The 110,054-nt window shown below is 59.8% G+C and carries 107 protein-coding genes and 1 pseudogene; 50 read left to right on the top strand and 58 right to left on the bottom strand.

The window, feature by feature from the left end; genetic code table 11:
* Window positions 1-118: 118 nt before the first annotated feature.
* The 9 genes from sucD to sdhC form a co-directional block, all read right to left on the bottom strand.
* On the bottom strand, window positions 119-1,000 hold the full coding sequence (gene sucD / locus JFT58_RS16220; RefSeq protein ID WP_003190013.1) for a succinate--CoA ligase subunit alpha: 882 nt from the start codon (window positions 998-1,000) through the stop codon (window positions 119-121).
* A complete protein-coding gene (gene sucC, locus JFT58_RS16225) occupies window positions 1,000-2,166 on the bottom strand; it encodes an ADP-forming succinate--CoA ligase subunit beta (protein WP_003190011.1) in 1,167 nt (388 codons plus the stop codon). The genes sucD and sucC overlap by 1 nt, the downstream gene beginning before the upstream one ends.
* Window positions 2,167-2,370: 204 nt before the next feature.
* The gene (lpdA, locus tag JFT58_RS16230; RefSeq protein WP_003190010.1) at window positions 2,371-3,807 is read right to left on the bottom strand and encodes a dihydrolipoyl dehydrogenase; all 1,437 of its coding nucleotides are present in this window, start codon (window positions 3,805-3,807) and stop codon (window positions 2,371-2,373) included.
* A 99-nt stretch (window positions 3,808-3,906) separates the two neighbouring features.
* Window positions 3,907-5,130 (bottom strand): 2-oxoglutarate dehydrogenase complex dihydrolipoyllysine-residue succinyltransferase, encoded by a 1,224-nt coding sequence (gene odhB, locus JFT58_RS16235; protein WP_054898380.1) that lies wholly within the window; start codon window positions 5,128-5,130, stop codon window positions 3,907-3,909.
* Between the two features lie 44 nt (window positions 5,131-5,174).
* A complete protein-coding gene (locus JFT58_RS16240; protein ID WP_034127191.1) occupies window positions 5,175-8,006 on the bottom strand; it encodes a 2-oxoglutarate dehydrogenase E1 component in 2,832 nt (943 codons plus the stop codon).
* Window positions 8,007-8,268: 262 nt separating this feature from the next.
* On the bottom strand, window positions 8,269-8,973 hold the full coding sequence (locus JFT58_RS16245; RefSeq protein WP_003172807.1) for a succinate dehydrogenase iron-sulfur subunit: 705 nt from the start codon (window positions 8,971-8,973) through the stop codon (window positions 8,269-8,271).
* An 11-nt stretch (window positions 8,974-8,984) separates the two neighbouring features.
* Window positions 8,985-10,757 (bottom strand): succinate dehydrogenase flavoprotein subunit, encoded by a 1,773-nt coding sequence (sdhA, locus tag JFT58_RS16250; RefSeq protein WP_010211741.1) that lies wholly within the window; start codon window positions 10,755-10,757, stop codon window positions 8,985-8,987.
* A gap of 3 nt (window positions 10,758-10,760) precedes the next feature.
* A complete protein-coding gene (gene sdhD, locus JFT58_RS16255; protein WP_003172805.1) occupies window positions 10,761-11,129 on the bottom strand; it encodes a succinate dehydrogenase, hydrophobic membrane anchor protein in 369 nt (122 codons plus the stop codon).
* Entirely contained in the window at window positions 11,123-11,497 is a 375-nt protein-coding gene (sdhC, locus tag JFT58_RS16260; protein ID WP_014717729.1) for a succinate dehydrogenase, cytochrome b556 subunit, read from the bottom strand. Before sdhC ends, sdhD begins: the two co-directional genes overlap by 7 nt.
* Window positions 11,498-11,862: 365 nt before the next feature.
* Between sdhC and gltA the strand changes: the two genes are divergently transcribed.
* Complete coding sequence (gene gltA, locus JFT58_RS16265) at window positions 11,863-13,152, top strand: citrate synthase (protein WP_014717728.1); 1,290 nt, start codon at window positions 11,863-11,865, stop codon at window positions 13,150-13,152.
* Window positions 13,153-13,398: 246 nt separating this feature from the next.
* On the opposite strand, the gene JFT58_RS16270 is transcribed toward gltA, so the two are convergent.
* The 3 genes from JFT58_RS16270 to JFT58_RS16280 form a co-directional block, all read right to left on the bottom strand.
* Complete coding sequence (locus tag JFT58_RS16270; RefSeq protein ID WP_032892639.1) at window positions 13,399-15,057, bottom strand: cation acetate symporter; 1,659 nt, start codon at window positions 15,055-15,057, stop codon at window positions 13,399-13,401.
* Window positions 15,054-15,365 carry a DUF485 domain-containing protein gene (locus tag JFT58_RS16275; protein WP_003190001.1) on the bottom strand — a complete coding sequence of 104 codons (312 nt, stop codon included), beginning with the start codon at window positions 15,363-15,365 and terminating at the stop codon, window positions 15,054-15,056. The genes JFT58_RS16270 and JFT58_RS16275 overlap by 4 nt, the downstream gene beginning before the upstream one ends.
* 232 nt (window positions 15,366-15,597) lie before the next feature.
* Complete coding sequence (locus JFT58_RS16280; protein WP_003233255.1) at window positions 15,598-16,449, bottom strand: glycine betaine ABC transporter substrate-binding protein; 852 nt, start codon at window positions 16,447-16,449, stop codon at window positions 15,598-15,600.
* A gap of 332 nt (window positions 16,450-16,781) precedes the next feature.
* Between JFT58_RS16280 and JFT58_RS16285 the strand changes: the two genes are divergently transcribed.
* Window positions 16,782-18,335, top strand: coding sequence for a glycoside hydrolase family 17 protein (locus JFT58_RS16285; protein ID WP_103299227.1), 1,554 nt, complete (start codon window positions 16,782-16,784; stop codon window positions 18,333-18,335).
* Between the two features lie 106 nt (window positions 18,336-18,441).
* On the opposite strand, the gene JFT58_RS16290 is transcribed toward JFT58_RS16285, so the two are convergent.
* Window positions 18,442-18,810: a hypothetical protein gene (locus JFT58_RS16290; RefSeq protein ID WP_014717724.1), complete on the bottom strand. Its 369-nt coding sequence runs from the start codon at window positions 18,808-18,810 to the stop codon at window positions 18,442-18,444.
* A gap of 233 nt (window positions 18,811-19,043) precedes the next feature.
* Here JFT58_RS16290 and JFT58_RS16295 point away from each other — a divergent pair, with 233 nt between their 5' ends.
* On the top strand, window positions 19,044-20,342 hold the full coding sequence (locus tag JFT58_RS16295; RefSeq protein WP_032892643.1) for a serine/threonine protein kinase: 1,299 nt from the start codon (window positions 19,044-19,046) through the stop codon (window positions 20,340-20,342).
* Window positions 20,335-21,123, top strand: coding sequence for an MlaA family lipoprotein (locus JFT58_RS16300; protein WP_054898378.1), 789 nt, complete (start codon window positions 20,335-20,337; stop codon window positions 21,121-21,123). The genes JFT58_RS16295 and JFT58_RS16300 overlap by 8 nt, the downstream gene beginning before the upstream one ends.
* A 56-nt stretch (window positions 21,124-21,179) precedes the next feature.
* Here JFT58_RS16300 and JFT58_RS16305 read toward each other — a convergent pair whose 3' ends face one another.
* Entirely contained in the window at window positions 21,180-22,094 is a 915-nt protein-coding gene (locus JFT58_RS16305) for a DUF808 domain-containing protein (RefSeq protein ID WP_054898377.1), read from the bottom strand.
* A 134-nt stretch (window positions 22,095-22,228) separates the two neighbouring features.
* On the opposite strand from JFT58_RS16305, the gene JFT58_RS16310 reads away from it, so the two are divergent.
* Window positions 22,229-22,834 carry a TetR/AcrR family transcriptional regulator gene (locus JFT58_RS16310; protein ID WP_032897537.1) on the top strand — a complete coding sequence of 202 codons (606 nt, stop codon included), beginning with the start codon at window positions 22,229-22,231 and terminating at the stop codon, window positions 22,832-22,834.
* A 203-nt stretch (window positions 22,835-23,037) separates the two neighbouring features.
* Window positions 23,038-23,496, top strand: coding sequence for an REP-associated tyrosine transposase (locus JFT58_RS16315; protein WP_054898376.1), 459 nt, complete (start codon window positions 23,038-23,040; stop codon window positions 23,494-23,496).
* A gap of 131 nt (window positions 23,497-23,627) precedes the next feature.
* Here the strand turns inward: JFT58_RS16315 and JFT58_RS16320 are convergent, their stop codons facing one another.
* Complete coding sequence (locus JFT58_RS16320; RefSeq protein ID WP_020302584.1) at window positions 23,628-24,068, bottom strand: GlcG/HbpS family heme-binding protein; 441 nt, start codon at window positions 24,066-24,068, stop codon at window positions 23,628-23,630.
* A 256-nt stretch (window positions 24,069-24,324) separates the two neighbouring features.
* Between JFT58_RS16320 and gcl the strand changes: the two genes are divergently transcribed.
* The 9 genes from gcl to JFT58_RS16365 all read left to right on the top strand — a co-directional run bounded on the left by gcl (window position 24,325) and on the right by JFT58_RS16365 (window position 35,189).
* Window positions 24,325-26,100: a glyoxylate carboligase gene (gene gcl, locus JFT58_RS16325; protein ID WP_003189987.1), complete on the top strand. Its 1,776-nt coding sequence runs from the start codon at window positions 24,325-24,327 to the stop codon at window positions 26,098-26,100.
* Window positions 26,101-26,110: 10 nt separating this feature from the next.
* Window positions 26,111-26,893, top strand: coding sequence for a hydroxypyruvate isomerase (gene hyi, locus JFT58_RS16330; RefSeq protein ID WP_054898375.1), 783 nt, complete (start codon window positions 26,111-26,113; stop codon window positions 26,891-26,893).
* Between the two features lie 128 nt (window positions 26,894-27,021).
* Complete coding sequence (locus tag JFT58_RS16335) at window positions 27,022-27,912, top strand: 2-hydroxy-3-oxopropionate reductase (RefSeq protein WP_034135176.1); 891 nt, start codon at window positions 27,022-27,024, stop codon at window positions 27,910-27,912.
* A gap of 176 nt (window positions 27,913-28,088) precedes the next feature.
* Window positions 28,089-29,369: a glycerate kinase type-2 family protein gene (locus tag JFT58_RS16340; protein WP_054898374.1), complete on the top strand. Its 1,281-nt coding sequence runs from the start codon at window positions 28,089-28,091 to the stop codon at window positions 29,367-29,369.
* Entirely contained in the window at window positions 29,359-30,774 is a 1,416-nt protein-coding gene (pyk, locus tag JFT58_RS16345) for a pyruvate kinase (RefSeq protein WP_054898373.1), read from the top strand. Before JFT58_RS16340 ends, pyk begins: the two co-directional genes overlap by 11 nt.
* A 131-nt stretch (window positions 30,775-30,905) precedes the next feature.
* Window positions 30,906-31,781, top strand: coding sequence for an urea transporter (locus JFT58_RS16350; protein WP_054898372.1), 876 nt, complete (start codon window positions 30,906-30,908; stop codon window positions 31,779-31,781).
* A 31-nt stretch (window positions 31,782-31,812) separates the two neighbouring features.
* Window positions 31,813-32,637, top strand: coding sequence for an ion transporter (locus JFT58_RS16355; protein ID WP_014717713.1), 825 nt, complete (start codon window positions 31,813-31,815; stop codon window positions 32,635-32,637).
* A 93-nt stretch (window positions 32,638-32,730) separates the two neighbouring features.
* Window positions 32,731-33,732, top strand: a complete 1,002-nt coding sequence (locus JFT58_RS16360; RefSeq protein ID WP_198834414.1) for a sulfate ABC transporter substrate-binding protein — start codon at window positions 32,731-32,733, stop codon at window positions 33,730-33,732.
* Window positions 33,733-33,983: 251 nt separating this feature from the next.
* The gene (locus JFT58_RS16365; protein ID WP_054898370.1) at window positions 33,984-35,189 is read left to right on the top strand and encodes an MFS transporter; all 1,206 of its coding nucleotides are present in this window, start codon (window positions 33,984-33,986) and stop codon (window positions 35,187-35,189) included.
* 291 nt (window positions 35,190-35,480) lie between these two features.
* On the opposite strand, the gene phnN is transcribed toward JFT58_RS16365, so the two are convergent.
* The 11 genes from phnN to ccmA form a co-directional block, all read right to left on the bottom strand.
* Window positions 35,481-36,053 carry a phosphonate metabolism protein/1,5-bisphosphokinase (PRPP-forming) PhnN gene (gene phnN, locus JFT58_RS16370; RefSeq protein ID WP_054898369.1) on the bottom strand — a complete coding sequence of 191 codons (573 nt, stop codon included), beginning with the start codon at window positions 36,051-36,053 and terminating at the stop codon, window positions 35,481-35,483.
* Between the two features lie 439 nt (window positions 36,054-36,492).
* Window positions 36,493-36,900 carry a hypothetical protein gene (locus JFT58_RS16375; protein WP_054899083.1) on the bottom strand — a complete coding sequence of 136 codons (408 nt, stop codon included), beginning with the start codon at window positions 36,898-36,900 and terminating at the stop codon, window positions 36,493-36,495.
* Window positions 36,901-36,916: 16 nt separating this feature from the next.
* Entirely contained in the window at window positions 36,917-38,107 is a 1,191-nt protein-coding gene (gene ccmI / locus JFT58_RS16380; protein WP_054899082.1) for a c-type cytochrome biogenesis protein CcmI, read from the bottom strand.
* Complete coding sequence (locus JFT58_RS16385) at window positions 38,100-38,573, bottom strand: cytochrome c-type biogenesis protein (RefSeq protein WP_020301388.1); 474 nt, start codon at window positions 38,571-38,573, stop codon at window positions 38,100-38,102. The genes ccmI and JFT58_RS16385 overlap by 8 nt, the downstream gene beginning before the upstream one ends.
* Window positions 38,570-39,106, bottom strand: a complete 537-nt coding sequence (locus JFT58_RS16390; RefSeq protein WP_034127177.1) for a DsbE family thiol:disulfide interchange protein — start codon at window positions 39,104-39,106, stop codon at window positions 38,570-38,572. The genes JFT58_RS16385 and JFT58_RS16390 overlap by 4 nt, the downstream gene beginning before the upstream one ends.
* Complete coding sequence (locus JFT58_RS16395; RefSeq protein ID WP_054899081.1) at window positions 39,103-41,091, bottom strand: heme lyase CcmF/NrfE family subunit; 1,989 nt, start codon at window positions 41,089-41,091, stop codon at window positions 39,103-39,105. Before JFT58_RS16395 ends, JFT58_RS16390 begins: the two co-directional genes overlap by 4 nt.
* A gap of 3 nt (window positions 41,092-41,094) precedes the next feature.
* Window positions 41,095-41,553, bottom strand: coding sequence for a cytochrome c maturation protein CcmE (gene ccmE / locus JFT58_RS16400; protein ID WP_014717703.1), 459 nt, complete (start codon window positions 41,551-41,553; stop codon window positions 41,095-41,097).
* Window positions 41,550-41,726: a heme exporter protein CcmD gene (gene ccmD, locus JFT58_RS16405; protein WP_034127174.1), complete on the bottom strand. Its 177-nt coding sequence runs from the start codon at window positions 41,724-41,726 to the stop codon at window positions 41,550-41,552. Before ccmD ends, ccmE begins: the two co-directional genes overlap by 4 nt.
* Window positions 41,723-42,478: a heme ABC transporter permease gene (locus tag JFT58_RS16410; RefSeq protein WP_054899080.1), complete on the bottom strand. Its 756-nt coding sequence runs from the start codon at window positions 42,476-42,478 to the stop codon at window positions 41,723-41,725. The genes ccmD and JFT58_RS16410 overlap by 4 nt, the downstream gene beginning before the upstream one ends.
* A gap of 87 nt (window positions 42,479-42,565) precedes the next feature.
* A complete protein-coding gene (ccmB, locus tag JFT58_RS16415; protein ID WP_014717701.1) occupies window positions 42,566-43,234 on the bottom strand; it encodes a heme exporter protein CcmB in 669 nt (222 codons plus the stop codon).
* Window positions 43,231-43,866: a cytochrome c biogenesis heme-transporting ATPase CcmA gene (ccmA, locus tag JFT58_RS16420; protein ID WP_034127172.1), complete on the bottom strand. Its 636-nt coding sequence runs from the start codon at window positions 43,864-43,866 to the stop codon at window positions 43,231-43,233. The genes ccmB and ccmA overlap by 4 nt, the downstream gene beginning before the upstream one ends.
* Window positions 43,867-44,066: 200 nt before the next feature.
* Here ccmA and fliK point away from each other — a divergent pair, with 200 nt between their 5' ends.
* Both fliK and JFT58_RS16430 read left to right on the top strand, forming a co-directional pair.
* Window positions 44,067-45,644: a flagellar hook-length control protein FliK gene (gene fliK, locus JFT58_RS16425; RefSeq protein ID WP_054899084.1), complete on the top strand. Its 1,578-nt coding sequence runs from the start codon at window positions 44,067-44,069 to the stop codon at window positions 45,642-45,644.
* Entirely contained in the window at window positions 45,641-45,970 is a 330-nt protein-coding gene (locus tag JFT58_RS16430) for an EscU/YscU/HrcU family type III secretion system export apparatus switch protein (protein ID WP_054899079.1), read from the top strand. Before fliK ends, JFT58_RS16430 begins: the two co-directional genes overlap by 4 nt.
* Window positions 45,971-46,285: 315 nt before the next feature.
* On the opposite strand, the gene JFT58_RS16435 is transcribed toward JFT58_RS16430, so the two are convergent.
* The gene (locus JFT58_RS16435) at window positions 46,286-47,512 is read right to left on the bottom strand and encodes a molybdopterin molybdotransferase MoeA (RefSeq protein WP_057976687.1); all 1,227 of its coding nucleotides are present in this window, start codon (window positions 47,510-47,512) and stop codon (window positions 46,286-46,288) included.
* Window positions 47,496-48,035: a molybdenum cofactor biosynthesis protein B gene (moaB, locus tag JFT58_RS16440; RefSeq protein WP_034127168.1), complete on the bottom strand. Its 540-nt coding sequence runs from the start codon at window positions 48,033-48,035 to the stop codon at window positions 47,496-47,498. Before moaB ends, JFT58_RS16435 begins: the two co-directional genes overlap by 17 nt.
* Before the next feature lie 76 nt (window positions 48,036-48,111).
* Here moaB and mobA point away from each other — a divergent pair, with 76 nt between their 5' ends.
* Window positions 48,112-48,714, top strand: coding sequence for a molybdenum cofactor guanylyltransferase MobA (mobA, locus tag JFT58_RS16445; protein WP_057976736.1), 603 nt, complete (start codon window positions 48,112-48,114; stop codon window positions 48,712-48,714).
* Window positions 48,715-48,793: 79 nt separating this feature from the next.
* The gene (locus tag JFT58_RS16450) at window positions 48,794-49,015 is read left to right on the top strand and encodes a YgdI/YgdR family lipoprotein (RefSeq protein WP_003189935.1); all 222 of its coding nucleotides are present in this window, start codon (window positions 48,794-48,796) and stop codon (window positions 49,013-49,015) included.
* Window positions 49,016-49,070: 55 nt separating this feature from the next.
* On the opposite strand, the gene JFT58_RS16455 is transcribed toward JFT58_RS16450, so the two are convergent.
* From JFT58_RS16455 to JFT58_RS16465, 3 genes are all read right to left on the bottom strand, one after another.
* Window positions 49,071-49,961, bottom strand: coding sequence for a pseudouridine synthase (locus tag JFT58_RS16455; protein ID WP_054897890.1), 891 nt, complete (start codon window positions 49,959-49,961; stop codon window positions 49,071-49,073).
* Between the two features lie 69 nt (window positions 49,962-50,030).
* Window positions 50,031-50,366, bottom strand: a complete 336-nt coding sequence (locus JFT58_RS16460) for a hypothetical protein (RefSeq protein WP_003189932.1) — start codon at window positions 50,364-50,366, stop codon at window positions 50,031-50,033.
* 74 nt (window positions 50,367-50,440) lie between these two features.
* Window positions 50,441-50,677, bottom strand: a complete 237-nt coding sequence (locus JFT58_RS16465; RefSeq protein ID WP_034127166.1) for a glutaredoxin family protein — start codon at window positions 50,675-50,677, stop codon at window positions 50,441-50,443.
* A 238-nt stretch (window positions 50,678-50,915) separates the two neighbouring features.
* Here JFT58_RS16465 and JFT58_RS16470 point away from each other — a divergent pair, with 238 nt between their 5' ends.
* Window positions 50,916-52,652, top strand: a complete 1,737-nt coding sequence (locus tag JFT58_RS16470) for a cation:proton antiporter (RefSeq protein WP_054897891.1) — start codon at window positions 50,916-50,918, stop codon at window positions 52,650-52,652.
* On the opposite strand, the gene JFT58_RS16475 is transcribed toward JFT58_RS16470, so the two are convergent.
* The gene (locus JFT58_RS16475) at window positions 52,639-53,847 is read right to left on the bottom strand and encodes an ammonium transporter (protein ID WP_054897892.1); all 1,209 of its coding nucleotides are present in this window, start codon (window positions 53,845-53,847) and stop codon (window positions 52,639-52,641) included. The two genes, JFT58_RS16470 and JFT58_RS16475, sit on opposite strands and share 14 nt — an antisense overlap.
* 345 nt (window positions 53,848-54,192) lie before the next feature.
* Between JFT58_RS16475 and JFT58_RS16480 the strand changes: the two genes are divergently transcribed.
* The 7 genes from JFT58_RS16480 (at window position 54,193) to JFT58_RS16510 (ending at window position 61,831) form a co-directional block, all read left to right on the top strand.
* Entirely contained in the window at window positions 54,193-54,507 is a 315-nt protein-coding gene (locus JFT58_RS16480) for a DUF883 family protein (RefSeq protein WP_003189926.1), read from the top strand.
* A 2-nt stretch (window positions 54,508-54,509) separates the two neighbouring features.
* A complete protein-coding gene (locus tag JFT58_RS16485; RefSeq protein WP_005786473.1) occupies window positions 54,510-54,914 on the top strand; it encodes a phage holin family protein in 405 nt (134 codons plus the stop codon).
* Window positions 54,911-55,252: a hypothetical protein gene (locus JFT58_RS16490; RefSeq protein ID WP_034127163.1), complete on the top strand. Its 342-nt coding sequence runs from the start codon at window positions 54,911-54,913 to the stop codon at window positions 55,250-55,252. The genes JFT58_RS16485 and JFT58_RS16490 overlap by 4 nt, the downstream gene beginning before the upstream one ends.
* 164 nt (window positions 55,253-55,416) lie before the next feature.
* Window positions 55,417-56,748: a deoxyguanosinetriphosphate triphosphohydrolase gene (locus tag JFT58_RS16495; RefSeq protein ID WP_034127162.1), complete on the top strand. Its 1,332-nt coding sequence runs from the start codon at window positions 55,417-55,419 to the stop codon at window positions 56,746-56,748.
* A 161-nt stretch (window positions 56,749-56,909) separates the two neighbouring features.
* Window positions 56,910-57,311: a response regulator gene (locus JFT58_RS16500; protein ID WP_034127161.1), complete on the top strand. Its 402-nt coding sequence runs from the start codon at window positions 56,910-56,912 to the stop codon at window positions 57,309-57,311.
* 249 nt (window positions 57,312-57,560) lie between these two features.
* Entirely contained in the window at window positions 57,561-58,187 is a 627-nt protein-coding gene (locus JFT58_RS16505; protein ID WP_034127160.1) for a response regulator transcription factor, read from the top strand.
* Between the two features lie 8 nt (window positions 58,188-58,195).
* The gene (locus tag JFT58_RS16510) at window positions 58,196-61,831 is read left to right on the top strand and encodes a transporter substrate-binding domain-containing protein (protein ID WP_034127159.1); all 3,636 of its coding nucleotides are present in this window, start codon (window positions 58,196-58,198) and stop codon (window positions 61,829-61,831) included.
* Between the two features lie 69 nt (window positions 61,832-61,900).
* Here JFT58_RS16510 and JFT58_RS16515 read toward each other — a convergent pair whose 3' ends face one another.
* Together JFT58_RS16515 and JFT58_RS16520 are read right to left on the bottom strand one after the other, a co-directional pair.
* Window positions 61,901-62,383 carry a GAF domain-containing protein gene (locus JFT58_RS16515; RefSeq protein ID WP_054897893.1) on the bottom strand — a complete coding sequence of 161 codons (483 nt, stop codon included), beginning with the start codon at window positions 62,381-62,383 and terminating at the stop codon, window positions 61,901-61,903.
* Window positions 62,380-63,270, bottom strand: a complete 891-nt coding sequence (locus JFT58_RS16520; RefSeq protein ID WP_034127157.1) for an ATP-binding protein — start codon at window positions 63,268-63,270, stop codon at window positions 62,380-62,382. The genes JFT58_RS16515 and JFT58_RS16520 overlap by 4 nt, the downstream gene beginning before the upstream one ends.
* A 163-nt stretch (window positions 63,271-63,433) precedes the next feature.
* On the opposite strand from JFT58_RS16520, the gene JFT58_RS16525 reads away from it, so the two are divergent.
* Window positions 63,434-65,743 (top strand): hybrid sensor histidine kinase/response regulator, encoded by a 2,310-nt coding sequence (locus tag JFT58_RS16525; protein WP_034127156.1) that lies wholly within the window; start codon window positions 63,434-63,436, stop codon window positions 65,741-65,743.
* Window positions 65,744-65,764: 21 nt separating this feature from the next.
* Here the strand turns inward: JFT58_RS16525 and JFT58_RS16530 are convergent, their stop codons facing one another.
* Window positions 65,765-66,250, bottom strand: a complete 486-nt coding sequence (locus tag JFT58_RS16530; protein ID WP_034127155.1) for a glutathione peroxidase — start codon at window positions 66,248-66,250, stop codon at window positions 65,765-65,767.
* A gap of 150 nt (window positions 66,251-66,400) precedes the next feature.
* Window positions 66,401-66,793 carry a peptide-methionine (R)-S-oxide reductase MsrB gene (gene msrB / locus JFT58_RS16535; RefSeq protein WP_034127154.1) on the bottom strand — a complete coding sequence of 131 codons (393 nt, stop codon included), beginning with the start codon at window positions 66,791-66,793 and terminating at the stop codon, window positions 66,401-66,403.
* A 202-nt stretch (window positions 66,794-66,995) separates the two neighbouring features.
* Here msrB and JFT58_RS16540 point away from each other — a divergent pair, with 202 nt between their 5' ends.
* Both JFT58_RS16540 and htpX read left to right on the top strand, forming a co-directional pair.
* Entirely contained in the window at window positions 66,996-68,207 is a 1,212-nt protein-coding gene (locus tag JFT58_RS16540; RefSeq protein WP_044273990.1) for a pyridoxal phosphate-dependent aminotransferase, read from the top strand.
* 304 nt (window positions 68,208-68,511) lie between these two features.
* Window positions 68,512-69,399, top strand: a complete 888-nt coding sequence (gene htpX, locus JFT58_RS16545) for a protease HtpX (RefSeq protein WP_003189904.1) — start codon at window positions 68,512-68,514, stop codon at window positions 69,397-69,399.
* 91 nt (window positions 69,400-69,490) lie between these two features.
* Here htpX and JFT58_RS16550 read toward each other — a convergent pair whose 3' ends face one another.
* Entirely contained in the window at window positions 69,491-70,147 is a 657-nt protein-coding gene (locus tag JFT58_RS16550) for a thiopurine S-methyltransferase (protein WP_054897894.1), read from the bottom strand.
* A gap of 103 nt (window positions 70,148-70,250) precedes the next feature.
* Here JFT58_RS16550 and JFT58_RS16555 point away from each other — a divergent pair, with 103 nt between their 5' ends.
* Window positions 70,251-71,018, top strand: a complete 768-nt coding sequence (locus tag JFT58_RS16555; RefSeq protein ID WP_054897895.1) for a DODA-type extradiol aromatic ring-opening family dioxygenase — start codon at window positions 70,251-70,253, stop codon at window positions 71,016-71,018.
* 193 nt (window positions 71,019-71,211) lie between these two features.
* Here the strand turns inward: JFT58_RS16555 and JFT58_RS16560 are convergent, their stop codons facing one another.
* Window positions 71,212-72,885 (bottom strand): DEAD/DEAH box helicase, encoded by a 1,674-nt coding sequence (locus JFT58_RS16560; RefSeq protein WP_014717677.1) that lies wholly within the window; start codon window positions 72,883-72,885, stop codon window positions 71,212-71,214.
* 423 nt (window positions 72,886-73,308) lie between these two features.
* Between JFT58_RS16560 and JFT58_RS16565 the strand changes: the two genes are divergently transcribed.
* Window positions 73,309-74,100 (top strand): crotonase/enoyl-CoA hydratase family protein, encoded by a 792-nt coding sequence (locus JFT58_RS16565; RefSeq protein ID WP_034127150.1) that lies wholly within the window; start codon window positions 73,309-73,311, stop codon window positions 74,098-74,100.
* Between the two features lie 127 nt (window positions 74,101-74,227).
* On the opposite strand, the gene JFT58_RS16570 is transcribed toward JFT58_RS16565, so the two are convergent.
* Window positions 74,228-74,983 carry a spermidine synthase gene (locus JFT58_RS16570; RefSeq protein ID WP_054897896.1) on the bottom strand — a complete coding sequence of 252 codons (756 nt, stop codon included), beginning with the start codon at window positions 74,981-74,983 and terminating at the stop codon, window positions 74,228-74,230.
* 123 nt (window positions 74,984-75,106) lie between these two features.
* Here JFT58_RS16570 and JFT58_RS16575 point away from each other — a divergent pair, with 123 nt between their 5' ends.
* Window positions 75,107-76,453: a class II 3-deoxy-7-phosphoheptulonate synthase gene (locus JFT58_RS16575; protein ID WP_054897897.1), complete on the top strand. Its 1,347-nt coding sequence runs from the start codon at window positions 75,107-75,109 to the stop codon at window positions 76,451-76,453.
* Between the two features lie 96 nt (window positions 76,454-76,549).
* Here the strand turns inward: JFT58_RS16575 and JFT58_RS16580 are convergent, their stop codons facing one another.
* Together JFT58_RS16580 and JFT58_RS16585 are read right to left on the bottom strand one after the other, a co-directional pair.
* On the bottom strand, window positions 76,550-77,779 hold the full coding sequence (locus JFT58_RS16580; RefSeq protein ID WP_054897898.1) for a winged helix-turn-helix domain-containing protein: 1,230 nt from the start codon (window positions 77,777-77,779) through the stop codon (window positions 76,550-76,552).
* 45 nt (window positions 77,780-77,824) lie between these two features.
* A complete protein-coding gene (locus tag JFT58_RS16585; protein WP_054897899.1) occupies window positions 77,825-78,031 on the bottom strand; it encodes a DUF1127 domain-containing protein in 207 nt (68 codons plus the stop codon).
* 70 nt (window positions 78,032-78,101) lie between these two features.
* Between JFT58_RS16585 and JFT58_RS16590 the strand changes: the two genes are divergently transcribed.
* Complete coding sequence (locus JFT58_RS16590; protein ID WP_054897900.1) at window positions 78,102-78,983, top strand: LysR family transcriptional regulator; 882 nt, start codon at window positions 78,102-78,104, stop codon at window positions 78,981-78,983.
* Here the strand turns inward: JFT58_RS16590 and JFT58_RS16595 are convergent.
* Window positions 78,973-79,722 (bottom strand): sulfite exporter TauE/SafE family protein, encoded by a 750-nt coding sequence (locus tag JFT58_RS16595; protein ID WP_034127144.1) that lies wholly within the window; start codon window positions 79,720-79,722, stop codon window positions 78,973-78,975. The genes JFT58_RS16590 and JFT58_RS16595 overlap by 11 nt on opposite strands.
* A 108-nt stretch (window positions 79,723-79,830) precedes the next feature.
* Here JFT58_RS16595 and JFT58_RS16600 point away from each other — a divergent pair, with 108 nt between their 5' ends.
* The 3 genes from JFT58_RS16600 to JFT58_RS16610 all read left to right on the top strand — a co-directional run bounded on the left by JFT58_RS16600 (window position 79,831) and on the right by JFT58_RS16610 (window position 82,422).
* A complete protein-coding gene (locus JFT58_RS16600) occupies window positions 79,831-80,781 on the top strand; it encodes a LysR family transcriptional regulator (protein WP_034127143.1) in 951 nt (316 codons plus the stop codon).
* Between the two features lie 81 nt (window positions 80,782-80,862).
* Window positions 80,863-81,315 (top strand): MarR family winged helix-turn-helix transcriptional regulator, encoded by a 453-nt coding sequence (locus JFT58_RS16605; RefSeq protein ID WP_034127142.1) that lies wholly within the window; start codon window positions 80,863-80,865, stop codon window positions 81,313-81,315.
* 687 nt (window positions 81,316-82,002) lie between these two features.
* The gene (locus JFT58_RS16610) at window positions 82,003-82,422 is read left to right on the top strand and encodes an organic hydroperoxide resistance protein (protein ID WP_034126737.1); all 420 of its coding nucleotides are present in this window, start codon (window positions 82,003-82,005) and stop codon (window positions 82,420-82,422) included.
* A gap of 65 nt (window positions 82,423-82,487) precedes the next feature.
* Here the strand turns inward: JFT58_RS16610 and JFT58_RS16615 are convergent, their stop codons facing one another.
* Together JFT58_RS16615 and earP are read right to left on the bottom strand one after the other, a co-directional pair.
* Window positions 82,488-83,060, bottom strand: a complete 573-nt coding sequence (locus JFT58_RS16615) for an elongation factor P (protein ID WP_032892737.1) — start codon at window positions 83,058-83,060, stop codon at window positions 82,488-82,490.
* 49 nt (window positions 83,061-83,109) lie between these two features.
* Window positions 83,110-84,243, bottom strand: a complete 1,134-nt coding sequence (earP, locus tag JFT58_RS16620) for an elongation factor P maturation arginine rhamnosyltransferase EarP (protein ID WP_198834415.1) — start codon at window positions 84,241-84,243, stop codon at window positions 83,110-83,112.
* Window positions 84,244-84,375: 132 nt separating this feature from the next.
* On the opposite strand from earP, the gene JFT58_RS16625 reads away from it, so the two are divergent.
* Window positions 84,376-84,744, top strand: a complete 369-nt coding sequence (locus JFT58_RS16625; RefSeq protein ID WP_054897902.1) for a hypothetical protein — start codon at window positions 84,376-84,378, stop codon at window positions 84,742-84,744.
* Window positions 84,745-84,758: 14 nt separating this feature from the next.
* Window positions 84,759-85,241 carry a GreA/GreB family elongation factor gene (locus JFT58_RS16630; protein WP_054897915.1) on the top strand — a complete coding sequence of 161 codons (483 nt, stop codon included), beginning with the start codon at window positions 84,759-84,761 and terminating at the stop codon, window positions 85,239-85,241.
* A gap of 123 nt (window positions 85,242-85,364) precedes the next feature.
* Here JFT58_RS16630 and cysB read toward each other — a convergent pair whose 3' ends face one another.
* From cysB to JFT58_RS16655, 5 genes are all read right to left on the bottom strand, one after another.
* Window positions 85,365-86,339, bottom strand: coding sequence for an HTH-type transcriptional regulator CysB (gene cysB, locus JFT58_RS16635; RefSeq protein WP_003189876.1), 975 nt, complete (start codon window positions 86,337-86,339; stop codon window positions 85,365-85,367).
* A gap of 103 nt (window positions 86,340-86,442) precedes the next feature.
* On the bottom strand, window positions 86,443-86,943 hold the full coding sequence (locus JFT58_RS16640) for a universal stress protein (protein ID WP_034126733.1): 501 nt from the start codon (window positions 86,941-86,943) through the stop codon (window positions 86,443-86,445).
* Between the two features lie 48 nt (window positions 86,944-86,991).
* Window positions 86,992-87,909, bottom strand: a complete 918-nt coding sequence (locus tag JFT58_RS16645; protein WP_034126732.1) for a 5'-nucleotidase — start codon at window positions 87,907-87,909, stop codon at window positions 86,992-86,994.
* A gap of 15 nt (window positions 87,910-87,924) precedes the next feature.
* Window positions 87,925-88,887, bottom strand: coding sequence for a putative 2-dehydropantoate 2-reductase (locus JFT58_RS16650; RefSeq protein ID WP_014717662.1), 963 nt, complete (start codon window positions 88,885-88,887; stop codon window positions 87,925-87,927).
* Entirely contained in the window at window positions 88,884-89,270 is a 387-nt protein-coding gene (locus JFT58_RS16655) for a hypothetical protein (RefSeq protein WP_034126730.1), read from the bottom strand. Before JFT58_RS16655 ends, JFT58_RS16650 begins: the two co-directional genes overlap by 4 nt.
* Here JFT58_RS16655 and JFT58_RS16660 point away from each other — a divergent pair.
* Both JFT58_RS16660 and JFT58_RS16665 read left to right on the top strand, forming a co-directional pair.
* The gene (locus JFT58_RS16660; RefSeq protein ID WP_054897903.1) at window positions 89,269-89,703 is read left to right on the top strand and encodes a hypothetical protein; all 435 of its coding nucleotides are present in this window, start codon (window positions 89,269-89,271) and stop codon (window positions 89,701-89,703) included. The two genes, JFT58_RS16655 and JFT58_RS16660, sit on opposite strands and share 2 nt — an antisense overlap.
* 130 nt (window positions 89,704-89,833) lie before the next feature.
* The gene (locus JFT58_RS16665; protein WP_003189871.1) at window positions 89,834-90,910 is read left to right on the top strand and encodes a 3-deoxy-7-phosphoheptulonate synthase; all 1,077 of its coding nucleotides are present in this window, start codon (window positions 89,834-89,836) and stop codon (window positions 90,908-90,910) included.
* 69 nt (window positions 90,911-90,979) lie between these two features.
* On the opposite strand, the gene JFT58_RS16670 is transcribed toward JFT58_RS16665, so the two are convergent.
* Window positions 90,980-91,261, bottom strand: a complete 282-nt coding sequence (locus JFT58_RS16670) for a GNAT family N-acetyltransferase (RefSeq protein WP_003189869.1) — start codon at window positions 91,259-91,261, stop codon at window positions 90,980-90,982.
* Between the two features lie 612 nt (window positions 91,262-91,873).
* Here JFT58_RS16670 and oprI point away from each other — a divergent pair.
* Window positions 91,874-92,125 (top strand): outer membrane lipoprotei OprI, encoded by a 252-nt coding sequence (gene oprI, locus JFT58_RS16675; RefSeq protein ID WP_003172710.1) that lies wholly within the window; start codon window positions 91,874-91,876, stop codon window positions 92,123-92,125.
* Window positions 92,126-92,303: 178 nt separating this feature from the next.
* On the opposite strand, the gene JFT58_RS16680 is transcribed toward oprI, so the two are convergent.
* The 3 genes from JFT58_RS16680 to JFT58_RS16690 all read right to left on the bottom strand — a co-directional run bounded on the left by JFT58_RS16680 (window position 92,304) and on the right by JFT58_RS16690 (window position 94,305).
* Complete coding sequence (locus JFT58_RS16680; protein WP_019820319.1) at window positions 92,304-93,269, bottom strand: L,D-transpeptidase family protein; 966 nt, start codon at window positions 93,267-93,269, stop codon at window positions 92,304-92,306.
* 78 nt (window positions 93,270-93,347) lie between these two features.
* Complete coding sequence (locus JFT58_RS16685; protein ID WP_003189866.1) at window positions 93,348-93,641, bottom strand: hypothetical protein; 294 nt, start codon at window positions 93,639-93,641, stop codon at window positions 93,348-93,350.
* Between the two features lie 58 nt (window positions 93,642-93,699).
* Complete coding sequence (locus tag JFT58_RS16690) at window positions 93,700-94,305, bottom strand: arylesterase (protein ID WP_034126728.1); 606 nt, start codon at window positions 94,303-94,305, stop codon at window positions 93,700-93,702.
* A 10-nt stretch (window positions 94,306-94,315) separates the two neighbouring features.
* On the opposite strand from JFT58_RS16690, the gene JFT58_RS16695 reads away from it, so the two are divergent.
* Together JFT58_RS16695 and JFT58_RS16700 are read left to right on the top strand one after the other, a co-directional pair.
* Window positions 94,316-94,999: an ABC transporter ATP-binding protein gene (locus tag JFT58_RS16695; RefSeq protein ID WP_003189864.1), complete on the top strand. Its 684-nt coding sequence runs from the start codon at window positions 94,316-94,318 to the stop codon at window positions 94,997-94,999.
* Window positions 94,999-97,509: an ABC transporter permease gene (locus JFT58_RS16700; RefSeq protein ID WP_054897904.1), complete on the top strand. Its 2,511-nt coding sequence runs from the start codon at window positions 94,999-95,001 to the stop codon at window positions 97,507-97,509. Before JFT58_RS16695 ends, JFT58_RS16700 begins: the two co-directional genes overlap by 1 nt.
* A gap of 37 nt (window positions 97,510-97,546) precedes the next feature.
* Here the strand turns inward: JFT58_RS16700 and greB are convergent, their stop codons facing one another.
* A complete protein-coding gene (gene greB, locus JFT58_RS16705; protein WP_054897905.1) occupies window positions 97,547-98,026 on the bottom strand; it encodes a transcription elongation factor GreB in 480 nt (159 codons plus the stop codon).
* Window positions 98,027-98,152: 126 nt separating this feature from the next.
* Window positions 98,153-99,187, bottom strand: coding sequence for a hypothetical protein (locus JFT58_RS16710; protein ID WP_198834416.1), 1,035 nt, complete (start codon window positions 99,185-99,187; stop codon window positions 98,153-98,155).
* Window positions 99,188-99,427: 240 nt separating this feature from the next.
* Between JFT58_RS16710 and JFT58_RS16720 the strand changes: the two are divergent.
* From JFT58_RS16720 to JFT58_RS16730, 3 genes and pseudogenes are all read left to right on the top strand, one after another.
* Window positions 99,428-100,354: pseudogene (locus tag JFT58_RS16720) on the top strand (ABC transporter ATP-binding protein).
* Window positions 100,351-101,076, top strand: a complete 726-nt coding sequence (locus JFT58_RS16725) for an ABC transporter permease (RefSeq protein WP_054897908.1) — start codon at window positions 100,351-100,353, stop codon at window positions 101,074-101,076. The pseudogene JFT58_RS16720 and the gene JFT58_RS16725 overlap by 4 nt, the downstream one beginning before the upstream one ends.
* Before the next feature lie 16 nt (window positions 101,077-101,092).
* Entirely contained in the window at window positions 101,093-102,853 is a 1,761-nt protein-coding gene (locus JFT58_RS16730) for a Gldg family protein (RefSeq protein WP_054897909.1), read from the top strand.
* Here JFT58_RS16730 and JFT58_RS16735 read toward each other — a convergent pair.
* The 3 genes from JFT58_RS16735 to JFT58_RS16745 all read right to left on the bottom strand — a co-directional run bounded on the left by JFT58_RS16735 (window position 102,840) and on the right by JFT58_RS16745 (window position 105,368).
* Window positions 102,840-103,148, bottom strand: a complete 309-nt coding sequence (locus tag JFT58_RS16735) for a hypothetical protein (protein ID WP_034126721.1) — start codon at window positions 103,146-103,148, stop codon at window positions 102,840-102,842. The two genes, JFT58_RS16730 and JFT58_RS16735, sit on opposite strands and share 14 nt — an antisense overlap.
* Window positions 103,149-103,407: 259 nt before the next feature.
* Window positions 103,408-103,842, bottom strand: coding sequence for a DoxX family protein (locus tag JFT58_RS16740; RefSeq protein WP_054897910.1), 435 nt, complete (start codon window positions 103,840-103,842; stop codon window positions 103,408-103,410).
* A gap of 104 nt (window positions 103,843-103,946) precedes the next feature.
* Window positions 103,947-105,368: a transglycosylase SLT domain-containing protein gene (locus JFT58_RS16745; protein WP_034126720.1), complete on the bottom strand. Its 1,422-nt coding sequence runs from the start codon at window positions 105,366-105,368 to the stop codon at window positions 103,947-103,949.
* Between the two features lie 236 nt (window positions 105,369-105,604).
* Between JFT58_RS16745 and JFT58_RS16750 the strand changes: the two genes are divergently transcribed.
* The 3 genes from JFT58_RS16750 to JFT58_RS16760 all read left to right on the top strand — a co-directional run.
* Window positions 105,605-106,411: a TatD family hydrolase gene (locus JFT58_RS16750; protein ID WP_054897912.1), complete on the top strand. Its 807-nt coding sequence runs from the start codon at window positions 105,605-105,607 to the stop codon at window positions 106,409-106,411.
* A 96-nt stretch (window positions 106,412-106,507) separates the two neighbouring features.
* Window positions 106,508-107,977, top strand: coding sequence for a methyl-accepting chemotaxis protein (locus JFT58_RS16755; RefSeq protein ID WP_054897913.1), 1,470 nt, complete (start codon window positions 106,508-106,510; stop codon window positions 107,975-107,977).
* 222 nt (window positions 107,978-108,199) lie between these two features.
* Window positions 108,200-110,054, top strand: a 1,855-nt coding sequence (locus JFT58_RS16760) for a DUF6531 domain-containing protein (protein ID WP_373458824.1), incomplete at its 3' end; no start/stop codon positions are given.

Raw genomic sequence — 110,054 nt, forward strand, 5'->3', positions numbered from 1 at the left:
CAGGCAAGCCAGCTCAGACATTGAACCGAGCACATTCGTCAATCTGGCTATATCCAGAATGCACAAAGGCCACCCGAAGGTGGCCTTTGTGTGGTGAAGCGTCAGCTAAGCGCGAGGCTTACTTGACAGCCCAACCGGTCAGCTCGGCCAGGGCCTTGCCGATGTCTGCCAGCGAACGCACGGTTTTAACGCCTGCGTCTTGCAGTGCAGCGAATTTCTCGTCTGCAGTGCCTTTGCCGCCAGAGATGATTGCGCCAGCATGGCCCATGCGCTTGCCCGCAGGGGCAGTCACACCAGCGATGTAGGAAACAACCGGCTTGGTCACGTGTGCCTTGATGTAGGCAGCCGCTTCTTCTTCAGCCGAACCGCCGATCTCACCGATCATCACGATCGCTTCGGTCTTCGGGTCTTCCTGGAACAGCTTCAGGATGTCGATGAAGTTGGAGCCTGGGATCGGGTCACCGCCAATGCCGACGCAAGTCGACTGACCGAAACCGGCGTCAGTGGTCTGCTTTACAGCTTCGTAGGTCAGGGTGCCGGAACGGGAAACGATACCGACTTTACCTGGCAAGTGAATGTGACCTGGCATGATGCCGATCTTGCATTCGCCTGGGGTGATCACGCCTGGGCAGTTAGGGCCGATCAGGACTACACCCAGCTCGTCGCACTTAACTTTAGCGTCCAGCATGTCCAGGGTAGGAATGCCTTCGGTGATGCAGACGATCAGCTTGATGCCGCCGAAGGCCGCTTCCAGGATCGAGTCCTTGCAGAAAGGAGCTGGAACGTAGATCACGCTGGCAGTGGCGCCAGTGGCTTCTACCGCTTCTTTCACGGTGTTGAACACGGGCAGGCCCAGGTGCTCGGTGCCGCCTTTGCCTGGTGTTACGCCGCCAACCATCTGGGTGCCGTATTCGATGGCTTGCTGGGTGTGGAAACTACCTTGCGAACCGGTAATACCCTGGCAGATAACTTTGGTGTCTTTATTGATCAGGACGCTCATTACTTGCCCTCCGCAGCTTTGACAACTTGTTGAGCAGCGTCGGTCAGGCTGGTAGCCGCGATGATGTTCAAACCGCTTTCTGCCAGTACTTTAGCGCCCAGTTCAGCGTTGTTACCTTCAAGGCGAACAACAACCGGGATTTTAACGCCGACTTCTTTCACTGCACCGATGATGCCTTCGGCAATCATGTCGCAACGAACGATGCCGCCGAAGATGTTGACCAGTACTGCGGCGACGTTGGAGTCGGACAGGATGATCTTGAACGCTTCGGTAACGCGTTCCTTGGTAGCGCCACCACCTACGTCGAGGAAGTTGGCTGGCTTGCCGCCATGCAGGTTGACGATGTCCATGGTACCCATGGCCAGGCCGGCACCGTTGACCATGCAGCCGATGTTACCTTCCAGGGCTACGTAGTTCAGTTCGAACTTGGCAGCGTGCGCTTCGCGCGGATCGTCTTGCGACGGATCGTGGAAAGTCTTCAGCTTAGGCTGACGGTACATGGCGTTGGCGTCGATGTTGATCTTGGCATCGAGGCAGTGCAGATCGCCGTCAGCCTTGATCACCAGCGGGTTCACTTCCAGCAGGGCCAGATCGTGATCCTGGAACAGTTTGGCCAGACCTACGAAGATCTTGGCGAACTGGGCAACTTGCTTGCCTTCCAGGCCCAGCTGGAAAGCCAGTTCACGACCCTGGAATGGCTGAGCGCCAACCAGTGGATCGATAGTGGCCTTCAGAATTTTTTCTGGGGTTTCGTGAGCGATTTTCTCGATGTCCACGCCACCTTCGGTGGAAGCCATGAACACGATGCGACGGCTCGAACGGTCAACGACAGCGCCCAGGTACAGCTCTTTAGCGATATCAGTGCACGATTCAACCAGGATCTTGGTGACTGGTTGGCCATTGGCATCAGTCTGGTAAGTCACCAGACGCTTGCCCAGCCACTGCTGTGCGAAGGCCTTGGCGTCTTCTTTGCTGCGAACCAGCTTGACGCCGCCCGCTTTACCGCGACCACCGGCGTGGACCTGGGCTTTGACAACCCACTCGCTGCCGCCGATTTTGTCGCAAGCTTCTGCTGCTGCTTCCGGGGTGTCTACTGCGTAGCCCTTGGAAACTGGCAGGCCGTATTCAGCGAACAGCTGCTTACCCTGATACTCGTGAAGATTCATGCTTTTTACCGTCTTCGTTAGGTACTGCGCATTCGGCGCTGCGCTCATTATGAGTGCCGCGCCACCTGTGACTGCTGCTCGCGCAACTTGCGGGGCTTATGGCCCGTAAAGCTGCGCAAGGCTGCGTCCAGCGGATATTCCGCGGTGAGTCTTGCGCGCAAGGCTCACGACGGGCAACTCCGCCGTGGTTTCTTATTATCTCGCTTAGCGCTTCTTGCGGTTGGCGATGTGGATGGCGCCGCCATTCACTGCCAACGCAGCTTCGTGCAGCGCTTCGGACAGGGTCGGATGGGAGAAGACCATCATGCCCAAGTCCTCGGCACTGGTGCCGAATTCCATGCCGATCGCGCCTTGCTGAACCAGTTCTGCAGCGCTTGGGCCAATCACGTGGACGCCCAATACGCGGTCAGTCTTGGCATCAGCGATGACTTTGACAAAACCACCGGTGTCGTTGGCTGCCATGGCACGGCCAGAAGCGGCAAACGGGAAGGTGCCGACGTTAACTTCAACGCCTTCAGCTTTCAACTGCTGTTCGTTCTTGCCGACCCATGCAATTTCCGGGTGGGTGTAGATAACCGATGGGATCAGGTCGTAGTTCATCTGGGTCTTGTGACCCTTGATGCGCTCGACAACCATGATGCCTTCTTCGGAAGCCTTGTGGGCCAGCATCATGCCACGAACCACGTCACCAATGGCATAGACGCCAGGCACAGTGGTAGCGCAATGATCGTCAACGTGGATGAAACCACGCTCGTCGATGTTCACGCCGCTGTCGGAAGCCAACAGGTCATTGGTCACTGGGCGGCGACCAACGGCAACGATCAGCTTGTCGAAGGTGATGGTCTGCTCGCCGTCTTTATCGGTGTAGGTCACCACGACTTCTTCGCCGTTGACCTTGGAACCGGTAACACGGGCGCCAAGCTTGATGTCCAGACCTTGTTTGGTCAGGGTTTTCAGCGCTTCCTTGGAGACTGCAGTGTCAGCCGCCAGCAGGAACGTGTCCAGGGCTTCCAGCACGGTGACTTCAGCGCCAAGGCGCGACCATACCGAGCCCAGCTCCAGACCGATGACGCCAGCGCCGATCACGCCCAGGCGCTTAGGCACAGCCTGGAATTCCAGGGCGCCGGTCGAATCAACGATCACGTTGTTATCAACAGGAGCAGGCGGAATGTCGATTGGACGCGAACCTGGCGCCAGGATCACGTTTTCGGCTTCGATGACTTCAACCGAACCGTCTGGCTTGGTGACTTCAACTTTCTTGCCGGCCAGCAGCTTGCCGTGGCCTTGAATCGAAGTAACGCCGTTGGCCTTGAACAAGGTCGCAACGCCGGAAGTCAGGCCTTTGACGATGTTGGCTTTACGGCCGACCATTGCTGGTACGTCCATGGTCACGCCAGCATGGTTGATGCCGTGGATCGCGAAGCCGTCTTGGGCTTCGTGGAATTTCCAGGAGCTGTCCAGCAGCGCCTTGGACGGAATGCAACCCACGTTCAGGCAGGTACCGCCCAGCGCCAGTTTGCCCTCCTTGTCGGTGTATTTTTCGATGCAAGCAGTGGAGAGGCCCAGTTGCGCAGCCTTGATGGCGGCAACATAGCCGCCAGGGCCTGCACCAATCACTACAACGTCAAATTTCTGTGTCATGAAAATAGATCCTCTATTTGCGACAAGCTTCTAGCCACACGTTGCAAGCCAAGCTGCTTTTTCCTACAGCTTGTAGCTCGCAACGTGCAACTGCTTCTATCAGATGTCCAGGAGCAGGCGAGCCGGATCTTCCAGCAGGTTCTTGATGGTCACCAGGAACGTCACGGCTTCTTTACCGTCGATCAGGCGGTGATCGTAAGACAGTGCCAGGTACATCATTGGGCGGATCACGACCTGGCCGTTGATGGCCATCGGACGCTGGATGATGTTGTGCATGCCCAGGATCGCGGCTTGCGGTGGGTTGACGATCGGCGTCGACATCATCGAACCGAAGGTACCACCGTTGGTGATGGTGAAGGTACCGCCGGTCATCTCGTCGATGGTCAGCTTGCCGTCACGGGCTTTCTTGCCGAAGCCAGCGATGCCGCCTTCGATTTCGGCCAGGCTCATCAGCTCGGCGTTACGCAGGACTGGAACCACCAGGCCGCGGTCGCTGGAGACGGCAACGCCGATATCTGCGTAGCCGTGGTAAACGATGTCGCCGCCGTCGATCGAAGCGTTGACTGCCGGGAAGCGCTTCAGCGCTTCGGTGGCCGCTTTCACGAAGAACGACATGAAGCCCAGGCGCACGCCGTTGTGGGACTTCTCGAACAGGTCCTTGTACTTCGAACGCAGGGCCATGACTTCGGTCATGTCGACTTCGTTGAAGGTGGTCAGCATCGCCATGTTCGACTGAGCTTCAACCAGGCGCTTGGCCACGGTGGCACGTACACGAGTCATCGGTACGCGCTTCTCGGTGCGGTCGCCAGCGGCAAACACAGGCGCAGCGGCAGCAGGCGCTGCAGCCTTGGCAGGTGCGGCAGCCGGAGCGTTCTTCTTGGCTTCAACTGCGGCAACCACGTCTTCCTTGGTCACACGGCCATCTTTGCCGGTGCCCTTAATGGAAGCCAGGTTGATGCCGTTTTCCTCAGCCAGTTGACGCGCAGCCGGTGCAGCGATTGGATCTTCGCCACCCGCAGCCGGTGCGGCAGGCGCAGAAGCAGCCAGTGCAGCAGCGGCAGGAGCAGGAGCAGCGGCAGCAGCGCTGCCCTCTTCGATCGAGCCCAGTACCTGATTCGACAGAACGGTAGCGCCCTCTTCAGCAACGATTGCGCCCAGCACGCCGTCAGCTTCGGCCAATACTTCCAGAACGACTTTGTCGGTCTCGATGTCGACGATCAGGTCGTCACGCTTGACGGCCTCGCCTGGTTTCTTGTGCCAAGTGGCAACGGTGCCATCGGCAACCGATTCCGGGAATGACGGGGCTTTGATTTCGATAGCCATTATCTGTAGGTCCTTAAAATTCGGTTTCAGTCAGCGCGAAGGCGTTAAACAGTGAAAGCATCTTGCAGCAGTTTTTCCTGCTGCTCGGCGTGCATCGACGCATAACCACAGGCAGGTGCAGCAGAAGCATCACGACCGGCGTACTCAAGGACCAAGGCCTTGTTGTGGTTGCCGATGCTGCGACGCAGATGATGCTGGCTGCTGTACCAGGCGCCCTGGTTCATCGGTTCTTCCTGACACCACACTACGTTCGTGAGGTTGGTGTAAGGCGCGATGATCTCCATGAGGTCATCTTCCGGGAACGGATAAAGCTGCTCGATACGCACGATGGCGATGTCTTCGCGGCCTTCGGCACGGCGTTTTTCCAGCAGATCGTAGTAGACCTTGCCGCTGCACAGGATCAGGCGAGTGACCTTGGCGGCGTCCAGCGTATCGATCTCTGGAATCACGGTCTGGAACGAACCTTGGGCCAGATCTTCCAGGGTCGAAACGGCCAGTTTGTGACGCAACAGCGACTTCGGCGTCAGCACCACCAGCGGCTTGCGCAGCGGACGGATCACCTGGCGGCGCAGCAAGTGGTAGATCTGCGCCGGGGTCGTCGGCACGCACACCTGAATGTTGTGCTCTGCGCACAGTTGCAGGTAACGCTCCAGACGGGCCGAGGAGTGCTCCGGGCCCTGACCTTCATAACCGTGTGGCAGCAGCATGGTCAGACCGCACAGACGGCCCCACTTGTGCTCGCCGCTGGTGATGAACTGGTCGATAACCACCTGGGCACCGTTGGCGAAGTCGCCGAACTGGGCTTCCCAGATCACCAGCGCGTTCGGCGTGGTGGTCGAGTAACCGTATTCGAACGCCAGTACGGCTTCTTCGGACAGGAACGAATCGTACAGGTCGAAACGTGGCTGGCCTTCGTAAAGGTTCTGCAACGGGATGTAGGTGCCCGCGTCTTTCTGGTTGTGCAATACAGCATGACGGTGCGAGAACGTACCGCGGCCGATGTCCTGGCCGGTCATGCGGATCGGGTGACCTTCGAACGCCAGGGTCGCGTACGCCATGGTTTCGGCGTAACCCCAGTTGATCGGCAGGCCACCAGCTTGCATCTTCTGACGGTCTTCGTAGATCTTCGCAACCTGGCGCTGTACGACGAAGCCTTCGGGAATTTCCAGCAGCTTGGCGGACAGTTCCTGCAACGTCTTCAAATCGAACGAGGTATCGTGACGGGCAGTCCAGGTGTGACCCAGGTACGGGCGCCAGTCGACGAACAGCTCTTTGTTCGGCTCCTTGACCAGGCTTTTCACTACATGCAGGCCGTTGTCCAGCGCGTTGCGGTATTCGTCGACTTTCGCCTGAACACGCGCATCGTCAACCACGCCGGCCTTGGTCAGGCTTTCGGCGTACAGCTCACGGGTGGTGCGCTGCTTGGTGATCTGCTGGTACATCAACGGCTGGGTGCCGCTTGGCTCGTCCGCTTCGTTGTGACCGCGACGGCGGTAGCAAACCAGGTCGATGACCACGTCACGCTTGAACTGCATGCGGTAGTCGACAGCCAGTTGGGTCACGAACAGCACGGCTTCCGGATCATCGCCATTCACATGGAGGATCGGCGCCTGGATCATCTTGGCAACGTCGGTGGCGTACTCGGTGGAGCGCGCATCCAACGGGTTGCTGATGGTGAAGCCCACCTGGTTGTTGATGACGATGTGAACGGTACCGCCGGTCTTGAAGCCGCGAGTCTGCGACATCTGGAACGTTTCCAGGACCACGCCTTGACCGGCAAATGCCGCGTCACCGTGGATGGAAATCGGCAGCACTTTCTCACCGGTGGCGTCGTTACGACGATCCTGGCGAGCACGCACCGAACCCTCGACCACTGGCGAAACGATTTCCAGGTGGGAGGGGTTGAATGCCATGGCCAGGTGAACTTCACCGCCGGTGGTCATCACGTTGGACGAGAAGCCCTGGTGGTATTTAACGTCACCGGAACCCAACTCGACCTTCTTCTTGCCTTCGAACTCGTCGAACAGCTCACGCGGGTTCTTGCCGAAGGTGTTGACCAACACGTTCAGGCGACCACGGTGAGCCATGCCGATCACGATTTCCTTGGTGCCATAGGAACCGGAACGCTGGATCAGCTCGTCGAGCATCGGAATCAGGCTTTCGCCGCCTTCCAGGCCGAAACGCTTGGTGCCTGGGTATTTGGTGCCCAGGTATTTTTCGAGGCCTTCGGCCGCGGTCACACGCTCCAGCAGGTGGCCGCGCACATCGGCGGACAATACCGGACGGCCACGCACGCCTTCCAGGCGGTGCTGGAACCACTGGCGCTGCTCGGAATCAGTGATGTGCGTGAATTCAGCGCCGATGGTGCGGCAATATGTCTGCTGCAACGCTTCGTGAATTTCGCGTAGGCTCGCTTCCTCTTTGCCGATGAACAGGTCGCCGGCACGGAAGGTCGTATCAAGATCGGCATTGGTCAAGCCGTAATGATTGATCGACAGGTCTGCAGGTGCAGGACGCTGCCACAGCCCCAGCGGGTCAAGCTGGGCTGCCTGGTGGCCACGCATACGGTAGGCCTGGATCAGTCGCAGTACTTCAACTTGCTTCTTCTCGTGCTCACTGCTCACGCTGCCGGCGGAAACCGGTTGGGCGCGGCGCTGGTTCTTTGCCAGCAGCACGAACTGATCGCGAATTGTTGCGTGCGATACATCGGTGGCAGCGTTGCCGTCTGAAGACAACGTCTGAAATTTGGTGCGCCATTCTTCTGGCACAGCGTTAGGGTCGTGCAGGTAGAGCTCATAAAGCTCTTCCACATAGGCAGCGTTACCACCTGAAAGATAGCCGCTGTTCCACATGCGCTGCATCACGCTTTCTTGCATGCTTGGTCACCCTCGATTTGGGGACACCACCGGCGAAAACACCGAGTCTGCTTGCAAAAGGCCAAGTGCAGCGACCAAAACAAGCCACTTAGGATCACGCTGATAGTTCGGGTACCAACCCGAATGCCCCTGCTTGTCTCATTTCTTCAAAATAAGAGCCGCGGCTTTGTAAGTCGCTGCTCAAGTTAAAACTACGGCGCCGGTTGAAGCCTGCGCCGTAGCATTTACGGGCACAACGGTCCTGCTTTTACTACAACGTCAGTTACACGCCGCTCTGCAGCAGCATGTTACGGATGTGACCAATGGCCTTAGTCGGGTTCAGGCCTTTAGGACATACGTTGACGCAGTTCATGATCCCGCGGCAGCGGAATACGCTGAACGGGTCATCCAGCGAAGCCAGACGCTCGGACGTCTTGGTGTCGCGGCTGTCTGCCAGGAAGCGGTAGGCTTGCAGCAGCGCAGCTGGACCCAGGAACTTGTCCGGGTTCCACCAGAAGGACGGGCAGGATGTCGAGCAGCAAGCGCACAGGATGCACTCGTACAGGCCATCGAGCTTTTCACGTTCTTCCGGGGACTGCAGACGCTCGATGGCCGGAGCCGGCGTGTCGTTCTGCAGGAACGGCTTAACTTTCTCGTATTGCTTGTAGAAGATGCTCATATCGACGACCAGGTCACGGATAACCGGCAAACCTGGCAGCGGACGAACGATCAGCTTGTTGCCTTTGACCACGGCGGACAGCGGCGTGATGCACGCCAGGCCGTTTTTGCCGTTGATGTTCATGCCGTCGGAACCGCACACACCTTCACGGCAAGAGCGACGATAGGAGAAACCCTCGTCCTGCTCTTTGATCAGTGCCAGTACATCCAGCACCATCAGGTCTTTACCACCGGTATCGACCTGGAATTCCTGCATGAACGGCGCAGCGTCCTGATCAGGGTTGTAGCGATAAACACTGACTTTCAACATGGCAGCCACCCTTAGTAAGTCCGAATCTTCGGTTCAAACGTCGGTACCGTCTTCGGCGAGAAGTTCACGGCACGCTTGGTTACGCGCTTGTCACCCGGGAAGTACAGGGTGTGGCACAACCAGTTTTCGTCGTCGCGATCTTCGAAGTCTTCACGAGCGTGAGCACCACGGGATTCTTTACGAACCTCGGCGGCGATCGCCGTCGCTTCAGCCACTTCCAGCAAGTTTTGCAGCTCAAGGGCTTCGATACGAGCAGTGTTGAACGCCTGGCTCTTATCGTTGATCTTGACGTTGGCGATGCGCTTGCGCAGGTCAGCCAGCTGGGCGATGCCCTTCTGCATGTATTCGCCGGTACGGAACACACCGAAGTAGTTCTGCATGCAGCTTTGCAGCTCGCGACGCAGGGTTGCCACGTCTTCGCCATCCGTGCGCTCGTTCAGAGCGTTCAGACGCGCCAGGGCCGCTTCGATGTTGGCGTCGGTGGCGTCATCGTATTCGATGCCGTCAGTCAGCGCCTTCTCAAGGTGCAGGCCGGCCGCACGGCCGAATACCACCAGGTCGAGCAGCGAGTTGCCGCCCAGGCGGTTGGCACCGTGAACCGATACGCAAGCCACTTCACCTACTGCGAACAGACCATGGATGATCTCGTCCTCGCCTTCGGCGTTCTGGGTGATTGCCTGGCCGTGAATGTTGGTCGGCACGCCGCCCATCATATAGTGGCAAGTTGGAACCACCGGAACCGGAGCAACTACCGGGTCAACGTGGGCAAAGGTCTTGGACAGCTCGCAGATACCAGGCAGGCGGCTGTGCAGCACTTCTTCGCCCAGGTGATCGAGCTTGAGCAGTACGTGGTCGCCATTCGGGCCACAGCCGTTACCGGCGATGATCTCTTTAACCATCGAACGAGCCACAACGTCACGACCCGCCAAGTCTTTGGCGTTCGGAGCATAACGCTCCATGAAACGCTCGCCGTGCTTGTTGATCAGGTAACCACCTTCACCACGGCAACCTTCGGTCACCAGTACACCGGCGCCGGCGATGCCGGTCGGGTGGAACTGCCACATTTCGATGTCTTGTACCGGTACGCCAGCACGCAGAGCCATGCCGACGCCGTCACCGGTGTTGATCAGGGCATTGGTGGTCGACGCGTAGATACGACCTGCACCACCGGTCGCCAGCACAGTAGCCTTGGCGCGGATGTAGGTGGTTTCACCGGTTTCGATGCAGATGGCGATCACACCGACGAACTCGCCTTGTGCGTTCTTGACCAGGTCTACCGCGTAGTACTCGTTCAGGAACGTGGTACCGGCTTTCAGGTTGCCCTGATAAAGGGTGTGCAGCAGCGCGTGACCGGTACGGTCGGACGCAGCGCAGGTACGGGCAGCCTGCCCGCCTTTACCGTAGTCCTTCGACTGGCCGCCGAATGGACGCTGGTAGATACGGCCTTGCTCGGTACGGGAGAACGGCAGACCCATGTGGTCCAGCTCGAACACCGCGGCCGGGCCTTCCTGACACATGTATTCGATAGCGTCCTGGTCACCGATGTAGTCGGAACCCTTGACGGTATCGTACATGTGCCAGCGCCAGTCATCGTTCGGGTCGGCGGAGGCGATGGCGCATGTGATGCCACCCTGGGCCGATACGGTGTGCGAGCGCGTCGGGAACACCTTGGTGATCACGGCAGTCTTGTGACCGCCCTGAGCCAGCTGCAGCGCAGCGCGCATGCCCGCACCGCCGCCACCAATAATGATGGCGTCGAATGAAATAGTTGGAATGTTAGCCATGAATCAGATACCCCAAAGAATCTGCACACCCCAGACGAAGTAAGCGAACATCGCAACGCCGCATACTGCCTGGAAGAGGAAACGTACTGCAGTCGCGGACTTGCCCAGCGCCATCGGCGTCAGGTAGTCAGTCGCGATGGTCCACATGCCAACCCAGGCGTGAGCGCCCAGGGCTACAAGGGCCAGCAGACTGAAGATTCGCATCGCATTGTGGGAAAACAGGCCGTGCCATTGCTCATAGCCGATGCCCGGGTTTGCGACGAGGTATCCGATCAGGAAAATGAAATAAGCCGCGAGAACGACCGCAGACACACGCTGTGCCATCCAGTCATAGAGGCCCGAACGCGACAGATTCGTTACGCTGGTTACCATATCCAAACTCCTGCCAGAACGATCAGCACCACGGAAATGGCGACGATGATTTTCGAGCCCAGGCGGCCGCCTTCCAGCGTCTCACCGATGCCCATGTCCATGATCAAGTGGCGCACACCGGCTACCAGGTGATACAGAAGAGAGGACAGGAGGCCCCATGCTACGAACTTGGCCAGCGGGCTGGTCAAGCATGCCTTCACCTCGGCGTATCCTTCCTCGGAACCCAGGGATTTGCTCAATGCATAAAGCATGATGCCCAAGCCCAGGAACAGGATGATGCCGGAAACACGGTGCAGGAACGACGTAACGCCGGTGATGGGGAGTTTGATGGTCCTTAGGTCTAGGTTTACAGGTCGTTGGCTATTCACGGCTTTTTTTCACACTGAAGAGCCCCTAACAATCAGGGCAAAGTTGTTGGGGAGTGCGACTGGTCAGGTAAGCACCACCCAGGGAGTGCGACCCCCAATGAAAGCAAGCCCAAAAGCCCTTGGCGGTCGGTGGCCGAGTATAGACAGTTAGGTTACTAATGACAACGCGCACACCTCACCCTAATAGCTGATTGCGCTGGCGGGATAAAAGGCGTAAATGGCAGTCAATTTCGACGAAAAAGTACGGTTAAAGCCTTCTGGCGCAAGACTTTAGGCAAATTGACATCTGGATTTATATCAATATAGTGGTGCGGGCCCTGCGTGGGGGGTCTGTCTGATGATTTGAAGCATAAATAGGAGGCCACATGGCTGACAAAAAAGCGCAGTTGATCATCGAGGGCGCAGCCCCCGTCGAGCTGCCCATTTTAACCGGCACCGTTGGTCCCGATGTTATCGACGTACGGGGCCTGACGGCCACGGGCCGTTTTACTTTCGACCCAGGCTTCATGTCGACCGCTTCCTGCGAGTCGAAGATCACCTATATCGATGGTGACAATGGCATTCTGCTTCATCGCGGCTACCCGATCGAGCAACTGGCTGAAAAGTCGGACTACCTGGAAACCTGCTACCTGCTGCTAAATGGCGAATTGCCAACAGCCGAGCAGAAAGCCCAGTTCGTCAGCACCGTGAAGAACCACACCATGGTTCACGAGCAGTTGAAGACCTTCTTCAACGGCTTCCGTCGCGACGCCCACCCGATGGCCGTCATGTGCGGTGTAGTAGGCGCCCTGTCGGCCTTCTATCACGACTCCCTGGACATCAATAACCCGCAGCATCGCGAAATTTCCGCGATCCGCCTGGTTGCCAAGATGCCTACCCTGGCCGCAATGGTTTACAAGTACTCCATGGGCCAACCCATGATGTACCCGCGCAACGACCTGACGTACGCGGAAAACTTCCTGCACATGATGTTCAACACCCCGTGCGAGATCAAACCGATCAGCCCGGTGCTCGCCAAGGCCATGGACCGGATCTTCATCCTCCACGCCGACCACGAGCAGAACGCTTCCACCTCTACCGTGCGCCTGGCGGGCTCTTCGGGTGCCAACCCGTTCGCCTGTATTGCCGCCGGTATCGCCGCACTGTGGGGCCCTGCCCACGGCGGTGCGAACGAAGCCGTATTGACCATGCTCGATGAAATCGGCGATGTGTCCAACATCGACACCTTCATCGCCAAGGCCAAGGACAAGAACGATCCGTTCAAGTTGATGGGCTTCGGTCACCGGGTCTACAAGAACCGCGACCCGCGCGCTACCGTCATGAAGCAGACCTGCGACGAAGTGTTGAAGGAACTGGGCATCAAGAACGATCCGCAACTCGAACTGGCCATGCGCCTGGAAGAGATCGCCCTGACCGACCCGTACTTCATCGAACGCTCGCTGTACCCGAACGTCGACTTCTACTCGGGGATCATCCTCAAGGCGATCGGCATTCCAACCAGCATGTTCACCGTGATCTTCGCCCTGGCGCGGACCGTGGGCTGGATCTCCCACTGGAAAGAAATGCTCTCCAGCCCGTACAAGATTGGCCGCCCGCGCCAGCTGTACACCGGCTACGAGTCGCGTGACATCACCAAGCTGGAAGACCGCAAGTAAGCATTCAACTGCTTAGCTGCATTGAGAACGGCCTCCCTTAGTGGAGGCCGTTTTTGTTGGTGTGGCCTGATCTACCGTCATCGCAGGCAAGCCAGCTCCCACATTGGACCGCATTCCAACAAAAGGACACGGCCCAGCGTGGGAGCCGGGCTCGCCCGCGATGAGGCCAGCCCAGGCGACACAAAAAAGCCAAGCAAAAAAATACCCCGGCCTTGCGACCGGGGTATCTCTTATGCAGCTGACGACTTAGTGATTAACCGCCCCACTCGCCCCCAGGCCAGTCTGCGAACGCACGAACTGTGGGAAGTACAGCGCACGCTCTTTCTCTGCCGCCGCCGACTTGTCGGTGATGGAGAAGAACCAGATGCCGACGAACGCAATGATCATCGAGAACAGCGCCGGGTACTCGTACGGGAAGATCGCCTTTTCATGGTGCAGGATCGACACCCAGATGGTCGGGCCGAGGATCATCAAGCCCACGGCGCTGATCAAGCCCAGCCAGCCGCCAATCATGGCGCCGCGGGTGGTGAGGTTTTTCCAGTACATGGAAAGCAGCAGCACCGGGAAGTTACAGCTGGCAGCGATGGAGAACGCCAGGCCGACCATGAACGCAATGTTCTGGCTTTCGAACAGGATACCCAGGCCGATGGCCAATACACCCAAGGCTACGGTGGTGATCTTCGACACGCGAATCTCATCTTTCTCGTTGGCTTTGCCTTTCTTGATCACGCTGGCATACAGGTCATGGGACACCGCCGAAGCACCCGCCAGGGTCAAGCCGGCAACCACCGCCAGGATGGTGGCAAACGCCACGGCCGAGATGAAGCCCAGGAAGATACTGCCACCCACCGCGTTGGCCAGGTGCACCGCCGCCATGTTGTTACCACCGAGCAAGGCGCCTGCTGCATCCTTGAACGCCGGGTTGGTGCTGACCAAAAGGATCGCGCCGAAACCGATGATGAAGGTCAGGATATAGAAGTAGCCGATGAAGCCGGTTGCGTACAGCACGCTCTTACGCGCTTCCTTGGCGTCGCTTACCGTGAAGAAGCGCATCAGGATGTGCGGCAGGCCAGCAGTACCAAACATCAGTGCCAGGCCCAGGGAGAATGCCGAGATCGGGTCCTTCACCAGGCCGCCGGGGCTCATGATCGCTTCACCTTTGGGGTGAACCTTGATCGCCTCGGAGAACAGCATGTTGAAGTCGAAGTTGACGTGCTTCATCACCATCAGCGCCATGAACGAGGCACCGGACAGCAACAGTACCGCCTTGATGATCTGCACCCAGGTGGTCGCCAACATGCCGCCGAACAGCACGTACAGGCACATCAGGATACCCACCAGGATCACCGCCACATGGTAATCAAGGCCAAACAGCAGCTGGATCAGCTTGCCCGCGCCAACCATCTGCGCGATCAGGTAGAACGCCACCACCACCAGCGAGCCACACGCCGACAGGCTGCGGATCTGGGTTTGCCCCAGGCGATAGGACGCCACGTCGGCAAAGGTGTATTTGCCCAGGTTACGCAAGCGCTCGGCGATCAGGAACAGAATGATCGGCCAGCCCACAAGGAAGCCGATCGAGTAGATCAAGCCGTCGTAACCGGAGGTGAACACCAGCGCGGAAATCCCCAGGAAGGACGCCGCCGACATGTAGTCACCGGCAATCGCCAGACCGTTCTGGAAACCGGTGATCTTGCCGCCCGCCGCATAGTAGTCCGCCGCCGACTTGTTGCGCTTGGACGCCCAATAAGTGATGCACAGGGTGGCGCCGACAAACGCGACGAACATCACAATGGCCGAGACGTTCAGCGGTTGCTTGTGCACTTCACCGGTCAATGCGTCCGCCGCCCAAACGGCCGGAGCCAACAGCGAAGCACCGAATAGAGCCAATAGACGCCGGATCATTGCGCAGCCTCCTTGAGAATCGCATTGTTCAGGTCGTCAAATTCGCCGTTGGCCCGACGCACGTAGATGCCGGTGAGAATGAAGGCCGACACAATCAGCCCGACGCCCAGGGGAATGCCCCAGGTAATCGAGGAACCAGGGCTGATCTTGGCCCCCAGCACTTGTGGCCCGTAGGCAATCAACAGGATGAAAGCGGAGTAAAGCCCTAGCATGATCGCCGAGAGAATCCAGGCGAACCTTTCCCTTTTCCTGACCAGCTCCTTGAAACGCGGGCTGTTTTGAATCGAGAGGTAAATGCTGTCGTTCATTGTTTTTATCCTCGCAGCACAGCTTTTTATTATTTTGGAACGTATCCACTGTATGCGGCTGCGCAATGGGTTCCAGACGACCTTAGTAGTAGATCGAGCTTAGCGAGGATTTGTAAAAAGTGTAGGAGCGAGCTTGCTCGCGAAAAACGTCAACGATAACGCGTTCATTCTGGATGATCGCGGTGCCTGTGCGTTCTTCGCGAGCAAGCTCGCTCCTACAATTGGGGCGGGGTTATTTAGCAGTCCATTCGGCGACGCGCTCGGGGTGCTTGGCTACCCAGTCCTTGGCCGCGGCGTCCGGCTTGGCGCCTTCTTGAATCGCCAGCATGACTTCACCGATTTCATCCTTGGAGGCCCACTGGAATTTCTTCAGGAAGGCTGCGACTTCCGGCGCTTTCTTCTCCAGGCCCTTGCTGCCGATGCTGTTGACGGTTTCAGCAGCACCATAAATCCCTTTTGGGTCGTCCAGGAAACGCAGTTTCCACTTGGCGAACATCCAGTGCGGCACCCAACCGGTGACCGCAATCGACTCCTGCTTGTCTTCGGCGCGGGTCAGTTCGGCAATCATCGCCGCACCCGAGCTGGCTTGCAGTTTGTAGTCCAGGCCATATTGCTTGATGGCTTCGTCGGTCTTGAGCATTACGCCCGAACCGGCGTCGATGCCGACGATCTTGTTTTTGAAGGTGGTATCGGTCTTGAGGTCTTCAATGGACTTGGCCTTGACGTATTCAGGCACGATCAGGCCGATCTTGGCGTCTTTGAAGTTGGGGCCGTAGTCGACCACCTTGTCCTTGTTCTTGGTCCAGTATTCACCGTGGGTTACAGGTAGCCAGGCGGAAAGCATGGCATCGAGTTTGCCGGTGGCGACGCCCTGCCACATGATCCCGGTGGCAACCGCTTGCAGTTTTACGTCGTAGCCGAGCTTTTGCTTGATCACCTCTGCCGCCACGTGAGTAGTGGCCACGCTGTCGGACCAGCCGTCCACGTAGCCGATGCTCAGGGTCTTGCTGTCGGCACTGGCCAGTGTGGAGCCCATCGCAACTACCAGAGTGGCAGCTGCGCCCAAGAGTCGTCGCATCTTCATAGTACTTCCCCGAAAGTGCTGCGCCCGACGGATGCCGAGCGACGTCAAACTGTTGTTATAGGGTGCACCGCGCCCCCTTCACGCGCATCGATCCGGTTGCTGAGGCATCAGTGGAGTACTGACAGTTTTATCTTCAACCTGCGTAGGCATTTGCCCTGCTCTGTCAGCGACCTTGGTTGAGCAGGAAACGACATCACATCGCCAGCAGGATGCTTTGTAGGCGTTATCGCCAGAATCCCGCCCGAAGTTTGCATGTCAAAATTATGCAGCCCCACAGGGCTGCGGCAAATCCGGGTAAGATGCGCGCCTTTGCTCCCCCAGATAAGCCGACCATGCCCGCGACTGCCCGCTTCCCTGCCCTGCCCTATTTCTTCGCCTTGATCCTCGGCGTGCTTGCCCTTGTCGGCTACTGGTACGGCCTCGGCCGGCCGGTGGTGTTGCCAGACGTCGCCAGCGCCAGCCATAAGCTGCAATGTGCGTCCTACACACCGTTCGACAAAGACCAATCCCCATTCGATCAACCGTTCGCGCTGCGCCCCGAGCGCATGGACGCCGACCTGGCGCTACTGGCTACGCGCTTTGAATGCATTCGCACCTACTCCATGACCGGCCTGGAGGCCCTGCCGGACATGGCGCGCAAGCATGGGTTGAAAGTCATGGCCGGGGCCTGGGTCAGCAGCGACCCCGTGGCGACCGAAAAAGAGATCAACGAGTTGATCGCGGCGGCCAACGCCAGCCCGGACGTGGTGACCTCGGTGATCGTCGGCAACGAAGCCCTGCTGCGCAAGGAAGTCACCGCCAAGCAACTGGTGGCGCTGATCCATCAAGTTAAAAGCCAGATCAAGCAGCCCGTCACCTATGCCGATGTCTGGGAGTTCTGGTTGCAACACCCGGAAATCGAGCCTGCGGTGGACTTCCTGACCATTCACCTGTTGCCGTATTGGGAAGATGAGCCGTCCGGCATCGATCAGGCGCTCAAGCACGTGGGCGATGTGCGCCAGACCTTCGGCCATAAATTCGCGCCCAAGGACATCGTGATCGGCGAAACCGGCTGGCCCAGCGAAGGCCGGCAGCGCGAAACCGCCGTGCCCAGCCGGGTCAATGAGGCCAGGTTCATGCGCGGCTTCGTGGCCATGGCCGAAGCCAATGGCTGGCGCTACAACCTGATCGAAGCCTTTGACCAGCCATGGAAACGTGCGAGTGAAGGGGCTGTGGGTGGTTACTGGGGGCTGTTCGATGCAGACCGTCAGGACAAAGGTATCCTCGCCGGCCCGGTGACCAATGTGCTGTACTGGCGGCTGTGGCTGGGCGTCGGCGGGCTCATCCTGCTGGGCACCCTGGTGCTCGGCGGCCGCGTTCGCAGCACTCGCTCTGCGTTAATACTGCCGTTGCTAGGGGCCGTCGCAGCGTGCTCCATCGGCAGTTGGGCCGAACTGACCCGCGTTACCGCGCGTTTCAACGATGAATGCCTATGGGCAGGCTTGCTGGTGGTCTTGAACCTGCTGGTGCTGGCTCATGCCGCCCTGGCCCTCAGCGCCCGGCAAGGCTGGCGTGAGCGCGGGTTCAACTGGCTGGAGCAGCGCGCCGGCTGGTTGATGGCAATTGCCGGGTTTGCCGGTGCGGTGATGATGCTGGCGCTGGTGTTTGACCCGCGCTATCGCAGCTTTCCAAGCGCAGCGCTGGTGTTGCCGGCCCTGGTGTACCTGATACGCCCGGTGACCGGGCCACGTCGGGAGATTGCGTTGCTGGCCTTTATCATCGGTGCCGGCGTTGCGCCGCAGTTGTACCGTGAAGGGCTGTTGAATCAGCAGGCCTGGGGTTGGGCAGTGGTCAGCGTGCTAATGGTTGCGGCTTTGTGGCGTTGCTTGCGAGTGCGCAAGGCGTAACACCGCTATCGCAGGCAAGCCAGCTCCCACAGTTGATTGTGTTCACACATTTCTATCTGTGAGCACGGTCAAATGTGGGAGCTGGCTTGCCTGCGATGAGGCCACATCAGGCGCCGCGCGGTTTCCTGACCAACCGCAACCCCGCAATCACCACCGCGAACACCGCAAACGTCGTGTTGTACAGCGCCAGCGCCGGCAACCCGAACACCAACCCCACCACCGCCAACGCCCACCCCGCACGCCCCGGTACAAAAAAGCCCAGCACCGAAGTGATCAACGCCGCCCACCCCAGCAGCTTGAAATGAATCATCAAACCCAGGTTCGAACGCACCTGGCATTCCCAGCGGCTGGCCTCATCAGCGCAGATGCCAACCCATTGCCCATCCTCCATGAAGCCATAGCGTGCGGCATAACTGGCGGCCAGCCATAACGGCAGGGCAATAAGCAGCAGGATCAACGGCAAACGACGGGACATGGGGCACTCCGATAGGCAAAAACGGCGCCCAGCTTAATCCCACGGCGGCCGTTAGCAAGGTGTTCGCACAGATATCTGTTCAACAAAGCATGGCAAAGTGTATCGTCTCGCTACTATTACCCCGATTCCGACGTTTTTTCCGACTTTTCGTGCCGAGTGCTGGCACTTCGGTGACAAGGCGGTGGTCATAGCCTGCGAACTTCATTCAGCCCGTTCCTCTTAGGGATTAAGTCATGCTCCGTTCCTTGCGCTGTGCTGCCTTGCTGGGCAGCCTATTTTTGAGTGCGTCAGCACTGGCCGTCGATATCGACCAAGCCAGCTATGGCTACCCTTTGACCAACCCGTTCGAAGCGACCATCGCCACCACACCTCCCGATCTGCGGCCAACCCTGCCGACCGATGACGAGATCACCCAGTCCGACTACACCCTGACGATGCGCCCCGAGCGCGAGTTCAGCCTGCCGGACAATTTCTGGGCGGTGAAGAAACTCACCTACCGCATTGCCAAGCAGGACCGTGCTGCGCCTTTGATCTTCCTGATCGCCGGCACCGGTGCACGCTTTGACAGCAGCATCAACGAATACCTGAAAAAGCTGTATTACCAGGCCGGCTACCATGTGGTGCAGCTGTCTTCGCCGACCAGCTTCGACTTCATCAGCGCCGCTTCGCGCTTCGCCACCCCGGGCATCACCCAGGAAGACGCCGAAGACATGTACCGCGTGATGCAAGCCGTACGCGCGCAGAACGCCTCGTTGCCCGTGACCGATTTCTACCTCACCGGCTACAGCCTGGGCGCCCTGGATGCGGCGTTTGTCAGCAAGCTGGATGAGACCCGCCGCAGCTTCAACTTCAAGAAAGTGCTGCTGCTCAACCCGCCGGTCAACCTCTACACCTCGATCACCAACCTCGACAAGCTGGTACAGACCGAGGTCAAGGGCATCAACAACAGCACCACCTTCTATGAGTTGGTGCTGAGCAAACTGACGCGTTACTTCCAGCAAAAAGGCTACATCGACCTCAACGATGCCCTGCTTTATGACTTCCAGCAGTCCAAGCAGCACCTGACCAACGAACAGATGGCCATGCTGATCGGCACCTCGTTCCGCTTCTCGGCCGCTGACATTGCGTTCACTTCGGACTTGATCAACCGACGTGGCCTGATCATTCCGCCCAAGTACCCGATCACCGAAGGCACCAGCCTCACGCCGTTCCTCAAGCGTGCCCTGCAGTGTGACTTCGACTGCTACCTCACCGAACAAGTGATCCCGATGTGGCGCGCTCGTTCCGATGGCGGCAGCCTGCTGCAACTGATCGATCAGGTCAGCTTGTACGCCCTCAAGGACTACCTGCGCGACAGCCCGAAAATCGCCGTGATGCATAACGCCGACGATGTGATCCTCGGCCCTGGCGACCTGGGTTTCCTGCGTAAAACCTTCGGCGATCGCTTGACCGTCTACCCGCTGGGCGGCCACTGCGGCAACCTCAATTACCGCGTCAACGCCGACGCCATGCTGGAGTTCTTCCGTGGCTAAATATCTTCTGCTGCTCGCCGCACTGATGTGCGCAGGCGTGGCCAATGCCGACAACAGCAAGGCCCAAGAACCCGTCAAGGTCGATGCCGACGGCTTCAAGGAGCCGCTGACCAAGCTCAAGTTCAACCCAGGCTTGGACCAGCGCGAATTCGAGCGTTCCACGCTCACCGCGCTCAACGTCTACGACCCACTGGAGTCGTGGAACCGCCGCGTGTACCACTTCAACTATCGCTTCGACCAGTGGGTGTTCCTGCCGGTGGTGAACGGTTACCGCTATGTTACGCCGAGCTTTCTGCGCACCGGCGTGAGCAACTTCTTCAACAACCTGGGCGATGTGCCCAACCTGATGAACAGCTTGTTGCAGCTCAAGGGCCACCGCTCGCTGGAAACCACCGGGCGCCTGCTGGTCAACACCACCATTGGCATCGCGGGCCTGTGGGACCCGGCCACCGCCATGGGCCTGCCGCGCCAGAGCGAAGACTTCGGCCAGACCCTGGGCTTCTACGGTGTACCGGGTGGCGCCTATGTGATGCTGCCGATCTTCGGCCCGTCGAACCTGCGTGACACCGGCGGCCTGCTGGTGGACTACAGCGCCGAATCGCAGATCAACTTCCTCAACGTGTCTGAAGTCAGCTCCAACCATCCGGAAGTCTGGGCCCTGCGCGCCGTGGACAAGCGCTACCAGACCAGCTTCCGCTACGGCCAGATGAACTCGCCGTTCGAGTATGAGAAGGTGCGGTATATCTACACCGAATCGCGCAAGTTGCAGATTGCCGAGTAAACAGCAGCGATAAAAAAAGGCCATTCGATTGAATGGCCTTTTTTATGCCTGCGGTTTCACCCTCGCAGTGCTTTCCAACCTTTACCTGCCACGCTGACCACTGCCAGGACGACAGCGCCGGCAATGATCCCCGCCACCGCATTGAGCAGCGTTGGCATCAGCCACGCCAACGCGCCGGTGCTCTGGCTCACGGTTTCGATCCAGTGATGCACCACGGGCACGCCATGGGTGAGGATACCGCCACCAACCATGAACATCGCCGCCGTGCCAATCACTGACAGGCTCTTCATCATGTAGGGGGCCGCGCTCAGGATCGCGCCACCAATACTGCGCGCCACCTGGCCCGGCTTCTGCGTCAGCCACAGCCCCAGGTCGTCGAGCTTGACGATACCGGCCACCAATCCATATACGCCGATGGTCATGACAATGGCGATACCCGACAGCACGATCACCTGCTGCGTGAGCTGCGCGTCGGCGACGATGCCGAGGGTGATGGCAATGATTTCGGCGGACAGAATGAAGTCGGTACGGATCGCACCCTTGATCTTGTCTTTCTCGAACGCCACCAGATCGGTTGCCGGATCGGCCACCGCTTCAGCCAACTGTGCGTGTTCGGCTTGATCTTCAGCCTGGCTGTGCAGGAATTTGTGCGCGAGCTTTTCGAAGCCCTCGAAACACAGATAGGCACCGCCAAGCATCAACAGCGGTATCACCGCCCAGGGTGCAAAGGCGCTGATCAACAGGGCCGTCGGCACCAGGATCAGCTTGTTGATAAACGAGCCCTTGGCCACCGCCAACACCACCGGGATTTCTCGCTCGGCGCGCACGCCGGAGACCTGCTGGGCATTCAGCGCGAGGTCATCGCCCAGCACGCCCGATGTCTTCTTGGCGGCCATTTTTGTCATCAGCGCGACGTCATCGAGTACCGCCGCGATATCGTCGATTAACACCAACAAGCTGCTTCCTGCCATGAACCGGACTTCCGTTAGAGAGAGATGGCGCGAGCATAGCGCGGCGCGGGGCCTTGCGGGCAGATTGTTGAGGCTTGCGGATGGCCGGTGCTACCATGCGCAACCGCCTGTCATGGCAAGGAAACGTCTGGTTTATGAGCAGCATTCGCGAGCGCAACAAAGAAAAAATCCTGCGGGCGGCGAGCGAGGAGTTTGCCGACAAGGGCTTCGCCGCGACCAAAACCAGCGACATCGCCGCCAAGGCCGGGCTGCCCAAGCCCAACGTCTATTACTACTTCAAGTCCAAGGACAACCTTTACCGCGAGGTGCTCGAAAGCATTATCGAGCCGATCCTGGCCGCCTCCACGCCGTTCAACCCCGAAGGCGAGCCCAAGGAAGTATTGAGCAACTACATCCGCTCCAAAATCCGCATCTCCCGCGACCTGCCGTTCGCCTCCAAGGTGTTCGCCAGCGAAATCATGCACGGCGCCCCACACCTGAGCGCCGACCAGGTTGAGCAGCTCAATGCCCAGGCCAAGCACAATATCGACTGCATTCAGAGCTGGGTTGACCGTGGCCTGATCGCCGCGATTGACCCCAACCACCTGATGTTCAGCATCTGGGCAGCCACCCAGACCTATGCCGATTTCGACTGGCAGATCTCGGCGGTGACTGGCAAGGCCAAGCTGGATGAAGCCGATTATGAGGCAGCGGCGCAGACGATTATTCGGTTGGTGCTCAAGGGGTGTGAGCCGGATTGATAGACCGCGGCGAGGCTATCGCAGGCAAGCCAGCTCCCACACGGATTTGCGCCGGACACAAAATGTAAAATGGTCACAATCCCCTGTGGGAGCGGGCTTGCCCGCGATAGCGCCCATCCAGACACATCCTGCTAAAAGCTCGCCGATCAGCCTTCGCCCATCAGTCTAGCCTCTCAGAACACCATCTGAAGAGAGGCCACGGAATGCCTGATTTACCTGCTTCAAAACGCCTGCGCATCGGCCGCTATAACGAGTCCAACCGCATTTACCTGCTCACCACCAACACCCTTGAACGCGAGCCCATCTTCAGCGACTTCAGACTCGGCCGCCTGGTCGTACAACAATTCAGGATCGCCCAATATAAAGGGCTCGCAACATCATTGGCCTGGGTGGTAATGCCTGACCATTTCCATTGGCTTGTTTCTCTGGAGAAAGGTTCACTTGCCGACTTGATGCGACAAGTTAAATCCAAGAGCACCCGAGTGGTGAATGCGGTGGCTGGCCGCCAAGGTCGCCTCTGGCAACCGGGCTTTCATGACCATGCCGTGCGTCGAGAGGACAGCCTTGAGGGGATTGCACGTTACATCGTAGCCAATCCACTCAGGGCCGGGCTGGTAAAGAAGTTTGGTGACTATCCGCTGTGGGATGCCATTTGGGTTTGACTGGAGACCGAGTCGACTGCATCGCAGGCAAGCCAGCTCCCACACTGATTGCACTCACACAGTTGAATTTGTGAACACCGCCAATGTGGGAGCGGGCTTGCCCGCGATAGCCTACTCACAGTCAGAACGATTCAAGCCGACACCCCCGCATCCGCCATCAACCCCACTCCTTCTATCGCCGTGATCGCACACTGCTCGTCAATATCGGACGTGTCCCCGCTGATCCCGATCGCGCCCAGCACCATGCCGCTCTGATCCCGAATCAACACCCCACCCGGCGCCGGCACGACGCTGCCCTGCCCCAGGCTGTTCAACGCCGCGATAAACGCCGGGCGCTGTTGGGCGTCCAGCGCCAGCAAACGTGAACCCTTGCCCAGGGCAATGGCGCCCCAGGCCTTGCCGATGGCGATTTGCGGCCGTAGCAGGCTGGCGCCGTCTTCGCGTTGCAGGGTGACCAGGTGGCCGCCGCTGTCGAGCACGGCGATGGTCAGTGGCGCAGCCGAAATGGTGCGGCCTGCAGTAAGGGCCTGGGTGGCCAGTTGGGTGGCGAGTTTCAAGGTTAAAGCGCTCATAGGTGCCGTCCTTATCTTGTTATGGGTAATGCGGTGAGGTCTGTTTGATCAGATGCTCGATCACACAAATAGAACACAATGATTTTTATTTTTGTATACAATATTTTCCAACAAAGGCTCAATACGTCGAAAAAAGCGCCTCCGACGAACGCAAAGGTCAGTTTACGAAAGGCATTGACCAACGCCGCTCGCCGTGAATACACTTTGGACAGACACCACTTGTATACAATTACAAAACGCAAGAGGCACCAAAACCATGAGCAAAATGAGAGCAATCGAAGCCGCCGTCCTGGTGATGCGCCGTGAAGGTGTGGATACCGCCTTCGGTATCCCAGGCGCCGCGATCAACCCGCTGTATTCGGCCTTGCAGAAGGTGGGTGGCATCGATCACGTCCTTGCTCGCCACGTTGAAGGCGCCTCGCACATGGCCGAGGGCTACACCCGTACCAAGGCCGGCAACATCGGCGTGTGCATCGGCACGTCGGGCCCGGCGGGTACCGATATGGTCACCGGCCTGTACAGCGCCTCGGCCGACTCGATCCCGATCCTGTGCATTACCGGCCAAGCTCCCCGCGCCCGGATGCACAAGGAAGACTTCCAGGCCGTGGACATCACCAGCATCGTCAAGCCGGTGACCAAGTGGGCAACCACGGTGCTGGAACCCGGCCAAGTGCCTTACGCGTTCCAGAAGGCCTTCTATGAAATGCGCTCCGGCCGCCCCGGCCCGGTGTTGATCGACCTGCCGTTCGACGTACAGATGGCCGAGATCGAATTCGACATCGACGCCTACCAGCCGCTGCCTCTGGCCAAGCCGCTGGCGACCCGTGTGCAAGTGGAAAAAGCCCTGGCTCTGCTCGACGCAGCCGAACGTCCATTGCTGGTGAGCGGTGGCGGCGTGATCAACGCCGACGCCAGCGAGTTGCTGGTGGAGTTCGCTGAGCTGACCGGCATCCCGGTGATCCCGACCCTCATGGGCTGGGGCACTATCCCGGACGACCACCCGCTGATGGTGGGCATGGTCGGCCTGCAAACCTCGCACCGCTACGGCAACGCGACGATGCTCAAGTCGGACGTGGTGCTGGGCATCGGCAACCGCTGGGCCAACCGTCACACCGGGTCGGTCGAGGTGTACACCGAGGGCCGTAAATTCATTCACGTCGACATCGAACCGACCCAGATTGGCCGCGTGTTCACGCCGGACCTGGGCATCGTTTCTGACGCCGGCTCCGCGCTGACGATGTTCATTGAAGTGGCCCGCGAGTGGAAAGCCGCCGGCAAGCTCAAGGACCGCAGTGCCTGGTTGCATGACTGCCAACAGCGCAAGGCCACCCTGCACCGCAAGACTCACTTCGACAACGTGCCGGTCAAGCCGCAACGCGTGTACGAAGAGATGAACCAGGTGTTCGGAAAAGACACCTGCTACGTCAGCACCATCGGCCTGTCGCAGATTGCCGGCGCGCAATTCTTGCATGTGTACAAGCCACGCCACTGGATCAACTGCGGCCAGGCTGGCCCACTGGGCTGGACCATTCCCGCGGCGCTGGGCGTGGTCAAGGCCGACCCGAGCCGCAAAGTGGTGGCCTTGTCGGGCGACTATGACTTCCAGTTCATGATCGAAGAACTGGCGGTGGGCGCACAGTTCAAGCTGCCGTACATCCATGTGGTAGTGAACAACTCATACCTGGGCCTGATCCGCCAGGCCCAGCGTGGGTTCGAGATGGACTACTGCGTGCAGCTGTCCTTCGACAACCTCAACGCCCCCGAACTCAACGGCTATGGCGTCGACCATGTGGCGGTTGCCGAGGGCTTGGGCTGCAAGGCCCTGCGTGTGTTCGAGCCAGGCCAGATCCAACCAGCCTTGCGCCGCGCCCAAGAGATGATCGAAGAATTCAAGGTGCCGGTGATCGTTGAGATTATTCTGGAGCGGGTGACCAATATTTCCATGGGCACCGAGATCAACGCCGTCAATGAATTCGAAGACCTGGCCCTGGTCGGCAACGACGCGCCGACTGCCATTTCCCTGCTCGATTAAGGAGAACCCTATGCCGCGCTTTGCTGCCAACCTGTCCATGCTGTTTACCGAACAGGATTTCCTTGCCCGCTTCAAAGCGGCTGCCGATGCCGGCTTCCAGGGCGTGGAGTACCTCTTCCCGTATGAGTTCAGCTCTGCCGACATCAAGGCGCAGTTGGACGTCAACGGACTGACCCAGGTGTTGTTCAACCTGCCTGCCGGTGACTGGGCCAAGGGCGAGCGCGGCCTGGCTTGCCACCCGGACCGGGTCGAGGAGTTCCGTGCCGGGGTCAAACTGGCAATCGCCTATGCCCAGGTCTTGGGCAACACCCAGGTCAATTGCCTGGCGGGAATCCGGCCACAAGGCGTCGATGACGAGACCGTGGAAAAGACCTTTGTCGCCAACCTCAAGTACGCCGCCGAGAAGCTGCAAGCGGCGGGTATCAAACTGGTGATGGAGATGATCAACACCCGCGACATTCCCGGCTTCTACCTCAACAACACGGCGCAGGCCCTGTCGATTCGCGAGCAAGTGGGCAGCGCCAATCTGTTCCTGCAATACGACATCTACCACATGCAAATCATGGAAGGCGACCTGGCGCGGACCATGGCGGCGCACCTGGGCGAGATCAATCACATTCAGCTGGCGGACAACCCTGGGCGCAACGAACCAGGTACCGGCGAGATCAACTACCGCTTCCTGTTCGAGCATCTGGACCGCATTGGTTACGCGGGTTGGGTCGGCTGTGAGTACAAGCCGTTGACCACTACCGAGGCGGGTTTGGGTTGGCTCAAAACCCACAACGCCATCTGACAACTGACACAACACAAAACAATGTGGGAGCTGACTTGCCTGCGATGCGGATACCTCGGTGTATCAGGCATACGCGGGTGATGCCATCGCAGGCAAGCCAGCTCCCACATGAAAAGAGGATTTTGATCATGGCTAAAATCGGATTTATCGGCACCGGCATCATGGGCCAACCCATGGCCGCCAACCTGCAGAAAGCAGGCCATCAACTGTTTCTCTCCGAACATCACGGCAAGGCTCCGGCTGAACTGATCAGCGCCGGCGCCGTGGCGCTGGCCAACCCGCAACAAGTGGCCCAGGAAGCCGAGTTCATCATCGTCATGGTGCCCGACACCCCACAAGTCGATGACGTGCTGTTTCGCGCCGACGGCGTGGCTGCGGGCCTGTCACCGAACAAGGTGGTGATCGACATGAGCTCGATCTCCCCTACTGCCACCAAAGCATTCGCCGCCAAGGTCAACCAGGCCGGCGCGCAGTACCTGGACGCCCCGGTGTCCGGTGGTGAAGTCGGTGCCAAGGCCGGCACCTTGAGCATTATGGTCGGTGGCGAACCGCAGACGTTCGAACGCGCGCTGCCGCTGTTCCAGAGCATGGGAAAAAACATCACCCTGGTAGGCGGCAATGGCGATGGCCAGACCGCCAAGGTGGCCAACCAGATCATCGTTGCCCTGAACATCCAGGCGGTGGCCGAAGCGTTGTTGTTCGCCTCCAAAAACGGCGCCGACCCGGCCAAAGTGCGTGAAGCGCTGATGGGTGGCTTTGCATCGTCCAAGATCCTGGAAGTGCACGGCGAGCGCATGATCAAGGGCACCTTCGATCCGGGCTTCCGTATCAACCTGCACCAGAAGGACCTGAACCTGGCCCTCGCCGGCGCCAAGGAACTGGGGATCAACCTGCCGAACACCGCCGGCACCCAGCAAGTGTTCAGCACCTGCACGGCAATTGGCGGCGGCAACTGGGACCACTCGGCACTGATCAAGGGCCTGGAGCACATGGCGAATTTCTCGATTCGCGATAAATAACCCACACCGCTGATCGTTCCCACGCTCCGCGTGGGAATGCCTCTTGTGACGCTCCGCGTCACGCTTTGGGCGCAGAGCGTCCCGGACTGCATTCCCACGCAGAGCGTGGGAACGATCGCAGAGCGTGGGAACGATCGCTGCACCTCTAATAACAAGAATCCCCCGGGAGCCCGCTTATGTCGGTCGATCCGCAACACCTGCTTCGCGAGCTGTTTGCCACAGCCATCGACGCCGCCCACCCCCGGCAAGTCCTTGAACCCTACCTGCCTGCCGACCGCAGTGGCCGTGTGATCGTGATCGGCGCCGGTAAAGCCGCGGCCGCCATGGCATTGGTCGTCGAAGATTGTTGGCAGGGCGAAGTCTCGGGCTTGGTGGTCACCCGCTACGGCCATGGCGCGCCATGCAAAAAAATCGAAGTGGTCGAAGCCGCCCATCCGGTGCCGGATGCGGCCGGCCTGGCCGTGGCCCAGCGCGTGCTGGAACTGATCAGCCATCTGAGTGAAGACGACCGTGTGATCTTCCTGCTCTCCGGCGGTGGCTCGGCATTACTCGCCCTGCCCGCCGAGGGCATCACCCTGGCGGACAAACAAGCCATCAACAAAGCCCTGCTTAAATCCGGCGCCACCATTGGCGAGATGAATTGCGTGCGCAAGCACCTCTCGGCCATCAAGGGCGGGCGCTTGGCCAAGGCTGCGTGGCCGGCCACGGTGTACACCTACGCGATCTCCGATGTACCGGGCGACCAGGCCACGGTGATTGCCTCGGGCCCGACCGTCGGTGACCCTAGCACCTCGCAACAGGCCCTGGCGATCCTCAAGCGTTACCACATCGACACCCCCGCTTCGGTGCGCAGTTGGTTGCAGAACCCGGCCTCGGAAACCGTCAAGCCTGGCGATCCGGTGCTTGCCCGCAGCCACTTCCAATTGATCGCCCGCCCGCAGCAATCCCTGGAAGCGGTGGCGGTCAAAGTGCGCCAGGCCGGTTTCAGCCCGCTGATCCTCGGTGACCTGGAAGGCGAAGCCTGCGATGTGGCCAAGGTACACGCCGGCATCACCCGGCAGATCGTGCAGCACGGCCAGCCACTGGCGGCGCCGTGCGTGATTCTGTCGGGGGGCGAAACCACCGTCACCGTACGCGGCGACGGTCGTGGCGGGCGCAATGCGGAATTCCTCTTGAGCCTCACCGACAGCCTCAAGGGCCTGCCCGGCGTGTACGCCCTGGCCGGCGATACCGATGGCATCGACGGTTCAGAAGACAACGCCGGCGCGATCATGACCCCCTGCAGCTACCGCCGTGCCGAAGCCCTGGGCTTGTCGGCCAGTGATGAGCTGGACAACAACAACGGCTACGGCTATTTCGCCGCCCTGGGCGACTTGATCGTCACCGAGCCGACGCGCACCAACGTCAACGACTTCCGCGCCATCCTGATCCTCGAGACTGCCAACCATGACGCCTGACAAGAAGGTCAAAATCCTCGCCACTCTGGGCCCGGCCACCGACGGTATCGACGACATCCGCGAGCTGGTGGAGGCCGGGGTAAATATCTTCCGTCTCAACTTCAGCCACGGCGACCACGCCGACCATGCCCAGCGCTACCAGTGGATTCGCCAGGTCGAGCGCCAGCTCAACTACCCGCTCGGTATCCTCATGGACCTGCAAGGGCCGAAGCTGCGGGTGGGACGCTTTGCCGAGGGCAAGGTGCAGCTCGTACGCGGCCAGGCCCTGCGCCTGGACCTGGATGAAACCCTGGGCGACCAACGCCGGGTCAACCTGCCCCACCCGGAAATCATCGCGGCCCTGGAGCCGGGCATGGACCTGCTGCTCGACGACGGCAAGCTGCGCCTGCGCGTGATCACCAAGCATGCCGACGCCATCGACACCACCGTGCTCAATGGCGGCGAACTGTCTGACCGCAAAGGTGTGAACGTCCCACAAGCGCTGTTGGAACTGAGCCCACTCACCGCCAAGGACCGCCGCGACCTGAGCTTCGGCCTGGAGCTGGGTGTGGACTGGGTGGCGCTGTCGTTTGTGCAGCGCCCGGAAGACATCCGCGAAGCCCGCGAGCTGATCGGCGATAAAGCATTTTTGATGGCCAAGATCGAAAAGCCTTCGGCGGTGCAACGGTTGCGTGAAATCGCCGAACTGAGTGACGCGATCATGGTGGCCCGGGGTGATCTGGGCGTGGAAGTGCCGGCCGAGAGCGTGCCGCAGATCCAGAAAGACATCATCAGCACCTGCCGCCAACTGGGTAAGCCGGTGGTGGTGGCCACGCAGATGCTCGAATCCATGCGCTTCTCGCCGGCACCCACCCGCGCCGAAGTCACCGATGTCGCCAACGCGGTGGCCGAAGGTGCAGATGCGGTGATGCTGTCGGCCGAAACCGCCTCGGGCGAGTACCCGCTGGAAGCGGTGCAGATGATGAGCAAGATCATCCGCCAGGTGGAAAACGGCCCGGACTACCAGGCACAGCTGGATGTCAGCCGGCCCAAGGCAGATCCCACGATGTCGGACGCCATCAGCTGCGCGATCCGCCGCATCAGCAGCATCCTGCCGGTGGCGGTGCTGGTGAACTACAGCGAGTCCGGCAGTTCCAGCTTGCGCGCGGCGCGGGAGCGGCCCGTGGCGCCGATCCTCAACCTCACGCCCAACCTGTCCACGGCGCGGCGCCTGAGCGTGGCGTGGGGCGTGCACTCGGTGGTCAATGATCGGCTGCGCCAGGTGGATGAGGTGTGTTCCACCGCACTGGAAATTGCCCAGGCCCAGGGCATGGCGCAGCGTGGCGATACCTTGGTGATTACCGCAGGGGTGCCGTTCGGGCAGCCGGGGTCCACCAATTCGCTGCGTATAGAGACGCTGATTTAGCGCCTGTCAGGGCCTCATCGCGGGCAAGCCCGGCTCCCACATTTGATCGAGTTTGCATGTCGAACATCAATCAAATGTGGGAGCTGGCTTGCCTGCGATGAGGGCAACTCGGTCTTATTGACTCAACCCAAATGCACAACCCAACCTGCCCCGACTGGGCCGAAGCCCTGCTCAACGGCTTCAGCCAAATCTTCCTGCAGCGCCACCCGCTGTGCGGCCTGCTGTGCCTGCTGGCGATCCTGATCGGTGCCCCTGCCTTGCTTGGCGGTGCCTTGCTGGGGGGCGTCGCAGGGTTGCTCACGGCCCAGCGCCGGGGGTATCCCAAGGCCGAGCGCCAGGCCGGGCTGTATAGCTACAACGGCGTATTGCTGGGCCTGTTGATCAGCCAGCACTTTGCCTGGTCGGCGCTGGTGCCGCCGCTGATCCTGGCGTGCGGCGGCTTGAGTGCCATCCTCACTCGGCACTGGTTGAAACACGCGACCCAACCCCTGGATTTGCCAGCGTACACCGCGCCCTTTGTTGGCCTGGGCTGGTTGCTGCTCGGCCAGGCCCCGGAGAACACCCTTGCGCTGAGCGAGCCCGACACTGTCGCTGTACTGGCCGCACCCTTCACCGGCCTTGGGCAAATCATGCTGCTGGACCAGCCCCTGGCGGGTGTGCTGATCGCCCTGGGCTTGCTGCTGGCCGACCGTCGCGCCGTCGCGTGGGCCTTGGGCGGCGCCACTCTCGGCATGCTGGCCGGCCTGTGGTTGAACGACCCCACTGGCGCCCTGCTCGGCCTGCATAGCTATAACCCCGCGCTGGCCGCGCTGGCCCTGTGCTCGTCGCGTCGCCAGCCTTGGTTGCCACTGCTGGGTATCGGCCTGGCCATCCTCCTCACCCCAGGCTTTGGCGGCCTGCACCTGCCCGCGCTGACCGCGCCATTTATCCTCGCGTGCTGGCTGGTGCGCGCCGGTCAGCGAATGCTGCACAAGCCTCACATGGACAGCCCGTTCGAATCGCCCTAGGCTTGCTCGATATTCGTTTCAGGCAGGGTTTATGGACAGCAACAACGACTGGCGCCAGCGCCTCTACATCATGGTGTTCCAAAGCGACACCGTCGCCGGGCGGCGCTTTGACGGCATCCTGCTGCTGATCATCCTCGCCAGCCTGGTGATCGTGATGCTCGACAGCATCGACACAATCCATCAGAACTACGCCGACGTGCTGGCCTATATCGAGTGGGGCTTCACGCTGATCTTCGCCATCGAGTACGGCCTGCGCCTGTATTGCTCGCCCAAGCCGCTGCGCTATGCCTTCAGCTTTTATGGCTTGGTGGACCTGCTCGCCATCGTCCCCGGCATCCTCGCGCTGTACTACAGCGACGCCCAGTATCTGCTGATCATCCGCATCATCCGGATGCTGCGCATCTTCCGCGTGCTCAAGCTCAGCCCGTATCTCAAGCAGGCCAACTACCTGATGGCGGCGCTGCGCGGCAGCAAGCAGAAGATCGTGGTGTTCCTGGTCAGCGTGTGCACCCTGGTGACGGTGTTCGGCACCTTGATGTACGTGATCGAAGGCCCGGAACATGGCTTTACCAGTATTCCCAAGGGCATCTACTGGGCGATCGTCACCCTGACCACCGTGGGCTTCGGCGATATCGTGCCCAAGACGCCCCTGGGCCAGGTGATTTCTTCGCTGGTGATGATCACCGGTTACTCGATCATCGCCGTGCCGACGGGTATTTTTACCGCTGAACTGGCCAGTGCCATGCGCGGCGAACAGCTGCATACCGACTGCCCAGTGTGCAAGAAGGACAGCCATGAACCCAACGCCGCGTTTTGCGCGCGCTGTGGCAGCAATCTGTTTCGCAAACTGGAATAAGCAAAGTTCGTTTTAATCTTTAAAGCTCTATGCAGGCCCGGCTATAGTCGCTGGCAAATTGCCTCCCTCTTCTCGAACAACAAGGAATGAGCAGTGAAAAAAATCCTCAGCGCCTCTCTACTGGCCGCCGGCCTGGCCTTGGCGGGCTCCGCCCAGGCAGCGACCACCCTGCTCAACGTCTCCTACGACGTGATGCGCGACTTCTACAAGGACTACAACGCCGCTTTCCAGAAGCACTGGGCAGCCGAGCATCCGGACGACAAGCTGACGCTGCAGATGTCCTTCGGCGGCTCCAGCAAACAGGCACGCTCAGTGATCGACGGCCTGCCCGCCGACGTGATCACCATGAACATGGCTACCGATATCAATGCCCTGGTCGATAACGGCAAGCTGGTGCCGGACAACTGGGTGACGCGCCTGCCGAACAACAGTGCGCCATTCACCTCAGCCACGGTGTTTATTGTGCGCAAAGGTAACCCCAAGGCGTTGAAAGACTGGCCCGACCTGCTCAAGGACGGCGTGCAGGTAATCGTGCCCAACCCTAAGACCTCGGGTAACGGCCGCTACACCTATCTGTCGGCCTGGGGTTACGTGCTGAAGAACGGCGGCGATGAAGACAAGGCCAAGACCTTCGTTGGCAAGTTGTTCAAGCAAGCGCCAGTGCTGGACACCGGTGGCCGCGCCGCCACCACCACCTTCATGACCAACCAGATTGGCGACGTGCTGGTGACCTTTGAAAACGAAGCAGAAATGATCGCCCGCGAGTTTGGCCGTGATCAGTTCGAAGTGGTCTATCCAAGCGTTTCCGCCGAAGCCGAACCGCCGGTGTCGGTGGTGGATAAAGTGGTCGAGAAAAAAGGCAGCCGTGCCGTGGCCGAGGACTACCTCAAGTATCTGTGGTCGCCCGAAGGCCAGGAAATTGCGGCCAACAACTACCTGCGCCCACGGGACCCGAAGGTGCTGGCAAAGTACACCGACCGGTTCCCCAAGGTGGACTTCCTGTCGGTGGAGAAGACCTTCGGCGACTGGCGCACAGCGCAAAAGACCCATTTCAATGATGGCGGGGTGTTTGACCAGATCTACTCTGGCCAATAACCCATCTGACTGAATCAACTCGGTCAAACCTGTGGGAGCTGGCTTGCCTGCGAAAGCGATCTATCAGTCATATTTCTGGTGACTGGTGCACCGCCATCGCAGGCAAGCCAGCTCCCACTTTTTTGCGTAGGGCAGATGTGTCTGAATGTATCATCAGCCGGCATAAGTGATATCACCACAAGCAGCCTACTCACTTGAGAGCCTTGTCTTTACTCTCTCACGCCATCGTCCTTCGCCTTTATGAGTACACCATGAACGCAACCTCTCACGCTGCAGGCACCATGACCCGGGGCATGGTCATGCTGTTCGCGTTTTGCTGCGGCGCCATCGTCGCCAACATCTACTACGCGCAACCGATCATCGAGCTGATTGCCCCAGACATTGGCCTGACGCCGGCAATGGCCAGCCTGATCGTGTCCCTCACGCAAATCGGCTATGCCCTGGGCCTGTTTTTCCTGGTGCCTCTGGGCGACCTGCTGGAAAACCGCAAGCTGATGATCACCACCACCGTCGTGGCGATCGCCAGCCTGTTGGGTGCGGCGTTTATCGAACAGCCGAACCTGTTCTTGCTGGTGTCGCTGCTGATCGGTTTCAGTTCCGTCTCGGTGCAGATCCTGATTCCGCTGGCCGCACACCTGGCGCCGGCCGAATCCCGGGGCCGGGTGGTCGGCAGCATCATGGGCGGCCTGCTGCTGGGCATTCTGCTGGCACGGCCGGTGTCGAGCGTGGTGGCCGACCACTTCGGCTGGCGTGCGATGTTCATGGCGGCCGCCGCACTGATGGCGTTTATCAGCGTGGTGCTGATGCTGACAATCCCCAAGCGCCAGCCCGATCACAGTGCCAGCTACGGCCAGTTGCTGCGCTCCCTGGGCACCCTGTTGCGTGAGCAACCGCTGTTGCGCCAGCGGGCGTTCTACCAGGGTTGCATGTTCGCTGCCTTCAGCCTGTTCTGGACTGCCGTACCACTGGAACTGGCGCGTAACCACGGCCTGAGCCAAAGCGAGATCGCACTGTTTGCCCTGGTCGGTGCCCTTGGCGCCATCGCCGCGCCCATGGCCGGTCGCCTGGCCGATGCCGGCCATACCCACCGCGCCTCGTTGCTGGCGATGCTGTTTGGCGCGCTGAGTTTCCTCCCGGCGTTGGTACACCCGCTCTACAGCGTGATCGGCCTGGCAGTCACCGGTGTGGTTCTGGACTTCTGCGTGCAGATGAATATGGTCCTCGGCCAGCGCGCCATCTACGCCCTCGATGCCAACAGCCGCAGCCGCCTGAACGCGCTGTACATGACCAGCATTTTTATCGGCGGTGCGTTCGGTTCGGCGATTGCCAGCAGCGTGTATGAACATGGCGGCTGGTTGGCCGTCATGCTGGTGGGCAGCGCATTTGCGCTGGTGGCCTTGTTGCGCTTCCTGAGTGCGTCACGTAAAGCCGCGTTGGCCACTGCCCAAGCGTCCTGACGGGGCCTTCGGCTCATAAAAACTTTTCACAACGCACAAAGGGGCGGGACTTAATCAACCATTGAGTAAGTCCCGCCCCGCATTGCGTCAAACAATCGCGCCCCCTGCCGCCCCTGTATAGTGCTCAACGAAGTTCAGCACTACCTTGCCGTCGCGTGCCATTTGCGACAGGTCGATCTTGTCTTCTCCGTATTGAAGTCCACCAACAAGTCGGCATGGGTGCGTATTGAGAAATATGAGCTCCGTCTCCGGGTTTTATCTGAGCGCTGGCATTACCCATGCACTACTGGGTCAGGTGTTCACGCTGTGCCCGTGCTCCAGGCAACACAGCAAGCGTTCGACGGTATGCGCCAACGGGCCGGAATTATCCAATACGAACAACCCCGCGCCATGACCGGCAATCAATTCGGCAGTGAACCGCGCATTGCGCGCGAGGCGCTCCTCGATATCCGCCAATGACTCCCGTCCACGCGCAATCAGACGCTGGCGCAGCACCGCTTGGTCCACCGTCAGCAGCAATACCAGCAAGGTCGGATAACGCTCACGGGTTTGCGCCAGGTGCGCACGGGAACCGTTGACCAGAACGTGGTCCCCCGCGGCCAGCCAATCGTCGATTTCCCTGGGGATGCCGTAGGACAAGCCATTAGCCTGCCAGCTCAAGGCAAACGCGCCGTCGGCCTCCATGGCCGCAAACTGCTCGGGGCTCACACCTTGCGCCGCTTCGCCCACCGCCTCCGCGGACCGAGTGATCACCCGTCGCACCATGCGGCACCCACGCTCAACCAGACGTGGGCGTGCGGCATCCAGCAGACTGTCTTTGCCCGAACCCGATGGCCCGATGAGATAGATCAACCTGCCTGCCATTAAAAACCCTCTTCGCTTGTCCCCACACCGGTACATCCCCGGGACCACTGCGCGGCGCCTGGTTTGCACCCGGGGAGCCGCGTCGTAGTAGCCGCAGGAAAGTATACCTAGCAATCCTTCCCACGCCAGGCCAGCGATAGCCACATCACTACAGCGCACTGCGCATTCGGCGCATGCGTCGGGCTTTAATTGCTTGGCCCTACCGTGATCTACACAGTGCGTTTGAAAGCCATGAAAAAGGCGACCCTCAGGCCTAATGCCAGTCAGTTAAGAGCTAGAGCAGACAACCAGTGACTTGTGGCGAGGGAGCTTGCTCCCGCTGGACTGCGTAGCAGTCCCATTTTTGGGGCCGCTTCGCGCCCCAGCGGGAGCAAGCTCCCTCGCCACAGTTACCGATTCTGTCTTAACTGACTGGCATTAACCCTCAGGCCGCCTTTTGTCATTGCGCGTACTGCTTGCTCAACCCCGGCGGCACGCCTTGCACGTTGGTCTCTTCCCATGGCCCGTTGGGGCTGATGGAGCGGCTCCAGCCGTTGCTCCAACGGTAGTAAGTGCGCTGGCGGTAGAAGGTATCAGGCTGATCGTCGAGCACGTACACCTGCATCTTGCCGTCCCAGTGGCTGGCGGCGCCCGGCGGTGGAGCAAAGGTCGGCGACTTGCTTGGCAGGGGTTTGGCCGGTGGCGTCACCGGGCCGGTAGGTTTGGTGCTGGGCTTGGTGCTCGGCTGGGTCGAGGGGCCAGACGGTGGAATAGTCGGGCCGGTCGGCGCCGGAGGTGGGCGGTGGACCGCACAGGCGCTCAGGCCGAGTACCAGGCTGAGCAAGGTGATGCGTGCAAATGCGGTCATGGGTGTGTCCTCAGAATTACTGGTCCGGAGTGTCGATGGTCAGTTGCTGCAACGCAGTGGTGCTGCTGGCCAACGGTTGGCTGCGGCCGATCCATTCGCCAGTGGTCGGTTGGCCGGCCCGGGATATGCGCGCAACCAATTGGACTTCGGGGAAGTTGGACAGTTTCAACTGCGGCATCATCGCGTCGGCATCGCCCAGTTCGACGGTGACCGGCAATGCGTCGACGGTCACACGCTTGGCAGCCAAGGGCGCCGGGGGGCCGTTTACGGCGCGGGCAAAGATGAACACGCTGTCGCCTGGCAGGACGTTGGCCTTCACTTCGGCAGATAAGTCCACCCGCACGGTCAGTAGCGCCTTGGGCGCCTGGGCGACGCTGCCAACGCTCTCCTTGAGCTTCTCTGCCGCGCGATCAATCCCGCCTTGCAGGGCGACACGGGAATTGTCTTCTGGCGGCAGTTGCGCGAGCAGGCGGTTCCAGTAGTCGATGGCTTCCTGATAACGCTGGCCCTCAAAGGCAGCGATACCCAACAGGCCAAGACTGGTGACTTCCTTGGGATCGAGCTTCAAGGCTTCGTCAGTCAGCGCCTGAACCTGAGGCGACCATTGTTTGTTGTCAGCAAAGTACTGCGCCTGGGCCCATTGCCCGAGCAGTTCCGGTTGGCGCCCGGCCAACGCAACCGTACGTTCAAAGACTTTGGCGGCATCGCCGGCACGGTCCTGGGCCATATAGGCGCGCCCAAGGAAGTACAAACCTTCTGCCGAATCCGGTTGTGCAGCGGCGGCGCGTTCCAGGCGGCGGGTCATGTCGGCCATGGACACCGGCGGTTGGGAAAACTCACGGGTCAGTTCAACCTTGTCGCTCGCGCCATAATGCAGGTACAGCGCAACGCCCAGCACAGGCACCAGAAACGCCGCCAAAAACGGCAGCGGTTTGCCTAACCGCGATTCGCGGGGCTTTTCCACACCTTCAGTGTCGGCCAGCAACTCACGGGCCGCTTCGGCGCGGCCGGTGTCGAGCTGCGCGGTATTCAACACACCTTCGTCCTGCTGCGCTTGCAGCTCGGCGACGCGTTCCTGGTACAGCGCCACGTTCAACGCGGTGCGATCCTCTTCACGCTGGGCACGACGGCCACGCAACACAGGGATCAACAGGAAACTCAGGGCAATCAGTAGCAGCAAACCGGCTGCGAGCCAGAAATCAATCATCAGTCTTGGTGTCCAGCAATTGGTCGAGGCGTTTACGCTCTTCAGGGGACAGCGCATCGGCGCCATCAATCGGTGCGACACGGCGCCGACGCACGATCACGGCCATTACCACCACGCCGGCCAGCAACAGCCCGGCCGGGCCAAACCACAGCAGCGCGGTCTTGCCGGTGAGTGCCGGTTTGTAGCGTACGAAATCACCGTAGCGGTCGACCATGAAGTCGATGATCTGCTGGTCGTCCTTGCCCTCCCCCAGCATGCGGAAAATCTCTCTGCGCAGGTCGGTGGCGATCGGGGCGTTGGAGTCGGCGATGTCCTGGTTCTGGCATTTGGGGCAGCGCAGTTCCTTGGTCAGGTCGCGGAAACGCTCACGCTGCGCGTCGTTGGCGAATTCATAGGTGTCGATGGCGGCGTGGGCCACGCCGGCCAGGCCCAGGGCTAAAACGGCAGCGGTCAACCAACGCTTCATGGCTTGGCCTCATCGACCAGGGCCTGGTACTTGGCGGCCAGTTGCTCACGCCACACCGTTTCGTCGATCACGCCGACGAACTTGTCGCGGATCACACCTTTGGCGTCGATGAAGAAAGTTTCCGGCGCGCCGTACACACCCAGGTTCAATCCCAGGTTGCCGTCTTCGTCGCGGATATCCAGCTGGTACGGGTTATGAAATTCCGCCAACCACTTCAAGGCCGACGCATTGTCGTCCTTGTAGTTGATGCCGTAGATCACCACACCCTTCTCGGCCAGCTTGTTCAACACCGGGTGTTCGACGCGGCAAGAGATGCACCAGGTGGCCCACACGTTGACCAGCGCCGGCTTGCCCTGCAAGTCTGCCTGGGTCAGGGTCTTGTCACCCTGCACCGTTGGCAGGTTGAAGGCGGGGAACGGCTTGCCAATCATCGCCGAAGGCAGCTCGGCAGGGTCCAGGTACAACCCGCGATACAGGAACACCGCCACCAGCAGGAACAACGCCAGCGGCACAACCATCAACCAACGCTTCATACCGCAGCTCCCGAAAGGCCAAGCGCTTCACGCACCCGGCTCTTGACCTTGACCCGATAGCGCCGGTCCAGCGCTGCGAGCAACCCGCCGAACCCGGTGAGCAAACCGCCGAACCAGATCCAGCGCACGAAGGGTTTGACATGCACGCGCACGGCCCAGGCCCCGTCGCCCAAGGGTTCACCGAGGGCCACATACAGGTCACGGGTGAAACCGGCGTCGATGCCAGCCTCGGTCATCATCGAACTCTGCACGGTGTACAGGCGTTTCTCCGGGTGCAGCACGGCGATTTCCTTGCCATTGCGCACTACGCGCACCGTGCCTTTGTCGGAGGTGAAGTTCGGCCCTTCGAAGTGCTTGGCACCTTCGAAGATGAAGTGGTAACCGGCCAGGTCCATGGACTCGCCCGGCGCCAGGCGAAGGTCGCGCTCGGCGCTGTTCTGGCTGGACAGCACTACCCCAAGGGCGCACACCGCGATACCAATGTGGGCGATCTGCATGCCCCAGTAGCTGCGGGTCAGGGTGGGCAGGCCCTTGAGCAAACCCTTGTGGCGCGTTTTGTCGACGATGTCCCGCGCCCCCGCGAGCAACACCCAGGCTGCCAGCAGGAACGTCGCGAGTACCGCCCAATTGAAGTCGCCGTAGGCGAAACCGGCGATCACCGCCAGGGCCACGCTGCCGAGCAGCACCGGCATCAGCATGCCCACCAGCCATTTCACCGGGGTGTCTTTCCAGCGCACCAGCACGCCGACCGCCATCACCACCATCAACAGGCCCATCAGCGGGATGAACAACGCATTGAAGTACGGCGGCCCCACGGACAGCTTGGCGCCGCTCAAGGCGTCCAGCACCAGCGGGTAGAGGGTGCCGAGCAGGATCATCGACGCGGCTACCACCAGCACCAGGTTATTGCCCAACAACAGGGTTTCCCGCGACCACAGGTTGAAACCGACCTGGCTCTTGACCACCGGCGCGCGCAGGGCAAACAAGGTGAGCGAGCCGCCGACGACAAACAGCAGGAAGATCAGGATGAACACGCCGCGCTCAGGGTCTGAGGCAAACGCATGCACCGAGGTCAGCACGCCCGAGCGCACCAGGAAAGTGCCGAGAAGGCTGAGGGAAAACGCCGCGATGGCGAGCAGTACCGTCCAGCTTTTGAACACACCGCGTTTTTCGGTAACGGCCAGGGAGTGAATCAGCGCGGTACCCACCAGCCACGGCATGAAGGAGGCGTTTTCCACTGGGTCCCAGAACCACCAGCCGCCCCAGCCGAGTTCGTAGTAGGCCCACCATGAGCCCAGGGTGATACCGATACCGAGGAAGGCCCAGGCAACGATGGTCCATGGCCGTGACCAGCGCGCCCAGGCGGCGTCGAGACGACCGCCGAGCAAGGCGGCGATGGCAAACGCGAAGGCCACGGAGAACCCCACATAACCCATGTAGAGCATCGGCGGGTGCACGATCAGGCCGATATCCTGCAGCAACGGGTTGAGGTCGTGACCGTCCACCGGGATCTGCGGCAGGATGCGGGTGAACGGGTTGGAGGTCATGATCAGGAACAGCAGGAAGCCGATGCTGATCATGCCCATCACCGCCAGCACCCGCGCCAGCATCACTTGCGGCAATTGGCGCGAGAACACCGAGACGGCGAAGGTCCAGCCGCCGAGGATCAAGGCCCACAACAGCAATGAACCTTCGTGGGCACCCCACACGGCGCTGAACTTGTAGTACCAGGGCAAAGCGCTGTTGGAGTTGTTGGCAACGTAGGCGACCGAAAAATCGTCGGTCATGAAGGCGTAGGTCAGGCACCCAAAGGCGAACAGCAAGAAGGCAAACTGGCCCCAGGCGGCCGGCTGCGCCAGGCTCATCCACAGGCGGTCGCCGCGCCAGGCACCCAGCAAGGGCACCACGGCCTGGACCACGGCAAAGCACAGCGCGAGGATCATCGCCAACTGGCCCAGCTCCGGAATAAACAGTGCGAACGTCATGGCTCAGCCCTCCTTGACTGGGGTGGCGGGAGCGGTTTGGCCGCTGTCTTTCAAGGCTTTGGTGACCTCGGGCGGCATGTATTTTTCATCGTGCTTGGCCAGCACTTCGTCAGCCACTACCACGCCATCGGCGTTGAGCTTGCCCAGGGCGACAATGCCCTGGCCTTCCCGGAACAGGTCCGGGAGGATGCCGCGATAGGTGATGGTCACGGCCTTGTTGAAATCGGTGACGACGAAGGTCACGTCCAACGAATCGCCGGAACGCTTCAACGAGCCCTGCTCTACCATGCCGCCAGCGCGGATGCGCGTATCGACCGGTGCCTCGCCATTGGCGATCTGGGTGGGCGTGTAGAACAGGTTGATGTTCTGCTGCAGGGCGCTCAGGGCCAGGGTCACGGCAATGCCGACGCCGGCCAGGATGGCAAGGATGATCAACAGACGCTTTCTACGCAGCGGATTCACTTTTCGGTCTCCCGGCGCAGACGTCGCGCCTCTTGTTGCAGGTAACGCTTGCGGGCCAGGATCGGCGCGGCGACGTTGAGGGCCAGCACCGCCAGGCAGATGCCATAGGCCGTCCAGACATACAGGGCGTGGTGGCCCATGGCGAGAAAATCGCTGAAAGAAGCAAAACTCATCCGCGTGCTCCCAGGCAATTTTGCACTTCGGCTTTCACCCAACTGGTACGGGCTTCACGCTTGAGCACTTCAAGGCGCATGCGCAGCAGCAATACGGCGCCGAAGAAACAGTAGAAGCCCAGCACCATCAACAGCAACGGCGCCCACATCTCCACGGGCATCGCCGGTTTTTCGGTGAGGGTGAAGGTGGCGCCCTGGTGCAGGGTGTTCCACCACTCCACCGAGTACTTGATGATCGGGATGTTGATCACGCCGACAATCGCCAGCACCGCGCAAGCCTTGGCGGCGCTGTCACGGTTGCTGATGGCGTTGCCCAGGGCAATCAGGCCGAAATACAGGAACAGCAGGATCAGCATCGAGGTCAGGCGCGCATCCCACACCCACCACGAGCCCCAGGTCGGTTTGCCCCAGATCGCACCGGTCACCAGTGCCACGGCGGTCATCCATGCACCGATCGGCGCGGCGCATTGCAGGGCCACGTCGGCCAGCTTCATCTTCCATACCAGGCCGACGATGCCACACACCGCCAGCATCACATAGCAGGACTGGGCCAGCATCGCGGCAGGTACGTGGATATAGATGATGCGAAAGCTGTTGCCTTGCTGATAGTCCGGCGGCGCAAAGGCCAGGCCCCAGACCAGGCCAGTGCCGATCAGCAGGATGGCGGCGATACTCAACCACGGCAGCAGCTTGCCACTGATGCCATAAAACCATTTGGGCGAGCCGAGCTTGTGAAACCAGGTCCAGTTCATTGCTGTTTCCATCACGGTGCTTTTCGTCGTGGCGAAAAGCTCAGGGTCTTTACTGACTCAGCGTCATTGACGCCGGGTCAGACCTCATTATTCACCGACGCTGATTTTCAGGCCGGCGGCTATAGCAAAAGGTGTCAGGGTTACCGCCAGGGCGGTCAGGCTACCCAGCCACAAGAGGTAACCGGTCGCCGGCATACCCATGAGCGCGGCTTGCAACGCGCCACTGCCCAGGATCAACACCGGGATATACAAAGGCAGAATCAACAGGGCCAGCAACAGCCCGCCACGCTTCAAGCCGACCGTCAACGCTGCGCCCACCGCCCCCAACAGGCTGAGCACCGGCGTGCCGAGTAACAAAGACAGGAGCAGCACCGGCAGGCATTCAACGGGCAACCCAAGCATCATGGCAAGCAGTGGCGAGAGCAAGACTAGCGCCAAGCCGGAAAAAACCCAGTGTGCCAGCACCTTGGCCAGTACCAGAAGTGGCAACGGGTGCGACGAAAGGACCCACTGCTCCAGGGAACCGTCTTCGAAATCACTGCGAAACAGCCCGTCCAGCGAGAGCAGAACCGATAAAAGCGCGGCGACCCACACCAGTCCTGGGGACAAGGTTTGCAACAGTTTAGTCTCCGGGCCAACCGCCAGCGGGAACAGCGCGATCACGATGGCAAAGAACACCAGCGGGTTGGCCAGTTCGGCGGGGCGACGGCACAACAGCCGGGCTTCGCGGGCGACCAACAGGGCGAACACACTCATAGCGACCACCGCCCCAGGTCCAGCTCACGGTAGCCAGCAGGCATACGCGCCAAGGTGTGGTGGGTGGTGAGCACCACCAGGCCGCCTTGCTCGCAGTGCTGGGCCAGGTGTGCTTCGAGTTGAACCACGCCTTGTTTGTCGAGGGCGGTGAAAGGTTCGTCGAGAATCCACAACGGCGGGCCGGGCAAGTACAAGCGGGCCAAGGCCACGCGGCGCTGCTGGCCGGCGGACAGGGTGTGGCAGGGAACGTCCTCAAAGCCCTTGAGGCCCACCGCGGCCAGGGCCTGCCAGATGGCGTCACGGGAAGCAGGATGATGCAGGGCGCTGAGCCAACTGAGGTTTTCTTCAGCAGTGAGTACGTCTTTGATGCCGGCGGCGTGGCCGATCCAGATCAGGTTGCGCGCCAGCTCGCTACGCTGTTCGTTCAAGGGCTTGCCGTTGAGATGCACCACGCCGGCCGTCGGCTGCATCAGCCCGGCCAGCAGGCGCAGCAGGCTGGTCTTGCCGCTGCCATTGGGGCCACTGATTTGCACCATGTCCCCACCCGTCAGCCGCAGGTCGAGTTGCTCGAACAGCAGGCGCAGGTCGCGTTCACAGGCAAGCGCTACGGCTTCAAGAAGAGGGCTGGTCAAAAGATCGCGGGCCTTTACGGTTCAAGTCGGTGGTGCAGCGGCCGTTATAGAGAGATGCACAATAACGGCTTTGGCGACCGATTTTAGAGAGCTGGATCAAATAGTTGTGAGGTTTTTACCGCTCTCTTTGCAGACGGGCGGCATTATACATGCGATGCCCTACTCTAAAGAGGGCAATTTCCCCAGAGACGATGCGCACGATGACCGGCGAGATCAACCTTCCTCCACTGCCGCCAACCTCCGCACCCGGGCCCACTCCGCTGCCTGGAGCCGGCGCATTGCTCAAACTGCTGGAGCCGCAGGCCGGGTTGATCGACCCGGGGAAAACCGTGAACGCTGAGGTCATCGCGCTTAAACAAGGCGGCGAGGCCTTTCAGTTACTGCTCAAACTGACCCTCGAAGGCGGTCGCCAGGCGCTGGTGCAGGCCAGCAGTGCCCAGCCCTTGCCTCTAGGCAGCAATGTGGCGGTGAGCCAGACGCCTGCGGGCAACCTGGCCCTTACCTTGCAGCAAGCCATGAGTGCCAACGTGGCCGCTCTCACTCGCCTCGACACTAACCAAATGCCGGTAGGTACGTTGTTGCAAGCCAAGGTGCTGACCACGCAGATGCTACCCCAGGGCACGGCGCAACCGGCGATCTATCGCTCGCTGGTGAGTGTGCTCAATAACGCCCTGGCCGGTGCCACCCTGACCTTGGAAAGCCCTCAACCGCTAAGGGTGGGCAGCTTGCTCAGTGCTGTGGTGCAGAACGCGCAGACCCTGAACTTCGTACCGCTAAGCGGCCTGAAGGACCAACTGGCCGTGACGCAGCAACTTGCCATTCAGCAAAGTCGCCAAGGCTCGCTGGATGCGGTGTTCACCGCCTTGCAAAACCTGCCCCGTGGCGACAGCACATCGGCCGAGCTGCGGGCCGCCGCCGAGCGATTGTTGGCGGCCTTGCCCGATCTGGCACAGGTCAGCAATCCCAAGGTGCTGGCCCAGGTGGTGCAGAACAGCGGCGCCTTTCTGGAAGCCAAACTGCTCGCCGGCCAGAACCCGCAAATCCCACCGTTGGACATGAAAGGCGCGCTGTTACGCCTGGTCGCAGACCTGCTGCCCGCCCTGCCCGCCAGCACCAACCTGAATGCGATCCTCGCCGCCAATACCCTGGCCCAGGTGTTGCCGCACTTTGTGCGCAGCCCGCTGAGCACCCTCGGCCAGGTCGGCGCCCGGCAGATACCCGCCGGCTTCCCGCTGCCCGAGCGGCTCATGGCAAAACTGGAAGGTGAAGGCGACCTGGAAAACCTGCTACGCCTGGCCGCCGGGGCGATCTCGCGCTTGCAGAGCCATCAACTGTCGAGCCTGGAACAGACCGGCACCACCGCCGACGGACGCCTGCAAACGACCTGGCAGTTGGAGATTCCCATGCGCACCCTGCAAGACATCGTGCCGTTGCAGGTCAAGTTCCAACGCGAGGAGCCCGCGCCAGACAAGGACCAGCCCGAGCGCAAGGATAAAAAAGACCCGAAACAAATGCTTTGGCGCGTCGAACTGGCCTTTGACATGGAGCCGCTGGGGCCGTTGCAAGTTCAGGCGCAGCTGTCCCAAGGCAAACTGTCCAGCCAGCTATGGGCCAGCCGCCCTTTCACGGCCAGCCTGATCGAAAGCCACTTGGGCAGCCTGCGTGAGCGCCTGGTTTCATCCGGGCTCAACGTCGGCGACCTGGATTGCCACCTGGGCACCCCGCCACGCGGGCCAAAAACCGGACTGGAGCAACGCTGGGTGGATGAAACCGCATGAGAAACGCCGACCCGCCCCGCCAGGCCATCGCCCTCAAGTACGACGGCCAACAGGCCCCTACTCTGACAGCCAAAGGCGATGATGCCCTGGCCGAAGCCATCCTCAAGCTGGCACGGGAGAATGAAGTACCGATCTATGAAAACGCCGAGTTGGTGAAGCTGCTGGCGCGCATGGAACTGGGGGACAGCATTCCGGAAGAGTTGTACCGCACGATTGCCGAGATCATTGCGTTTGCCTGGACGTTGAAGGGCAAGTTCCCGGCCGGCTACGACCCGGAGGCGGGGCCGGTGGAGCGGGATGTCACTGAGCAGGGTGACGATTACTGATTGCTCATAGGGCACATACACATCCAAATGTGGGAGCCGGCTTGGCTGCGATAGCCATCGGTACCTACACAACTTCGGCGCGACGCTGGATCTGTGGCGAGGGAGCTTGCTCCCGTGACGGCCTACCAACCGACGCAAATCTCCCTGACGCACCACGATCCAAATGTGGGAGCGCGGGGCGGCAGGTAAATAAGCGTCGGCTGGTCGGTCGTCACGGGAGCGAGCTCCCTCGCCACAGGTTTTGCGTCGTTCAGAGGTTGTGTAAATACCTATGGCTATCGCAGGCCAACCAGCTCCCACATTTTTAGCGCGCGGTCAGTTAAGGACTTCGCTCAAAGGAATGAAGTTGACCCGGTCGCCGATGGCCAGCGTGGTCCCTTCCAGCACCTCCACAAAGCCTTCAGCCCACGCCGCACTGCGCAGCACCCCGGAGCTTTGGTTGCGGTAGATGATCGCCTTGCCCTGTTCGATCCGCCCGCGCAGGTACTCGCGGCGGTTGCCGGGCTTGGGCCAGACGAACCCTGCCGGCACTTCGAAGCGCAGCGGCTGCACCTCCTGCACCCCTTGACGGCGCAGCAGATACGGGCGCGCCAGCAGCGCAAAAGTCACCAGGGTCGAGGCCGGGTTTCCCGGCAGGCCGATCACCGGCACGCCACGAAAATGCCCGAAGGTCAGCGGCTTGCCCGGTTTGATCGCCAGCTTCCACAGCGCCAGCTCACCCTCTTCCCGTAAGGCAATGCCGAGGAAGTCCGCTTCGCCCACCGACACACCGCCGGTCGAGAGGATCAGGTCAACGCTGCCCAGCCCCGCCAGGCGCGCGCGGGTCTGTTCCAGATCATCCGGTAGAATCCCGGCATCGATCACTTCGCAGCCCATGCGCACCAGCCAGCTGCACAGCACGCGACGGTTGCTGTTGTAGATCTGCCCAGGGCCGAGCGGCAACCCTGGCTCGATCAGTTCGTCGCCGGTCGACAACACGGCCACGCGTACGCGCCGCACCACCTCGAGTCGATCACGTCCAAGAGACGCGGCCAAACCGAGTTCGATAGGGCCCAGGCGGGTGCCGGCACTGAGTACGGTCTCACCGACCGTGGTCTCTTGGCCCTGAGGCCGGATGTTGTCGCCCATCTGCAATGGCTCGGTGAAACTCACGCGCTGGTCGGTATGCACCACGGCGTTTTCCTGCATCTGCACGCAGTCAGCGCCTTGGGGCACCGGCGCGCCGGTAAAGATGCGTGCACAGGTGCCGGCCGCCAAGGGTTCAGGTGCAGTGCCGGCGAAAATCCGCTGGCTCACCACCAAGGGCTCGCCGGTCCAATCCGCCAGGCGCACGGCGTAGCCGTCCATGGCACTGTTGGGCCACGGTGGCAGGTCGAGTGTGGAGATCAGATCCAGGGCCAATACCCGGCCATCACACTCAGCCAGAGGCAGTACTTCCTGCTCGCGGATCGGCGCGGCGGCGGCCATGTCGAGCAAACGCTGCAGGGCTGCTTCCACCGGCATCAGGGCGCCGGTCTTGCCGGGCTTATCCACGGGATTCACAAGGTTCGGCCAGCTTCAGATGCGGAACGAAGTTGCATGGGCGGTGACGGTTATCCAACTGCTCGGCGAGGATGCCGTCCCAACCGGTGCGCACGGCATTGGTGGACCCTGGCAGGCAGCACACAAGAGTGCCATTGGCCAACCCCGCCAAGGCGCGCGATTGCACGGTGGAGGTGCCGATATCGGCCACGGAGATCTGGCGGAACAGCTCGCCAAAACCATCGACCTGCTTGTCGAGCAGGCAGCTCACCGCTTCAGGGGTACTGTCGCGACCGGTGAAGCCGGTGCCGCCGGTAATCAGCACCACCTGCACCACGTCTTCGGCGATCCAGTGGGCCACCTGGGCGCGAATCTTGTAAAGGTCGTCCTTGAGCAGCACGCGCTCGGCCAGGCGATGGCCGGCGGCGGCAAGACGATCGACGAAGACCTGGCCGGAGGTGTCGGTCTCCAGGGTGCGGGTGTCGCTGACCGTCAATACAGCAATATTCAGGGGTACAAAGGGCGCATCGGCCTTGGCTTTCATGGCACGGTCCGGTTGTCGAAGGAACAGCCCGATGTTATATCACAGGCCCCTGTTTCCCTGCCGCAGCGCAACCACCATGACGTTTGAATTTTCTTCCCTGCCGTGTTCGATCCTGTTGCTGGCCGGTGGTCGCGGCCAACGCATGGGCGGGCAGGACAAAGGGCTGCTGGAATGGCAAGGTCAGCCCTTGATCGCCCACCTGCACCAGTTGGCCCGGCCGCTCACCGATGACCTGATCATCTCGTGCAACCGCAACCATGAACGCTACGCGCTCTATGCCGACCAACAGGTGAGCGATGACAACCCGGGCTTCCCCGGCCCGCTGGCAGGTATCCGTGCAGGACTCTTCGCCGCACGCCATGAGCATCTGCTGATATTGCCTTGCGATGTGCCGCAGATCGATGCGCGACTGCTCGCCGACCTGCGTGCGACCGCACGACGCAATCGGCAGCTACCGGTGATGGTGCGCCAGGGTGACTTCTGGGAACCCTTGCTGTGCGTCATCCCCACTCGCCTGAAAAACCAGGTGGAACAGGCGTGGCAAGCGGGGGAGCGCAGCCCGCGCAAGCTGTGGCTGCAACTGGGTGCCGTGGCGCTGGAATGTCCGGCCGATGACCCGCGCCTGGCCAATCTTAATACGCCCGAGCTGTTGCACCCCGGGGCTGGCATGTCAGAATGAACCCTGCACAAGGAACTTTGCCGGCGTCCCGTACGTCACAAGGTCAGCAATTTAAAAGTATTCTCTCGGAGACAAACTCATGACTCAACGGACCATCGCCGCTCTCATGCTTGCACTGGGCCTCGCCACCCTCGCCGGTTGCGCTTCGCCAACAGTGATCACCCTGAATGACGGTCGCGAAATCCAGGCCGTCGACACCCCGAAGTACGATGAAGATTCGGGCTTCTACGAATTCGAACAACTGGACGGCAAGCACACCCGTATCAATAAAGATCAGGTTCGCACCGTTAAAGACCTGTAAGCCTCAGCGCTTGCACACAAGGCCCGCCTAGCGCGGGCCTTGTTGTTCCTGGGGTTTACCAGTCCAGGGTGATCTGGCTGCGAAAGCTGCGTTGTTCACCGCTTACCGGGTCGATAAAGCGCACGCCCTGGGCCAGTAGCTTGAGTGGCTTGGCGTAATCGTCCTCGGCATCCTTGATCACTTCGGGGTAGAACGGGTCATTACAGATGCTCGCCCCGAGCGCCGTCATATGCACGCGCAGCTGGTGCTTCTTGCCGGTCACCGGGAACAGGCCGTAGCGCCATAGATCAGCGTTTTTCTCGCGCACCTCTACCGCCGTCTCGGTGTTGCTGGCACCCGGCCCTTCCTGCATGCGAAAGAAAGGTTCGCCATCCACCAAACGGCTTTTGTGCACCAACGGGAAGCTGAGGTGCGGCAAGGCCGGAGCGATGGCTTCATAGAATTTGTCGATACGTCGCGTGGGAAACAATTGCTGATAGGCCGAACGGCTGTGCGGGTTGGCGGAGAACAGCACCAACCCCGCCGTATGTCGGTCGATGCGATGCAGGGGCACCAGGGCGGGATTGTCCAGGCGCCGGATCAAGCGTCGCAACAAGGTGTGCTCGACGTATTCGCCAGCGGGTGTCACTGGCAGGAAATGCGGTTTGTCCGCCACCACCAGGTGCTCATCCGCGTACAGGATGTTTTCCAGCACCGGAATCACTTTCTCGTTGGGCACTTCGCGAAAGTAATAGATGCACAAGCCTTCCTTGTAGCCCAGGCCCAGGCTGATCGGGCTGCCATTGACATCCAGCACCCGGCCGCGGGCAATGCGGTCCAACCATTGTTCGCGGCCGATGGCCGGAAAGTGTGCGCACAGGCAATCGAGCACCGTCACCCAGGAGCCCGGCGGCAAGTACAGGGTGCTGGCTTGGTGCTGGGAGGGGGAAAAAATGGAAGTGGACATGCCGACGCTCAAAGCCTGGAAAACAGGCGGGCATTATCGCCCATGGCGCGCGATTGCCTAGGGCCTATCTCAGGCCTTGGCCAGTTGAGCTCGCAGCACTGGCGAGGCGCTTGCCGCCTCGGTGAATTCCTTGAGCCAGCGCAGCACGTCCACCGCTTCCCAACGACCCGGGTCATACAACGCGTAGAGCAAGCCCTGATAACCCACCACATCCAGCTGCTTGTGATAACCGGCGCGCTGGAACAGCGCCTCGATTTCCGCGAAGCAGGTGTTGAAATGCACTTTGTTAAACGGCGTCTTGCCTTCCGTGACCAGGCCATCGAGGCGCAGTTCGTTCACCGCGTCACGCACCACATCGGCGGACATGCGATTGACGCTGCTTTTAAGTTGTTCAACATTCACCACGGGCGTTCCCTCTATTCAATCGCTGTACGAATATACAGTAACTTAATATTTGGAAAGCCGCCATCGCATAAATCTCAGCGCAGGAAGGTAACCACCTGCGCGGTGTCGAACGGCCAGTCCAGTTCCGCCCCGGTGTCCGTGCGGCGAAGCACCGGAATCCGCAGGCCGTAGACGTCTGTCAGGTCCTCCGGATCGGCGATATCCACCAACTCCACCAACAACCCGTGCTCGACGAGCGGCATGACTTCGGCTTCGGCAATCTCACACAGATGGCAACCCAGGGTGCCGAACAGCTGGCATTCAGGAAGCATGATGAAAGGACTCGAACAAGAAACGAACGTCCATTCTAATCCCAACAAGCCCCTGTAGGAGCGAGCTTGCTCGCGAAAAACTCCCGCGCGCCGCGTTCACTCAGGAACCCCGCGTTATCGTTGACGTTTTTCGCGAGCAAGCTCGCTCCTACGGTGCAAAAAGCCTGATCCAGATCACCATGGCCTATAACTGATTCAGCGATTCTTGCGGCTTTTTGCCGCTCGCCCTGCAACGGAGATGCCTGTGTTCGCCAACCTGCTGATTATTCTGGCCTCATCCTTGGTGGTGATTGCACTGTTTCGCCGGCTGCAGCTGCCGCCCGTGCTGGGCTACCTGTGCGTAGGCCTGGCAGTGGGCCCCACCGCGCTGGACTGGGTCAATGACAACGAAGACCTGCCGGACCTGGCCGAGATGGGTGTGGTGTTCCTGCTGTTTTCCCTGGGGCTTGAGTTTTCCCTGTCGAGAATGTTGGCGCTGCGCAGCGTGGTATTTGGCCTGGGCAGCCTGCAAGTGCTGGGGTGCGGGGCATTGCTGGGCGCGTTATTGATGAGCTTTGGCCTCGCACCTGGCGTCGCGTTGTTACTGGGCGCAGGGCTGGCGTTATCGTCCACCGCCATTGTCAGCAAGGAGTTGACCAGCCTGGGTGAAGTCTTCAGCAGTCATGGGCAGAATGCGATCGGCGTGTTGCTGTTCCAGGATGTCGTAGCGGTGTTGCTGCTGACATTGGTACCGGTATTTGCCGGCAGCAGCGACCAAGCCTGGTACTGGGCGCTGCCGCTGACCTTGGGCAAGACCGTGGTGCTGTTCGTGGGCCTGTTGTTCGCCAGCCGCTGGTTGCTGCCACGCCTGTTCCGTGAAGTCGCCGCGTCTCATTCGGCGGAACTGTTTGTGCTGCTGGCGCTGGTGATTGTCTTGCTCACCGCCTGGCTCACCCACCTGCTGGGCCTGTCCCCTGCCCTCGGTGCATTCCTGGCCGGCATGCTGCTGGGGGAAAGTCATTACCGACACCAGATCGAAGCCGATATCCGCCCGTTTCGCGACATCCTGCTGGGGCTGTTTTTTGTCAGCATCGGCATGCTCATCGATCTGCAGTTGTTCGTCAGCCACAGCCTGTTGATCCTCGGCCTGACGCTCACGCTGATGCTGGTCAAAGGCAGCGTCGTCGCGGCGCTGGTCAAGTGGCGTAACAGTGACACCGAAACAGCCTGGCGCAGCGGTCTGGCGCTGGCCCAGGGCGGCGAGTTCTGTTTTGCGCTGATGGCGCAGATGCAGCAGAGCCGGTTGATTCCCGATGAGTTCAACGGCCTGCTACTGGCTGCCACCTTCTGCTCGATGCTGCTGACACCGCTGCTGTTACGTGCGGCACCGGCCATCGCGCTGCGCCTGCATCGCAAGCCCAACCAGCAAGTGCAACTGGAACACATCACCGCGCTCAACGCTCAATTGCACGGACACGTGGTGATTTGCGGGTATGGCCGGGTAGGCCAGTCCATCGGGCGCTTTATGCGCCGCGAACAAGAGGCGTTTATCGCCCTGGATGATGACCCCGAACGGGTGCAGGAAGCCGCCACCGAGGACAGCAGTGTGCATTACGGCGACTGCCGCCGTGGTGCATTGCTCAGCGCCGTCGGCCTGGAACGGGCGCGGTTGGCGGTGATCGCGGTGGACAACAGCGATGTCGCCCTGGTGGTGCTCAAGGAGGCGCGGCAGATCAACCCAGACGTGCCGATCCTGGTGCGCACACGCGATGACAGCCAGTTGGCTGAACTCAAGGCCGCGGGCGCCAGCGAGGTGGTGCCCGAGTTGCTGGAGTCGAGCCTGATGCTCGCCTCCCACGCCCTGATCCTGCTGGGCCTGCCGGACCAACAGGTGCAGGCGCGAGTGAACGAAGTACGGCGCAACCACTATCGCCTGCTGCACGGTTTCTACCCACCGCCACACACTGACGAAGAAGCGCCGATCAGTCCTGACTGACCGCCCCGATCTTGTGGATCGACAGGTCCGCACCGTAATACTCCTGTTCCTGGCTCAAGCGCAGCCCTTGCACACGCTTGATCACGCCGTACACCAGCAAGCCGCCGCCAAACGCTACCGCCACGCCCAGCCCGGTGCCGATCAACTGGCTGATCAGGCTCACGCCGCCCAGCCCACCCAGGGCCGCCTGCCCAAAGATGCCGCAGGCAATGCCACCCCACACGCCACACAAGCCATGCAACGGCCACACGCCCAGCACGTCGTCGATCTTCCAGCGCGCCTGGGCAGCGATGAAGCACCATACGAACAAGCCACCAGCGACCACGCCCGTGACCAGCGCGCCCACCGGATGCATCAGGTCGGAACCGGCGCAGATTGCCACCAACCCGGCCAAAGGACCGTTGTGCAGAAAACCGGGATCGTTACGGCCAATTACCAGGGCAGCCACGGTGCCGCCGACCATGGCCATCAGCGAATTGACGGCCACCAGACCACTGACGCCATTGAGGGTTTGCGCGCTCATCACGTTAAAGCCGAACCAGCCCACGATCAGAATCCACGAGCCCAGCGCCAGGAAAGGAATGCTCGACGGCGCAAACGCCACCAAGCGCCCTTCACGATAACGCCCATTGCGCGGGCCCAGCAGCAACACCGCCGCCAGCGCCAGCCAGCCGCCCATGGCGTGAACAACCACGGAACCGGCAAAGTCGTGGAAGCTGGCGCCAAAGGTTGCGAGCAGCCATGCTTGCAGGCCAAGGTTGCCGTTCCATACCAGGCCTTCGAAGAACGGGTAGATAAACGCCACGATCAGCGCGGTGGCACACAGTTGCGGGGCAAACTTCGCACGCTCGGCAATCCCGCCGGAAATAATTGCCGGAATCGCCGCGGCAAACGTCAGCAGGAAGAAAAACTTCACCAGGCCGTAGCCATGATCGGCGCTGATCACCGCGGCCGGTTGCAGGAAGCTCACCCCGTAGGAGATCCAATAGCCTATAAAGAAATAGGCCAGCGTTGAAATCGCGAAATCACTGAGGATTTTCGACAAGGCGTTGACTTGGTTCTTCTGCCGTACCGTGCCAACTTCAAGGAAGGCAAAGCCGGCGTGCATGGCCAGCACCATGACCGCGCCAATCAGAATGAACAAGGTATTGGAGCTGTGGACGAGGGTGTCCACCGCGCTTTGCAAGTTTTCCATGGAGGTTGGCAGGCCTGCATCAAGGCAAAAAGCACCAAAGCGGTTCAAGCCAGGGTTTAGCGCACTAAATTGGCACCGCCGGCTCCGCCTTTCTTCAGAGGGCGTGAACCGCTTTAGCGCAGCGATCAACACAACAGGCCGTTGCCGAAAGGGTTTTTCCGCGAAATTAAGTGATTTAGGGTAAGGTTTTCCAAGGTTTTCACCTCGACCGCCCGGATTCAGCGCAGGCTCCAAGGCCTGCGCACCAAGGCAAAGCAAAAGCTGTACCACACAATTGCAATGAACCTTCAGCGAACGCCGCGACTCGAAACCACACGTACAGATCAGCTACCCACGGAGATAACCATGGCCGGTAAAACAGCAAAGACTGCTCAAGAGATACTGATGGAGGATTTTCAAACCCTGGTCAGCGATACCGAAAAGCTGCTGGACGACACTGCCGTGCTGGCCGGTGACCAGGCTGACGAGTTGCGCACCAAGATCCACGAGAGCCTGCTCAAGGCCCGCGAGACCCTGCAACTGACCGAAGACTCATTGCGCGAGCGCGGCCAGGCGGCAATCACCGCCACCGAAGACTACGTGCAAGCCAACCCATGGCAGTCAGTCGGCATTGCTGCCGGCGTAGGCTTTTTGATCGGTCTATTGGCTACAAGGCGCTAACCATGTCTATCGGCGAATCCAGCTCATCCACGAGCGCACATTCCTCAGCAAGCGGTTCAACTTCCCGACGCCTGGGCGCAGCTGTGCTGGGCTTGCTGCACAGTCATGTCGAGTTGTTCGGCATTGAATTACAAGAGCAAAAGGCCCGTACCGTCAGCCTTTTGCTGTTTGCCGGCCTGGCGTTGGTGTTTGCCCTGCTGTTGCTGGTGGGGTTGTCGACGCTGGTGATGATCCTGGTGTGGGACACGGGCTATCGCCTGACCGGCATCATCTGCCTCTGCGTGTTCTACAGCCTGGCCGCTGCGTTCTGCGGTGTGCGCTTGAAGGCGGCGGTATTCGATGAGTCCACGCCCTTCCACGCCACGCTCGAAGAACTGGCCAATGACCGGGAGCGCCTGCTGCCATGAGCATGACTGAGATCCCGCAAAATACTTCTCGCCGGGAAATGCGCAAAGCCTTGATTCGCCTGCGCATGGAAATGCACCGCCAGGAAATCCGTCATGAGTCCCAACAACTCATGGCGCCCCTGCACAAAATGCGCAACATGCGCCACAACTGGCAGGACAGCCTGGGCATCAAGCACGCGCCGTTGTGGGGCGTGGCGGCGGTTACGCTGATGGGCTTCTTTACCGGCAAGGGCGCCAAGGGCGGCAGTATCAGCAGCATCACGCGCCTGGTGCGGCTGGGTGCCGGCTTGATCCCCCTGATCAAGTTGGCCATGCAAGGCTCTTCGCGCAAAAGCTGACCCTCGTTAGCCGATGACCGCAATGACCAGACACCTGCTGGTCATTGCGGTTTTTTGCGCTGCCTGTTAATTGATACCGACGCGGCCGACCGCTGGATTCGCCTGCCCTTGAAGGCCGAACCGGGAAGCTGGAACTGTCATTCACACTACGGAGAGCCTGCGCCTTGGATTGGCCCACCCTGCTAACCCGCGAACGTCTTGGAAAACCCCTGCACAGCCCTGAAGAACTGGGCCGCAGCCCCTTCCACAAAGATCACGACCGCATTATTTTCTCCGGCGCGTTCCGGCGCCTGGGACGCAAGACCCAAGTGCATCCGGTTTCGAGCAACGACCATATCCACACACGCTTGACCCACTCCCTGGAAGTCAGCTGCGTGGGGCGCTCACTCGGCATGCGCGTGGGCGAAACCCTGCGCAGCGCCCTGCCCGACTGGTGCGACCCCAGCGACCTGGGCATGGTGGTGCAATCGGCCTGCCTGGCCCATGACATCGGCAACCCGCCATTCGGGCATTCCGGCGAAGACGCCATTCGCCACTGGTTCCAACAGGCCGCCGGGCGAGGTTGGCTGGATGGCATGAGCAGCGCCGAACGCAATGACTTCCTTAACTTCGAAGGCAATGCCCAGGGCTTTCGGGTACTCACCCAACTTGAATACCACCAGTTCGACGGCGGCACGCGGCTGACCTACGCCACCTTGGGCACGTACCTCAAATACCCCTGGACTGCCCGTCACGCCGACTCGCTGGGCTACAAGAAACACAAGTTCGGCTGTTACCAGAGCGAGTTGCCAATTCTTGAGCAGATCGCCCACAAGCTTGGCTTGCCCCAGTTAGAGGAACAACGGTGGGCGCGTCACCCGCTCGTCTACCTGATGGAGGCAGCCGACGACATCTGCTACGCGTTGATCGATCTGGAAGATGGCCTGGAAATGGAGCTTCTGCAGTACAGCGAAGTGGAGTCGTTGTTGCTCGACCTGGTCGGTGATGACCTGCCACAAACCTATCGCCAGCTGGGCCCATTGGACTCTCGCCGACGCAAGCTGGCGATCCTGCGTGGCAAAGCCATCGAGCACCTGACCAATGCGGCTGCGCAGGCGTTTGTCGAACAGCAGGACGCCCTGCTGGCCGGCACGCTGCAGGGAGACCTGGTGGAGCATATGCACGGCCCGGCAAAGCGCTGCGTGCTGGATGCCAAAGACATGGCGCGCAAGAAAATTTTCCAGGACAAGCGCAAGACATTGCATGAAATCGGCGCTTACACCACCTTGGAAATCCTGCTGAACGCGTTCTGCGGCGCGGCCCTTGAACAACATGGCGGGCGAACACCGTCGTTCAAGAATCGGCGCATTCTCGATTTGCTGGGCAACAGCGCGCCGGACCCCGCCTGGCCACTGCACGCCTCGTTCCTGCGAATGATCGACTTCATTGCCGGTATGACCGACAGCTACGCCACCGAAATGGCACGGGAAATGACTGGGCGTTCCAGCCCTCAGTAACGCTTGCATCCGACCGCCTGTTCCCTGAAACGAATTGCCCTACGATGGGAACAGAGCGGACTGATCGAATTCGTACAAGCATCCGAAGAATAATCACGCGTTCCCAACCGACCGAGCAATTCTACTGCCCCCATCGACGCTTGCCTCACTGTGTGCTTTCTATGCCCAGATACTCTCTTCGTATTCTTTTGGTGGAGGATCACCCGTTTCAACTTCTGGCCACCCAATGCCTGCTCAACAGCTTCGGCTTCGATCAACTGACTGCGGTGGAAAACGCAGAGCAGGCCATACGCACAATGAGCCAGTCCGAACATCCCTTTGACCTGATGTTGTGCGACCAATGCCTGCCCGACCTGCCCGGACTTGAACTAGTGGAAATCGCCAGCCGTCGGCGCTTCATTACCAGCGCTATTCTGTTAAGCGGGCTACCCACGCCAGAACTGATGAGCCTGACAAAACAAGCCTCGCAACGAAGTCTTCCGCTTCTTGGCTATTTATCAAAACCGTTGAACAAGGACGAACTTGAAAAGTTAATCGGCTTAACTTTTACCCCCCCTACGTAGGACTTTAAACATCTTCTTCGACGAAATACGCTACGAAGCCCGCCGTAAAAATTCAAGCCTATCACCATGCCACGATTGCGTTCGAAACGCTCACATGCTCTGTCACGACTACCCATCAACTTGTAGGCGCATACCTTTTTAATTGTAGGAACTTTCCTGTTTTGCATCTACTGCTCGTGCGCTTCATGCCGTGCCCTTATCTTCTGAGCTAATGTGCCCGCTTTATTTGCACCTGCATGGAATGTGATTATGAACTCAGTTTTTATTATCGATGACCACCCCGTTATCCGGCTTGCTATTCGAATGTTGCTGGAGCACGAAGGTTACAAGGTCGTCGGCGAAACAGACAACGGGTGCGATGCCATACAAATGGTCCGTGAGTGCCTTCCAGACTTGGTGATTCTGGATATCAGCATCCCGAAACTCGACGGTCTCGAGGTGCTCTGCCGATTCAATGCCATGAACACCTCAATGAAGACCCTGGTGCTCACGGCCCAGTGCCCGACGCTATTTGCTACGCGGTGCATGCGCTCGGGCGCCGAAGGCTACGTGTGCAAGGAGGGTGACCTGAGCGAATTGCTGAGCGCCATTCGCGCTGTCCTGTCCGGCTACAACTACTTCCCCAGCCAGGCATTGAGTGGCCCCGGAGCCGAAGGCATGGATGTCCAGGAGCTGGAACTGTTCAAGTCAGTTAATGACCGAGAGTTGATGGTCCTGCAACTTTTTGCGCAAGGTCGCACTAACAAGGAAATTGCCAAAGGTATGTTTTTAAGCAACAAGACGGTCAGTACTTATAAAAAGAGACTCATGCAGAAACTCAAAGCCAAATCCTTGGTAGAACTCATCGAGATGGCAAAACGAAACGCGCTAGTGTGAGAAAGCGGATGCCCAGGCGTATAAAGGACTATCTGATTATATTAAGTGCCGGTTTGTACTTCAGCACTACCGTGCTGGCGGAGCACCAAACCAGCCCGGAACGTTTCACCCTCTTGAGTCGTGCGGGAGCTGTTCAACTGGACACTCATTTTGACAAGGCCCAGCGCCAGTGGCTGCAGAACAAACGTGAACTCACGCTGGGGACATCCACACCTGATTACCCGCCCTTCGACCTCACTTCCAGCGGCCATGACTACGAAGGCCTTACCGCCGACTACGCAGGATTACTGGCCAAGGCACTCTCCCTGCCAATCAATGTGATGCGCTACCCCTCCCGAGCGGCGGCCATTCGCGCCCTGGAAGACGGGGAAATTGACCTGCTGGGCTCCTCAAACGGGTTTGAAGCTGCGACGCCAAATCTTATCCTCTCCGAACCTTATGCCGTGGACCAGCCGGTGCTGGTCACGCGCGAGGGAGAAACCCGCAGCCTCAGCGAAGGCCTCGATGGGCTGCGCCTGAGCCTTGTCTATCACTACCTGCCGCTCAATGAGGTGGAGAAGCTGTACCCCAAGGCGAGCATCCGCGCCTACCCGTCCTATCAGAATGCCTTGAATGCAGTGGCCTTCGACCAGGCGGATGTGTTTCTCGGTGACACCATTTCCACCCATTACATGATCAACAAGGGCTATCTCAAGAACATTCGCATGGCCAACTTCGGCAAACATGAAGCTTATGGTTTCAGTTTTGCCACGCGCCAGGACAACCGGATGCTCCTCAGCATTGTCGATTCAGCCCTGGCCTCAGTGCCCATCAACGAAAGGGACAGTATTGCCAAGCGCTGGAGCGCCGGCAGCGACATCCTGCTGACCGACAAGAAGCTGCAACTGACCCAGCGCGAAGAGCGCTGGCTCAAAGAGCATCCGGTGGTCACCGTGGTCGTCAACGAAACTTTCGCGCCCCTGACGTTCTTCGATGCAGACGGCAACTTTCGCGGCATCACCGCCGACTTGCTGGAGTTGATTCGCTTGCGCACCGGCCTGCGTTTTTCGGTGCAGCGCGGGCGCGATGTCAGCGCGATGATCGACCAGGTCGCGACCCAGAAAGTCGATATGATCGGTGCCATCGTGCCCAGCAACGAACGAGATTCGCAGCTTAATTTCAGCCGCCCCTACCTGGAAAACTCCTATGTATTGTTGACACGCAGAGAGCAAGGTGCCCCCTCGAACATGGAGCAGATGGCAGGAAAGCGTCTGGCAATCACCCGAGGCAACCCACTGGCCGCGACCTTGAGCAAAGACTTCCCGCAGGTTCAACTGGTGGAAACCAGTGATACGTTCAGAGCATCGGAGCTGCTAGCACAGGGACAAGTGGATGGGGCAGTGAATACCTTGGTGATCGCCAACTATTTCCTGTCATCCCAGGTCTTCCAGGATAAATTGCAAATAAGCGCCAGCATCGGCACGACCCCAGCGACCTTCTCTCTTGCTACCTCGCGCCAAGCCACGGAGTTGAGCTCGATACTCGACAAGGCGCTGCTCAGCATTGCCCCGGATGAAATGGGCGTAATCAACAGTCGCTGGCGTGGCTACACCGCCGCATCGGACAGCTACTGGCGTAATTACCATCAACTGATCGCGCGAATCATCATCGGCACCGGGCTGTTGCTGTTGATATCCCTAGCCTGGAACGCCTACATGCGTCGCCAGATCAAGCATCGAAAAATGGCCGAACGTGCCCTCAACGATCAGTTCGAGTTCATGCGTGCACTGGTCAATGAGACGCCCCATCCGATCTACGTGCGCGACCGCAATGGGTTGTTGCAGACCTGTAACGACAGCTACCTGCAGGTGTTCGACGTCAAGCGCGAAGAGGTGATCGGCAAAAGCGTGACCCAGATGACCATGGCGCTGGCGTCGGAGGCAGCCCAGTATCATGCTGACTATCTGCGTGTGGTGGCCGAGGGTAATCCGCTGATCCTCGATCGCAGCCTGCATATCCACGACAAGAAACTGACCATCTATCACTGGATCCTTCCCTACCGCGACTCTACGGGTGAAGTCCAGGGCATCATCGGTGGCTGGATCGATATCAGTGACCGACGCCAGCTATTCGATGAACTACGCGCTGCCAAGGAGCGCGCCGACGAAGCCAACCGCGCCAAGAGCACGTTCCTGGCTACCATGAGCCACGAGATTCGTACCCCGATGAACGCTGTGATCGGCATGCTCGAACTGACGCTCAAGCGCGCCGACCAAGGACACCTTGACCGTCCGGCGATCGAGGTGGCGTACAACTCGGCCAGAGACCTGCTGGAGCTGATCGGTGACATTCTCGACATCGCGCGTATCGAGTCCGGCCGCCTCAGCCTGGCGCCGGAGCGCGTCAACCTGCGGGAGGTAATTGAATCAGTGGTGCGCGTCTTCGACGGTCTCGCACGGCAGAAAACCCTCAGCCTGCTGCTGGAGTTCAAACCCGACCTGAACGATATCGAGGTGCTGATAGACCCGCTGCGCTTCAAGCAGGTGCTATCGAACCTTGTGAGCAACGCGATCAAGTTCACCGAACAAGGGCAGGTCAAGATCAAGGTCGAGCTGCAGCCTACCCAGGCCCCGGAGCAGATCGAGCTGAAACTGGTGGTGGAAGACACCGGCATCGGCATCAGCCGGGATGACCAACAACGCCTGTTCGAACCCTTTGCCCAGGCGGACAACTCAGGGCAACTGGCGCGCAGTGGCGCGGGCCTGGGTCTGGTGATCTGCCGCAGCCTGTGCGCGATGATGGGCGGCCAATTGAGCCTGAGCAGCGTGCCCATGGTCGGCACCCAGGTGCACGTCAACCTGAGCATGCCTCGCCTGCAAGCGATCCAGGCGGTGGGTGAACACACGCCGCCAACGCCGGCCACCGCACGGGTGCTTAACGTACTGGTGGTAGACGACCATCCGGCGAATCGCCTGCTGATGTGCCAGCAATTGGGCTACCTGGGGCATAAATTCATCGCTGCCGAGCACGGAGCCGCAGGGTTCCAGGCCTGGCGTAAAGAGCATTTCGACCTGGTAATTGCCGACTGCAACATGCCCATCATGAATGGCTACGAACTGAGTCGTTCAATCCGTGAATATGAGCAACGCGAACAATTGGTGCCCTGCGTGGTACTGGGTTTTACCGCCAACGCCCAGCCGGAGGAAAGGCAACGATGCGTGCAAGCCGGCATGGATGACTGCCTGTTCAAACCCATCAGCCTTACCGTATTAGAGCGCCAACTGGCACATATCGCCCCTGAAACCGTGCCCCAACGGCTGGACCTCGAATGCCTGGAAGCGCTGACCGGCGGTGATCCACAGTTGAGTCGACGCTTGCTGGAGGAGCTGCTGAGCAGCAGCCTTCACGACCGCAAGGTCCTTATCGAACTGCGGGATCGACACGCGCCCCCCTCGGACATCATTGAGCAAGCCCACAAGATCAAGGGTGCCGCCCGCATCGTTCAAGCCCATTCGTTGGCGGGGCAATGCGAAGCCTTGGAGCAAACCTGTTCTCGCAATGAGGAGTGGGCCGTGATCGAAAGCGGCATCAGGGCCCTGGAACAGCTCATGCTGGAATTGGAGAAGATGCTGCGGGTTCAACTCGATGAACTGCAAGCCCCATAGCACCAGGGCCCGTCGTGGCGGGAGCGAGCAAATGCGCTCCTACCGCGACCAGCATAAGTACCCACCGCTTCAGCAGTCGGTCAACTGCAGGAAAATCTCCGCCAGCCGCTCAATCCCCTCCTGGTCCTGAGGGGTAAAGCGGCCCAGCAATGGGCTGTCGAGGTCAAGGACACCAATCAGTTGGCCGTCCTTGACCAATGGCACCACCAATTCACTGTTCGAAGCGCTGTCGCAGGCGATATGGCCTGGGAACGCGTGCACGTCCTCCACGCGCTGGGTTTTCCGTGAGGCCGCAGCCGCACCACACACGCCGCGACCAAACGGAATGCGCACACAGGCGATCTGCCCCTGAAAGGGCCCAAGCACCAGCTCTTCGTTACGATTGAGATAAAAGCCAGCCCAGTTCAAGTCATCCAACTGGTTGAACAGGAACGCGGAAAACTGCGCACTGTTGGCAATAAAATCGCGCTCATCAGCCAGCAATGACTCCAGTTGCGCGCAGAGCATGGCATAGCCATCAAGGCCGCTGCCGGCCTGTTGTAAATCGATCATGGTTGACGTTCCAGCAATTTAAGACCCACCCAGTAACGGGCGAATTGATAGGCGCACCGGCCATTGCGGTTGCCGCGCCCAGTGGCCCAACGCACCGCGAGAACGTCAAGCTGCTCATCGCGTTGCCACTGCAAGCCGGCCTTGCTGGCCAACTCACCGATCCAGTGTTCCACCACATCCAGAAAATGCTCCTGGGTAAAGGGGTAGAACGACAACCACAAGCCAAAACGATCCGACAAGGCAATCTTGTCTTCAACCGCCTCGCTCGGGTGCAATTCGCCGTCCACGCGTTTCCAGTTGTCATTGTCGCTCTGGTTTTCCGGCACAAGGTGGCGACGGTTGGACGTGGCGTACAGCAGCACGTTTTCCGGCGCCTGTTCCAGGGAACCATCCAGCACGCTCTTGAGCACGCGATAGTCACCTTCGCCGGCCTCGAACGATAGGTCATCGCAAAACAAAATGAAGCGTTGTGGTAGCTTGACCAGTTGCTCGACCACCCGCGGCAGGTCAGCCAGGTGGTCACGCTCGATCTCGATAAGACGCAGGCCGGCGTTGGCGTGCTGGGCGAGCAAGGCCCGGACCATGGAAGACTTGCCGGTGCCACGCGAACCCCATAACAGGGCGTGGTTGGCGGGTAACCCATCAAGGAACTGTTGGGTGTTGCGCGCCAGTTGTTCACGTTGTTTGTCGACACCAATCAGGTCCGACAGGCGCATGTCCAGGCTCACTTCCAACGGTAACAGGAAGCCATTGCGACCTTCGCGCTGCCAGCGGGCGGCCAGGCATTGGTGCCAGTCGATCGCCTGGCGTGGGGCGGGTAACAACGGTTCCAGGCGAGCCAGCACCGCATCGGCGCGCTCAAGAAAGGCATTCAATCGAGAATCCACAGCTATTCCTCTGGCAACTTCTTGCAAAAGATGGCGTATTGGCAACCCTGCGGCAAACTGTAGGGCTGCATCAAACAAACGATTCATGCCGGGCGAGCCAAAGCTTGTGGATGTTCAGCTATGCTTGCCGGGCGAAGGGAAACGCTAAGTGGTTCAACACTCGATGGATATCAAGTTCGCCCACCGCTTGTCTTATAAACAAGCCAGATTAACTGTGCTGGTCGGTTTCGTCTTGGGAACCCTGCTCAGTCTGATCCAAATCGGCATTGATTATGCCAGTGAAGACGCATCCATCAACCGTGAAATACGCTCACTGATTGAAATCAGCCATAACCCGGCGTCAAGAATCGCCTACAACATCGATGCCGAACTCGCCCAGGAACTGACCTTGGGCCTGCTGCACTCCCCCGCCATCATCCGCGCGCAGTTGATCGACAACAATGGCGTGGTGCTGGCCGACGTCAACCGTCCGCGCAAGGAAAGCAACTATCGGCCGGTCAGCGATTTTCTGTTTGGTGCCAATCGCCAATTCGAAGACCGACTGTTTCTCAGCCATATGCCCAACGACTCCCTTGGTGTGTTACGCCTGGACGTCGATACTTATGCCTTTGGCAGCCGTTTCCTGCATCGCGCCGAGATCACTCTGCTCAACGGCTTCGCCCGCAGCCTGCTGCTCACCGGGATTTTGCTCGGCCTGTTCTACGTAATGCTCACCCAACCGCTGGTGCGCATTATCCGCGAGCTGAGCACACGCAAACAGGCGCGCCTGGATTGCCCACCGGGGCATGAACACGATGAAATCGGCGTGCTGGTCAGCGTCGCCAACCAACAATTCGAAAACATGGAAACCGAGATCCAGCAACGGCGCCATGCCGAAGATCGCCTCACGGAGTATTTGGGGCAACTGGAAAATATCGTTTCTGCGCGCACCCTCGAACTCAAGGCCAGCAACCAACGCTTGAGCCAGTCCAACGATGAGCTGGAGGCGGCGAAAATGACTGCGCTGGGCATGGCTCAGGCACGGGCAGCATTCCTGGCCAATATGAGCCATGAAATTCGTACGCCGCTCAATGGGTTGCTGGGCATGATTGCCCTCTCACTGGATAGCCCGCTGACCGCCGAACAGCGCCAGCAACTGTCCATTGCCCATGACTCAGGCAAAGTGCTGGTGGAGTTGCTCAACGATATTCTTGACCTGTCCAAGTTCGACGCCGGCCAGCTGGAACTGGAGCATATCCCGTTCGACCTGGGCTCATTGGTGGAAGATACCGCCAACCTGCTCTCGCAAAATGCCGCTCCGAGCGTGGAGCTGACCTGCCTGATCGACCCGCAATTTCCCGCCCAGGTGGTCGGCGACCCTACCCGTGTGCGGCAGATCGTCAGCAACTTGCTCTCCAACGCCTTGAAGTTCACCCGCTTTGGCCGCGTCGATGTGCGCCTGCGCGCCTTGGAAGGTCGGGTCAGCATTGAAGTGTGCGATACCGGCATTGGCATCGCCCAGGAAGCCCAGGTGAAAATCTTCCAGCCGTTCACCCAGGCCGGCGCTGGCATTACCCGCCAGTTTGGCGGGACGGGATTGGGCCTGGCGTTGACTCATAACCTGTGCGAAGCCATGCAAGGCCGCTTGAGTATCAGCTCGGAGGTGGGCTTTGGCAGCCAGTTCTGCGCCGACCTCCCACTGCCCGCGCATTTGCCTGCCATGCGCTATGCACCGCTCACGGGCGAGGTGATCGCCATCACCAACGCCGGCGGCGGGCTGACGGAGCTGCTCACCACGCTATTGCCCTCTTGGGGGCTGACACCGCGCTGCTATTCCCAGGACGATGATTTGAGCGGGCTGGCGCCCGACCTGTTGATCACCGACTGCCCTGAATGCTTGTTCCGCTTGCGCCCGGGCATCAGCGCGCCGATTCTGCTGGTTACCGCCTATGGTAACTTTTTGCCCAGCGAAGAAGTCACGGCCCTGGCGCCGCTGCAGCAACAAGCGCGCCCATTGAGCCGCAACGCGCTGTACCAGATCCTGCAACGCAACCTGCGCAGCGGCGCGCAACTGGTGCTCGACCCGGTCCAGATAGAAACCGCACCGCTTGCGCACCGCGCGCGCATCCTGCTGGTGGAGGACAACGCGGTCAATCAACTGGTGGCCAAGGGCATGCTCAGCAAGCTCGGGTGTGAGGTAATCGTCGCGGCCCATGGCGGCGAAGCCCTCAAGCTTCTGGAGGACCAGCGCTTCGACTTGGTGTTGATGGACTGCAACATGCCTGTGATGGATGGCTATGAGGCCAGCCGACAAATTCGCCGGAGCGGGCGTTGGCCGGACTTGCCCATTGTTGCCTTGACCGCCAACGCGATGGCCGAAGAACGCGAGCGTTGCCGGGCCGCTGGAATGAACGATTACCTGGCCAAGCCGTTTCGCCGTGAAGAACTCAACGCCTTACTGGAACTGTGGGTACCGAAGACAACCAGCCTCTGATGGGTACCCGCAATATTGCGGTCATTTGAGCAGGGCTTCAATCTCCTGGGTCAAGTCCTGGGGCTTGGTGGTTGGCGCAAAACGCTTGACCTGCTTGCCATCACGGCCAATGAGAAACTTGGTGAAGTTCCACTTGATGTTCTTGGAACCCAGCAGCCCCGGGGCCTGTTTTTTCAACTGCACAAACAACGGGTGGGCATCGCTGCCATTGACGTCGATTTTCTTGAACAGCGGAAAACTGACACCAAAGTTCAGCTCGCAGAACTCGGATATCGCGCCTTCATTGCCGGGTTCCTGCTTGCCGAACTGGTTGCAGGGAAAGCCGAGCACCACCAGGCCCTGGTCCTTGTATTGCTGCCAAAGTTGCTCGAGGCCCTTGTACTGCGGTGTGAAGCCGCATTTGCTCGCGGTGTTGACCACCAGAATGGCCTTGCCGGCAAAGTCGGCCAAGGTCTTTTGCTCACCCTTGATGGTGGTGCAAGGGATGCTCAGCAGGGAGTCGCTCATGGCAATGCCTCAAGTCAGGGAAAGAAGAGCCTTATTTGTAGGAGCGAGCTTGCTCGCGAAAAACTATCAGACGCCGCGTTCATTCAGGAAACCCGCCGTATCGTTGACGTTTTTCGCGAGCAAGCTCGCTCCTACAGGGACCATGCAAGCCTAGCGCGGCACCAGCTCCAGGCATACCGAATTGATGCAGTAGCGCAGGCCCGTCGGCGGGGGGCCGTCCGGGAACACATGCCCCAAGTGTGCATCACACTTGGCGCAGGTGACTTCGGTGCGAATCATGCCGTGGCTGACATCGCGGATCTCGACCATCGCGCTGTCGGCGATCGGCTCATAGAAGCTGGGCCAGCCACAGCCGGAATCAAACTTTGCCTTGGAATCGAACAGCGGCTCGTTGCAGCAGATGCAGTGGTAGACGCCGTCGGTCTTGGTGGCGTTGTACTTGCCGCTGAACGGTCGCTCGGTACCCTTGAGACGGCACACGTTGTACTGCTCCGGATCGAGCATCGCCTTCCATTCATCTACAGTTTTCTGCAACTTATCCATCGGTACACCTCGGCAACTGAAAAACCCTGATCTGTGTCTTTTCCATGGATCAGGCGGCACGTATGATTGCGCCTCTTCAAAACGCCAGTCTGGCACCCGCGCCATCGGCATTCAAACGTATTTATGGGTGCGGGCCGTGCAGGCTTCACCCTACGGTAGTGCCTACGCCGTCGGGATCGTTCATTTTCAGGATCACATCGCCATGCAGGTCAGCAAATCGAACAAGCTCGCCAACGTCTGCTATGACATTCGCGGCCCGGTGCTCAAGCACGCCAAACGCCTGGAAGAGGAAGGCCATCGCATCCTCAAGCTAAACATTGGCAACCCGGCGCCGTTTGGTTTCGAAGCGCCGGACGAAATCCTTCAGGATGTGATCCGCAACCTGCCGACCGCCCAGGGTTACAGCGACTCCAAGGGCCTGTTCAGCGCGCGCAAGGCGGTGATGCAGTACTACCAGCAGAAGCAGGTCGAAGGCGTCGGCATCGAGGACATCTACCTGGGCAACGGCGTGTCCGAGCTGATCGTGATGTCCATGCAGGCGTTGCTCAACAATGGCGATGAAGTCCTGGTGCCAGCCCCGGATTACCCGCTGTGGACCGCCGCCGTGACCTTGGCGGGCGGCCACCCGGTGCATTACCTGTGTGATGAGGGCGCCGACTGGTTCCCGGACCTGGCCGACATCAAGGCCAAGATCACGCCCAACACCAAGGCCCTGGTGATCATCAACCCGAACAACCCCACTGGCGCCGTGTACTCCAGGGAAGTATTGCTGGGCATGCTGGAACTGGCGCGTCAGCACAACCTGGTGGTGTTCTCCGACGAGATCTACGACAAGATCCTCTACGATGACGCCGTGCATATCTGCACCGCCTCCCTGGCCCCGGACCTGCTGTGCCTGACCTTCAATGGCCTGTCCAAGTCCTACCGCGTGGCGGGTTTCCGCTCCGGCTGGATCGCCATCTCCGGCCCCAAGCACAATGCGCAAAGCTACATCGAAGGCATCGACATGCTGGCCAACATGCGCCTGTGCGCCAACGTACCGAGCCAGCACGCGATCCAGACCGCCCTCGGCGGCTACCAGAGCATCAACGACCTGATCCTGCCCCAAGGTCGCCTGCTGGAGCAACGCAACCGCACCTGGGAGTTGCTCAACGCTATCCCCGGCGTGAGCTGTGTGAAGCCCATGGGCGCGCTTTATGCGTTCCCGCGGATCGACCCGAAAGTCTGCCCGATCCTCAACGACGAGAAGTTCGTGCTCGACCTGCTGCTGTCGGAAAAACTGCTGGTCGTGCAAGGTACCGCCTTCAACTGGCCGTGGCCGGATCACTTTCGCGTGGTGACCTTGCCACGTGTGGATGACCTGGAGATGGCGATTGGTCGCATCGGTAACTTCCTGAAGTCCTATCGCCAGTAAGGCAATTGACGCTGTGCGACTCACAAAGAGTCGTACAGCGATTATCTGGCAACACTTCTGTGTCACTTACTTGCGGTTGTACTTCATTTGGCCCCTGCCAATGACGTGCCCCCTATAATCACGGGGCGACAGGGTAGCATCGGGTCGATCAGGGCTGACAATACAGGTCGGAAAATCCCTTCAAGGCCCTACGCCAACGGTGTAGGACACAGTTTGAAATAGTCCCCCGGTTGAATCACCCCATGCCGCACCTTATATACCCCGCAGTGAGCGACATATTAAGCATGAGGAGAATTCTACAACCATGATGCGCATCCTGCTGTTCTTGGCCACTAACCTGGCAGTCGTACTGATTGCCAGCGTCACCCTGAGCCTTTTTGGCTTCAACGGGTTCATGGCGGCCAATGGGGTTGATCTGAACCTCAATCAGCTGCTGATTTTCTGTGCAGTCTTTGGTTTTGCCGGTTCGCTGTTCTCGCTGTTCATCTCCAAGTGGATGGCAAAGATGAGCACCAGCACCCAGATCATCACGCAACCACGCACTCGCCATGAACAATGGCTGATGCAAACCGTGGAGCAGTTGTCTCAAGAAGCAGGCATCAAAATGCCCGAAGTCGGGATTTTCCCGGCTTATGAGGCCAACGCCTTTGCGACCGGCTGGAACAAGAACGACGCGCTGGTGGCCGTGAGCCAGGGCCTGCTGGAGCGGTTTTCGCCCGACGAAGTCAAGGCGGTGCTGGCCCACGAGATCGGTCACGTGGCCAACGGTGACATGGTCACCCTGGCGCTGGTACAGGGCGTGGTGAACACCTTCGTGATGTTCTTTGCGCGGATCATCGGCAACTTCGTCGACAAGGTCATCTTCAAGAACGAAGAAGGCCGTGGTATTGCCTACTTCGTGGCGACCATTTTCGCCGAGCTGGTCCTGGGCTTCCTGGCCAGCGCCATCGTGATGTGGTTCTCGCGCAAACGCGAGTTCCGCGCAGATGAAGCCGGCGCACGCCTGGCGGGCACCAGCGCAATGATCGGCGCGCTGCAACGCTTGCGCTCCGAACAGGGCCTGCCGGTGCATATGCCCGACAGCCTGACCGCCTTCGGCATCAACGGCGGCATCAAGCAGGGCCTGGCTCGCCTGTTCATGAGCCACCCGCCGCTGGAAGAGCGGATTGACGCACTGCGTCGCCGGGGCTGATAGCCGGATGACTCAACAAGGGGGCGATCTGATCGCCCCTTTTTTGTGCCTGCTGATTTCACCGCTCGCCCCTACAAAAGGAAAAACCCTTTTAGCGCCTGGTCAGCCGATAAGCACGCTCTTCAAGGCGAGTAACACCGTCCTGCAGGAACTTTCCGCTCTCCCTCAGGATGTCCCGCTCCTCCAGCCGCTCCAACGCCCAATGCAGTGCAAATAGCACCTGCACTTCCTCGTCCGTGACAGCAAAGGGTGGGCCGGCCTTCTGCCCTTGGTCGTAATCGAGGGTAATCAGCAAACCCTGGCAGCCTGAGGGTAGCAAGGCATTCAGGTGCTCGGCGTATTGCGCACGCATCAGCGGGGGCAATGCGATCAACGCGGCACGATCATATACGCCGCGGCAACCGACCAGCGCCTGCGCATTCAGGCTGAAGAAATCGCCACACCACAGTTCGATCTGGCCCGCCTGATAGACCTTGAAGGCGCCCTGCTGACTGACGTGCGGCACGAGCCCCTGCTCGCTGAAGAACGCCTCAACCGCCTGCTCCGATAGCTCCACGCCCATTACCGGGTACCCCTGGCTCTCGAGCCATACCAAGTCCAGGCTTTTGCCACACAACGGTACCAGCACCTTTGCCCCCTCGGGCAACCCCAGCACGGGCCAGTGCCGTTGCAAATAGGGATTGACCTCGTGCTGATGGAAGCCGATCTGATTGCTCGCCCAGCGGTCCTGCCAAAATTCAGGCTGCATGAATCACTCCGAAAATTCGATCAAAAGGCGCTAAAACTTATATTAGATTTAGATCGATGATCTGATTGAAGATGGCTCCATCTTAACCCTCAGGACTCTGCTCATGCTCCCCAGCCTGTTTATCTCCCACGGCTCGCCCATGCTGGCCTTGCAACCCGGTGCCAGCGGTCCTGCGCTGCAGCGCCTGGCTGACGAACTGCCACGGCCCAAAGCCATTGTGGTGGTGTCGGCGCATTGGGAAAGCCCGGACCTGCTGGTCAGCGGCAGTGCTGCCCCCGAAACCTGGCACGACTTCGGTGGCTTTCCGCGCGAGCTGTTTGCGGTGCAATACCCCGCGCCGGGTGACCCGCAGTTGGCCAGTGAGATCGTCGAACTGCTGCACGCCAACGGCCTGGCTGCACGTATTGACGAGCAACGCCCCTTCGACCACGGCACCTGGGTCCCGCTGTCGCTGATGTACCCGGCAGCGGACATCCCGGTGGTACAAGTGTCCTTGCCCAGCCGCCTGGGCCCGGCTTTGCAGACTCGAGTCGGGCATGCACTCGCGAGCCTGCGCGAACAGGGTGTGCTGCTGATCGGCTCCGGCAGCATCACCCATAACCTGGGCGAACTGGACTGGCGCGCAGGGCCGGAAACGATCACCCCGTGGGCGCGGGAGTTTCGCGACTGGGTGGTCGACAAACTGGCGACCAATGACGACGCCGCCTTGCATGACTATCGGCGCCAGGCGCCACATGCCGTGCGCAGCCATCCCAGCGATGAGCATTTGCTGCCGCTGTACTTTGCGCGAGGTGCGGGCGCAGATTTCAGCGTAGCGCACCAGGGCTTCACACTGGGCGCCCTGGGCATGGACATCTATCGTTTTGGCTGACACCGCCACACCTGTGGGAGCTGGCTTGCCTGCGATAGCGGTGTATCAGTCACACACTGGCTTGCTGACTCACCGTTATCGCAGGCAAGCCAGCTCCCACAGTTGATCGCCTCGGAGACTAAAACATGAGGCAAAAAAAATCCCCGAACCAGTCGGGGATTTTTTATGTGCGATCAATCAGCCCAAGGGCGGATCAATCTTCGCGGTAGCGACGCAGCTTGAGCTGCTTACCGGCAACGCGAGTGTCTTTCAGCTTGGCCAGCAGTTTTTCCAGGCCGTCTTCCGGCAACTCCACCAGGGAGAAGCTGTCACGCACCTGGATGCGACCGATGGCTTCACGCGCCAGGCCACCCTCGTTGAGGATAGCGCCCAGCAGGTTCTTGGCAGCGATACCATCACGCGCACCCAGCGCGGTACGGCAACGAGCACGGCCTTCAGCCAATGGCACTGGAGCACGACGCTCACGGTCACCACGGTCTGGACGGTCACCGGAACGCTCTGGACGATCACCGCGTGGCGCGCTGTTCGGAACCAGTGGACGTTCTTTTTCGATGGCTGCCAGGGTCAGGGCCTGACCATTGGTAGCTTTGCGCAGCAGGGCTGCAGCCAGGGCACGCGGGGTGCAACCGATATCGGCGGTCAGGCGGTCCAGCAGGTCGCCGTGGGTCGATTCAGCGTCAGCCACCAGTGGCGCCAGGCTGTTGGTCAGTTTCTTGATGCGCGCATCGAGAACGGCCTGGGCATCCGGCAGGCGGACTTCGGCAACTTTCTGGCCGGTAACACGCTCGATCACTTGCAGCATGCGGCGCTCACGTGGAGTCACCAGCAGCAACGCACGACCTTCGCGGCCGGCACGGCCAGTACGGCCGATACGGTGAACGTAGGACTCTGGATCGTAAGGCATGTCAACGTTGAACACGTGGGTGATACGTGGAACGTCGAGGCCACGGGCAGCAACGTCGGTCGCCACAACGATGTCCAGACGGCCATCCTTGAGGGAGTCGATCACACGCTCACGCTGGTTCTGGGCAATGTCACCGTTCAGCGCAGCGGCTTTGTAGCCTTTGGCTTCCAGGGCGCTGGCCAGGTCCAGGGTCGCTTGCTTGGTGCGCACGAACATGATCAGGGCGTCGAAGTCTTCGACTTCCAGCAGGCTCAATACAGCCGAGGTCTTCTGGTCAGCGTGAACCAACAGGTGAGCCTGTTCGATCGCGGTAACGGTCTGGGTCTTGGTCTGGATCTTCACGTGCTCCGGATCGCGCAGGTGGCGTTCGGCAATGGCACGGATGGACTGCGGCAGGGTAGCCGAGAACAGTACGGTCTGACGGGTCGCTGGCAGCGCCTTGAAGATGACTTCCAGGTCATCCATGAAGCCCAGCTTCAACATTTCGTCAGCTTCGTCCAGAACCAGGTGGTTCACGGTCGACAGGACTTTTTCGTCACGACGCAGGTGGTCGCACAGACGGCCCGGAGTGGCGACAACGATCTGTGCGCCATTGCGGATTGCCTTGAGTTGTGGGCCCATAGGCGCGCCGCCGTAAACGGCCACAACAGTTACACCCGGCATTTGCTTGGCGTAGGTTTCAAAGGCGGTTGCTACTTGCAGCGCCAACTCACGGGTTGGCGCCAGGATCAGGGCTTGCGGCTCGCGCTTGGCAGGATCGATGCAATGCAGAATAGGCAGGGCGAACGCGGCGGTTTTACCGGTACCGGTTTGCGCCTGGCCAATCATGTCCTTACCGGCCATGATGATCGGGATCGATTGCTGCTGAATCGCCGAAGGTTCTTCGTAGCCGGTCGCTGCGACGGCTGCAAGAATATTCGGGTTAAGATTAAAAGCGGCGAAGCCGCCGGTTTCCTGGGTCATGGGTCTGCCTCTAAGTGCATCCGCAAAGACCCATGCTCCAAAGCTGCGCATGCCGTGTTGAGACTCAAGAGTCGCCCTGGCTGCTTTGTCGGCGGGGATTTGCGAAAACGAATGAATGAAAAAGATTCGTCAAGGAAGAGTCCGCTGTGCGGACGTGCAGCCGAAGCTGACTTCGGGGAATTGCGCTACCTAAACGCGGCCCGGTTAAAGGCCGGCGCGCACTATACCGGAAATACCTGAAAAAGGGAGCTTTTTTTATCGCCAGGCGCCGATAAACCGCACTGGGTCACGCGCTTTGCAGATCCATGCGCCAGGGTCTATTTTTCAAAGGCCCGGCCCTGTTGGTTATCGAGCTTAAACGGTTCACCCACCCATTGAGACCCTTTGGTCTGAAACCTCACCTGCGCCCCGAGGGCACACCCGATGAATCAAGCCAGCAGTAGCCGTGTCAGCCGCGCACTTGAGGGCCATGTTCTATTGCTAGGCCTGGACCGCGTGGCCAAGCGCAACGCCTTTGACCTGGATTTGCTCAATGAACTGAGCCTGGCCTATGGCGAATTTGATCGAAACGATGACGCACGGGTGGCCGTGGTGTTTGCCCATGGCGATCACTTCACCGCAGGACTGGACTTGGCCAATGTCAGCGGAGTAATGGCCGGCGGCTGGCAACCGCCGCTGGGAGGGTGCGACCCGTGGGGGGTGTTTGCCGGCCCGCGCGTGAGCAAGCCGGTGATCGTCGCCGCCCAAGGTTACTGCCTGACCATTGGTATCGAGTTGATGCTGGCGGCGGATATCAACCTCTGCGCCAGCAATACCCGCTTCGCCCAGATGGAGGTGCAACGCGGCATCTTTCCGTTTGGCGGCGCGACATTGCGCTTTCATCAGATTGCCGGCTGGGGCAATGCGATGCGTTGGCTGCTCACCGGCGACGAATTCGACGCCCATGAGGCCCTGCGCCTGGGGTTGGTGCAGGAAGTGATGGCCAGTGAAGACCTGTTGCCCCGTGCCATTGAATTGGCCAACCGCATTGCGCGCCAGGCGCCGCTGGGTGTGCAGGCAACGTTGATGTCGGCACGCCTGGCGCGCATGGAGGGTGAGGCCGTCGCAGCCGCCGCGCTGCCGCCCATGGTGGACAAACTGCTCAACAGTGAGGACGCCAAGGAGGGTGTTCGGGCGATGGTCGAGAAGCGGCCCGGGGTGTTCAAGGGGATTTGAACAAACTGAATTAGCCGTCGCCAGTGAGGGCCTCTTCGCGGGCAAGCCCGCTCCCACAGGGGATTGCATTTCAACACAGAGTGCAATTCGACTGTGGGCTTGCCCGCGAAAGCGTCCGAACTGACAACTAAGTTGCTGGCCGAATCGCCTTGATCAACGACTGCAACGAATACCCCAATCGCGGCGCCAAGGCTTCGGCGCGGGCTGACAGCGCATCCAGGTCCAACACCTGATCCAGCTCCGAAGGCACCAATAGAATCACATTGCCCTCCTTCACCGGCAGCTCCCAGTAATGCCGGTGGTACAACCCACGCAGCAACGCCGCCCCCAGCGGCTTGCCGTCATCGGTGGCCCACTGGTTGATCACCAGCCAGCCGCCGGGGTTGAGTTTCTTCTGACAGTTTTCCAGGAAGGTCCAGGCCAGATGCCCCACGCCCGGGCCGACATCGGTGTAGAGGTCGACGAAAATCAAATCGGCCGATTCAGCACTGTCGAGCAATTGCAGCGCGTCACCAATGCGGATGTACAAGCGCGGATCGTCATCCAGCCCCAGATATTCAATCGCCAGGCGCGGCACATCGGGGCGCAGCTCAATGGCTTCGACATCCTCCAGCGCCAGGAATTTGAGGCATGCCTGGGTCAACGTGCCCGCGCCCAGGCCGAGGAACAACGCACTTTCCGGCTGTTCATGGCACAACGCGCCGATCAGCATCGCGCGGGTGTAGTCGTACTCCAGCCAGCTCGGGTCAGCAGTGAACACACAGCTTTGCTCGATGGCGTCGCCAAATTCGAGAAAGCGGTAATCAGCCACTTCAAGCACACGGATCATGCCGAATTCATCATGGACTTCGGCCAGCAGGCGCTCGACACGCTCCTCGCTCATCACTACTCCTAAAGGGTTTACCGCACGACAAAGGCGCGATTGTCGGCCAAGCGGCAACCACAGGTCACGCACTAATTGCTGCTAACATTGACGCCCTAACATCCACCTGCAAACGAGTTCATGATGAGCCACCCCTGGAGTCCCGATAGCTGGCGAGCCCTGCCGATCCAGCAGCAACCCCGATACCCGGACGCCGCGCACTTGGAGCAAGTGGAGCAGAGCCTGGCGAGCTACCCGCCCCTGGTGTTTGCCGGCGAAGCCCGCGAATTGCGCCGTCAGTTTGCCGAAGTGACCCAGGGTCGTGCCTTCCTGCTGCAAGGTGGCGATTGCGCCGAGAGCTTCGCCGAGTTTTCCGCCGCGAAGATCCGCGACACCTTCAAGGTGCTGCTGCAGATGGCCATTGTCATGACCTTCGCCGCCGGTTGCCCGGTGGTGAAAGTCGGGCGCATGGCCGGCCAGTTCGCGAAGCCACGTTCGGCCAACGATGAAACCATCGACGGCATCACCCTGCCCGCCTACCGTGGCGATATCGTCAACGGCATCGGCTTCGACGAAAAAAGCCGCGTGCCAGACCCGGACCGCCTGTTGCAGTCCTACCACCAGTCCACCGCCACCCTCAACCTGCTGCGCGCCTTTGCCCAGGGCGGTTTTGCCGACCTGCACCAAGTGCACAAATGGAACCTGGATTTCATCGCCAACTCCGCCCTCGCCGAAAAGTACAGCCAACTGGCCGACCGCATCGACGAAACCCTGGCCTTCATGCGCGCCTGTGGCATGGACAGCTCGCCGCAATTGCGCGAAACCAGCTTCTTCACCGCCCACGAAGCGTTGCTGCTCAACTATGAACAAGCCTTCGTACGCCGCGACAGCCTGACCAACGATTACTACGACTGCTCGGCGCATATGCTGTGGATCGGCGACCGTACCCGTCAGTTGGACGGCGCCCATGTCGAGTTCCTGCGCGGGGTGAACAACCCGATCGGCGTGAAAGTCGGACCGAGCATGAACCCGGAGGACCTGATCCGCCTGATCGACATCCTCAACCCGGATAACGACCCCGGCCGCCTCAACCTCATTGCCCGTATGGGTGCAGGCAAGGTCGGCGACCATTTGCCCAACCTGATCCGTGCCGTGCAGCGCGAGGGCAAGCAGGTGCTGTGGAGTTGCGACCCAATGCACGGCAATACCATCAAGGCCAGCAGTGGCTACAAGACCCGCGACTTTGCGCAGATCCTTGGCGAAGTGAAGGATTTCTTCCAGGTGCACCAGGCAGAAGGCAGCTATGCCGGCGGGATCCATATCGAGATGACCGGGCAGAACGTCACCGAATGCATCGGCGGCGCACGACCGATCACCGAAGATGGCCTGTCAGACCGCTACCACACCCATTGCGACCCACGGATGAATGCCGATCAGTCGCTGGAGTTGGCGTTCCTGATTGCCGAGACCTTGAAACAGGTAAAGCGCTGACGTTTTATCGACGGGGATGACGCCATCGCGGGCAAGCCCGGCTCCCACAGAAAAACGCGTTCAAATGTGGGAGCCGGGCTTGCCCGCGATAGGGCCTTAAAGGCTGACATCCCGGTTCAGCATCGCAGCCCTCAACCGGGCAGCACTGGGCCGCTGGCAATTGAGCTGGATCTGTTCCAGCCCTAGCCAGTCGGCCATCTTTCGCAGGTTCAAGGCCAGCGCCAACATACCTTCCTCATCCAGCCCAGGTTCTTCCTCGTGCACGGCATGCACGGCCAGGCGCCCATGGGCACGCTCGGCCCGCAGGTCGACGCGTGCGGCAATGCGTTCGTTGTGGAGAAACGGTAGGACGTAATAGCCATACACGCGTCTTTCTTGCGGCGTGTAGATCTCCAGGCGATAGCGAAAGTCGAACAAACGCTCGGTGCGGCTGCGCTCCCATATCAGCGAATCGAACGGCGACAACAATGCACTGGCCGGCACGTTGCGCGGCAGTTTGGGCGCCGCCAGGCAATACGCTGGTTGTTTCCAGCCCCGCACCTGGCACGCCAGCAGTTGCCCATCCTCAACCAGCTCGGCCAAGCGGTTGCGGCTGTCGGCGGGGTCGAGGCGGAAATAATCGCGCAGGTCTTTTTCAGTGGCGACACCCAATGCAGTCGCACTGTGCAACAGCAAGCCACGCTGCGCTTCACCTTCACTCATGGAGACCCTGAGCACCTCTGCGGGAATAACACGCTCGGGCAGATCATAAAGCCGCTCAAACCCTCGACGACCGGCAACCGTGACCAGGCCAGCGGCGAAGAGCCATTCCAGCGCGTGCTTTTCATCACTCCAATCCCACCAGGGACCGGCACGCTCCTCGCGGGTCGACAAGCTACCCGCCCCCACGGCGCCCTGCTGTTCGACGGTGCGCAACACGCGCTGGATCGTCGCCTGCTGTTCACGGCCAAAACGTGCCATCTGCGAATAGATCCCCTGCCCTTGCCGGGCGCGCTCCATACGCCAACCCATCAGCGGGTACAGCGCCAAGGGCAGCAGCGACGCCTCATGCCCCCAGTATTCAAACAGAGAACGCCGCCGCCCCAGGCTCCAGGCCGCCTGCTCAAGAATCGATGGGGAATAAGAACCAAGGCGGGAAAACACGGGCAGGTAGTGGGAACGCACCAGCGCATTGACCGAGTCGATCTGTAAAACGCCCAGGCGCTCGATCAAGCGGTTGAGGTGCGTGGCCTTTATCTGTGCAGGCGCCTGGCGCCCGGAAAACCCCTGGGCAGCCAGCGCCATGCGTCGAGCTTGCTTGAGTGAAATACACAGGTCGGCGGGCATGGCGATCTCCATTGAGGCTCGCGCCCTACCCTACTGCATCCGGGCTTATTTTCGCAGCGGGTCTTCCCAGAAATGCCGATGGCTTTCCTGCGCGACGTCGGCGCGATTGAGCCCGATGTCCTTGAGTGCGTCATCGCTCAGGGTCGCCAGCATCTGCCGCTCCTGATGCAACAGCTGCCAACGCGCGAATGTGTGAAAAAGCCCAGCAAACAGCCAGTTATCCGTCGATATGAAACCTTTTTGACTTTTCATCTTCTCGCCCTCCAGTGGGGATGACGACAGTGTGTGCCTGGCATTATGATCAATCCAACGAATGTTTCTTATGCATTACATCTCGGAGATTGATCAATTGTCCGCCTATCCCAGCATCGACACAGACGTGCTGCGCACCTTCGTCGCCATTGCCGACCAGGGCGGTTTCACCCGTGCCGGCGAGACGGTCAATCGCACTCAATCGGCGGTCAGCATGCAGATGAAGCGTCTGGAAGAAGACGTGTTGGAGCGCAAACTGTTCGAGCGCGATGGCCGGCAGGTACGGCTCACACCCGAAGGCCAGGTGCTGCTGGGTTATGCGCGGCGCATCCTGAAATTGCACAGTGAAGTGTTCAATACCCTGCGCGAGCCGCATATGGTGGGATTGGTGCGCATCGGCACGCCGGATGACTATGTGATGCGCTTTCTGCCAGGGATCCTGAAACAGTTCTCCAAAGCCTACCCACTGATTCAAATCGAAATGCACTGCGAAGCATCGACCGTATTGATGCAACGGCGGGACTTGGCGCTGACCGTGATCAGCCGCGAGCCCGGCAATGATCTGGGTGAGTTGTTGCGTACCGAACGCATGGTGTGGGCAGCATCACCGTGCTTTTGTGTGGAGGAGCACGATGCCCTGCCTCTGGCGGTGTCCGGCGACGAGTGCCTGTACACCCATTGGGCACGTGCGGCATTGGACGCGGCCGGGCGAGATTATCGCCTGGCCTATCACAGCTCTAACGGAGCAGCGATCCTGGCGGTGGTGAGTGCGGGCCTGGCGGCGATGGTCAGCATGGAAAGCCTGGTCACCGACGACCTGCGAGTGCTCGGCAGCGACGAAGGCTTCCCGACTTTGCCGTCGATGAACCTGCGCTTGCTGCGTAACCCGCAGATGACCTCGCCGATCACCGAGTGCCTGGCGGACTACATCGTCGAAGGCTTCAAACTTTAAAGGTAAGCATCACCGCGCACACCACCAAAAAGCCACAGAACAGGCCGCGCAACAGGCGCTCCGGCAAGGCATGAGCCACTTTCACGCCCCAACTGATACTCAGCAGGCCACCCACCGCCAGCGGTAGGCCGATCATCCAGTCCACCTCGTGGTGCCAGGCATAGGTGACCAGGGTCACACCGGTACTGGGCAACGCCAATGCCAACGACAACCCTTGGGCAACCACTTGAGTAGTGCCGAACACACTGGTGAGTACCGGTGTGGCCACCACCGCGCCGCCGACCCCGAACAGCCCGCCCATGGAGCCGGATGCCGCGCCCAAGACGCCAAGCCAGGGCCAGGAATAACGCATTTGCGTGGTGGGCGGCGCGTTGCGGGTAAACATGCGCAGCAGGTTGTAGGCAGACAGCGCCACCAAGAACGCAATAAAACCAATGCGCATGGCGCCCGCATCCAGCCCCACCGCCCAGATCGATCCCAGCCAGGCAAAGCAAAAGCCGGTCACACCCAAGGGTAAGGCGTGACGCAACTCGATGCGGTTACGTTGGTGATAGCGCCACAGGGCGAGCATCACATTCGGCACGACCATGACCAAAGCGGTGCCCTGGGCAATTTGCTGATCCAGCCCGAACAACACGCCGAGTACCGGGATAGCAATCAGCCCGCCGCCGATGCCAAACAGCCCACCCACGGTGCCCAACGCCGCACCCAATGCCAAGTACATCACTAGATCCCACACCGCTCGCTACTCCGCAATTCCAAGCTTTGCATGCTACGCAGTCGGCTCTGGCGCGGAAACGCACAGCAACGCACAATGGCTGTGCCAATCTCGCATAAGCGTCGAGCCATGAACCCCAACACCTTGACCGACCAACTCAGCCTGTTTCTGGATGTGCTGGAAGCCGGCAGCTTTTCCGCCGCCGCGCGCCGCCATCCGCTGACACCTTCCGCCGTGGCCCGGCGCATCGACAGCCTGGAAAGCTCCGTGGGTAGCCGCCTGTTCCAACGCAGCACCCATGCGGTGGTGCCCACCTCGGCGGGCCTGGCCTTTGCCGAGCGGGCACGACGGATTGTCAACGAGTTGCAGCTGGCGCGGGCTGAAGCGGTCTCGCTGAGCCATGCGCCGGAGGGGTTGATCCGGGTCGATGCGCCCGCAGCATTCGGCCGCCGGCATCTGGCGCCGGTCATTGCGGACTTTTTAAACCTGTACCCAGGACTGGACGTGCACCTGCACTTGATCGACAGCTTTGTCGATATGCAGGGCGCGCATCTGGGCAAGGTCGATCTGGTTCTGCGCGCTGGGCATATTGTCGATACCCGGCTGGTCGCTACGCCGTTGGCGAGCATTGTGCGTATCGCCTGCGCCAGCCCCGCGTACCTGAAAAGCCGTGGCACGCCGGCCCATCCTCGAGAGCTGAGCGAACATGATGGCCTGGACTGGGACGGGCTGGCGCCAATGTTCGCCTGGCGCTTCGAACTGGACGGGCGTCGCACCACCTATCGCCCCCGGCGCATCCGCATGAGCGCCAACAATGCCGAAGCCCTGCTTTCGGGTGCACTGGCCGGGCTGGGCATCGCTCATCTGCCGACCTGGTTGGCCAGTGAATACCTGGTACGCGGTGAGCTGTTGCCGCTGTTTTGTGAAGACGGTTTGCCGAGCCCGGAAACCGCCGGCATTTATGCGCTGCGCCTGGAGCAACAGCCCAATGCGCGCAGCCGATTGTTGCTTGAATATCTTAAATCCCGTTTCAGCCCGGTGCCGCCTTGGGATCTGGCATTGCAAAGTGGCTTGGTCTGACGCCTCCGGCAAGAATTACCTGGCGCATTAAAGATTTGCCCGCTAGATTCCAGCCCAGACATGCTTATTCGAGACGCTACCATGAGCAAAAACCCTGATCCTTGCGAATCGCTGTTGCTGGACAACCAGCTGTGCTTCGCCCTGCACTCTACTTCATTGCTGATGACCAAGGTCTACAAGCCGCTGCTCCAAGCCATCGGCCTGACCTATCCGCAATACCTGGCCATGATGGTGCTGTGGGAAGAGGATGAATTGACCGTCAGCGAAATCAGCAGCCGCCTGCTGACGGACCCAGGCTCCATGACGCCACTGCTCAAGCGCCTGGAAGCCGAGGGCCTGCTCAGCCGTACCCGCAGCCGCGAAGATGAACGAGTGGTAGTCGTGGAACTGACCGACACCGGGCGCGCCTTGCAGGAGAAGGCCAAGGATGTTCCGCAATGCATCCTGGGCGCCAGCGGGATGGCGCTGGAGCAATTGCGCAAGCTGCAAGGAGACCTGATCGCGTTGCGCGCCAATCTGCAAACCAGCCTCTGACGCAACACACACCTAAAAAGTGGGAGCTGGTTTGCCTGCGATGGCCATAGGTATCTACACAACTTCGGCACGACGCTAAATCTGTGGCGAGGGAGCTTGCTCCCGTGACGGCCTGGCAGCCGACACAGATATAACTGATGCCCCGCGATCCAAGGTGGGAGCTGGCTTGCCTGCGAAGACGGCCTGACAGTCAACACAGTTGGACCGTGTACATATCCATTCCTGCGGTAACGGCCACTTAGGGTTCCGCTTTTACAGCGGCTCACTTTTGAAAAGCCGGAATGCCGGCCCAGACAAAAGTAAGCAAAACGCTCTTGCCCCACCACTCGGCACCTCGCCCAGGCTCGGTGTGCCTGTAATCCGCCAGCGTGGTTTAACGGGCGCCTAAGATCAAAAGCAGATCAAGATAAAGAGCGGCTCGCTTCGCATCGTGGTTACCGTTGAGCTAACAGAGTTATGTAGATACCTATGCTGGGATTGCGGTACATCAGTCAACAATGCATTGACTGACACACCGCAATCGCAGGCAAGCCAGCTCACACTTTTTGCTCTGCGGTGCCCTCAATTTTTTCAATCAGCCAAAAAACTGAAAAATTAACTTGCGCACTAAACATTAGCGCTATACATTCGCCTCACCAACTACTTAGCGCGCAAATGTTTAGCGCTAAACATACAGAGGAACGCCCCATGCAAACGCTCTATACCGCAGTAGCCACCGCCACTGGCGGCCGTGATGGTCGCGCCGTTTCCAGCGACAATATCCTCGACGTCAAACTGTCGACTCCCAAGGAGTTGGGTGGCGCCGGTGGCCAGGCCACTAACCCCGAGCAATTGTTTGCTGCCGGCTACTCCGCCTGCTTTATCGGCGCACTGAAATTCGTTGCCAGCCAGACCAAACGCAAAATCCCGGATGACGCTTCGATCACCGCCCACGTTGGCATCGGCCAGATCCCTGGCGGCTTCGGCCTGGATATCGACCTGCATGTCAGCCTGCCGGGCCTGGCCCAGGATGACGCGCAAAGCCTGGTCGACGCCGCGCACCAGGTCTGCCCGTACTCCAACGCCACCCGTGGCAACGTTGATGTGCGCTTGCATGTAACGGTCTGAAAAACAGACGCCCATGAAAAAGCCCGACTCAAAGTCGGGCTTTTTTCGTATCGCCGGGGCCAGAATTACTTCTTGGCGCGACCTTTGTACGAACCACCTTCACGGGTGTCGATCTCGATCATGTCGCCGATTTCGATGAAGTCTGCAACGCTCAGCTCGGTACCGTTCTTCAGTTTGGCAGGCTTCATCACCTTGCCGGAAGTGTCACCGCGAGCGGAACCTTCGGTGTAGTCAACCTGACGCACGATGGTGGTCGGCAGCTCTACGGAAACCAGGCGATCTTCGAAGAAGATAGCTTCGCAGACGTCTTCCATGCCTTCTTCGATGAACGGCAGAACGGCTTCGATATCTTCAGCGTTCAGCTCGTACATGGTGTAGTCGGTAGTGTCCATGAACGTGTAGGTGTCGCCGCTGATGAAGGACAGGGTCGCTTCTTTGCGGTCGAGGATTACGTCGTCCAGTTTGTCATCGGCGCTGTAGACGATCTCGGTCTTGTAACCGGTCAGCAGGTTCTTCAGCTTGGTCTTCATGATTGCGCTGTTACGACCAGACTTGGTGAACTCAGCTTTCTGAACCAGCCAAGGGTCGTTTTCGAGACGGATCACTGTACCGGGTTTCAGTTCTTTACCAGTTTTCATTGCGTATATCCGAAATTTGGATGGGATTGACAAAAATCAAGGTGGCGTATCATATCCAACTTTCATAAAACTGTACCAGCGCCGTCGCAAGATCGGCCTGCAAGCCTTGTTCCAGACACCACTTCTCAGCGTGCTGGGTGACCTCGGGCCAGTGTTCCAGCAGCATTTTCCAGGACTGTGCCATATCGCCATCAGCGTTCCAGGCTTGCCAAAGCGTGACGACGGCAGCCTTGGCGGCCGGTGAAAGTGCAGCAGTGTACAGTTCCAGGAAGGCATCGAGCTTGTCCAGGTGGATGTCTTCGTCCTGGCGGTAAATGTGCCATAGCATTGGCCTCCCCGCCCACTGGGCACGCACGAACGAGTCTTCGCCCCGTACGGCGTTGAATTCGCAGCACCATAGCAATCGGTCATATTGCTCCTGACGCACGAATGCAATGACCTGAACGGTCAGCGCGCCGCGCACCTGAATGTCTCCCGCCGACAAACTGCTCACCCCCAGCCAGCATTGCACATCCCCCAGAATGCGCCCTTCCGGCACCAGCAAGTGCGTCCCACGCCCATCGGCTGCCAGCACGTCCAGCCAGCCGGCCAAGCCATCATTCTCATAGGCAAACAGCGACATCAAACGCGCGCCGGCCGTCGGAGCAACGCCCAGGCTTTGCAGGAACTGTTGCTGCGCGGCGGCGTCCTGTTGAAACGCCTGGCGTCGCTCCAACAAGCCGGCTTCATGCAACAGGCCGCCGGTGCCAGGGCGAAACCCGGGGAAGAAAAAGTATTTCTGCACGCCTTTGTACTTCACCGAAGGCAAGCGATGACAACCCACCACCCAGTCTTCAGCGCTGAGGTAATCCAGGTTCATCCACAATGGCGCACGCTCTCGCTCGGCCATGCAGTCCATGTACTCAGGCGGTAGCTGGCAGGCGAACGCAGCAATAACCACATCGGCCGGGTGCGCGCCTGGCCATTCGGCCGGCCAGTGACGCACTTCGACGCCCTCTTGCCATTGCTGGCCCACCTGCACATCAATGTCCGGGCACATGCGTTCGAAGGCGCGCAGGTCATCGACCCACAAGCGCACGTCACAGCCATGCTCCACCACCAACTGCCGGGCCAAGCGCCAGGTCACGCCGATGTCGCCGTAGTTGTCGACGACGCTGCAAAAAATATCCCAGCGGGCTTTCATTCCGGGCTCCATCGATCAAAGGTTCGATTGTCCGCATAAATGCGTGGATGCAGAAGGCTTGATCGCGATTATTCTGCACGGAGGCTGTGCGACAATCACCGTCATGCCGTCAATGCCTGCCAGGAGGCTCTTATGTCTGACCGTCCGTCATCGCTGCTCAAACTCTGCATCGCGATTGCCGCAGGCGTGTGGCTAGGGTTTATCGCCATTGCGCTGACCACCTGGCTGGCGTCTCGCTACCTGTTCCCCCAGAGCCTGGCGCCGGTGGCACAGGCGGTTCAGCAATTGGGCAAACCGGCGATGGTTGAGCCGCAGCCACCGAACCGTCTGTTCGAACAGTACCAACAAAACCTGCAAAAACAGGAACAACAACAGGCCCTGGACCAGGCCCGTAGCAACGCGCGTAACCTGTCCAACCCCAAATGCCAGTTCTGGCTGCAACAAGACCAGAATGCCCCCAATGAAAAGACGCGGGCCAATGTCCTGCAATTCTGCGATTGATGCCAGATACCGCCATGAATAAACACGCCGTGCTCCAGTTGATCCTGGAAAAGCTCACCGTCGACCTCGACATCGTCCAACGCGCCGCGCAGACCGCCTACGAAACCGCGACCCACGAAGAAAACATTGCCGAGAACAAATACGACACCCTCGGCCTGGAGGCTTCGTACCTGGCCACCGGGCAGGCCCGGCGAGTGCAGGAGATCAAGCAATCGCTGGTGCTGTGCCAGCAACTGCAGCTACGTGCATACGATGATCGACGCGGGATAGAGATCGGCACGCTGGTGGGCCTGGAAGACGAGGACGGTCGTCAGCAATGGCTGTTCCTGGCGCCGGATGCAGCGGGTTTGAAAGTGGATGTGGTCGGGCAACCGGTGACCGTCATCACGCCGCGCTCGCCGTTGGGCAAAGGCCTGTTGGGCAAGCGTATCGATGAAGAGGTGGAGATTCTGGTGGCCGGCGCTCGGCAGCACTTTACGGTTACCGAGGCCAGATAACCTACACCCCTGTAGGAGCGAGCTTGCTCGCGAAGAAACGCAAGGGCGCTGCATGCTACCTGGCGCCCCGCGTTAACGTTGGCGATCTTCGCGAGCAAGCTCGCTCCTACAGGGTCATCGCGGTCAGTGGACGGGCAATTCAACGCCGTCGAACAACTCTTCCAGCTCTTGCTTGTTGTGGCACTGGATCGCCTTGGCCATCACTTCACGGGTCAGGTGCGGTGCGAACTTCTCGATGAAGTCGCACATGAAGCCGCGCAGGAAGGTGCCGCGGCGGAAACCGATCTTGGTCACGCTGGACTCGAACAGTTCGCTGGCATCCAGCACCACCAGGTCTTTGTCCAGGTTGGTGTCGACCGCCATCTTGGCGACGATCCCGACGCCCAGGCCCAGGCGAACATAGGTCTTGATCACGTCGGCATCGGCAGCGGTGAACACCACCTTGGGCGTGAGGCCGCGATGGCTGAACGCTTCGTCGAGCTTGGAACGGCCGGTAAAGCCGAACACGTAGGTCACGATCGGGTATTCAGCCAAGGCTTCCAGGGTCAGCTTCGGCAGCTTGGCCAAAGGGTGCCCCTGGGGCACAACCACGCAGCGGTTCCAACGGTAGCAGGGCATCATTACCAGGTCGCCGAACAATTCCAGGGCCTCGGTGGCGATGGCAAAATCGACGGTGCCGTCAGCGGCCATTTCGGCAATCTGCATCGGCGAACCCTGGTGCATGTGCAGCGCTACGTCCGGGTATTGCTTGATGAAATCACGGATCACCGGCGGCAATGCATAGCGCGCCTGGGTGTGAGTGGTGGCGATCGACAAGGTGCCTTTCTTCTCGTTGGAGAACTCCTGGGCGATCTGCTTGATGCTTTCGACTTTACGCAGGATCTCGCCGGCGGTGGTGATGATGCGCTCGCCGGCTGGAGTGACGCGGGTCAAGTGTTTGCCGCTGCGTGCGAAGACTTCGACGCCCAACTCGTCTTCGAGCAGGCGGATCTGCTTGCTGATACCAGGCTGCGAGGTATAGAGGCTTTGAGCGGTAGCGGAAACGTTGAGGTCGTGGTGCGCCACTTCCCAGATGTAGCGCAGTTGTTGAAGCTTCATATGAATCCCTCAAAGCAGATAGACGCCACGGGTATCAGCGACGGTATATAACTATATTAAAGGTTTAACGGATAAATCTAGAACTTTTTATCGTTTTTACCGATCAACTATCGTCACTGCGCCGACGCTGCAGCGACGGCACCAGGTAAACCGGCACCGGGGACAACTGCAACACCCGTGCGGCGGTACGCCCAAGGGGGACGGCCACGCCGGTTGCCTGGCTATGACTGCCTACGACCAGCAAGTCGACGGACAGTTTTCGCAACTGGTCGAGAATCACCTCGCAAGGGTCCCCCTGGATAACCTTGACCGAGCGAATCCATTGCAGGTCCTGCTCCCCTTCCTCCCACTCCTCGCGAAAGCTGTCCAGCACGCGCTGTTCAATCGTCGCCATCACCGTGCTCAGCCCCTTGCTCTGCCATTCGCTCAAGGCGGTTTCATCAAGGTAGCTCTGCAACACCGATTCGGCGAACAAGCCAATGGGCTCGACCACGTGGATCACATACAGGTCAGCCTTGAACGTTCGCGCCAGCGCCACTGCATGTTGCATCACATAGGGTGCATACAGACCGAGGTCCGTGGCAAACAGCATCGAGCGAATCATAAAACCTCCTGGACTGCCAGGATGGCGGGAATTGAATGAGCTTAGCAGCTAGCTCTCGGTCTGGATTCTCAACTCATTGCTGATGCCATGGGGCACGTGCCCGGTGGCCACTACCTCCCTGGCTTTCTCGCAATGGCCGGCCTGGTCATCGAAAAACACATCGGCGGCAAAGGCTTCCAGAAACGCGGATTTTTCCAGGCCACCGAGGAACAGCGACTCGTCCAGGCGGATATCCCACTCGCGCAACGTGCGGATCACGCGTTCATGGGACGGTGCCGAACGTGCGGTGACCAACGCGGTACGGATCGGGCAGGCCTCATCGGCAAACTCGCGTTGCAACAGGTTCAGTGCCGCCAGGAAGCCCTTGAACGGACCGCCGTGCAAAGGCTGGCGCGCCGACTCTCGCTCGCTGGCCTGGAAGGCTGCCAGCCCGCCGGCCTGGTAGACACGCTCGGACTCATCGGAGAACAGCACGGCATCGCCATCGAATGCGATGCGCAGCTCTTCGCTGGAAGCGCGGCGCGGGCCGCCGGACAAAATCGTCGCGGCCGCAAACCCGGCATCGAGGGCACTGCGCACATCTTCAGCATGGGTGGAGAGAAACAGATGACAACCGAAGGCGGCCAAATAGGGATAGGGACTACGCCCGCCTACGAAAGCGGCGCGGGAAATATCCAGGCCGTAATGCTGGATCGAGTTGAACACCCGCAGCCCGGTATCGGCACTGTTGCGCGACACCAACACCACCTCGACCCGCGCACGCCCCAGGCTGGCATTCAGGCTCAGCAGCTTCTTGACCAGCGGGAAGGCATCGCCAGGCTCGAGGGTTTCTTCCTCGTGCTCGATCTGGTATTTGCGGTAAGCCTCGACCCCTTCAGCCAGATAAACCTTGTGGCTGTCACTCAGGTCGAACAGCGCTCGTGAGGAAATCGCCAGCACCAGTTTGTCAGCCAATCCCTTCACCATGGTAGTTCCCCCCAATCAGCGGTTGTGCCGATCAATAAAACTCAAGGCCTGATAGAGCGCCTGCATGCGTGGCAGTTCGCAACCGGCCGCTTTGGCAGCGGCCAAGGGGCGGGCGTAGATGGCCGCCAGCTCCAGCGGCCGCTTGTGCAGATGGTCGTGGTACATGCTGGGCAGGTAGTCGTCCATGGTTTCTGTCATGGCGAACATCTGCCCAGCGTAACTGGCAGGAATTTCATGCCCGCAGGCATGAGCGCCCTGCACCACCTCGGCCATCAGCGCCTGGATCAACTCGCGGCTGGACTCATCGGCCATCATGGCCGTGGTGCCCGTGCCCAGCAACACAGAGAGGCCGTTGAACGGCACGTTCCAGACCAGCTTGTGCCAACGCGCCAGATGCACATTGGCCATGGCCTGGGACTCGATGCCAGCTTGATGAAACAGCCCGGCGCCGGCTTCGACAATCGCCTGTTGCTGCACCTCGTCGTTGGCCGCCGTGCCACTGTGATAGCCCAGGTTGACCCGGCCCAACGCCTGATGCTCGACCACACCGGGGGCCGAGCGGTGCACACCGATGTAGCACAGGCCGCCCAACAGATGTAGCGACGGCGGCAGGTGTTCACGCAGGCTGTCTTCCACATCGAGGCCGTTTTGCAAGAGCACCACTTTGGCGTCCGGCGCCGCCACCTGGGCGATGGTTGGCGCCAAGTCCACATTGCCGGTGGACTTGGTGCCCACCAGTAGCCAGTCGCACGGCGGCATGTCGGCGGCGCTGGCATAGGCCTGCACCGGATGCAGGTGCAGTTGCCCATGCACCGTACTGTTGACGTGCAGGCCATGCCTGCTCACCGCGGCATATTCGCTGCGCAACAGGAAATGCACATCGAAGCCGGCACGCGCCAGCATCAGTCCGTAGTAACCACCAATGGCACCGGTACCGATAATGCCAATGCGTGGCGACGGGGCTGCAACTGCTGTCATGGCAAATCCTCTGGTATTCGATTGAGCGCCTGGTTTACGCATTCGGCGAGGTCGGATGCTGTAAGACGTGCCTGTAATTGCCCAAGGAATTGACCCTCGCACACCAAGAACAACGCCGGCAAATGAAAGATCTGGTAGCGTTCCACCGCACCGCCGTTGTGCCCGGCATCCACCCAGCACACGCGGTCCACCGGCAAGTGCCAGCCAGGCAACTGCTGGCGTGCCCAGCGGCAACTGGCACAACCGACACTGGTGAACACTACCAGCGAAATACCTGGCAATCCCAGCAATTGCTGGTCAATATCCAGGTCGGTCAATTCCAGTTCCTTCACTATACTGCTGCCATTGCCGTCAACTGGACGGCGCTCGGAGTCCGTGTACATGGGTCGTTTTTTACCTCACCCTGATGATGTCGCTGTCGAGTTGATCCAACGTCCCTCTCCCGCCCTGCCCCGCCAACGCCTGCACACTATCGGCCGCGGCGGCGTCGCCTGCAATTGGCCGCGTGCCTGGCGCGCCGGCACGGCGGTTGACCTGCGTATCCCTTCCCTGGGGTCCACCGCCCGTTATCCGGGCTATGTCGCCTGGTGCCGCAAAATCGAACAGGGCTATCGCATCGGTATTTGCTTCACCGATGAACACGCCTTGTTCGGTGCGCGAATGGGTGAGCAAGTGTGCCAGATCGAGCGTTACTGCCGCCTGCACGAAGATGCCGAGCCAACGCCTGCACAACTTGAAGCCATGGCCCGTGACTGGGTATCGCGCCATGCCGGTGAGTTCTCCCATGAGGCGGTTGTGCAGCCAGCGCTGGATTAAACCGGGCTTTGCCCATTGTCGCGGGCCCGTGTTACGCGCTAAGGTTCCTCCCCCCTGCATTCAAATCATGCTGTGCCCGCCGCACGGGGATAGCTGGCGGCCGGCACCCGTGACCCTGGCGAGTAACACGATGGCTGATTTACCGATCAATGACCTTAACGTTGAATCCAACGAGACCCTGATCACCCCCGATCAGCTCAAGCGCGAAATCCCCCTGAGCGACGCTGCCCTGCAGACCGTCACCAAGGGCCGCGAAGTCATCCGTGACATTCTCGACGGCACCGACCACCGCCTGTTCGTGGTGATCGGGCCCTGCTCTATCCACGACCTCAAGGCCGCCCACGAATATGCCGAGCGCCTCAAAGTGCTGGCGGCAGAGGTGTCCGACACCTTGTACCTGGTCATGCGCGTGTATTTCGAGAAACCGCGTACCACCGTCGGCTGGAAAGGCTTGATCAACGACCCGTATCTGGACGACTCCTTCAAGATCCAGGATGGCTTGCACATCGGTCGCAAGCTGCTGCTGGACCTGGCTGAAATGGGCCTGCCCACCGCAACCGAAGCCCTCGACCCGATCTCCCCGCAATACCTGCAGGACCTGATCAGCTGGTCGGCCATCGGCGCACGCACCACCGAATCCCAGACGCACCGCGAAATGGCGTCCGGCCTGTCTTCGGCCGTAGGCTTCAAGAACGGCACTGACGGCGGCCTGACCGTGGCGATCAATGCGCTGCAATCGGTCTCCAGCCCTCACCGTTTCCTGGGTATCAACCAGGAAGGCGGCGTGTCCATCGTGACGACCAAGGGCAACGCCTACGGTCACGTGGTGCTGCGTGGCGGCAATGGCAAGCCCAACTATGATTCGGTCAGCGTCGCGTTGTGCGAACAGGCACTGAACAAGGCCAAGATCAAGCCAAACATCATGGTTGACTGCAGCCACGCCAACTCCAACAAAGACCCGGCGTTGCAGCCGTTGGTGATGGAGAACGTCGCCAACCAGATCCTGGAGGGCAACCAGTCGATCATCGGCTTGATGGTCGAGAGCCATTTGAACTGGGGTTGCCAGGCGATTCCAAAAGACTTGGCCGATTTGCAATACGGCGTGTCGATCACCGATGCCTGCATCGACTGGTCGGCCACTGAAACCACCCTGCGCAGCATGCATGCCAAACTCAAGGACGTGTTGCCCCAGCGCAAACGCACCTGAGCCAATACCTGTTTCGCGCACACAAAAACGCCGGGCCAAGCCCGGCGTTTTTTATTGGCAACTGGTCAGTTACAGCTTCGCAGCATGGCGCTGGTGGCGCTCCATATAGCGTTCGACATAGGAGCATGAGGGGATCACCGTGTAGCCAGCCTCTTCGGCAAACTTCAAGGCTTCCTCGGTCAACGCAGCCGCAATGCCTCGCCCCCGCAGTGCGTTGGGCACGAAGGTGCGATAGATATCCAGGGTCTGCTTCCCGAGGTCCATGTAGGTCAGGTAGGCACGATGACCGTCCACATTGGTCTCGAACTGATGACCAGCCTGGTCATGGTGGATGGACAACGCCTCGCTCATCACTACTCCTCGCGGGTCTGAATTAACGACCCTACCTTACCGATGTTTTTCCGGCGAAGGAACATCTACGCCACCCCGTGCCGGTTTCGACAGCGAGAAAACCGTGAGCGCTCACAACCAGCACATAGGGAATAGTAGGCACCAATCCTGAAATTGCTCAAGGCGCACTCGTCATCCCCTGCCGCTGGTGGATATAGAAAGGGCCTCGATCAACCGGTGACCGATAGCCTGAACATTGCCGGCAGTTGAACCTTGAGACGAACTGGCGCACTTAAAGTCACCTCTAGATGCGCGAAAGATACCTTGCGCAGTAAAGCCAAGCGCAACCAAAGTGCCCCGCTTCGTTATATAAAATTTCATCTGTTTACAAGGCTTAACACATGCGGGCCGGCCCTTTCAGCCTGGATCCAATGTTCGTCGAGGTGCAAAAATCTGGACAGTTTTCATACAGACCGCCAAAAGATTAGCCAAAATAGATTCAGCACAAGAATTTTTTTTGCTTCTTGCGCAACGTCAGTTTACTTACTACAAGTAATGGGTAGTATGTACGCCGGCTATTAGCTCACTCTGAGAAAGTAGCCATTAAATTGAAAGTCCTTGAAGGGGAACACGATGAACAACGTTCTGAAATTCTCTGCTCTGGCTCTGGCCGCAGTTCTGGCTACCGGTTGCAGCAGCGTCTCCAAAGAAACCGAAGCTCGTCTGACTGCAACTGAAGACGCAGCAGCTCGCTCCCAGGCCCGTGCAGACGAAGCCTACCGTAAAGCTGATGAAGCTCTGGCTGCTGCTCAAAAAGCACAACAGACTGCTGACGAAGCTAACGAGCGCGCTCTGCGCATGCTTGAAAAAGCAAGCCGCAAGTAATAATCCTTCGGGGTTGTTATCAAGCCGATCCATTTATGGGTCGGCTTTTTTTTGCCTTTGATTTGGCATGTGGGAGCGGGCTTGCTCGCGAAAGCGGTGGATCAGTCAACATCAATGTTTGCTGGGCCGACGTCTTCGCGAGCAAGCCCGCTCCCACAGGGATATTCGCTCAGGCTTATTATTGAAGATCGAGCGGGGTGCTGGACGCCACAGGTGCGCCGCCTGGCACTCCAATTTCAGTCGGCAAGCCATCCTCGGCGGCGACCACATCACGCACCTGGTCCCAGTTGACGCGCAGGTTATTGGACAGGTCTTCGCGCTTGAGCAACGCATTGATGACAGCGGTGTGCTTGTCGACCACCGATGGCGTACCGTCATCGTTCAACGGCGTGTGAGCCTCAAGGTAAACCTTGCCACCACTGCTGCCGAACTTGTACGCGTCATTGATGATGCGCACTGACGTGCCTACCGGCACCATGCCCGCCATTTCCAACACGTTGTTATTGAACATGCGGAAGCAGCCGTGGCTGGTGCGCGTGCCGATACCAAACTTCATGTTGGAGCCGTGAATCAGGTAACCCGGCGTGCCCAGGGTGAACTTGAAGGGCCCCAGCGGGTTGTCCGGGCCGGCAGGCACCACGTTGGGCAGCGGGTCACCGTTGGCGGCGTGCTCGGCCTTGATCGAGGCCGGTGGCGTCCAGGTCGGGTTCGGCGTCTTGGCGATGATACTGGTATGGGCGATCGGCGAACCCCAGCCTTCCCGGCCAATGCCCAAGGGGAAGGTATAGACGACGTTTTGGCCTTTTGGATAGTAGTAGAGCCGGTATTCCGCCAGGTTGATCACAATGCCTTCCCGCGGCCCGGGCGGCAGGATAAAGCGTGTCGGCAGCACAATCTCGGTACCCGCACCTGGTAACCAGGCATCGACACCCGGGTTGGCCGCAACCATTTCCGAATAGCCCAGGTCGTAGGTGGTGCCAAGGTCGGCAAAGGTGTCTTCGTACTTGGCCTTGATCACTTGGACCTGGCCAACAATGTCCTCACCGGGCGGCGGCAAGGGCAACTGCAAGGCCGCCGCCGAACCCGCCGCACAAAGCGCAGCAAGAGACAGGCAGCAGGTGACGACGGAAAGGCGCGACAACATCCGGAAAATCCTTCGCAAGACGACGGGTGGGGAAAAATTGATTGTATACGGCTTCGCAGTGCCAAGCTTCAAGCTGTTTTACAGCTCGAAGCGCAGCTCCGGCCAGATCGGAGGCGTGCCGCGCTTTTGCGATTCGAGAATTGCCCGGCATAACGGGCAGAGTCGCTGGTCTTGGAAAATCGAGCGGTTGACCGATGACCAGCGTGGCTGTGCCGGCAATAGAGTGCCGCAGAGCGTGCGATCGATCGAGCCGCCCAGTTCCAATTGACGCGCCACCAAATGCACCCGCACTTCCTGGCAGGCGAACAGGTCCAGCTGCTCGTCCGGCTCGATCAGTTGGTAGTTAAACAGGGACCAGGCAGGGCGCGACATCGAGGGCTCCAAATCGGGGGGGCGCCACCTTAGCCGAAAGCCTGCCGGTAGAAAAGCGTCATAACAGCGGTTTTAGCGTTGGCCAGACATTTTCCAGCAACTTGTCTTGCGCCGCGACTGCCGGGTGTAGCCCGTCAGCCTGCATCAACTCCGGATGGCCACCCACGCCCTCGAGGAAAAACGGCACAAACGGCACCTTTTCTTTCTGTGCCACATCACCGAATACCTTGGCAAAGGCTTCGACATAGCGCTTGCCGTAATTGGGCGGAATCTGCATGCCCAACAGCAGCACCTTGGCGCCGCTGTCCCGGGACTGCTGGATCATCGAAGCAAGATTTTGTTGCAATTGCGCAGGCGGCTGGCCGCGCAACCCATCGTTGCCACCCAACTCGATCACCACAACGTCCGGTTTGTGCGTTGCAAGCGCCGCGGGCAGCCGCGCGAGGCCTCCCGCGCTGGTGTCGCCACTGATGGAAGCATTGACCACTTTATCGTCAAAACCCTCCTGCTTGAGCCGTTGCTCCAGCAACGCGACCCACCCTTTGCGGGTATCCAGGCCGAAACCGGCACTGATACTATCGCCAACGATCAGGACTGTACCCGCCGCTGCGTTCTGGGCCATGCACATCAAGGCCAGGCCAGCACTCAAAAACCACACTCGCATCGGATTCTCCATGGGCGCAAGCATTCTCACCGCGCGAAACCTTAGCAAAGTGGTTCCCAGCGCGGAAGGTGAACTGACTATCCTGCACGAACTGAGCCTGGAACTGAACAAGGGCGATAGCCTGGCTATCGTCGGCAGCTCCGGTTCCGGCAAATCCACGCTACTGGGCCTGCTGGCCGGCCTCGACCTGCCTAGCAGCGGCGAAGTCACCCTGGCCGGGCAAGCCCTGAGCACCCTCGACGAAGACCAGCGCGCACGCATCCGTGCCGAACATGTGGGCTTCGTATTCCAATCCTTCCAATTGCTCGACAGCTTGAATGCACTGGAAAACGTGATGCTGCCGCTGGAGCTGGACGGTCGCCAGGACGCCCGCGAGCGAGCCAAACACCTGCTGGAGCGCGTAGGCCTGGGCCAGCGCCTGACCCACTCGCCCCGTCAGCTGTCCGGTGGCGAACAACAACGCGTGGCGATAGCCCGCGCGTTTGCCGCCGAACCGGACGTGCTGTTTGCCGACGAGCCCACCGGCAACCTCGACAGCCACACTGGCGAGCGCATCAGCGATCTGCTGTTCGAGTTGAATAAAGAGAGCGGTACGACCCTGGTACTGGTCACCCACGACGAGCGCCTGGCCCACCGTTGCCGACGCCTGATCCGCCTTGAAGCCGGCCTGATGGTCGCGCCCCTGGAGCCTTGATGGCACGTTTGCCGCTATTGCGTCTGTTCAGCCTTGCCATGCGTCAGTTACTGCGCGATGCCCGCGCCGGCGAATTGCGCGTGCTGTTCTTTGCCCTGCTGGTGGCCGTGGCTGCCAGCACCGCCATCGGCTACTTTGGTGCACGCCTCAACGGCGCCATGCTGCTGCGCGCCACCGAATTCCTCGGCGCCGACCTGGTGCTCGAAGGCAGCTCGCCGGCCCGGCCCGAGCAAATCAAATCCGGGACCGAACTGGGCCTGGATCACGCTCGTATCGTGGAGTTCTCCAGCGTTATCGCCACCGATAATGGCATCCAGCTCTCCAGCATCAAGGCGGTCAACGAGCAGTACCCCTTGCGCGGCGAGCTTAAAAGCAGCACCGAGCCATTCGGTACGCAAACCCCTGGCGGTGGTCCCAAACCCGGTGACGCCTGGGTGGAAGCACGATTGCTGACGGCGCTGGGCCTGAAAATCGGCGACAGCATCGATGTCGGCATGAAGACCCTGCGCCTGGCGCGCATCCTGACCTACGAGCCCGACCGGGCCGGGAACTTCTACAGCCTCACGCCCAGGGTCATGATCAACCTGGCGGACCTGGACGCCACCGGTGTCGTCCAGCCAGGCAGCCGTGTGAGCTACCGCGAACTATGGCGTGCGCCACAAGGCAGCACTGCGCTGCAAACCTATCGCGACCTGGTCAAACCGGGCCTGGCTGCCAACCAGCGGCTGCAGGACTCCCGAGATGGCAACCAGCAAATCGGCGGCGCGCTGGGCAAGGCCGAACGTTACCTGAACATGGCCAGCCTGGTGGCCGTGCTGCTGGCTGGCGTGGCCGTGGCGCTGTCGGCCAACCGCTTCGCCAGTCGACGTTTCGATGCCAGCGCGTTGTTGCGCTGCCTGGGCCTGTCGCGCCGTGAAGCCATGCTGCTGTTCAGCCTGCAACTGAGCGTGCTGGGCTTGCTGGCGAGCCTGGCCGGCGTCCTGCTCGGCTGGCTGGCGCAATTTGGCTTGTTCTACTTCCTGCACGACCTGTTGCCCGCCGACGTACCGCCAGGCGGGTTGCTGCCGGCTGTTGCCGGGATCGGCACCGGACTGGTCGCCCTCGCCGGCTTCGCCCTCCCACCGCTGGCCGCACTGGGCCGAGTACCGCCGCTGCGGGTATTGCGCCGCGATTTGCTGCCTATTCCTTCAAGTACTTGGATGGTCTACGGCGCGGCACTGTTTGCCTTGGGCCTGATCATGTGGCGCCTGAGCCTGGACCTGGTATTGACCTTCGCATTACTCGGCGGCGGTGTAGTCGCTGCGCTGCTCCTGGGTGGCTTGCTGCTGTTGTTGCTACAGAGCCTGCGGCGGTTACTGGCTCGCGCCTCCCTGCCATGGCGCCTGGGCCTGGGCCAATTGTTGCGTCACCCGTTGGCGGCAGCGGGCCAATCCCTGGCCTTTGGCTTGATCCTGTTGTCCATGGGGTTGATCGCGCTGTTGCGGGGCGAATTGCTCAACACCTGGCAAAACCAGTTGCCCAAGGATGCGCCCAACTACTTCGCCCTGAATATCCTGCCAGCCGACAAGGACGCCTTTGGCGCCCGCCTGCTGGACGTCCAGGCACAAGCAGCGCCGCTCTACCCGGTGGTGCCAGGGCGCCTGATCAGCATCAATGGCGAACCCGTGCAGGAGATTGTCAGCAAGGACTCCAGTGGCGACCGTGCCACTCAACGTGACCTGAGCCTGACTTGGGCGGCCGACTTGCCAGCGGGTAACGTCCTGACGGCAGGTACCTGGTGGTCGGCGCAACCCACTGACGGGGTTCCTGGCGTGTCGGTGGAAGCCAAAGTGGCCGAGAGCTTGAAGCTCAAGCTCAACGACCATCTGTTGTTCACCATCGGCGGGGAAAATCGTGAAGCGCGGGTCACCAGCCTGCGTACCATCAACTGGGATAACTTCCAGCCCAACTTCTTCATGATTTTCCAACCGGGCACCTTGAAGGATCTGCCAGCGACCTACCTGACCAGCTTCTACTTGGCTCCCGGCCATGACCAACAGATCGTCGACCTGTCACGGGCCTTCCCGGCGGTCACTATCCTGCAGGTCGAGGCCCTGCTGGAGCAGTTGCGCAGCATCCTTGCCCAAGTAACGCTGGCAGTCGAATACGTGCTGTTGTTTGTCCTCGCGGCGGGCATGGCGGTGTTGTTCTCTGGCCTGCAGGCCACCCTGGATGAACGAATCCGCCAAGGTGCATTGCTACGCGCCTTGGGTGCCGAGCGTAAGTTGCTGGTCAAGGCCCGACGCATTGAGTTCGGCCTGCTGGGCGCCGTCAGCGGCTTGTTGGCGGCACTGGGCACCGAACTGGTGACCTGGGTGCTGTACCGCTATGCATTTGACCTGGCGTGGCATCCCCACCCGTGGTTGTTACTGCTGCCCGTAATCGGTGCCTTGCTGATTGGCGCTGCCGGGGTATTTGGCACGCGCCGCGCACTGAATGCCAGCCCGCTGACCGTTCTGCGCGAAAGCTGACCCCCGATGGCGCGTACTCTGCCAAGGGTACGTGCCATCAGGCCGGCTTTACATATTCGATCTTGGTGATCCACCAGCACACCTCTCCGCCTGGGGTCTGTACGACTGCCTCGTCATCCACCTCCTTGCGCAGCAGGGCCCGTGCCATGGGTGAGTCGATGGAGATGTAATCCATACGGTCGTAGATCTCGTCATAACCCACGATGCGAAAACGCTTGGCCTCGCCCTGTTCGTTTTCGATTTCGACCCATGCGCCGAAAAACACCTTGCCCTCCTGCTCGGGCATGTACTCCACCACCCGCATGTCTTCCAGGCGTTTGCGCAGGTAACGCACCCGTCGGTCGATCTCGCGCAGCAGCTTCTTGTTGTACTGGTAATCGGCGTTTTCACTGCGATCTCCCAGGGAGGCTGCCCAGGTCACTTTGCGCGTGGTATCCGGACGTTTTTCACGCCATAGGTAATCCAGCTCTTTTTTCAGCGCTTCATGACCCTCTTTGGTAATCAGCTTGGTACTCAAACGCTCACATCCCCAGGCAATGTCTAATGATGCCGATACGCCAGGGCATCATGCCCAGGCAGCGGCTGGCTGGGACTGATGATAAATGAACCCTGGAAAGTATCCAGGCCGGCGCCCCCTGTAACCTCACCCATGGCCCTCCAGGACTTGATCCAACTCAAGCAGCATGCCCTGCATGCGCTGGCGCATGCCGGACAACTGCAACATCATCATTGTCAGCTTTTCGGCTTTCTGACTGAACCCCTGCTTCTGCAAATAGGTATGGCGCTGCTCAAGTTCACGGCCTTTTTCATCCAGTTGGCTCTGCTGCTGTTGCAGGGACGCCTGCCACTGTTCAAGCATTTGTTCTTTCTCGAGGACGGCGCATTTTTTTTGCGTCAACTCTTGGGCGACCTTGGCCAGATTGCTCAGCGCGCTGTCCATTTCAAGCAAAGAGGTATGTTCCAGGTGGGCAGGCGGGTCCAAGTGGTCGGGCTCGGGTGGCTCCAGCCGCAGGTTGTTTGGCTCAAACTGACTGTCATTTTGTTCATCCGGGACAGGCGGCGCACTGGTCTTGACCTGCAACTGCGGTATCGCGGCCAGCGACTGCGCCGGCTCTTCAAAGGTGTCTTCATCCACAGGCTGCGGCACAGCCGTGGGTGCGCGCGGATTTCGGGGAGGCGCAACCATTTGCGACGAAAAGCGAATGGACGGCACGATCACTGCGCTGCTTTCGATCGCAGGCAACGCCGGCGCAGACATACCCAAGGTGATCACCTTCATGACCAATGCCTTCTTGATGATCACCGAGTGATGATCCTCGGGCCTGGCAGGCGGCAGCCGGCAGCCCTTCAAGTCAATAAAGTGAAAGGGAACCTCAGCGTCGCCAATCGAGCTTGCCTTCGAACCTGACGCGGCCGCCATCATCAGGATCTGCTTGAAGACCTGCATCGCTGATTGCAGGTCCTCTTTTGAATCAACCCCCCCCAGAAAATAGCGTTCGAGCTTTTTACGTAATACCGCGATATAGACCCGGGAGTGACCGGGTTCGGTCTCCTCATCCAGGCTATACACGAGAAAGTTGGACCCGGTTTGCGTGACAGCGAACCCACACAGCAACGCGCCGTTAACGGGCGCGTCTTCGTCGTTACGTTCAAGAACAAGAGTACGTAGAAGCATCATGGCAATCAGGCCTCATTACAAAAGAAAAAACCTTATATAAACACCAGATAAACATCCGAGCTTTAATAAGTCTTCCAAACAAAACAATTGTTTCAGCGAATTATCGAGCCGAACGTAGGATTCTTCTTATTAGTTACGCCTCGCGTTCCCAAGCCACTTTATTGAACGTACCCTTTTTAAAGCTCTCTCCCATACGGCCGGCACCTCTCACACGCCCTGCAAAACTTATTCGGTAAAAATATGATCGAGATAAGCAACTTGACAAAACAGCTGGGCAAAAAAAGCGTTATCACCAACCTCTCCTTCTGCGCCCAGCGCCAGGAGTGTGTGGCCCTGCTGGGAGAGAGTGGTGCAGGAAAAACAGCACTGCTGAGTTTGATTGCCGGGGCAATCAAACCTACTTCAGGACAAATCACTATCCAAGGCTTCAGTACCCAGACCCATTCACTCTAAGCCAAAAAAGTCGTTGGCTATCAACTCCAGGACGGCCTCAATCATCACAGGATGTCCGTCAGGCATATGCTCAATTTTATTGCCGCTATTCGCGGTTTGAGCGGTGTTGAAAAGCGCAGTCGAGTCGAGCAAGTAGTCACGCGACTGGAACTGCTGCCCGTGCTCAACTGCCCGATCGATGTGCTTCCACTTGGCTTGAAGCGCAGAGTCGCAATGGCCCAGGCACTCCTGCACTCCCCAAGCCTGCTTCTGCTGGATGAGCCTACGGAGGGACTATGTCCTGATCAACGGCTCAAGTTCAGGGCACTCATCCAATCCCTGACCGAGGAAATGACGATCATCATCGCCTCCCGCCGTTACCAAGAGTTAGCGGATACCTGCACCCGTGCCTTAGTCATCGCCGACGGCCGCCTGGTGGCCGACGCTTCACTGCCGGATCTGCAACGCAGCTCCCGGCATTTCCAAGCGGTGACCCTGGCGGCGGACACCCCGCTGGATTTGCTGGCGCTTGCCGTATTACCTGGCGTCGCAGGCATCGAAGAAGACCGGCATGCCCCCGGCAAGGTGACTGTTCTGGCCATGCCCGGGCACTCCATCTTCCCTTCAATCAACGCGCTCATTACCCACCGTGGCTGGAACATAACGTCAATGAATCTGGAGCCGGGTCGCCTGAACGATGTCGTTCACCATCTGAGCCATGAGGTAAATCCTTGAGACTGCTAGCCATCATTTTCAAACGACAACTCGCCAGCTTTGCCTCGTCACCGAGCACTTATCTGAGTGTGGCGGTTTTTCTCGTGCTGGGTGCGACGATGGGGTTGCACAGCCGTCACTGGCTGGAGCAAAACAGCAGCGATTTGCAGGCTTTCTTCGAACTGCATCCATGGCTCTATCTGCTACTGGTACCGATTTTATCGACGCAGTTATGGTCCGACGAATCCAATACCGGCTTTTGCGACACATTGAAATCCTTACCCGTCACTCCGACGCAGCGAGTGGTTGGAAAGTTTATGGCGGCATGGATCGTCTGTGGCCTCGCTTTGATGCTTAATTTCCCTTGGGTGATGGCTGTCAATTATCTTGGCACCCCCGACAATACCGTTATCGCATCACAGTTCTTCGCCAGTTGGTTGTTGGCGGGAAGCTATCTCTCTGTAGGTTGCTTTGCCTGTGTGCTGACGAACCAACGCGTTATGATTTCCCTCTTGACGCTGTGCTTGTTGCTGGCCGCCAGTGGGATATCTTCCATGTTGGATGCACTGGAACAGCAGACCCCCATATGGATTATCGACAGTTTGATATCCCTTGATCCGATTTCCCGCTTCAGCGCGATGGATAACGGCAAGTTGACATTGCATGACTGCCTGTACTTCATAAGCATGATCTTGGCTTTTCTGTTTGCGACCACCCTCACACTCAACTACAGAAACAGCTGACATAGGAACGCCACTGATGGGATCCGCTTTTCGCGCGGGTATGACATTGATCGTCATATCACTACTGTTTCTGGCATTCAATCTAGTCTGGGTACCCAAACTGCCAACTGTCCGTTGGGACTTTTCCCAAGAAACCACCCACACCCTATCGCCATCGGCGCGGCAATTACTCGTTTCACTTGAAAGCCAACTGGACTTATATTTCTTCAACACCCTCAACGCACCGCAAAAAAAACCGGTATTGAAACGTTATGGCCGGCGCGTGGAAGACTTGCTCAAGGAATTCGAAAAAGCTGCCAACGGCATGATCAACTTACATATTATCAACCCCACCCCGTTCTCTGAGGACGCCTATAAAGCCAGCTTGTTTGGCCTTGATGACACACAAGGATTCCTTGGCCTTATCGGTACCCGTGCCGGCCAGGGCGCCCAACGCATCCAAGCGTTCAGCCCTGAGCATGAATCATTGCTCGAGTATGAAATCAGCCACCTGATCTATAAGTTGATGCACCCTGATCGCCCCACTGTTGGCCTACTGTCGGGACTGCCCTTGGACAAATCGGCCGGCGGGTTACTGGAGTTGATGCGCGAGCAATTCAATGTGGTGGAGTTGGCAGCGAACATCACCCAAGTACCGCCCTCCATGAACACACTGATGGTTGTACAGCCACACGCTCTATCTGGTCGAGCCCTATATGCCCTTGAGCAATGGGTACTCAAAGGCGGCAAGCTGATGATGTTCATCGACCCGGTGAGCGAGATAGGCGCCGACGCCGTATCGACAAACGCCAGGCTGGATTCGCTGCTGACCGCATGGGGCATCCAGATGCCTGCGGACAAGTTGCTGGTCGATAATCTTTATGCCTCATCAGCAACGCCCGGCACCGGAATGCCCGCGGTACTGCACCCGGCCAGGCTACATCTGCCAAGGCAGGCAATGACCAGGACGGATATCAGCACCTGGGGACTGCATTCGGTCATCGTATCGAGCAGCGGCGCGCTCTCCTTGGCCCCCAAAAGCCGCTCGCTGTTGACCCCGCTTCTGCTGAGCTCACGCCAATCGGCATTGGTGGACGCAGAACGCTTTGCTTCCGCTACTACGTTCGATTCACTCATAGATGAATCAGCGACTTCAGGGCAGCGTCATGTCATCGCCGCCCGCCTTGACGGGCCCGCTTATTCAGCGTTTCCCGACGGCCTGGAGGGCCAGCCGCCCGGGCTGCAGAGGGCAGAACAGATCCAGATGGTGATCGTGGCCGACACCGACTTGCTCGCGGACACGCTCAACAACGCCCTACCCAACGGCAACGCGCAGTTTGTATTGAACACGTTGGATAATCTGGCGGCGCCCGAGGCACTCAGAAATATTCAATCCCGTGTGATGCGCCAACCACTGCACAGGCTAGAACACATGCGCGACGAAGCCGCACAGGCTTATCGCAAAAGTGCGACTGCGATGGAGCGACGACTTGAGCAGACAGAACAAGCATGGCGCAGGTTGAACCCACCCCACACCAGCCTCATGACTCAAGCGGTGGATACCACTACCCAGTTGCAGGCACTCAACAAAGAGCGCCTGCAATTGCCCATCGAGTTGCAGGCGCTCAAGACCCAGGCATACGCCCCGCTGCTGCGTTTCGAACGATATCTGCAATGGCTGATGGTCGCCACAATACCGCTGCTGCTGTGCCTGATTGCCTGGGTACTTTTCCTATACCAGCGCCGGCGTCGAACATTTACGTTGGCGGCCTATCACCACTCGCTCAGCGACGGGTAATCAGGCCTTGGCGGGCAATGCGTGTCAGTTGATGGATCACCTCAACGGCGTTGCTGGCATTCGGTGCCTGGATCACTGCAAGGTCGAAACTATCGCTGGCAAAACGGGCCAGGGAATCGCCGTCTTCAACAAACTGGATCAGGAACGCCGAAGGTCGACCGGAACGGCGTGGCCAGCCGTCCAGATAACGCAGCAGCGTCGGCTGGTGCTTACCGCCCAGGAGGATTTTCGGATTGCGTTGGGTCAGGTCCGCGGTGATCGGGGCCAGGCGTATGAGAGGGCGTAGTGCATTCATCGTGTCGTGTCTCTGCCTCAAAAGTCTGCGGGCAGGTGAGAGGCAACACCGAACCAGCGCTTTAGCGGTATTTCGAAGAACGCCCTGCGTGAGCAAGCGTGCTTCTGTCGGGCTGCATTGAGTCCCAGTGGCGCCCCGCAATTAGCTGTTTAAATCGGCGCATGAGCAGCATCCTAGAGAAGCCGGTGGGGCAGTGTCAAGAATCCCGGGCAACGAAAAGGCCCGCATCAGCGGGCCTTCTGTACAGCTTGCTAAACGATCAGTGAGCGATCGCACGGTCGACAGACAATTTGCCCGCACCTTCCAACAACACCGCCAACGCGCCGCCGAGCAACGCCAGTGCGAACTCATAACCGTTGTTGGCCATGAACAGCCCGTTGTGGATGTGTACAGAGAAAATCGCCACCAGTGTCAGGAAGGTCAGGCCCAATGCGGCAGGGCGAACCAACAAACCGATGATCAGGGCCAGGCCGGCGAAGAACTCGGTACCGCCCGACAGCAGCGCCATCAGCGTGCCCGGCGCCAGGCCGATGCTTTCCATCCATTGTGCGGTGCCCGCCAGGCCACCACCGCCAAACCAGCCGAAGAGTTTTTGCGAACCGTGGGCAGCGAAGATGATGCCGACGAAAATTCGCAGAATAGTCAGGCCATAACCGGCGCGAGTGGACAGTACACGGGTAATCATTGGGCTCATGGGGGTAAATCCTTTTCCAGGTAGGGGTTGGTTGGCCGCTATATTAATCAGTTTAAACAATGATAAAAGCCAAAATATTGCCTAATTGACATCTAAAAATTCGATTATTTACGCGATGCAATTTTAGCCGCGGGCGGCTCCAAGGACTCCCGCTGCCGATCGAACGCCAAATAATACTTGTTGACGCTATTAACATAGCTGACGCCGCCCATCCCTACCTGCTCCATGGCAATGCGTTCAACCTGGAAGAACCACTGATTGGGGTTAAGCCCACGGCGCTTGGCCTCGGTGCGCATGCCCTGTACTCGCTCCGGCCCCATGTTGTACGCCGCTAGCATAAAGGCCATGCGCTCACGCTCATTGAGCTTGGGGCTGGCGAAAAACTTGCGGCGGATCATCGCCAGGTAACGTGCCCCCGCTTGCACATTATTGTCGAGCGTCTCGATATTGTTGACCCCCACCCGTTGGGCCGCCGACGGCGTGATCTGCATCAGGCCGGTAGGGCCGCCGCTGTTGCGTGCGCCTGGGTCCAGGGAAGACTCCTTGAACGCCAACGCCGCCAGGTTCAGCCAGTCCATACCTTGCTCACGTGCATGTTTTTGCAGGACCGGGCGCAGTTTTTCCAGGCGCTGGCGGTCAGCCCGCGCCAACGGGTTACGGACCTGGTAGAGGCGTCGATAGATACGCTGGAATGCCACATCCTGGTCGGAAGGCGTGTGATAGGTCTTGAGAAACCGATCAATGCTGGCGCGCAGCATCGAGGCATCCTGGCGCACAAACCAGAACTCGTCGCCCGGCTCGCTGATCACCACCTGCTTGTCAAAGCGCAACTTGGGCAGAATTTTCGACCAGCGTTGGGCAATGGGTTTTTCCACGATCGTCAGGTGAAAAATCCCGGCCTGCACCATCTCCAGGACGTCTTCCACCGCCAGGCTGGGGTCAACCCATTCGACTTTCACTGGGGGGCGCTTGTGCAGAGCCAGTTTTTGATTGACCTGACTGATGGCATCCGCCGCCGCACTGCCCGTGGTCAGCGTCAGCGTGCGACCTGACAGTTGCTCCAGCCTGGTAAAGCGTCGTTCACCCTTGACGCCCACCAGCCACAACGGCACATCGCTGACAATCGGGTCGCTGGCGCTGACCTTGTGCACGCCCTTCACGTCCAGCAACTCACCGGGCGCCACCAGGTCGCCCTCGCCACGGGCCAGCGCGCCGAGTAACTGGTCCTTGGCCTTGGGGATGATCTTGAGATTGATGGCCTGCCCATCACGGGCATGGCCATTGAGGTACTGCTCGAAGGCACGCAACCGATGGTATTCGACACCGATGGCCTGGCCCTGCACTTCACCGGAACTGTTGCGGCTCTGGTTGACCAATACGCGCAGGGTGCGGCTGGAGCGAATTTGCGCGAGGTCGCGGACCTTGCCGGGCTTGGCCACTTGCAGCGGCCCATCCAGACGTGCGACCGCCGCCATGGGCAGCAGCAACGTCAGGCACAACATAAGCAACGCCGAGGGTCGGATCATCCGCTCTCCGAAAAGAAAACTGGCCAGCACCTTCGCGAATAACGACGTGCTGGTGGTCAGAAACAGAGCGCTTTATGCGCTGGCAAGGCGTGCAACGGCGCCACGGTGGTAAGCAATCGGCCCACCACAATGTCGCTTGCGACGTTCAAAGACAGCGTTAACGCGTTGTAGTTCTTGGTTTTTCTTATCAATCTACAGCTCTGATATGCTTTCCGGCCGCAGGCGGAGATAGCACCATGCAACTCATTGATATTGGCGTCAACCTGACCAACCCCAGTTTCGACGAGAGGCACACGGCCGTTCTCGAACGCGCTTACGCCGCTGGCGTGCAGCAATTGGTACTCACCGGCACCAGCGTCGAGGGCAGCGAACAGGCCCTGCAACTGTGTGTAAAGCTCGACGAAAGCGGCCAGCGCCTGTTCAGCACCGCCGGTATTCACCCTCACTCTGCCAGCGACTGGAACAGCGACAGCGCCCAACGCCTGCGCAGCTTGCTGGGCGACAGCCGAGTGCGCGCCGTGGGTGAATGCGGGCTGGATTTCAACCGGGACTTCTCCCCTCGCCCCCAGCAGGAAAAAGTCCTCGAAGAACACCTCGCCCTGGCCGTCGAACTGCAACTGCCGGTGTTTCTCCATGAGCGCGATGCCAACCAGCGTCTGCTGGAGATCCTCAAGGACTACCGCGACCACCTGCCAGCCGCCGTGGTGCACTGCTTCACTGGCGAACAGGCAGCACTGTTCAGCTACCTGGACCTGGATTTGCACATTGGCATCACGGGTTGGATCTGCGACGAACGCCGTGGCACCCACCTGCATTCACTGGTCAGGGATATTCCCCGAGGCCGTCTGATGCTGGAAAGCGATGCGCCCTATCTGCTACCACGCACCCTGCGCCCCAAGCCGAAGAATGGTCGCAATGAGCCGGCATACCTGCCCGAAGTACTGCGCGAAGTGGCCCTGCACCGTAACGAAACGATGGAAGATCTGGCGTTGCACAGCACCGCCTGCGCCCGCCGCTTTTTCGGCTTGCCTGCCATCGACTAATGCGGCGCATTGACCCATGTCAAAAGCGCTTTTCTGAATAGCGGCACAATAATGGCACCTTGCCAATACCGTTTCCGCTATCAGAGAAAACCTTCCATGGGTGCCTGGCTTAGCAATATCTCGCTCAAATACAAATTCTGGGCCGTCAACGCGGTCGCCTTCATCACCACCCTGCTGCTGGTGCTGTACGCGGTACAGCTGGAACAACAGGCGCGTAGCCAGGCGTCACAGGCATCGGCCCAGGCTCAGGGACGCTTGCTAAGCGCCTGGCCAGCCGACAGAGCCTTGCCCACTGGTGAGCAATGGCTCGCATTTTCCAAAGGCCAGATCCCCCAGGACCTGCCAGCCCTGAGCACTGCCAACGGCTGGACTGAACTCAACCCTATGCCGTTGTTCGGTGAAAACCCGCTGATCGGCGCCGAGGTGATCAGCCGGGCCGACGGCCAGCAGGTCGCTGTCCTCGCCTACGCGCCGAGCCTGAGCCAGGTGTTCAGTGAACGCTTCGCCAATTACGCCGTTGCCGTGGCAGTCCTGATGCTAGCCATGCTCGGCGCCTCGCAGTTGTTGATCCGCTTCCTGCTCAGTCAGCTCAACACCCTCAAGGATGTAATGCTGCACGTTGAAAAAACTGGTGACCTGTCGGCACGGGTGCCGTTGGCCTGCAAGGATGAAGTCGGCCAGATGGCCAGCGCCTTCAACGCCATGCAAGCCGGTTACCAGCGCGTGGTCAATACCGTGGCACGCACCGCCCGGCAACTGGACGACGGCGCCGCACGCCTGGCCAGCAGCATGAACGAGGTGCAACACGGCATGCTGGGCCAGCAAAGCGAAACCGACCAGGCCGCCACCGCCATCAACGAAATGACCGCCACCGTCTACCACATCGCCCAGCACGCGGGCGCCACCCGTGACTTGTCGCAGTCCGCCGACACCCTCGCAGGCAGCGGCCAGGCAGTGGTCACCCGGGTACAGCGTTCGATCGCCGGGCTGTCCACTGGGGTACAGCAGACCGCCGAAATGATCCAGAAACTGGCCGAAGACAGCCAGAAAATCAACGGCGTGGTCGGGGTGATCCACAGCATCGCCGAACAGACCAACCTGCTTGCCCTCAACGCCGCCATCGAAGCCGCCCGCGCCGGGGAAATGGGTCGCGGTTTCGCGGTAGTCGCCGACGAAGTGCGCAACCTGGCCAAGCGTGTGCAAAGCTCCACCGACGAAATCACGCGCATGGTCTCGGCGCTGCAAGCCGGTACCCGCGACGCCGTGGACTTTATGCAGGAAAGCTCATTCAAGGCCGATGACTGTGTCCAGCAGGCTCAGGAAGCTGGTGTGGCCTTGGCTGAAATCACCGGGGCCGTGGCACAGATGCGCGAAAGCAACACCCAGATCGCCGTGGCCGCCGAGCAGCAAAGCCATGTTGCCGAAGAGATGAACCGCGCCGTGGTGAGCATTCGCGATGTGACCGAAAACACCGTACATCAAACCGTGGCATCGGCGACTACCAGCAATGAACTGGCGACGTTGGCCGGGGAGTTGAGCAAGGCGATTGGGCAGTTGAAGTTGTAAGACTGTTCCAGCTGTAATCCGACTCCTACGACCAAGCCTCGGTTTACCTGAAGTTAAGACGAAGTTTCCTCGCTATTTCCGCGCATAACGCCGACTTCTTTTACCTGACAACCGCTGCAAAGTCCCTCGCCTGATCAAACAGTGCGAGGGAATGCAGATGGTGGTGTTCGTTAGAGCCCTGATGAATGGGGCTGTCTCTTGATCTCGGTGCTGGCCAACCTGATGCTGGTGCCGATGGATCCCGAAGCGCCGAAGGTTGAGCGCGTATTCGCGGACTTCCGCACCTGCCTGAATACCTTTGATAAGTGGACCGACAGCTTTTTAAGTGGTTCGGCACTTAGCGTGGAGCAGGTGTTCAAGGTTGGGGAAGACGTCGCACTGGTCGCGCCGATCTCTTCCGACAAACCCAGCCGCACCGTCGCTCAATGCAAAGCCCAGGGTGGGCTGACGCTGGTGCATCTGTTCGAAAGCACGCAGTTCGTGCCTATCGGCAACACGCCCGTGAGGCTGCAAGCCGTTGCACAGGACGGCATCCCGGTAGGCGCGCCACTGCATCGGACCATTGGCCCCAGCGGCATTCTTGAAGTCAGCGACTGTAGCCGCGACCAACAGTACGAAATCACCTTTTATCCCACTGTTTCCAAGGTTCACGTCCAGGCGCTGTATGCGTCCTATGAGTCTGTGATCGCCGGGCTGGAAACGGATTTGCGCACGGCATGGGCCGAGCACTTCAAGCCTCGATGGGCAGACTTTGCCAAAGCGCCGGCTTACAAGCGCAGTGCCTTACAGGGCGTGGCCTTTGCTGCCGGGCTGGGCAACGCGCTTTATAACCTGTGGGACAACATCACCGAGCTGTACGACCTGCTCGCCAACCTCAAGACCAACAGCGAAACGTTGCTGAAATACCTGTCCCAGACCGAGCTGAACGCGCTGCTCAAACTGGGCAGAGACACGCTGGCCAAGGGGTTGCTGGTACTCAGTGATGAGCCGCTGTTGTTTATCTACCTGTCGGCGCTGGTGGCCTGGGTACGCATGCTGCCGCCACCCGATATGTACGAACTGCTGGGTGAAATCACCGGCGAAGTCTTGATCAATCTGTTGCTGATCTGGGCCACGCGAGGCATTGGGGTCCAGCTGCGCCTGGGCGCGCAGACGCTCAGTCACGTCAAATCCGGGCGGGCGCGGGCGTTATTGGAGTTGCTGGTCAAGCAGGTGGCGGGGCCTCGGCTGGAAACCCATGTCGAGGCCGCCAAGCCGGTGTTGCTGAGCAGTGCGGCGACGCCGGTCAAGGCAGTGCCGGCTGTGCCGTTGAAGGCGGGCGACACGCTGGTTTCGAACCCGGTGCCAATGGTGCGTGGCAAGACCCAGCGCACGACGTTGGTCCGTCAGGAGCCTGTCGATGATGTGCCAGCTGTGGCGTCGAATCCGAAGGGCGATGCGGCGGCGCCAGCGGATAAAACAGTCACTCACGGCTGCCCGGTGTCGATGGTCACCGGCGAGGAATTGCTGACACTCACCGACGGCGCGCTGGATGGGATTTTGCCGTTTGCGTGGACGCGGCTGTATCGCACCAGTGCGGGGGATGTGGATTGTGGGTTGGGGTTTGGTTGGAGTCATGGGCTGGCCCATCGGCTTGCGGTGTCGGGCGATTCGGTGGTGTGGACCGATCATGAGAACCGCTCGACCACCCTGCCCTTGCCGACTTCAGCTCGACCGGCGATTACTAACAGCCTGGCCGAAGCGGCGATCTACTTGGGTTCGGCGCCTGATGAACTGGTGCTGGCCCAGGCGTCGCGTTTCTACCACTTCCGCGACGGTGTGCTGACAACCATCAGCGATGCGTATGACAACCGGCTGCGCCTTTGCCGGGATCGTTCAGGGCGGATTGAGCGGCTGGATAACGGCGCGGGGCGCTCGTTGCTGTTGCGTTATGAGCGGGATCGCATCGTGGCGGTGGACTACCAGGTGCATCGCGCCAAAGGGCGTGAGCCCTACGTTTGGGAAACCGAGCAGAACATCGTTTCCTACGCCTATGACGAAGCTGGCCGACTGGTGTGTGCGACCAATGCCGTCGGTG

Source organism: Pseudomonas sp. MF6767 (assembly GCF_016405475.1).
GTDB lineage: Bacteria > Pseudomonadota > Gammaproteobacteria > Pseudomonadales > Pseudomonadaceae > Aquipseudomonas > Aquipseudomonas paracarnis.

Coding starts and splice junctions, on each gene's coding strand:
- JFT58_RS16470 (WP_054897891.1), top strand. CDS start 50,916: ATGCCTGTGTTCGCCAACCTGCTGATTATTCTGGCCTCATCCTTGGTG.
- ccmI (WP_054899082.1), bottom strand. CDS start 38,107: ATGATTGATTTCTGGCTCGCAGCCGGTTTGCTGCTACTGATTGCCCTG.
- JFT58_RS16525 (WP_034127156.1), top strand. CDS start 63,434: ATGGATATCAAGTTCGCCCACCGCTTGTCTTATAAACAAGCCAGATTA.
- JFT58_RS16750 (WP_054897912.1), top strand. CDS start 105,605: ATGCAACTCATTGATATTGGCGTCAACCTGACCAACCCCAGTTTCGAC.
- sucC (WP_003190011.1), bottom strand. CDS start 2,166: ATGAATCTTCACGAGTATCAGGGTAAGCAGCTGTTCGCTGAATACGGC.
- JFT58_RS16350 (WP_054898372.1), top strand. CDS start 30,906: ATGCACAACCCAACCTGCCCCGACTGGGCCGAAGCCCTGCTCAACGGC.
- JFT58_RS16270 (WP_032892639.1), bottom strand. CDS start 15,057: ATGATCCGGCGTCTATTGGCTCTATTCGGTGCTTCGCTGTTGGCTCCG.
- JFT58_RS16310 (WP_032897537.1), top strand. CDS start 22,229: ATGAGCAGCATTCGCGAGCGCAACAAAGAAAAAATCCTGCGGGCGGCG.
- JFT58_RS16365 (WP_054898370.1), top strand. CDS start 33,984: ATGAACGCAACCTCTCACGCTGCAGGCACCATGACCCGGGGCATGGTC.
- JFT58_RS16240 (WP_034127191.1), bottom strand. CDS start 8,006: ATGCAAGAAAGCGTGATGCAGCGCATGTGGAACAGCGGCTATCTTTCA.
- JFT58_RS16600 (WP_034127143.1), top strand. CDS start 79,831: ATGAACCCCAACACCTTGACCGACCAACTCAGCCTGTTTCTGGATGTG.
- odhB (WP_054898380.1), bottom strand. CDS start 5,130: ATGGCTATCGAAATCAAAGCCCCGTCATTCCCGGAATCGGTTGCCGAT.
- sdhA (WP_010211741.1), bottom strand. CDS start 10,757: ATGGCTAACATTCCAACTATTTCATTCGACGCCATCATTATTGGTGGC.
- JFT58_RS16275 (WP_003190001.1), bottom strand. CDS start 15,365: ATGAACGACAGCATTTACCTCTCGATTCAAAACAGCCCGCGTTTCAAG.
- sucD (WP_003190013.1), bottom strand. CDS start 1,000: ATGAGCGTCCTGATCAATAAAGACACCAAAGTTATCTGCCAGGGTATT.
- JFT58_RS16585 (WP_054897899.1), bottom strand. CDS start 78,031: ATGAAAAGTCAAAAAGGTTTCATATCGACGGATAACTGGCTGTTTGCT.
- JFT58_RS16605 (WP_034127142.1), top strand. CDS start 80,863: ATGAGCAAAAACCCTGATCCTTGCGAATCGCTGTTGCTGGACAACCAG.
- moaB (WP_034127168.1), bottom strand. CDS start 48,035: ATGAAAGCCAAGGCCGATGCGCCCTTTGTACCCCTGAATATTGCTGTA.
- JFT58_RS16645 (WP_034126732.1), bottom strand. CDS start 87,909: ATGGTGAAGGGATTGGCTGACAAACTGGTGCTGGCGATTTCCTCACGA.
- JFT58_RS16505 (WP_034127160.1), top strand. CDS start 57,561: ATGAACTCAGTTTTTATTATCGATGACCACCCCGTTATCCGGCTTGCT.
- ccmB (WP_014717701.1), bottom strand. CDS start 43,234: ATGAGTGTGTTCGCCCTGTTGGTCGCCCGCGAAGCCCGGCTGTTGTGC.
- JFT58_RS16390 (WP_034127177.1), bottom strand. CDS start 39,106: ATGAAGCGTTGGTTGATGGTTGTGCCGCTGGCGTTGTTCCTGCTGGTG.
- sdhD (WP_003172805.1), bottom strand. CDS start 11,129: ATGGTAACCAGCGTAACGAATCTGTCGCGTTCGGGCCTCTATGACTGG.
- JFT58_RS16745 (WP_034126720.1), bottom strand. CDS start 105,368: ATGATCCGACCCTCGGCGTTGCTTATGTTGTGCCTGACGTTGCTGCTG.
- JFT58_RS16730 (WP_054897909.1), top strand. CDS start 101,093: ATGGGATCCGCTTTTCGCGCGGGTATGACATTGATCGTCATATCACTA.
- phnN (WP_054898369.1), bottom strand. CDS start 36,053: ATGGCAGGCAGGTTGATCTATCTCATCGGGCCATCGGGTTCGGGCAAA.
- oprI (WP_003172710.1), top strand. CDS start 91,874: ATGAACAACGTTCTGAAATTCTCTGCTCTGGCTCTGGCCGCAGTTCTG.
- JFT58_RS16500 (WP_034127161.1), top strand. CDS start 56,910: ATGCCCAGATACTCTCTTCGTATTCTTTTGGTGGAGGATCACCCGTTT.
- JFT58_RS16280 (WP_003233255.1), bottom strand. CDS start 16,449: ATGAAGATGCGACGACTCTTGGGCGCAGCTGCCACTCTGGTAGTTGCG.
- JFT58_RS16245 (WP_003172807.1), bottom strand. CDS start 8,973: ATGTTGAAAGTCAGTGTTTATCGCTACAACCCTGATCAGGACGCTGCG.
- JFT58_RS16490 (WP_034127163.1), top strand. CDS start 54,911: ATGAGCATGACTGAGATCCCGCAAAATACTTCTCGCCGGGAAATGCGC.
- JFT58_RS16475 (WP_054897892.1), bottom strand. CDS start 53,847: ATGGAAAACTTGCAAAGCGCGGTGGACACCCTCGTCCACAGCTCCAAT.
- JFT58_RS16480 (WP_003189926.1), top strand. CDS start 54,193: ATGGCCGGTAAAACAGCAAAGACTGCTCAAGAGATACTGATGGAGGAT.
- JFT58_RS16630 (WP_054897915.1), top strand. CDS start 84,759: ATGAATAAACACGCCGTGCTCCAGTTGATCCTGGAAAAGCTCACCGTC.
- htpX (WP_003189904.1), top strand. CDS start 68,512: ATGATGCGCATCCTGCTGTTCTTGGCCACTAACCTGGCAGTCGTACTG.
- JFT58_RS16650 (WP_014717662.1), bottom strand. CDS start 88,887: ATGACAGCAGTTGCAGCCCCGTCGCCACGCATTGGCATTATCGGTACC.
- JFT58_RS16550 (WP_054897894.1), bottom strand. CDS start 70,147: ATGCAGCCTGAATTTTGGCAGGACCGCTGGGCGAGCAATCAGATCGGC.
- JFT58_RS16710 (WP_198834416.1), bottom strand. CDS start 99,187: ATGATGCTTCTACGTACTCTTGTTCTTGAACGTAACGACGAAGACGCG.
- lpdA (WP_003190010.1), bottom strand. CDS start 3,807: ATGACACAGAAATTTGACGTTGTAGTGATTGGTGCAGGCCCTGGCGGC.
- JFT58_RS16465 (WP_034127166.1), bottom strand. CDS start 50,677: ATGCTTCCTGAATGCCAGCTGTTCGGCACCCTGGGTTGCCATCTGTGT.
- gltA (WP_014717728.1), top strand. CDS start 11,863: ATGGCTGACAAAAAAGCGCAGTTGATCATCGAGGGCGCAGCCCCCGTC.
- JFT58_RS16395 (WP_054899081.1), bottom strand. CDS start 41,091: ATGACGTTCGCACTGTTTATTCCGGAGCTGGGCCAGTTGGCGATGATC.
- JFT58_RS16385 (WP_020301388.1), bottom strand. CDS start 38,573: ATGAAGCGTTGGTTGACCGCTGCCGTTTTAGCCCTGGGCCTGGCCGGC.
- JFT58_RS16540 (WP_044273990.1), top strand. CDS start 66,996: ATGCAGGTCAGCAAATCGAACAAGCTCGCCAACGTCTGCTATGACATT.
- JFT58_RS16670 (WP_003189869.1), bottom strand. CDS start 91,261: ATGAGCGAGGCGTTGTCCATCCACCATGACCAGGCTGGTCATCAGTTC.
- JFT58_RS16375 (WP_054899083.1), bottom strand. CDS start 36,900: ATGACCGCATTTGCACGCATCACCTTGCTCAGCCTGGTACTCGGCCTG.
- JFT58_RS16690 (WP_034126728.1), bottom strand. CDS start 94,305: ATGCGAGTGTGGTTTTTGAGTGCTGGCCTGGCCTTGATGTGCATGGCC.
- JFT58_RS16560 (WP_014717677.1), bottom strand. CDS start 72,885: ATGACCCAGGAAACCGGCGGCTTCGCCGCTTTTAATCTTAACCCGAAT.
- JFT58_RS16700 (WP_054897904.1), top strand. CDS start 94,999: ATGGCACGTTTGCCGCTATTGCGTCTGTTCAGCCTTGCCATGCGTCAG.
- gcl (WP_003189987.1), top strand. CDS start 24,325: ATGAGCAAAATGAGAGCAATCGAAGCCGCCGTCCTGGTGATGCGCCGT.
- JFT58_RS16695 (WP_003189864.1), top strand. CDS start 94,316: ATGGGCGCAAGCATTCTCACCGCGCGAAACCTTAGCAAAGTGGTTCCC.
- JFT58_RS16305 (WP_054898377.1), bottom strand. CDS start 22,094: ATGGCAGGAAGCAGCTTGTTGGTGTTAATCGACGATATCGCGGCGGTA.
- JFT58_RS16530 (WP_034127155.1), bottom strand. CDS start 66,250: ATGAGCGACTCCCTGCTGAGCATCCCTTGCACCACCATCAAGGGTGAG.
- JFT58_RS16740 (WP_054897910.1), bottom strand. CDS start 103,842: ATGAGCCCAATGATTACCCGTGTACTGTCCACTCGCGCCGGTTATGGC.
- mobA (WP_057976736.1), top strand. CDS start 48,112: ATGACGTTTGAATTTTCTTCCCTGCCGTGTTCGATCCTGTTGCTGGCC.
- JFT58_RS16615 (WP_032892737.1), bottom strand. CDS start 83,060: ATGAAAACTGGTAAAGAACTGAAACCCGGTACAGTGATCCGTCTCGAA.
- JFT58_RS16735 (WP_034126721.1), bottom strand. CDS start 103,148: ATGAATGCACTACGCCCTCTCATACGCCTGGCCCCGATCACCGCGGAC.
- JFT58_RS16755 (WP_054897913.1), top strand. CDS start 106,508: ATGGGTGCCTGGCTTAGCAATATCTCGCTCAAATACAAATTCTGGGCC.
- JFT58_RS16565 (WP_034127150.1), top strand. CDS start 73,309: ATGAATCAAGCCAGCAGTAGCCGTGTCAGCCGCGCACTTGAGGGCCAT.
- JFT58_RS16335 (WP_034135176.1), top strand. CDS start 27,022: ATGGCTAAAATCGGATTTATCGGCACCGGCATCATGGGCCAACCCATG.
- JFT58_RS16410 (WP_054899080.1), bottom strand. CDS start 42,478: ATGAACTGGACCTGGTTTCACAAGCTCGGCTCGCCCAAATGGTTTTAT.
- JFT58_RS16680 (WP_019820319.1), bottom strand. CDS start 93,269: ATGTTGTCGCGCCTTTCCGTCGTCACCTGCTGCCTGTCTCTTGCTGCG.
- JFT58_RS16510 (WP_034127159.1), top strand. CDS start 58,196: ATGCCCAGGCGTATAAAGGACTATCTGATTATATTAAGTGCCGGTTTG.
- JFT58_RS16590 (WP_054897900.1), top strand. CDS start 78,102: ATGCATTACATCTCGGAGATTGATCAATTGTCCGCCTATCCCAGCATC.
- earP (WP_198834415.1), bottom strand. CDS start 84,243: ATGAAAGCCCGCTGGGATATTTTTTGCAGCGTCGTCGACAACTACGGC.
- JFT58_RS16455 (WP_054897890.1), bottom strand. CDS start 49,961: ATGTCCACTTCCATTTTTTCCCCCTCCCAGCACCAAGCCAGCACCCTG.
- JFT58_RS16355 (WP_014717713.1), top strand. CDS start 31,813: ATGGACAGCAACAACGACTGGCGCCAGCGCCTCTACATCATGGTGTTC.
- msrB (WP_034127154.1), bottom strand. CDS start 66,793: ATGGATAAGTTGCAGAAAACTGTAGATGAATGGAAGGCGATGCTCGAT.
- fliK (WP_054899084.1), top strand. CDS start 44,067: ATGACCGGCGAGATCAACCTTCCTCCACTGCCGCCAACCTCCGCACCC.
- JFT58_RS16640 (WP_034126733.1), bottom strand. CDS start 86,943: ATGATTCGCTCGATGCTGTTTGCCACGGACCTCGGTCTGTATGCACCC.
- JFT58_RS16570 (WP_054897896.1), bottom strand. CDS start 74,983: ATGAGCGAGGAGCGTGTCGAGCGCCTGCTGGCCGAAGTCCATGATGAA.
- JFT58_RS16320 (WP_020302584.1), bottom strand. CDS start 24,068: ATGAGCGCTTTAACCTTGAAACTCGCCACCCAACTGGCCACCCAGGCC.
- cysB (WP_003189876.1), bottom strand. CDS start 86,339: ATGAAGCTTCAACAACTGCGCTACATCTGGGAAGTGGCGCACCACGAC.
- JFT58_RS16555 (WP_054897895.1), top strand. CDS start 70,251: ATGCTCCCCAGCCTGTTTATCTCCCACGGCTCGCCCATGCTGGCCTTG.
- JFT58_RS16315 (WP_054898376.1), top strand. CDS start 23,038: ATGCCTGATTTACCTGCTTCAAAACGCCTGCGCATCGGCCGCTATAAC.
- JFT58_RS16485 (WP_005786473.1), top strand. CDS start 54,510: ATGTCTATCGGCGAATCCAGCTCATCCACGAGCGCACATTCCTCAGCA.
- JFT58_RS16660 (WP_054897903.1), top strand. CDS start 89,269: ATGGGTCGTTTTTTACCTCACCCTGATGATGTCGCTGTCGAGTTGATC.
- JFT58_RS16290 (WP_014717724.1), bottom strand. CDS start 18,810: ATGTCCCGTCGTTTGCCGTTGATCCTGCTGCTTATTGCCCTGCCGTTA.
- hyi (WP_054898375.1), top strand. CDS start 26,111: ATGCCGCGCTTTGCTGCCAACCTGTCCATGCTGTTTACCGAACAGGAT.
- pyk (WP_054898373.1), top strand. CDS start 29,359: ATGACGCCTGACAAGAAGGTCAAAATCCTCGCCACTCTGGGCCCGGCC.
- ccmD (WP_034127174.1), bottom strand. CDS start 41,726: ATGAGTTTTGCTTCTTTCAGCGATTTTCTCGCCATGGGCCACCACGCC.
- JFT58_RS16515 (WP_054897893.1), bottom strand. CDS start 62,383: ATGATCGATTTACAACAGGCCGGCAGCGGCCTTGATGGCTATGCCATG.
- JFT58_RS16285 (WP_103299227.1), top strand. CDS start 16,782: ATGCCCGCGACTGCCCGCTTCCCTGCCCTGCCCTATTTCTTCGCCTTG.
- JFT58_RS16580 (WP_054897898.1), bottom strand. CDS start 77,779: ATGCCCGCCGACCTGTGTATTTCACTCAAGCAAGCTCGACGCATGGCG.
- JFT58_RS16340 (WP_054898374.1), top strand. CDS start 28,089: ATGTCGGTCGATCCGCAACACCTGCTTCGCGAGCTGTTTGCCACAGCC.
- JFT58_RS16575 (WP_054897897.1), top strand. CDS start 75,107: ATGAGCCACCCCTGGAGTCCCGATAGCTGGCGAGCCCTGCCGATCCAG.
- JFT58_RS16610 (WP_034126737.1), top strand. CDS start 82,003: ATGCAAACGCTCTATACCGCAGTAGCCACCGCCACTGGCGGCCGTGAT.
- JFT58_RS16450 (WP_003189935.1), top strand. CDS start 48,794: ATGACTCAACGGACCATCGCCGCTCTCATGCTTGCACTGGGCCTCGCC.
- JFT58_RS16685 (WP_003189866.1), bottom strand. CDS start 93,641: ATGTCGCGCCCTGCCTGGTCCCTGTTTAACTACCAACTGATCGAGCCG.
- JFT58_RS16655 (WP_034126730.1), bottom strand. CDS start 89,270: ATGTACACGGACTCCGAGCGCCGTCCAGTTGACGGCAATGGCAGCAGT.
- JFT58_RS16625 (WP_054897902.1), top strand. CDS start 84,376: ATGTCTGACCGTCCGTCATCGCTGCTCAAACTCTGCATCGCGATTGCC.
- JFT58_RS16665 (WP_003189871.1), top strand. CDS start 89,834: ATGGCTGATTTACCGATCAATGACCTTAACGTTGAATCCAACGAGACC.
- JFT58_RS16430 (WP_054899079.1), top strand. CDS start 45,641: ATGAGAAACGCCGACCCGCCCCGCCAGGCCATCGCCCTCAAGTACGAC.
- JFT58_RS16295 (WP_032892643.1), top strand. CDS start 19,044: ATGCTCCGTTCCTTGCGCTGTGCTGCCTTGCTGGGCAGCCTATTTTTG.